This is a genomic window from Thermus sediminis (assembly GCF_003426945.1).
Classification (GTDB): domain Bacteria; phylum Deinococcota; class Deinococci; order Deinococcales; family Thermaceae; genus Thermus; species Thermus sediminis.
In genome coordinates, this window is sequence record NZ_QURO01000004.1 from 1,367,781 (window position 1) to 1,473,968 (window position 106,188).

Consider the following 106,188-nt stretch of genomic DNA (forward strand, 5'->3'; position numbering starts at 1 on the left):
TCGGGGTTTTGCCCGATCACCTGGCGGCGGATCTCCAGGAGGGTGCCGATGAAGTCCTCCACCGCCCGCTCGGCGGGCATCTGGCTGTAGCTGAAGCCGATCCGGTCCGAGAGGTCCCGGTGCCGGAAGAAGAGGACCACCCCCTTGCCCTCCTTCTCCACCCGGTAGAGCCGGGTGAGGGTGGCGGGGTTCACGGGGAAGCCGCTTCTGCCCAGGATGGCCTCGTCCGTCACCAGGAAGCCGATGCCCTCCTCGGCGTAGAGCTCGGCGGCCTTCTGGCTCACGGCCCCCTCGGGGGGCCACATGCCTTTGGGGGCCTTGCCGAAGAGCTTTTGGAAGTAGTCCCGCCCCGCCCGCACCTGCCAGGCGGCGTCCTCGGGCCAAGCGATCTCCTCCTTGGGCAGGGCCAGGGCGGGGTTGGACTCGCGGATGGCCTCCTTGTCCAGGAGGATGGGCAGGATGGGGTGGTAGTAGGGGGTGGTGATCAGGTCAATCTGGCCCCGCTCCCAGAGCGCCTTGTGCAGGGGCAGGATGGTGGCCATGAGCTCCAGGTGCTTCCCTAGCACGTAGGCCAGGTCTTCCTGGGTGAACCCCCGGTCCTTGCGGTAGAGGGCCTTTAGGCCTGGGTCCCGCTCAATGTAGTTCACGTTGATCCAGTAGAGGTTCCAGAGCACCCGCAGGTCCTCGAGGTCCTGGTCGCTGAAGGTTTCCCCCCGGGTTTTCTTGGTCTGGAGCTCCTTGTAGCGGGGGCTTTTTTCCACGAAGCGGGGGTTGATGTCAAAGAAGCGCTCCACGATGAAGGTCCGCTCCTCCGGGGAAAGCTCCTTTAGGGGCTTTTCCGAGACCCGCCAGTAGGCGTCCTTGGCCCTCCCTGAGAGGTAGTCCTCTATCTGCTTGAGGAGGGTGGAGGTGTAGTCAAAGGTGACCTTGATTTCCGGATACTCCTTGAGCACTTCCGCCATCCACGGGTAGCTGTTCACCCCGTGCATGCGCACCCAGGGCCCCTCGTACTGCCCGGTGACGGGGTTCTCGTAGGGGGGTTGGTGCTGGTGCCACAGGATGGCCACCTTGAGGGGCTGGGCCAGGGCGAGGCCTAGGGCTATGGCCAGGGTGGGGAGCCATTTATACCACCCCATGCTGGCCCAAGCCAGCATGGGGGCCCCGGAAGAAGGTCCCCGGGAGGTTTTTCTGAGCTGGCAGAGCGAAGAAAACAGTAAGAAAAGGGTATTACCCATCCTCCTACCTCCTTTTGGACCTCGTGGAAGAGGTTCCATTCCTTCGCCCATAGCCTACCACAGGCGCGATAATGAGGGGGTCATGGCCTTGCTCTTTACCCCTTTGGATCTCCGCAGCCTCCGCCTCAAAAACCGCCTGGCCATGTCCCCCATGTGCCAGTACTCGGCCACAGGGGAGGGCCAGGTCACGGACTGGCACCTCCTCCATTACCCCACCCGGGCCCTGGGCGGGGTGGGGCTCGTGATCGTGGAGGCCACGGCGGTCCTCCCCGAGGGGCGGATCAGCCCCTTTGACCTGGGCCTCTGGTCCGAGGAGCACCTCCCGGGCCTTTCCGAGCTGGCCCGCCGCATCCGGGAAGCGGGGGCGGTGCCGGGGATCCAGCTCGCCCACGCCGGGCGTAAGGCGGGAACGGCCAGGCCCTGGGAGGGGGGCAAGCCCCTGGGGTGGCGGGTGGTGGGGCCAAGCCCCATCCCCTTCGCCGAGGGCTACCCGGTGCCGGAGGCCCTCACGGAGGAGGGGATGGCCCGGATTCTGGAAGCCTTCGTGGCGGCGGCCAAGCGGGCCCTTAGGGCGGGCTTCCAAGTGGTGGAGCTCCACATGGCCCACGGGTACCTCCTCTCCTCCTTCCTCTCCCCCCTCTCCAACCAACGGGACGACCTCTACGGAGGAAGCCGGGAGAACCGCATGCGCTTCCCCCTCCTGGTGGCGGAGGCGGTGCGGGAGGCGATCCCTGAAGAACTTCCCCTTTGGGTGCGGGTCTCGGCCACGGACTGGGCGGAGGGGGGGTGGGCCCTCGAGGACACCTTGGCCTTCGCCGAGGCCCTGAAGGCCCTGGGGGTGGACCTCCTGGACCTCTCCAGCGGGGGGGTGGTGCCGGGGGTGCGGGTGCCCGTGGCCCCGGGCTTCCAGGTGCCCTTCGCCGACGCCGTGCGGAAGCGGGTGGGCCTGGCCACGGGGGCGGTGGGGCTCCTCACCACCCCGGAGCAGGCGGAAACCATTCTCCAAGCAGGAAGCGCTGACCTCATCCTCCTGGGCCGGGTCCTCCTCCGGGACCCCTACTTCCCCTTGCGGGCGGCCCAGGTCCTGGGGGCGGAGGCCCCTATTCCGCCCCAGTACCTGCGGGGCTTTTGATAGGCTTGGGCCATGAAGGCCATTAGGGTGCACCAGGTGGGCGGGCCGGAGGTCTTAAGGCTGGAGGAGGTCCCCGTCCCCGAGCCGGGCCCCGGGGAGGTCCTGGTCCGGCTCCAGGCTATCGGCGTCAACTACATCGACATCTACAAGCGGAAGGGGCTTTACCCCATGCCCCTCCCCTTCACCCTGGGGGAGGAAGGGGCCGGGGGGTGGAGGCGGTGGGGGAGGGCGTGGCGGGGGTGCGGGCAGGGGACCGGGTGGCCTTCGCCAACGTCCAAGGGTCTTACGCGGAGTACCAGCTGGTGCCCGCGGAGAGGCTGGTCCCCGTCCCCGAAGGGGTGGACCTGAGGCTGGCGGCGGCGGCCCTCCTCCAGGGGATGACCGTCCACTACCTCCTGGAGAGCACCTACCCCGTGCGCCCCGGGGACCAGGTTCTGATCCACGCGGGGGCTGGGGGCGTGGGCCTGCTCTTCATCCAGTGGGCCAAGCGCAAGGGGGCCACGGTCTACGCCACCGCCAGCACCCCTGAGAAGCGGGCCCTATGCCTAGAGGCCGGGGCGGACTACGCCCTTCCCTACGAGGGCTTCGCCCAGGCGGTGAAGGCCCTTTCCGGGGGCGGGGTGGATGCGGTTTTTGATGGGGTGGGGAAGGACACCTTTGAGGGGAGCCTGGACGCCCTCCGTCCCCGGGGTATCCTGGTCCTCTTCGGCCAGGCCTCGGGGCCCGTTCCCCCCCTTGACCCCCAGGTCCTGAACCGCAAGGGAAGCCTCTTCCTCACCCGCCCCACCCTTCACCACTACACGGCAAGCCGCAAGGAACTCCTCTGGCGGGCGGGGGAGGTTTTCCGGGCCCTTAGGGAGGGGTGGCTTAGGGTGCGGATTGGGGCCGAGTTCCCCCTGGAGAGAGCCCAGGAGGCCCACGAGGCCCTAGAGGGGCGGAGGACCGTGGGCAAGGTCCTCCTCATCCCCTAGGAAGCGGGCCCGCCAGGCCCCAAGCCCCTCCTCGGGGAGGCCCGCTCCCCGCACGGTGCAGGCCAGGGCGGCCAAGGCCGTGGCCCCCTTAAGGATTCCTTCCAGGGTTTCCGCTTCCAGGGTGGAAAGGTTCCCCTTGCCGAAGCCCCTTTTCCATAAGAGGGCTAGAAGCCCCGCGGTGAAGGTATCCCCCGCCCCCACGGTGTCCACCACCTTCACTTTCTCCCCCGGGACCCGCACCTCCACCTCCCCCAGGAAGGCCACCGCCCCCTCGGGGCCCAGGGTGAGGACCTTGAGGGCAGGGGGGAGGCGCCGCACCCCCTCCAGGGGGCCTTCGGGAAAGAGGAGGCGGGCGTCCTCCAGGGAGAGCTTGAGGAGGTCTACCCGCTCCAGGTATCCCCCAATCCAGTCCCGTTCCTCTGGCCCCGGGGGGCTTCGCAGGTTGGGGTCGTAGGAGAGGAGGGCCCCTTCCGCCTCCCTGAGGAGGGCCTCTAGCCCTTCCCGGGTGCGGGCCTCGAGGGTGAAGAGGGAGCCGAAGTGGAGGCCCCAAGCCCCCCTCACCCCGCCCGCCTCGGGCCGGTAGGGGGCTTGGAAGGGGCGGTGGAAGCTGTAGTGGGCGTTCCCCTTTTCGTCCAGGCGCACCAGGGCCAGGGGCATGGGGGCGGGGTGGCGGAAGAGCCTGGGCTCTAGGCCCTGCCTCGCCATCTCCCCCTCGCACCAAAGGGAAAGCCAGTCCGTCCCCACCTCGGAGAAGAAGCGCACGGGAAGGCCCAGCCGGGCCAGGGCGCTCGCCGTGTTGAGGACCGAGCCCCCCGGCACCCCTGTGAAGCGCAAGGGGTCTTCCTCCTCCAGCACCAGGTCCACCAGGGTTTCCCCCACCAGGGCCAGCATGATGCCCCACTGTACACTCCGGGGCAGGGGGTGTGGTACAATCCGGCGCAACGCTTAGGGAAAACGTCTTTGCCTCGTGCGACGAAGCCTTTATGGGAGGTGCAGGATGCTTGGAGGATATGCCCACAAGCTTGCCCGTATTGACCTGACCACCGGCCAGGTGGAGTACTTCGCCCCCGATCCCAAGGACCTGGAGATGTACGTGGGGGGACGAGGCCTTGGGGTGAAGTACGTGTACGAGAACGGCCCCCAGGTGGACTCCCTGGGCCCGGAGAACCTCCTTTGCATCATGAACGGCCCCCTTTCCGGCACCCGCGCCAAGATGTCCGGGCGGCTGGCGGTGGTCACCAAGAGCCCCCTCACCGGCACGGTTACCGACAGCCACATGGGGGGCTGGACCGCGGCCAAGCTGAAGTGGGCGGGGTTTGATGGCCTCCTCATCAAGGGGGCCTCGGAGAGGCCTGTCTACCTCCTGGTGGAGGACGGGGAGGTCTCCATAGAGGACGCCTCCGACCTCTGGGGCAAGACCACCCACGAGGTCCACCGCATCCTCCGCGAGCGGCACGGGGAGGAGGCCGACGTCATGGCCATCGGCCCCGCCGGGGAGAACCTGGTGCGCTTCGCCAACTGGATCAACAACGATGAGCGGGCCGCAGGCCGCGGGGGCACGGGGGCGGTGGCGGGGAGCAAAAAGCTGAAGGCCATCGTGGTGGTGGGCAAGCAGGACAAGATGCCCCAGCCCAAGGACCCCGAGCTCTGGCGGGAGGCGGACCGCCTGGCCTCGGCCACCATCAACGACCCCAAGAACGTGACCGCTCCCAAGAAGGGCGGGCTTTCCCTCTACGGCACCAACGTCCTCATGAACATCACCAACGTCATGGGGGCCCTGCCCACCTACAACGCCCAGCACACCTGCATTGAAGGGGCGGAGAAGATCTCCGGGGAGTACATCCGCGAGCACCGCCTCATCCAGGACAACACCTGCCACGCCTGCCCCGTGGCCTGCAAGAAGATGGTGGAGGTCCACGTGGACGGCAAGACCATCCGCTTTGAGTCCTACGAGTACGAGTCCGCCTGGGCCTTGGGGGCCCACGCGGGCCACACGGACACGGACTGGACCGGCTACGCCATCTACCTCTGCAACGCCTACGGGATGGACACCATTGAGGCGGGCAACGCCATCGCCGTCCTCATGGAGGCCACGGAGAAGGGGTACTACCATGGGGAGGACGGGATCCGCTTTGGGGACAAGGAGGGGGAGGCGAGGGTCCTCGAGGCCATCGCCCACCGCCGGGGCGTGGGGGACATGCTGGCCGAAGGTCCCGCCCGCTTCGCCAAGGCCATCGGCCACCCGGAGATCGCCCTAGAGGTCAAGGGCCAGTCCATCCCCGCCTACGACCCCCGGGGCCTCAAGGGCATGGGCATCGCCTACGCCACCTCCAACCGCGGGGCCTGCCACCTAAGGGCCTATACCCCTGCCTCGGAGATCCTGGGGGTGCCCTACAAGACCGACCCCCTGGCCTGGCAGGGCAAGGGGAAGCTCACCAAGCTCTTCCAGGACCTCTCCGCCTTCACCGATTCCCTGGACCTCTGCAAGTTCAGCCAGTTCGCCGAGGGGCCGGAGGAGTACGCCAAGCAGCTTTCCGCCTACTGGGGCCGGCCCGTGACCCCCGAGGAGATCCTTAAGATCGGGGAGCGCATCTACAACCTGGAGCGCCACTACAACAACCTGGCGGGCTGGGCCGAGGGCTCGGACTACCTGCCCGAGCGCTTCCTCCAGGAACCCTCGGACTGCGCCGGCTCTAAGGGGCAGCTCACGGAGCTGGACCTCATGCTGGAGGAGTGCTACCGCGAAAGGGGCTGGGAGCGGGGCGTGGTGCCCCCGGCCAAGCTCCTTGAGCTTGGCATCCTCTCCCAGGCGGCGGACTAAGCACCCCACCGCGGCGAAAGCCGCGGTGGGGACCCCGAAAGGGCCTCGCCAAAGCCCCTACCCGGATACCCGTCCATGCCCAAGGTGAACCTCTACGCCACCTTCCGCGACCTGGCGGGCACCTCCCAGGCTTGGGTGGAGGGCTGCACGGTAGGGGAGGCCCTGAAGAACCTCGTGGCCCGCTACCCCCCTTTGGGGCCGGAGCTCTTTGAAGGGGGGGAGCTCTTGGAGCGGGTCTCGGTCTTCCTCGAGGGCCGGGACGTGCGCTACCTGATGGGCCTGGCCACCCCCTTGGGAGAGGAGGCCACCTTGGACCTCTTTCCCCCGGTGGCGGGGGGTGGACGGTTCGGCCAGGTTTTTGGGGCCCTTCCCCCTTGGCTCCTGGAGGAGTACCTGCGTTCCTGGGGCGGGGAGAGGGAGGCCGAGGGGGTCTTTCGCCTCCCTGGGGCCCGGGTGCGGTTTTGTGAGGCACCCCCCTTGGAGGCGGGCGGCCTCGCCACCTGCCAGCTCCGGGTGGAAGTGGAGGGGGAGGCGGCCAAGGCTTGGTTCCGGCGGATCGCCCTCGCCGCTAGCCGGGGAGGAGGTTAGCCTTAAGGGCATGGAGGCCCTGGAGACCTTCCTGGCCCTTTTCCGGGAGGGGCGGTACTTCGAGGCCCACGAGGCGCTGGAAGAGGCCTGGCAAAGGGCTCGAGGGGAGGAGCGGCGCTTCCTCCAGGGCCTCATCCTCCTAGCGGCGGCCCTCCACCAGGAGGCGGAGGGCAGGAACGGCCTGCGCAACCTGAGGAAGGCTGAGGCCAGGCTCCAGGGCCTCTTTTCCCCCTACCTGGGCCTGGACTGGCGGCCCCTATTGGAGGAGGCCCGGCGTAGACTTGGGGCGTGAAGGCAGAGGTTTTGGTCTACCGCGGGCCGTGGGTGGAGAACCGGCACCGGGTTTCCCTGGCGGTCTACGGCGAGGAGGGGCTTGTGGCCTGTGCGGGGAACCCCGCCATGGTGAGCTACCTGCGCTCCTCGGCCAAGCCCTTCCAGGCCCTGGCCCTTTTCCTCACCGGGGCCGTGGAGCGGTTTGCCTTGGGCGAGGAGGAGATCGCCCTGGCCACCGCCAGCCACGACGGCACGCCCCGCCACGTGGGGGTGGCCGCCCGCTTCCTAGGGAAGCTGGGCCTGGGCCCTGAGCGCCTGGTCTGCGGGGTCCATCCCCCCTTTTCCAAGGAGGCCCGGGAGGCCCTGCAAAGGGCGGGGGAGAGGCCCACCCCCCTCCACCACAACTGCTCGGGCAAGCACGCGGGGATGCTGGCGGCCGCCCTGGCCCTGGGGGCCTCCCCGGAAGGGTACGAACGCCCCGAGCACCCGGTCCAGGAGCTGAACCGGAAGGCCCTCCAGGACCTTTCTGGGGCCGAACCCCTGCAGGCCACGGATGGGTGCGGCGTCCCTACCTTCGCCCTGCCCCTTGCCCGGGCGGCCCGGGCCTTCTACCTGCTGGCCCGGCCGGACCAAGCCCCAAAGCCCTATGAGGAGCCCCTCCGCCGGGTGGGGGAGGCCATGCGCCGCCACCCCCATCTGGTGGCGGGGCCAGGGAGCATAGACACCCTCCTCATGGAACGCCTTCCCCTCCTGGCCAAGCGGGGGGCCGAGGGCTACCATGGCTTGGCCCTTCTGGATAGCCCTAGGGGGCCCTTGGGCGTGGCCCTCAAGGTGGAGGACGGCTCCACCCAGGCCCGGGAGGTGGCGGTGGTGGCCCTCCTTAGGGCCTTGGGCCTCGAGCCCGGCCCCACCCCCTGGGACCGGCCCGAGGTGCAGAACCACCGGGGCCTGGCCGTGGGGCACCTCGAGGCCCGGCTAGCGCTTTCCTGGATCTGAGGCCCGCCCCTTCACTGATCCCCTCAGCGCCTTCTGCGGCCTTCTGATCCAACTGAACTGGGGACGGGGTGGCCCGGGGAGGACGTCCGTCCGGACAGCGGGAGATCTTAGGGGCTAGCGCAGTCGTTGACAGGCGAGGGGGTCAGGGGTATAATCCCCTTTGGAAAAGCTTCCATAGGAGGACGACATGAAGCGCAGAGAGTTTCTCAAAGGGGTAGGTGTCGGGCTCGCGGCTAGCCTTGTCCTGGGACCCTTGGTGGTTCGGGCGCAGGCGGGTCCCATCATCCGAGTGGCGGGGGACTCCACCGCTGTGGGCGAGGGCGGTCGCTGGATGAAGGAGATGGCAGAGGCCTGGGGTAGGAGGACGGGAACCCGGGTGGAGTACATCGACTCCCCTGCCGACACCAACGACCGCCTGGCCCTCTACCAGCAGTACTGGGCCGCCAGAAGCCCGGACGTGGACGTCTACATGATTGACGTCATATGGCCGGGCATTGTCCTCCCCCACGCCGTCGATTTGCGGCAATATTTCACGGAGGCGGAGCTCAGGGAGTTCTTCCCCCGCATTGTGCAGAACAACACCATCCAGGGCCGGCTCACCTCCATCCCCTTCTTCACCGACGCTGGCATCCTTTACTACCGGAAGGACCTTCTGGAGAAGTACGGGTATAGGAACCCTCCGCGCACCTGGGCCGAGTTGGAGCAGATGGCCCAAAGGGTTGTTGAGGGAGAGCGGAGGGCGGGAAACCGGAACTTCTGGGGTTTCGTCTTCCAGGGCAAGGCCTACGAGGGGCTCACCTGCAACGCCCTGGAGTGGGTCTACTCCCATGGGGGTGGGCGCTTCGTGGAGTCCAACGGCACCATCAGCGTCAACAACGGCAACGCGGCCTTGGCCCTCAACCGGGCCCGGGGCTGGGTGGGGAACATCGCCCCTCAAGGGGTCGCCAGCTACGCAGAGGAAGAGGCCAGAAACGTCTGGCAGCAAGGCAACGCCCTCTTCATGCGCAACTGGCCCTATGCCTACGCCCTGGGCCAAACCGAGGGGAGCCCCATCCAAGGCAGGTTCGGGGTCACGGTCCTGCCCAGGGTATCCGCCGACGCTCCCAACGCCGCTACCCTAGGGGGCTGGCAGCTGATGGTCTCCGCCTACAGCCGCTACCCCAGGGAGGCCGCCGACCTGGTCAGGTACCTGGCCTCCTACGAGGTGCAGAAGGACAACGCCGTGCGCCTCTCCCGCCTGCCCACGCGGCCTGCCCTCTACACCGACCGGGATGTCCTGGCCAGGAATCCCTGGTTTAGGGACCTCCTCCCCGTCTTCCAGAACGCCGTTTCCCGTCCCTCCGATGTGGCTGGGGCCAACTACAACCGGGTCTCCGAGGCCATATGGACCGAGGTCCACAGCGTCCTCACCGGGCGGAAGAGGGGAGAGGCTGCGGTGAGGGACCTCGAGGCCCGCCTGAGGCGGATTCTCCGCTAAGGGCCCCCTGGCCCCGGGGGGCCCCGGCCCCCCGGGTATCCTTAGAACACCATGCTCACCCGAAGACAAGCTCGCCTCGCCTGGCTCCTCGTCCTTCCCACCTTGCTGGTGGTGCTCCTGGTGGCCGGCTACCCCCTGGCCCAGGTCTTCTACTGGTCCCTTTTTAGGGCTGACATTGCCTTCGTGGAGCCCCCGGAGTTCGTGGGCCTGGAGCACTACCTCTACCTCCTCCAGGACCCCGATTTCCGCCAAGCCCTTTGGAACACGTTGCGGTTCACCGTGATCTCCGTGACGTTGGAGACCCTCTTGGGGTTGGCCATCGCTCTCATCATCCACTCAAACTTCAAGGGCCGGGGTCTGGTGCGGACCGCCATTCTCATTCCCTGGGCCATCCCCACGGTGGTTTCCGCCAGGATGTGGGAGTGGATGCTCCACGATATCTACGGCATCATCAACATCCTTGGGGTCAGGCTGGGCCTCCTTTCCGAGAAGGTGGCTTTCTTGGCTCGTCCAGAGCTCCTCTTCGCCTCCATCGTCGCCGTAGATGTGTGGAAGACCACACCCTTTATGGCCCTTATCCTCCTAGCCGGTCTGCAACTCATCCCTGAGGAGCTCTACGAGGCAGCCAGCATTGACGGCGCCACGAAGTGGCAGCAGTTTTGGACCATCACCCTTCCCCTCCTGACCCCCGCGCTGGTGGTGGCCCTTATCTTCCGCACCCTGGACGCCCTCAGGGTTTTTGATGTGATCTTCGTCCTGAGTGGGTTGAACCCCGCAACCCGCTCCTTGGCCATCTACAACCGCCAGACCCTCATTGACTTCCAGGACCTGGGTTACGGTTCGGCCATCAGCGTGGCCATCCTGGTCCTCATCTTCCTCTTCGTCGTCTTCTACATGCGCACCTTGGGTAAGGAGGCCTTGAGATGAAACTCCTTTTGCGCGTTCTCAACCGGGCCCTCTTCTATGTCTTGGTGGCCTTTGTGGTAGTCTACAGCGTCTTTCCCTTCTACTGGGCGGTCGTTTCCAGCTTTAAGCCCTCGGGGGAGCTTTTCTCAACGGACCCCAGCTTTTTGCCCGTGCCCTTCACCCTGGAGCACTATCAGAACGTCTTCCTGCAAGCCAACTTTGGCCGCAATCTTCTCAATTCCCTCATCGTGGCTGGGGGAGCCACCCTCCTTTCCCTGACCCTGGGGGTGATCGCCGCCTACGCCCTGGGCCGCCTACCCTTTCCCCCCAAAAACGCCGTGCTCTACATCGTTCTGGCCATGACCATGTTCCCGCAGATCGCCGTCTTGGGGGGGCTTTTTATGCTCCTCCGCCAGATGGGCCTCTTCAACACCCACCTGGGCCTTATCCTCTCCTACCTCCTTTTCACCCTCCCCTTCACCATCTGGGTCCTGGTGGGCTACTTCCGCGGACTTCCCCGGGAGCTGGAGGAGGCCGCCTACGTGGACGGGGCTACCCCGTTGCAGACCCTGGTGAAGGTGATGCTCCCGCTCGCGGGGCCAGGGTTGGTGACCACGGGACTCTTGGCCTTCATCGCCGCCTGGAACGAATACCTCTTCGCCCTCACCTTCACCGTAGGGGACGCGGTGCGCACGGTCCCCCCGGCCATCGCCAGCTTCGGCGGGGCCAGCCCCTTCGAGATCCCTTGGGGCTCCATCATGGCCGCCAGCGTCGTGGTCACCGTGCCCCTGGTGATCCTGGTCCTCGTTTTCCAGCAGCGCATCGTGGCCGGCCTCACCGCCGGGGCGGTGAAGGGTTAGGCCAGAAGGCGCGCCACCAGGCCTAAGGCGGCCTCCAGCACCGCCTGCAGGTGCTCCTCCCCCTTGAAGCTTTCCGCATAGACCTTGGCCACGTCCTCGGTGCCGCTGGGCCGGATGGCGAACCAGGCGTTCTGGGTGACCACCTTTAAGCCCCCTAGGGGCTCCCCGTTCCCCGGGGCCCGGGTCAGAACCTGGAGGATGGGCTCCCCCGCCACCTCCCTTCCCACCTCTTCCGGGGAGAGGCGGGCGAGGCGGGCCTTGGCCTCCGGGGGTACGGGCAGGTCCTTGCGGGCGTAGTGGGGGCGGCCCAGGTGCTCCACGAGGGCCTCGTAGAGCTCGTCCGGGGCCTGGCCCCGCTTGGCCATGATCTCCGCCGCCAGAAGCCCAAGGAGGATCCCGTCCTTGTCCGTGGAAAAGGGTCGGCCGTCCCGGCGGAGGAAGCTGGCCCCGGCGCTCTCCTCCCCGCCAAACCCCAGCCAGCCCTGGAGCAGGCCCTCCACGAAGTACTTGAAGCCCACCGGGGTCTCGTAGACCTCCCGGCCCAAGGCCCCCGCCACCCGGTCCAGGAGGGCGCTGGTCACGGCGGTCTTCCCCGCCTTGGCCCCCGGCCAGGCCCGGGTGGTGAAGAGATGGTGGAGGGCGGCGGCCAGGTAGTGGTTGGGGTTCATCAAGCCCCGCCCGGTGACGATGCCGTGGCGGTCGGCGTCGGGGTCGTTGCCGATGGCCAGGTCGTAGCGGTCCTTGAGGGCAAGGAGGCCCGCCATGGCGTAGGGGCTGGAGCAGTCCATGCGGATCTTGCCGTCGTGGTCAGGGGGCATGAAGCGGAAGGTGGGGTCTATCTGGCGGTTTACCACCTCGAGGTGGAGGCCGTACCTTTCCGCCAGGCGCTCCCAGACCCCTAGGCTTGCCCCGCCCAAGGGGTCCACCCCCAGGCGCAGGCCCGCGGCCCGGATGGCCTCGAGGTCCACCGCCTCCCCCACCTTTTCCGCGTAGAGCCCGGCGAAGTCAAAGGGCTTGGCCCGGGAAAGGGCCTCCTTCAGGGGAAGCCTTTTCACCCCCTTCAGGTTCTCCCGCAGGAGGGCGTTGGCCCGCTCCTCTATGGCCCTGGTGATGCGGGTGTCCGCGGGGCCTCCCGTGGGGGGGTTGTACTTGAGCCCCCCGTCCTCGGGAGGGTTGTGGCTGGGGGTGAGGAGAACCCCGTCCGCCTTGGCCGGGCTCGCGGCGTTGTGCTCCAGGATGGCCAGGGAGACCAGGGGGGTGGGGGTGTACCCCTCCTCTATCCGCACCTCAATCCCGTTGGCGGCGAAGACGGATAGGGCCGTGGCCCAGGCGGGCTCGGAGAGGGCGTGGGTGTCCTTGGCCAGGAAGAGGGGGCCCGAGGCCCCAAAGCTTTCCCTGAGGTCGGCGATGGCCTGGGCGATGGCCAGGACGTGGGCCTCGGTGAAGGTCGCCTTGAGGCTCGTCCCCCGGTGGCCGCTCGTGCCGAAGGCCACGCGCTCCAGGGGGCTTTCCGGGTCGGGCGTAGCCTCGTAGTAAAGGGCAAGGAGCCGGGTCAAGGCCGAAGCTTCCATGGGTCCATTCTAGTCCAGGTCAGGGGTTTTCTTCTGGGCTCTCCTCCTCGCCTTCCTTCGTTTCTGGAGCGAGGTCCGCCAGCACCTGGGTCAAGAGTTTCTCCACCTCGGTCTGCTGGCGCAAGCTCTGGATGAGGCTCTGGGCCTTCTCCTGGCGCTTGCGGTTCCTTACCCCCTCCAGGGCCTCCTCCTTCACCTCCTCGTAGGGCTTAAGCGCCTCGGGCCGCCGGTCCCGGACGAGGACCACGAAGAAGGTGCCATCCTCCAGCTTCAGCACCTCGCTGACCTCGCCCAGGGCTCCCCGGGCGAAGACATCCGCTGTTCGGAAAACCAGCCGGTCCAAGACGCCAGGCAACTGGTTGGGAAGCACGGTGCCGTACTCGGTCACCGTCCCCTCCTGGGCTCTGGCCAGGGCCTGGAGGTCGGTGGCCCTCAAAGCTGCCTCCCGGAAAGCCCTGGCCCGGGTCTCCTCCCTGAAGGCCACCCCCACGACCTCGGCCCTCGCGGGAACGGTGAAGAGGGCAGGGTTCTCCGCGTAAAACCTTCGGGCCTCGGCCTCCGTGGCCGCCACCTCCCGGGTCCTGTAGAGGAGGTAGGCCTGGGCGATCTCCTCCTTGGAGCCGATAAAGGGCCCGCCGCTCTCCTTGGCCGCCTTCACCAAGACCTCCCGGTCGACCAAGGCCTCCAGGGTTTGGGGCAGGAAGAACTGCACTACCAGCTCCCCCAGGCCCTGCTGGATGAGGACCGCCGTCTGGGGGTTGGAAAAGGCGGGCTGGAGAACCTGGGAGAGGAGGATCTCCGCCCCGTTGACCCTGGCCACCACGGGGTTTTGGTAGGCGACGCCTTCGGCAAAGCGCACCTGGGCCCTCTGCCTAAGGTTCGCCAGATAGGCCTCGAGGGCCCCATCCCCCTTGGCCTCCTGGGCGTCCCTCTCCACCTGGTCCCTCACCTCCTCAAAGCTGGGGACCCTGGGGGGCAGGTACTCCTCCACCTTCACCAGGTAGTACCGCCCGCCAGCCTCTATGGGCCCCACCAGCCCAGGTCCCCTCAGGGCAAAGACCCTCTCGGCCACCTTTTCGGGAAAGACCACCCTGCTCACTGGCCTCGGGTCGCTTTCCCCAGGGGCGGCCCCCAGGGCTCCACCCTGCTCCGCCCCCACCCTGGAGCGTTCCCGGGCCAAGGCGGCGAAGTCTTCCCCAGCCTTGGCCTTGGCCATAAGCTCCTCCGCCAGCCTCTCGTCGTCCACCACGATCTGGCGGGCCAGGACCCGGGGCTCGGTTCTGTAGTCCTCCTGGTGCACCTCAAAGTAGAAGCGCACCTCTTCCGGGGAAGGCTTGGCAGCGGAGCGGATCTGCTCCAGGCGCCGCTGGATCTGCAGTTGGGTTCTGATCTCAGCCCGGAGCTGGGCGTCGGTGTAGCCTATCTGGTTCAGGAACCCCTCGTAGGCCCTTTTTTCCCTAAGGCCAAACTGCTCCCGGATGCGGTCCACTTCCCTGCGCACCTCCGCGCTGCCCACGCGGATGCGGGCCGCGTCCTGCTTCAGGGCCTCGGTGAGGATTACCTGTTCCAGGAAGTGGGTGTCCACCAGGGTCTTGAGCAGGCCCTGGGGGTTGGCGGCGTAGAGGGGGTCGTTCCCCTGGAGCCTGAGGAGGTCCAGCTCGTGGACGGGCTTTCCGTTTACCCAAAGCACCGGCCTGCCCCTGGCCTCCCCTCCGGCTTGGGGGGTGAAGAGGAGAACGGCCCCCACCACGAAGACCAAGGCCAAAAAGCCGAAAAGGAAGGTTAGTACCCGCTTGTTGATGCCAAACACTTGACCGCCTCCTCCTCCACGTGCTATAGTACACCCGCTTGAGTGCGCCCGTAGCTCAGCTGGACAGAGCGTCGGCCTCCGGAGCCGAAGGTCAGAGGTTCGAGTCCTCTCGGGCGCGCCATGCCCTTTTTGCCCCCCGGAAGGCCCCTAGCACATAGGGGATTCTAACACCCCTTCCTGAGAAATGGGTTTAGCATGGGGAGGTGCTGCCCCTTCTCCTGGCCTGGCTTCACGCCGTCAATGACCTCTTCTCCAACTTCCTCACCCCCCTTCTCCCCAAGCTCATGGCCCACTTCGGTGTGGGCCTGGGCACGGCCGGGCTCCTGGTCTCGGTCTACTCCCTGACGGGAAGCCTCCTGCAACCCTTAGCGGGCCTCATCGCCGACCGTATGGACCGGAGGCTTCTGGCGGCCCTGGGACCCCTCCTCGTGGCCCTGGGCATGGGGTCCTTGGGCCTCTGGCCCCGCTTTGAGCTTCTCCTTTTGGTCCTGGGCCTCGCGGGGCTGGGTTCGGCCCTCTTCCACGCTTCGGGGGCCAGCCTGGTGGGGGAGTTTGCCCCTAGGCAAAGGAGGGGCTTCTGGCTCTCCTTCTTCGGTTCCGCGGGCTACCTAGGCCTTTCCCTGGGCCCCATTGTGGCCCTCTTCACGGTGGGGGCCTGGGGGCTCAGCGGGCTTTTGTGGCTCACCCCTCTGGCTCTCCTCCCCGCGCTTTTTCTCCTGCGCCTGCCCCCTGTGAGGCGGCAGGGAAAGCCCGCGGGCCTGGGCGATTTCCTCAGGGTCTTCCGGGGCGATGTGGCTCGGCTTTGGGGCATGGCCACCCTCCGGAGCCTGGTCTTCATGAGCTTCGCCACCACCTTGCCCTACTGGTACGCCCAGAGGGGCATCCCCGACGTCTATACCGCCCTCTCCCTTTCCATCTACAGCTTCTCCGCCACCCTGGGGGCCTTCCTGGGGGGCACCCTTTCGGACCACCTGGGCCGCAAGACCGTTCTGGTGGGCACCCTAACCTTTGGCCTTCCCCTTTACTTGGGCCTTCTCCTCTTCCCTCCCGAGAACCCTTTCTACCTGGCCCTCTTGGCCGTCACCGGCGCCCTGATGAACGCAGGCATACCGGTGGCGGTGGCCTTGGCCCAGGAGCTGGAGCCCCACCAGACCGCCACGGTCTCGGGCCTCCTCATGGGCTTTACCTGGGGGTTTGCCGGGCTCTTTTACGCCCCCGTTGGCCACTTGATAGAGATCTATGGGGTTATCCCCGTTCTCCTGGCCTTGGGCAGCCTGATCCTTCCCGCCTGGCTCCTCGCCCGCTCGGTACGGGAACCCCGTAAGATGGGGGCATGAGGATTCTACTGGCTACGGATGGCTCGCCCCAGGCTCGCGGGGCGGAGGTGCTGGCGGAATGGCTTTGCTACAAGCTCTCCGCCAAGCTCCTCGCCCTTTTCGTGCGGGATGTGCGTTTGGTGCGCTTTCCCGAGGTTTTGGACTTCGGGGCCCTGACCATTCCCGTATCCGTTCGCCGGGAGGAGGTGGAGAGGGCTCTCACCCTTAAGGGGGAGGCCATTCTGGAGCAAATCCGCAAGAATGGGGAAGGAGCGGGCCTCGAGGTGGAAACCCTTTTGGAGACTGGTCTTCCCCACGAGGCCATCCTACGCCACGCCCGCATGGCGGATCTGGTGATCCTAGGGAGGAGCGGGGAGGCCCATGGGGGCAACTTCGCCGGCCTCGGGAGCACCGTGGACCGGATCCTCCGCGCCTCCCCTACCCCCGTGGTGGTGGCCCCCGTGGACTACGTGGAGGTAGCGGGGGCCCTTTTGGGGTACAACGCCTCGGAAAGCGCGGTGCGGGCCATGCACACCCTAACCCTCCTGGCCAAGCCCTTAGGCCTTAGGGTGCGGGTGGTGAGCGTGCACGAGGACCCCGTGCGGGCGGGGGCCTGGGCCCTGGAGGCGGAGGCCTACCTCAAGGACCAGGGTATCGCCGCGGAGGGCCTGGCCTTCGCCGGGGATCCGGCGGAGCACCTCCTGGCCCTGCAGGGTCCTTCCGATCTCCTGGCCCTGGGGGCCCCGGTGCGGCGGCTGGTGCTGGGGAGCACGGCGGAGCACGTGGTGCGCCACGCCTTGGGTCCGGTGCTCACCGCCCGATAAGCAAAGCCCGTTTTGGCATAATGACCCCTTAGAGGAAAGGGGGTCTTATGACGGTCCAGCAGGTCCTGTTGCGCAAGGGGAGCGCGGTCTGCACCATCCCGCCCCAGGCCACGATCTTGGAAGCCCTAAAGAGGCTGGCCCAGAAGGACATCGGGGCCCTCTTGGTCATGGAGGGAGGGAAGCTTCTGGGCATCTTCTCCGAAGCGGGACTACGCCCGCAAGCTGGTCCTCCTGGGCCGTTTTTCCAAGGATACCCGGGTGGAGGAGGTCATGACCCGGGAGGTGATCACGGTACGCCCGGAAACCGACCTGGCCGACGCCATGCGCCTCATGACCCAGCACCGGGTGCGCCACCTCCCCGTGGTGGAGGAAGGCAAGGTGGTGGGGGTGATCTCCATTGGGGATGCGGTCAAGGCCATCATCACCCAGCAGGAGATGCTCATAGAGGAACTTTCCCGTTACGTGTCCGAAAACCGCTAAGTGTCCGCGAAGAGCCCTTCCCCTGGCGGCTGAGGAGGGAGGCGCCCCCGGCCCATCGCGGAGAGGGAGGGGGCCAGGCTGGTGCGGGGGGTTTTCTGAGGGGGAGGTTCTGGTGAGGCCATGGGACGGCCACCCCCTTGACACTTTTTTTGGGGTTTGGTAGACTCCTCTTTGCGCTGCCCAACGGGCGGCGGGGGATCTTGAAAGCCGGGGTGGATGGATGGAAGCCACGGGCCACGCGCCGCGTGGTCCATGAAGGGTCAAGATGCTAAGGGCCCACGGTGGATGCCTTGGCACCCGAGCCGAGGAAGGACGTGGCTACCTGCGATAAGCCAGGGGGAGCCGGTAGCGGGCCTTGATCCCTGGATGTCCGAATGGGGGAACCCGGCCCGTGGGAACACGGGCCACCGCCTTTGTGCGGGGGGAACCTGGGGAACTGAAACATCTCAGTACCCAGAGGAGAGGAAAGCGAAAGCGACTCCCTGAGTAGCGGCGAGCGAAAGGGGAAGAGCCTAAACCGCTCGGCTGGTCCGGGCGGGGTCGTGGGGCCCTCGGATGCCGAATCCCTAGCCTAGCCGAAGCCTCCTGGGAAGGGGCGCCAAAGAGGGTGAAAGCCCCGTAGGCGAAAGGTGGGGGGATAGGTGAGGGTACCCGAGTACCCTGTGGTTCGTGGAGCCATGGGGGAATCTGGGCGGACCACCGCCTAAGGCTAAGTACTCCGGGTGACCGATAGCGCACCAGTACCGTGAGGGAAAGGTGAAAAGAACCCCGGGAGGGGAGTGAAATAGAGCCTGAAACCGTGGGCTTACAAGCAGTCGCGGCCCCTTTGGGGGTTGCGGCGTGCCTATTGAAGCATGAGCCGGCGACTCACGGTCGTGGGCGAGCCTAAGCCGTGGAGGCGGAGGCGTAGGGAAACCGAGTCCGAAGAGGGCGCAGGCGGGCCGCGTGCGGCCCGCGCAGTCCGCGGCCGTGGACCCGAAACCGGGTGAGCTAGCCCTGGCCAGGGTGAAGCTGGGGTGAAACCCAGTGGAGGCCCGGACCGGTGGGGGATGCAAACCCCTCGGATGAGCTGGGGTTAGGAGTGAAAAGCTAACCGAACCCGGAGATAGCTGGTTCTCCCCGAAATGACTTTAGGGTCAGCCTCAGGTGCTGACTGGGGCCTGTAGAGCACTGATAGGGCTAGGGGGCCCACCAGCCTACCAAACCCTGTCAAACTGCGAAGGGTCCCAGGGGGAGCCTGGGAGTGAGGGCGCGGGCGATAACGTCCGCGTCCGAGCGCGGGAACAACCGAGACCGCCAGCTAAGGTCCCGGAGTCTGGGCTAAGTGGGAAAGGATGTGGCGCTGCGAGGACAGCCAGGAGGTTGGCTTAGAAGCAGCCATCCTTTAAAGAGTGCGTAATAGCTCACTGGTCGAGTGGCGCTGCGCCGAAAATGATCGGGGCTCAAGCCCAGCGCCGAAGCTGCGGGCCTAGGGCCTAGGCCCTAGGCGGTAGGGGAGCGTTCCCGATGCCGACGAAGGTCGTCCGTGAGGGCGGCTGGAGGCAAGGGAAGCGCGAATGCCGGCATGAGTAACGATAAAGGGGGTGGGAATCCCCCTCGCCGAAAGCCCAAGGGTTCCTACGCCATGGTCGTCAGCGTAGGGTTAGGCGGGGCCTAAGGTGAGGCCGAGAGGCGTAGCCGATGGACAGCCGGTTAATATTCCGGCCCTTCCCGCGGGTGCGATGGGGGGACGCTCTAGGCTAGGGGGACCGGAGCCATGGACGAGCCCGGCCAGAAGCGCAGGGTGGGGGGTAGGCAAATCCGCCCCCCGGGGGCTCTGCGTGGTGGGGAAGCCCGTGAGGGTGACAACCCTCCGAAGCCAGGGAGCCGAGAAAAGCCTCTAAGCACAACCCGCGGGAACCCGTACCGCAAACCGACACAGGTGGGCGGGTGCGAGAGCACCAAGGCGCGCGGGAGAACCCTCGCCAAGGAACTCTGCAAGTTAGCCCCGTAACTTCGGGAGAAGGGGTGCTCCTGGTGGCGCCCTCGGGCGCCGCTTGGGAGCCGCAGTGAACAGGCTCTGGCGACTGTTTACCAAAAACACAGCTCTCTGCGAACCCGTAAGGGGAGGTATAGGGAGCGACGCTTGCCCGGTGCCGGAAGGTCAAGGGGAGGGGTGCAAGCCCCGAGCCGAAGCCCCGGTGAACGGCGGCCGTAACTATAACGGTCCTAAGGTAGCGAAATTCCTTGTCGGGTAAGTTCCGACCTGCACGAAAAGCGTAACGACCGGAGCGCTGTCTCGGCGAGGGACCCGGTGAAATTGAACTGGCCGTGAAGATGCGGCCTACCCGTGGCAGGACGAAAAGACCCCGTGGAGCTTTACTGCAGCCTGGTGTTGGCTCTTGGTCGCGCCTGCGTAGGATAGGTGGGAGCCTGGGAAGCCGCCCTTTCGGGGGCGGTGGAGGCGCCGGTGAAATACCACCCTGGTGCGGCTGGGGGCCTAACCCAAGGGATTGGGGACAGCGCTTGGCGGGCAGTTTGACTGGGGCGGTCGCCTCCTAAAGGGTAACGGAGGCGCCCAAAGGTCCCCTCAGGCGGGACGGAAATCCGCTGGAGAGCGCAAGGGTAGAAGGGGGCCTGACTGTGAGGCCTGCAAGCCGAGCAGGGGCGAAAGCCGGGCCTAGTGAACCGGTGGTCCCGTGTGGAAGGGCCATCGATCAACGGATAAAAGTTACCCCGGGGATAACAGGCTGATCTCCCCCGAGCGTCCACAGCGGCGGGGAGGTTTGGCACCTCGATGTCGGCTCGTCGCATCCTGGGGCTGAAGAAGGTCCCAAGGGTTGGGCTGTTCGCCCATTAAAGCGGCACGCGAGCTGGGTTCAGAACGTCGTGAGACAGTTCGGTCTCTATCCGCCACGGGCGCAGGAGGCTTGAGGGGGGCTCTTCCTAGTACGAGAGGACCGGAAGGGACGCACCTCTGGTTTCCCAGCTGTCCCTCCAGGGGCATAGGCTGGGTAGCCATGTGCGGGAGGGATAACCGCTGAAAGCATCTAAGCGGGAAACCCGCCCCAAGATGAGGCCTCCCACGGCGTCAAGCCGGTAAGGACCCGGGAAGACGACCCGGTGGATGGGCCGGGGGTGTAAGCGCCGCGAGGCGTTGAGCTGACCGGTCCCAATCGTCCGAGGTCTTGACCCTTTGCCCTGATGGGCCACCCCGGCCGGGATCCCCCGCCCCTCAAGGGGGCGTGGGGAGTTTGAAAGGCAAAACAGGAGAATCCCCCGTGCCCATGGCGGCGTGGAACCACCCGTTCCCATTCCGAACACGGAAGTGAAACGCGCCAGCGCCGATGGTACTTGGACCGCAGGGTCCTGGGAGAGTAGGTCGGTGCGGGGGGTTTTGCCTTTGCGGGAGTAGCTCAGTTGGCAGAGCACGACCTTGCCAAGGTCGGGGTCGCGGGTTCAAATCCCGTCTCCCGCTCCACAAACACCCCCCAGGAAGGCCTGGGGGGTGTTTTTTACTGGAGGCTCTCGTCGGAGAGCCAGTCGCTCCAGGTTTCCAGGTGGCCGGCGTCAGAGACGCACAGGACCTCCAGGCTCGGGAAGAGGATGCGGGTGATGGAGGTGTTGGGGATGTGAAAGCGCCGCCAAGCCTCCCCTTCCAAGTCCAGGGCCAGCTTGAGGGCAGCGCGGATAACGCCCCCATGGGTGACCAGGAGGTGGCGGCCTGGGGGAAGGCCTTCCAGGAAATCCTTTAGCCGCTTGGCCAAGTCGGCCATGCTCTCCCCTCCGGGCCGGGAGGTGTTCCAGGGATCCCTTAAGGCCCTTTGCACGAACTCGGGGTAGCGGGCCTCCGCCTCCTCGCGGCTGAGGCCCGCTAGGGCTCCCACGTCAATCTCCCGGAGCAGGGGGGAGGTGTTTAGGGTAAGCCCTAGGACCGCCGCTAGGGGTTCGGCGGTTTCCCGGGCTCGGCGGAGGTCGGAGGCGTGGAGGCCGTCAAAGGCCTGCCGGCTTTTGGCCAGGCGTTGGGCCAGGCGGAAGGCCTGGCCGATGCCCACCGGGGAGAGGGGCACGTCCAGGTGGCCTTGGAAGCGCCTTTTGGCGTTCCACTCCGTTTCCCCGTGGCGGATGAGCCAGACTTCCTTCATAGGAGACGGACGCCCGATCCCGACACCACCCGGCCCACCAGGAAACCCTCCACCAGGGCCTGGGCCCGCTTGGCCTCCGCTTCCGGCAGGACCAGGATGAGGCCCAGCCCCATGTTGAAGACCTGGAACATCTCCTCCTCAGGGATCTCCCCGAGGCGCTGGAGGTAGGGGAAGATGGGGGGCACGGGCCAGGTGCCCCTACGGATCTCCGCCCCCAGGCCCTGGGGGAGGGCCCGGGGCAGGTTTTCGTAAACCCCGCCCCCGGTGATGTGGGCTATGGCGTGGGTCTCCACCCCGGCCTCCTTGAGGCGGAGGAACTCCTCCAGGTAGGCCCGGTGGGGGCGGAGAAGGGCCTCCTTGAGGCTTTCTCCAAGCTCTGGGACAGAGGTGAAGAGGTCCTTCCCCGCCACCACCTTGCGGATCAGGGAGTAGCCGTTGGTGTGGGGGCCGGAGGAGGGGAGGGCCAGGAGAACATCCCCTTCCCGCGCCCGTTCTGGGCCTAGGATCTCCTCCCGCTCCACCACCCCCACCAGGGTGCCCGCCAGGTCCCAGGTCCCTTCCCGGTAGACCCCGGGCATCTCCGCCGTCTCCCCGCCGAGGAGGGGGATGCCCAGGGCCTTGCAGGCCTCGGCCAGGGAGGTGAGGAGGGCGGTGAGGATGCCCTCATCTAAGCGCCCCGCTGCCAGGTAGTCCAGGAAGAAGAGGGGCCTCGCCCCCTGGCAGAGGAGATCGTTCACCGAGTGGTTCACCAGGTCAAAGCCGAGACCGGAGACATCGCCGGCCTCGAGGGCCAAGAGGGTCTTGGTGCCCACCCCGTCGGTGGTGGCCACCAGGACCGGGTGGCGCATCCCCTTGAGGGCCATGGCGTCAAAAAGGCCTCCGAAGGCCCCCAGGCCCCTCAGGACCTCTTTGGTGTAGGTGGCCTCCACCAGGGCCTTGGCCCGCCCCAGGGCCTCGGCCTTTTGGGTGATGTGGACCCCGGCCTCCTCGTAGCGCATCGCCCCTATCCTACCCCAAGGGCCTCCTCCAGGAGGCGGCGCACCAGGTCAGGCCGGGCCTGCCCCTTCGTGCGGCGCATCACCTGGCCCACGAGGGCGTCCAGGGCCTTGGCCTTCCCCTTTCGCACGCTTTCCGCCGCCTCGGGCATGCTGGCGACGACCTCGGCCACGATGCCCCTCAGGGCCCCCTCGTCCGCCACCACCCCTAGGCCCCGCTCCCGCACCAAGGCCTCGGGGTCCGCCCCTTCCAGGAGCTCGGGGAGAAGCCCCTTGGCCACCCGGCTCGTGATCTCCCCCCGCTCAAAGAGGGCCACCAGGCGGGCCAGGGCCAGGGGGGTAAGGCGGGTGGCCTCTAAGGCGAGCCCCCGATCGTTTAAAAGCCCCGCCACGTCCGCCAGGAGCCAGTTGGCCAGGGCCTGGGGGGAGGCGAGGCCAAACTCCAGGGCCCCATCTAGGAAGCGGGCTAGGGAGGGGGTGTAGGCCAGGACCTCGGCGTCCTTGGCCTTGATGCCCAGGGCCTGGTAGCGCTTTTCCTTCTCCCAGGGGAGTTCCGGGAGGCCTTGCCGCACCTCCTCCAGCCAGGCCTGGGGGATGGGCACCGGGGGGAGGTCGGGCTCGGGGAAGTAGCGGTAGTCCGCCTCCTCCTCCTTGGTGCGCATGGGGTAGGTCTTGCCGCTCCCCTCCTCAAAGCCCAGGGTGGCCTGCTTGACCCTCTCCCCCCGCCTTAGGATCTCCGTCTGGCGGCGGATCTCGTACTCCAGGGCCCTTTGGACGCTCTTGAAGGAGTTGAGGTTCTTGATCTCCACCTTGGTGCCCAAAGGCTCCCCCACGCGGCGCACGGAGACGTTGACGTCGGCCCGCATCTTGCCCTCCTCGGGGCTGGCCTCGGAGATGCCCAGGGTCTGGGCCAGGGCCTGGATCCTCTGGAGGAAAAGCCGGGCCTCCTCCGGGGTCTTGAGGTCGGGCTCGGTGACGAGCTCTATGAGGGGGCTCCCCGCCCGGTTCAGGTCCAGGAGGGTGCGGCCTTCCAGGTGGAGGCTTTTCCCGGCGTCCTCCTCCAGGTGGAGGCGCTTGATGCGCACCGCCCGCTCCCCCAAAGGTAGGCTCCCTCCCTGGCCCAAGGGGAGGTCGTACTGGCTGATCTGGTAGTTCTTGGGCAGGTCGGGGTAGAAGTAGTTTTTGCGGTGGAAGACGAGCCTTTCCGGGATCCGGCTCCCTAGGGCCAGGGCCAGCCTGAAGCCGTAGGCCACCGCCTGTCGGTTGGCCACGGGCAAGGCGCCCGGGAGGCCCAGGCAGACGGGGCAGGTGTGGGCGTTGGGAGGGGCGCCGAAGGGGTCCGCCGGGCAGCCGCAGAAGGCCTTGGTCCGGGCCTTCAGGTGCAGGTGGACCTCGAGGCCGATGACCGCCTCAAACATGGGAAGAGTCTACCTGCCGGCGGGCTTCTCCTGCACCCCAGCCAGGCGCATGAACTCCTTGGGGTCCACCGCCCGGGCGAGGCCCAGCTCGTAGGTGATGAGCTTGCGCCTGTAGAGGTCCGCCAAACAGGCGTCCATGGTGACCATGCCGTACTGCCCCCCTGTCTGGATCACGCTCCTAAGCTGGTGGCTCTTCCCCTCCCGGATTAGGGCCCGCACTGCGGGGGTGGCGATCATGAGCTCGTAGGCCAGGACCCGCCCCCCGCCATAGGCCTTGGGCAGCAGTTGCTGGGTCAAGACGGCCACCAGATTGTTGGAAAGCTGCACCCGCACCTGCCCCTGTTGGTTCTCGGGGAAGACGTCGATGATGCGGTCAACCGTCTCGGGAGCGGAGTTGGTGTGCAAGGTGCCCATGACCAGGTGGCCGGTTTCCGCGGCGGTGATGGCGGCGGCGATGGTCTCGTAATCCCGCATCTCCCCCACCAGGATCACGTCGGGCGCCTGGCGCAGGACGCTACGGAGGGCCTTGTGGAAGCCGTGGGTGTCGGCGCCGATCTCCCGCTGGTTGACCATGGCCTTCTTGTGCTTGTGGAAAAACTCAATGGGGTCCTCAATGGTCACGATGTGCACGGGCCTGCGCTCGTTGATGTAGTCGATCATGGAGGCTAAGGTGGTGCTCTTCCCGCTGCCCGTGGGCCCCGTGACCAGGACCAGACCCCTTGGGGCCATGGCGATCTCGGCGATGTTCCTGGGCAGGCCCAGCTCCTCAAAGCCCTTGATGACCGCAGGCACCACCCTTAGGACCCCGCCCACGCTTCCCCGTTGCAGGAAGACATTCACCCGGTAGCGCCCTTTCCCCGGGAGGCTGAAGGAGAAGTCCAGCTCCTTTTCCTCCTCAAAGACCCGCTGCTGCTTCTCGTCCATGAGGGCGTACATAAGGCGGCGGGTGTCCTGGGGGGAGAGGGGCTCGTACTCCGTGGGGTGGAACTCCCCGTCGATCTTCAGCATGGGGGGGAGGCCTACGGTGATGGCCAGGTCGCTGGCTCCCCGCTCCACGGCCAGGCTCAACAGGTCCACGATGTCCGGCGTCTTGGGCATTGCCCTCAACCCCCTTCTATTCAATGGTACGGGCCAGGACCTCCTCGAGGGTGGTGATCCCCAGCAGGGCCTTGTGGATTCCGTCTTCCCTCAGGGTCCTCATGCCCTTCTTGCGGGCCAGCTCCTTGATCTCCGTGGCCGACTTCCCCGCCACGATGGCGTGGCGGATCTCCTCATCCACCACCAGAAGCTCGTGGATGGCGTAACGCCCCTTGTACCCGGTGCCGCCGCACCGCTCGCACCCCATGCCTTTGTAGAGCTTGGCCCTTTGGATCTCCCCTTCGCCCAGGCCGAGCCGCCGCAGGACCTCGGGGTCCGGCTTGGTCTCCACCCTGCAGTGCTCGCAGATCCTCCGCACCAGCCTCTGGGAGAGAACCCCAATGAGGGCGGCGGAGATGTTGAAGAGCTCCACCCCCATCTCGTCCAAGCGGGTGATGGCCTGGGCGGCGTCGTTGGTGTGTAGGGTGGCGATGACCAAATGGCCGGTGAGGGCGGCCTCGGTGGCGATCTTGGCGGTCTCGGAGTCCCGGATTTCCCCCACCATGATGATGTCTGGGTCCTGCCTCAGGAAGGCCCGGAGGGCCCGGGCGAAGGTGAGGCCCGCCTGGGGGTTCACCTGGGTCTGGTTGATGCCGGGGATCTCGTACTCCACCGGGTCCTCAATGGTCTGGGTGTTCTTGTCGGGGGTGGCGATGCGCTTGAGGATGGAGAAGGTGGTGAAGCTCTTCCCCGACCCCGTGGGCCCGGTGATGAGGAAGATGCCGTAGGGCTTGGAGATCACCTCCTGGAAGCGCTCGAAGACCCCGGGGGCGAAGCCTAGGCCCTCGATCTCCGGGATGTCCGCGGCCTTCTTGAGGAGGCGCATCACCGCCTTCTCCCCGTAGACCGTGGGCAGGGTGGAGAGGCGGAGGTCCAGGTCGATGCTCCCCTCCCGGTAGCGCACCCGGCCGTCCTGGGGCAGGCGCTTCTCGGCGATGTTGAGCCCGCCCATGATCTTGATGACGCTGATCACCGGGGCCAGGGCTCCCTTGGGCAGGGTGGTGTACTGGCGCAAGGCGCCGTCAATCCGGATGCGCACCAGGACGTCGCTTTGCCGGGGCTCCACGTGGATGTCCGAGGCGTCCTGCAGGTAGGCCTCGCGGATCACCTGCTTCACGAACTTCTGGGCGGCGCTCTCGTCCAGCTCCCCGGTGACCGCCTCCTCTTCCTGCTGGTAGCCCTTGGAGAGCTCCTTGGCCAGCTCCCCCAGCTCCTCCTTGCCGTAGAAGCGCTCGATGAGCCTGACGATGGCCGCCTCGGTGGCCACCGCCGGGGAGACCTCGTAGGCAAGCCCCTTGCGCTTCAGGGCTAGGCGCACGTCGTCCAGGGCCAGGATGTTCCGGGGGTCCTTCATGAGGAGGACCAGGGTCCTCCCCTCCAGGCGGTGGGGGAAGATCCCGTAGCGCCGGCAGAGGTCCTCGGGGAGGAGGAGGGCAGCCCCAGGGTCTGGGGGGTTCTCCTCGGGGTTGAGGTAGGGGTAGCCCAGCTGGGCGGCCACCGCCTGGGCCAGGGCCTCGGGCCTGAGCTTGCCCGACTGGACCAGGGTGTCCTCGAGGCGCCCCCCGCCCTGCCTCTGCTTCCTCAGGGCCTCCTCCACGTCCTCGGGCCGGGCCAGGCCCAGCTCCACCAGGATCTCCCCCAAGGGCTTGGCCTTGGGGAGGCGCTTTTGTACCTCCAGAGCCTCCCTGAGGCCTTCCCGGGAGAGGCGGCCCTCCTGAACCAGGACCTCCCCCAGGCGGCCCCTCTCCGGATAGGCGCGTTGGAAGAGGGCCTCCCAGGCCTTGGGAAGCGTGAGGTAGAAGCGGGCGGGGCGGCCTAAGAGCTCCTCCACCGCCTCCTTGTGCCGGGGATCGGCCAGGACCACCTCCACCTTGCCCTCCCGGAGGGCTATGGGCACGGCGCTGTACCTCATGGCGTCGGAGCGGAGGAGGAGGGGGGTGGCCGCAGGCTCGGGATTGAGGCTTTCCGTGGAGGGGAGGAACTCCAAGTCCTTCTGCTCCGCCAGCGTCCGGTAGAGATCCTCCTCTGAAAGCCCCCTTTGTACCAGGATCCGGCCCAGGAGGTCCCCGGTGCGCTCCTGCTCCACCAGGGCCTCCTCCAGGGTGGCCCGATCTATCAAGCCCTTCCTCACCAGGAACTCCCCCAGTTTCAGCTCCTCCTGGGTGGGGCCTGCGGGGGGCGGGGGAAGGGGGAGCCCCAGCTCGGGGTAGTTCTGGGCCAAGGCGTAGAGGAGGTCGCTCTTGGTGGCCTGGTAGGGCTCCACCACCAGGCCGGTGAGGTCCTCCGCCTCCTCCAGGCCCAGGGTATCCAGGGGGTTCACGAAGGCCATCCGCACCACGCCTGCTTCCTCGTCCAGGGCGAAGGGGATGGCCTGGAGCTCCTTGGCCCGTTCCGCAGGGAGGAGAGCCTTGACCTTGGGGGGGATCTGCATGGTGTGCAGCTCCACCAAGGGGATGCCGAAGTGGTCCTCGATGGCCTGAGCGATGCGCCTTTCCGAGAGGAGGCCCATGTCCACCAGGACCTCCGCCAAAGACCCCCCCACTTCCCGGTGCCTTTCTAAGGCCATCTGGAGCTCCTCGTCCGTAAGGAGCCCCGCATCCAAGAGGATGGCCCCAAGCCGCTTGTCGCCAATGGTGAGCACGCTCATGCCGAACCCCCTCGGGGTTGCCTAAACGGAGCTTCCAACATCCGTATGAAACGCGTGTAAAAGAACTCCTGTTCCCTCAGGGGGGGCACCAGGACCGTGTAGGCCCCCACCAGGTTGCCCCCCAAGACGTCGGTGAAGACCTGGTCCCCCACCACGGCCACCGCCTCCGGCGGCAGGCCTAGGGCCTTTATGGCCCGCCGAAACCCGAGCCAGGGCTTGAGGGCCGGGGCGTGCCCGGGAAGCCCAAGCCTCCTTTGCAGGCGGGCAAAGCGCTCGGGAAGGGCGTTGGAGAGCAGGTAGATGGGCACCGCCTTCTTCAGGGCCTCCAGCCAGGCCTCGTGCTCGGGGGAAAGATCCTCCTCCCCGTAAGGGAGAAGGGTGTTGTCCAGGTCCAGGATCACCCCCCTAAGCCCCCGGGCCTCGAGCCACCTGGGGGTGAGGTGGAGGAGGGAGGGGAGGACCGCTCGGGGGAAAAGCATGACCCCATTGTGCCATCAAAGGGATTAACGAAGCCTTAACGGGAGCATCACCAGGCCCCACATCCTTCCAGTCTGGCCCCGGTCCCGGCGATGGGAGAAGAGGCGGGGGTCGCAATGGGTGCAAAGCCCCACCCGGTAGATCCGCTCCCCCTTAAGCCCCGCCCTTTCCGCCTGCAGGAGAAGGGCCTTTTCCAGGTCCAGAAGGTACTTCCCCGGGGCCTTGGGGTCGGGGGTGAAGGTGGGGAGGCCCGCCTCGAGGAACCTTTCCACCACCTCCTCCCCCACCTGGTAGCACCCGCCCCCGATGCCGGGACCTAGGGCCAGGTGGACATCCCTAGGGTCCAGGCCCAGGGCCGCCACCCTCTCCAGGGCCTTGGGGAGGATCCCCCCTACCACCCCCCGCCAGCCTGCGTGCAGGGCCCCCACCAGGCCTTCCGGGTGGTAGAGGAGGAGGGGGTAGCAGTCCGCTATCCCCACCCTTAGGAGGAGGCCCGGGGTGCGGGTGAGGAGACCATCCCCTTCAAAGGTCCCTGGGCCTTCCACCAGATGGACCTCGGTGCCGTGCACCTGCCTAAGCCCCGCCGCCGGGGGGTGGCCGAAGGCGGCGAGGACCCGGCGCTGGTTCTCCGCCACCCTTTCCGGATCGTCCCCGGTGGCGGCGGAGAGGTTGAGGCTTTGGTAGGGCCCCTGGGAGACCCCGCCCTCGCGGGTGGTGAAGCCGTGGGGCACGGGCAGGGGGGTGGTGAGAAGGGGGACCATGGGGGCATTCTGCCACAGGCTTTGTGCCTTTTACCCCTGAGCTTGATGGGCTCAGGTGTAGATTGGGCCTATGAAGACGGATCGGAACCAGCTCCGCTTCAACCAGGCCCTTCTGGTCCTCCTCCTGCCCCTAGCTGCCCTTTGGGACTGGCCCTGGCTCGTCTTTCTCCTCTTCCTCCTCATGGCTAGCCAGCACACCCCTTGGGACCTGATGGTGGCCTTGAGGCGGCTTCTTCGGGTGCCTCCCGAGGTGGTGGAGGAGGACCCCGGGCCCCACCGCTTCGCCCGCTTCCTGGGGGCGGTGTTTTTGGGCTTGGCCTCGGCCTTGCTCCTCTTGGGCCTTAAAGGGGTGGGCTACGCCCTAGCCCTCCTGGTGGCCCTCCTGGCCTTGATCAACCTGGCCTTCGGCTTCTGCCTGGGGTGCTTCCTCTACCTGCACCTCCGCTACGCCCGGGCCTTCTTCACCGGGAAATAGCCTCCAGGAGGCGCACCATCTCGATGGCGGTGAAGACCGCTTCCGCTCCCTTGTTTCCCGCCTTGCCCCCAGCCCTTTCCTGGGCCTCCTCGGGGGTGTTGGTGGTGAGGACCCCGAAGACGATGGGCTTATCGGTCTGGAGCATGACCTGCATGAGGCCGCCTGCGGCCTGGGCGGCCACGTACTCAAAGTGGGGGGTCTCCCCCCGGACTATAGCCCCCAGGGCCACCACCGCGTCCACATCCGGGCGCTGGGCCAGGCGCTTGGCGATGAGGGGGAGCTCAAAGGAGCCGGGGACCCAGGCCACCAGGATCTCCTTGGGATCCCCCCCTAAGCGGGCGTAGGCCTCGAGGGCCCCTTCCAAGAGGAGCTTGGTCACCCGCTCGTTGAAGCGGCCCACGGCGATGGCCAACCGCACCCCTTGGGCGGTGAGGATGGGGGAGAGGGTCTTGCCTTGCATGGGAACACTATACCGGTCCTTACAAGCGCTCCTGTCCTTGCCTGGCCCCCGGGCGATGCCCCTGTGACCCTAGGGGGCCTTTGGCGGCAAGGGCCCTGGATCCCGGGGCGGCCAGGGCCGTCGGCTATACTCCTGGGGTGGAGCGCTACCTCCTCGTGGCCTTGGGCGGGGCCTTGGGCTCCCTCCTCCGCTACGCCCTAGGGGCCTGGGTCCAGGGGCTTTTGGGTCCCGGTTTTCCCTGGAGCACCTTCTTCGTCAACGCCCTGGGGAGCTTCCTCATCGGGGTGCTGGTGCGCCTTTCCTTGGAGGGAGTCCTTTCCGGGGAGGCCCGCCTCTTCTTGGCCATGGGGGTCCTGGGGGGGTTCACCACCTTCTCCACCTTTAGCTACGAGACCCTGATCCTTTTGCAGGACGGAGAGTTCCTGAAGGCCTTTGCCTACGCATTCGGCAGCCTCGTTCTCGGCCTCCTCCTGGCCTATCTCGGTTATCGCCTCGGGGGTATGCTCTGGCCATGAAGCTGGAAGGGGAGGCTAGGCTTTTGCGCATCTTTATCGGGGAATCCGACCGCTATGGGGGGCGGCCCCTCTACGAGGCCATCGTCCTCGAGGCCAAGCGGCGGGGGCTTTCCGGGGCCACGGTCTTCAAGGGGTTCATGGGCTTTGGGGCCCACTCCCGCATCCACACCGCCAAGCTCCTCCAGCTCTCCGAGGACCTGCCCGTGATGGTGGAGATCGTGGACAGCGAGGAGAAGATCCGGGGCTTCCTCCCGGTCCTGGACGGGATGGTGCGGGAGGGGCTGGTCACCTTGGAGAAGGTGGAGGTGATCCGCTACCGAAGCCGGTGACCTAAGCCCCTTTTCTACGGCGGGAGCGGCCCTAACCTGGAGGTATGGACCGCCTGCCCCCCGGCCAGATCCTCACCCAGCGCTTTCCCATCCTCACCTACGGGGAGGAGCCTGAGGTTCCCAAAGAAAGCTGGCGCTTCACCCTCTTGGGTCTGGTGGAGGAGCCCCTGGTCCTCACCTATGAGGACCTCCTGGCCATGCCCCAGGTGGAGCTCACCCGGGACTTCCACTGCGTGACCCGCTGGAGCCGCCTGGACGTGGCCTGGAAGGGGGTGAGGGTGCGGGACCTGCTGGAAAGGGCTAGGCCCAAGGGGGAGGCGGTGGCCGCCTTGGTCCACTGCTATGGCGGCTACACCACCAACCTCCTCCTGGAAGACCTCCTCCATGAGGATGTCCTCCTGGCCCACACCCTCTTCGGAAAGCCCCTGCCCCGGGAGCGGGGCGGCCCCGTGCGCCTCCTCGTTCCCCACCTCTACGCCTGGAAGAGCGCCAAGTGGGTGAAGGGCATTGAGCTTTTGGACCATCTGGAACTGGGCTTTTGGGAGCGGCTAGGCTACCACTGGCGGGGGGACCCCTGGCGGGAGGAGCGCTTCCAGGAGGGCCCCATCCCCGCCGCCAGCCTGCGCTTTAGGAGCCGCAAGGAGGGGGTATGAACCCTTTGGAACGGGCCCGCCTCGAGGTGGATGAGGCCCTAAAGGCCTACGAGGCGTGTGTGGAGCGAGAAGAGGCCGAGTACGGCCCCGAGTACGAGCGCGTCACCTTCATGGAGTACGAGGCCCCGGCCCCCGGCCCCTGCGCCGAGGCCTTCCCGCGCCTCCTGAGGGCGGTGCGGGGCTAAGGACCCCACCGCGGCGAAAGCCGCGGTGGGGACCCCAAAAGGGCCTCCCCAGGGCCCCAACCAGGCCTCCATGCTGCGAAGCCAAAGAGCAGGCGCCTAGAGGAAGGTGGGGGCCAAAGCCAAAGGGACGCCCTGGACCTCAAGGGGCATAGGGCTAGGGTCTACGAGGCTCTGGACAAGGGGTAGGCCACGGCCCGCCCCTCCTGGAAGTAGTGGGCCTCTTGGAAGCCCAGGGAAAGGAGGAGGGGGGCAGTTTCTGCGAAGGCGAAGCCCACCTCCTCCGGCCGGTGGGCGTCCGAGCCCAGGACCAGGCCGATCCCGAGCTCCCGGGCTCGCCGGAGGAGGAGGGGGGCGGGGTAGACCTCCCCAATGGGCTTTCTGAGGCCGGCGGTGTTCACGTCCAGGAAGAGCCCTTCCTCCGCGATGGCCCCTAGGGCGGGTTCGGCTAGCTCCAGGAGGACCTCTTCCGGCAGGCGGTCCCCGAACTTTTTGGGCAGGTCCAGGTGGGCGATGGCGTGGAAGAGGCCAGTTCTTGCAGCCCGCTCCACCTCCTGGAAGTAGGCCCGGTAGACCCCCACGAGGTCCCGCCGGGCGTACTCCCCCCGGTGGTCCGGGTGGTCCAAGGGCCAGGCGCCCAGGTAGTGGACGCTCCCCAGGACGTAGTCAAAGGGGTAGCTCCGCACCACCTGGGCCACGAAGGCCTCGGTGCCGGGGTGGTAGTCGGCCTCGAGGCCGATGCCCACGTAGAGGTCCGGGTTCCGCTCCCGCACCCTTTCCAGGGCCAGGAGGTAGAAGGGGAGCTCGGAGAGGCTCATCCGGTTCCCCGGGTCGTACCAGGGGGGCATGGGGCTGTGGTCGGTGAAGACCAGGCCCCTTAGGCCCATCTTCCGTGCCCGGAAGAGGTACTCCTCGGGGCTCCCCTCAGCGTGGCCGCAGAGGGGGGTGTGCACGTGGCTATCCACCATGGGGGGATTCTATCCGCACCACCCGGCCCCGCCAGGCGTAGACCACCACCTCCTGCCCCAAGGCGCGGGAGAGGTCCAGGGAGAGGAAGGGGTCCTCGGTGGCCCCTCCCGCCTCCTGCACCAGGACCGGGGTAAAGGGGGGGATGAGGTGGGGGTAGCGCCGGAGGATGGCCTCCACCCGGAACCTCTCCCAGTAAAGCCGCTTGAGGGCGAGGAGGGCTTCCTTGGGGCCCAAGGCCCCCTCCCAGCCCCCCTCCCCTGCGTAGCGAAGGAGGAAGGGCCCCCTCCCCTCGAGGGCCTTCAGGAAGGCCTCGGCCCGCTCGGGGAGAAGGTAGCTCTCCCTAACCGCCCGTACCGCTTCCTCCGCCGCCAGGAGGAGCCTCTCCTCATCTATGCGTACCCCGAAGACGCCCCGAAAGAGCCCCTCTAGGCGTTCCTTTAGGTTGTTCAGCCGGAAGAACTCCTCCTCCAGGGTTACCACCCAGGTGGGGACGAGGGGGAAGCCCAGGGCCTGGATCCGTTTGAGGAGGGCCACCTCCCCGTCCCCAGGGGCCTGCTCCAAGGGGGATGTCCAAGGCTCCGCCACCTCAGGTGAACCGCACCCCTTCCGCCCGGGTCACCTGGCCCTGGTAGAGGAAGGTGACCTGGCGCAAGGTAGCCTGGAGGTCAAAGGGGGTGAGGGCGCTCACCCCGTCCTCGGGCAGGACTACCCCGTACCAGCGCAAGGCGGCCGAGCCGGCGGTGTGGAGGACGCAGATGTTGGCCACGGTGCCCACCACCACCACCCGCCTCACCCCAAAGAGGTGCAGGTAGTGGTCCAGGGGGGTGCCGTAGAAGGTGTCGTAGCGCACCTTCTGGATGACGAGCTCCTCGGGCCTAGGCCTAAGCTCCTCCAGGATCTCCGCCCCCCAGGTGCCCGCCACGGCGTGCCGGGGCCAGATCTGGAACTCCGGGTCATCCTCCCGGTGCCAGTCCTGGGTGAAGACCACCCGCACCCCCGCCTGGCGGGCCCTTTCCAGAAGGCCTTTGATGGCGGGGACGGTCTTGGGGGCCTCGGGCACGAAGAGGGCCCCTTCGGGGTGGGCGAAGTCGTTCTGCATGTCCACCACGATCAGGGCGGTCTCCTTGGCGGGAAGCTCCAGGGCTTCCACCTTGGGGATCTCGGGAACCTCTACCATAGCCTTATTATGGTTCATCCTTGACCTCGGGAGCCTGGCGGGCTACACTTTGGCGCATGAAAATACGGGACCTCCTCCGGGAGAAAGGCCCCCACTTCTCCTTTGAGTTCTTCCCCCCGAAGACGGAGGAAGGGGAGGAGGCCCTCTTCCGCACTATGGCCGAGCTTAAGGCCTTCCGCCCCGCCTTCGTTTCCATCACCTACGGGGCCATGGGGAGCACCCGGGAAAGGAGCGTGGCCTGGGCGGCCCGCATAGGGGAGCTTAGCCTCACCCCTCTGGCCCACCTCACCGTGGCTGGGCAGAGCCGAGAGGAGGTGGCCTCGGTCCTGGAGCGCCTCTTGGGGGTGGGGGTGGAGAACATCCTGGCCCTGAGGGGGGATCCGCCAAAGGGGGAGAGGGTCTTCCACCCCCATCCTGAGGGCTTCCGCTACGCCCTGGAGCTTGTGGCCTTCATCCGGGAGCGCTACGGGGAAAGCCTCTCCGTGGGGGGGGCCGCCTACCCCGAGGGGCACCCGGAAAGCGTGAGCCTCGAGGCCGACCTCCGCCACTTCCAGGCCAAGGTGGAGGCGGGGCTGGACTTCGCCATCACCCAGCTCTTCTTCAACAACGCCCACTACTTCGGCTTTCTGGAGCGGGCCCGGCGGGTGGGCGTGGGGATCCCCATCCTCCCTGGGATCATGCCCATCACCAACTACCAGCAGCTCCGCCGCTTCACCGAGGTCTGCGGGGCCAGCATCCCGGGGCCCCTCCTCTCCCAGCTGGAGCGCTACCAGGATGACCCCAGGGCTGTCCTGGAGATCGGGGTGGAGCACGCTACCCGCCAGGTGGCCGAACTCCTGGAGGCAGGGGTGGAGGGGGTCCACTTCTACACCCTCAACAAGAGCCCCGCCACCCGGATGGTCCTGGAAAGGCTAGGCTTTAGGCCGGAGCCTCTTCTCCCCGTGTTCCCAGGCTCAACCCTTGCCCCCTAAGGGCCGGTGGGTTTCCCGAGGCTAAGGGCCTCCCCTCCCCCTGTGGGCCAGGACCACACCGTGGCTGTCCCTCCAACCGGGGGTGGTTCTGGGCCTACCCCTTTCCCCGAAAGACGCCGCAGCCCTAAAGTGCCCGCCGCCTCTCCGCTTAGAGGGGTTGGCGGCTTACCGTCGTCTCCCAAGCCATGCCAAAAGGTACGATGCGCATGCCCTTATCTTGACACTTGCCCCCTCTTGTGTTAGCCTAATCCCTCGGACAGGGTTCCATCCCCGGTCCTGCCACCCTAGCTCAACCGGCAGAGCACCCGACTTGTAATCGGGGGGTTGGGGGTTCAACTCCCCTGGGTGGCTCCAAAGGGTGCGGGGGCAGGTGCCCGAGCGGCCAAAGGGGACGGTCTGTAAAACCGTTGGCGCATGCCTACGCTGGTTCGAATCCAGCCCTGCCCACCACCGCGCGGGAGTAGCTCAGTTGGTAGAGCATCGGCTTCCCAAGCCGAGGGTCGCGGGTTCGAGTCCCGTCTCCCGCTCCACGAGCTCGCGTAGCTCAGCAGGTAGAGCACACCCTTGGTAAGGGTGAGGTCGCCGGTTCGAGCCCGGCCGCGAGCTCCATCTTTTTGACTGCCCTGGGTGGGAAAGGCCCAGGGCGGCCTTTGCGTGCAAGGAGGAACCATGGCCAAGGGCGAGTTTATTCGGACGAAGCCTCACGTGAACGTGGGGACGATTGGGCACGTGGACCACGGGAAGACGACGTTGACGGCGGCCTTGACGTTTGTGGCCGCGGCGGAGAACCCGAATGTGGAGGTGAGGGACTACGGGGACATTGACAAGGCGCCGGAGGAGCGGGCGCGGGGGATTACGATCAACACGGCGCATGTGGAGTACGAGACGGCGAAGCGGCACTATTCCCACGTGGACTGCCCTGGGCACGCGGACTACATCAAGAACATGATCACGGGGGCGGCCCAGATGGACGGGGCGATTTTGGTGGTGTCGGCGGCGGATGGGCCGATGCCGCAGACGCGGGAGCACATTCTTTTGGCGCGGCAGGTGGGGGTGCCGTACATTGTGGTGTTCATGAACAAGGTGGACATGGTGGACGACCCGGAGCTTTTGGACCTGGTGGAGATGGAGGTGCGGGACCTCCTGAACCAGTACGAGTTTCCTGGGGACGAGGTGCCGGTGATTCGCGGGAGTGCCCTTTTGGCGCTTGAGGAGATGCACCGGAACCCGAAGACGCGGCGTGGGGAGAACGAGTGGGTGGACCGGATTTGGGAGTTGTTGGATGCGGTGGACGAGTACATTCCCACGCCGGTGCGGGATGTGGACAAGCCCTTTTTGATGCCGGTGGAGGATGTGTTTACGATCACGGGTCGTGGGACGGTGGCCACGGGCCGGATTGAGCGGGGGAAGGTGAAGGTTGGGGACGAGGTGGAGATTGTGGGGTTGGCTTCGGAGACGCGGCGGACGGTGGTGACGGGTGTGGAGATGCACCGGAAGACGTTGCAGGAGGGTTTAGCTGGGGACAATGTGGGGGTTCTCCTGCGCGGGGTAGGTCGGGAGGAGGTGGAGCGGGGGCAGGTGTTGGCGAAGCCTGGGAGCATTACGCCGCACACGAGGTTTGAGGCTTCGGTGTACGTGTTGCGGAAGGAGGAGGGGGGCCGGCACACGGGGTTTTTCACGGGGTACCGGCCGCAGTTTTACTTTCGGACGACGGATGTGACGGGGGTGGTGGAGCTGCCCCAGGGGGTGGAGATGGTGATGCCTGGGGACAATGTGACGTTCAGGGTGGAGTTGATCAAGCCGGTGGCGTTGGAGGAGGGGTTGCGGTTTGCCATCCGGGAGGGTGGGCGGACCGTGGGGGCCGGTGTGGTCACCAAGATCCTGGAGTGAGGGGGGCATGGCCAGCGAGGTCCGCATCAAGATCCTCTTGGAGTGTACGGAGTGCAAGCGCCGCAACTACGCCACCGAGAAGAACAAGCGCAACACCACCTCCAAGCTGGAACTCAGGAAGTACTGCCCCTGGTGCGATAGGCACACGGCGCACCGGGAAGTGAAGGTCTGATGTTCGCCCGGATCGTCCGCTACTTCCAGGAGGCCCGGGCCGAGCTCGCTCGGGTCACCTGGCCCACGCGGGAGCAGGTTATTGAGGGGACCCGGGCCATTCTGATCTTCACCCTGGTGGCCATGGTCATCCTGGGGTTTTACGACCTGGTCTTCCGCTTCCTGGTAGGGCTCTTGCGATGAGCATCGAATGGTACGCGGTCCACACCTACGTGGGGCAGGAGGAGAAGGCCAAGGCCAACCTGGAGAAGCGGGTGAAGGCCTTCGGCATGGGGGATAAGATCTACCAGGTCCTCATCCCTACGGAAGAGGTGGTGGAGGTGCGCGAGGGGGGGAAGAAGGAGATCCTCAAGCGCAAGCTCTTTCCCGGGTACCTCTTCGTCCAGATGGACCTGGGGGATGAGGAGGAGCCCAATGAGGCCTGGGAGGTGGTCCGGGGTACCCCCGGCATCACCGGCTTTGTGGGGGCGGGCCACCGGCCGGTGCCCCTTTCCCCGGACGAGGTGCGGCACATCCTCCAGGTTTCCGGCCTCCTGGGCAAGAAGGAGGCCCCCAAGGCCCAGGTGGCCTTCCGGGAGGGAGACCAGGTGAGGGTCGTCTCCGGCCCCTTCGCCGATTTCACCGGCACCGTGACCGAGATTAACCCCGAGAAGGGCAAGGTCAAGGTCATGGTCGCCATCTTCGGGCGGGAGACCCCTGTGGAGCTGGACTTTTCCCAGGTGGTTAGGGCCTAAGGGCGCTTGCACCCCCAACTTGGGGGGAGCCTAGGAGGGAAAAATGAAGAAAGTCGTTGCCGTAGTCAAGCTACAGCTTCCCGCGGGCAAGGCCACGCCCGCGCCCCCGGTGGGGCCCGCCTTGGGCCAGCACGGGGCCAACATCATGGAGTTCGTCAAGGCCTTCAACGCCGCCACGGCGGGCATGGGGGACGCCATCGTCCCCGTGGAGATCACGGTTTACGCCGACCGCTCCTTCACCTTCGTCACCAAGACCCCGCCCGCCAGCTACCTCATCCGCAAGGCCGCGGGGCTGGAGAAGGGGGCCCACAAGGCCGGCCGGGAGAAGGCGGGGCGGATCACCTGGGAGCAGGTGTTGGAGATCGCCAAGCAGAAGCTGCCCGACATGAATACCACCGAACTCGAGGCCGCCGCCCGGATGATCGCAGGTTCGGCCCGCTCCATGGGGGTGGAGGTGGTGGGGATGCCGGAGGTGAGGGATGCCTAAGCACGGCAAGCGCTACCGGGCCCTCCTGGAGAAGGTGGACCCCAACAGGGTCTACCCTATAGACGAGGCTGCGGCCCTCGTGAAGGAGCTCGCCACCGCCAAGTTTGACGAGACGGTGGAGGTCCACGCCAAGCTGGGCATTGACCCCCGCAAGTCCGACCAGAACGTCCGGGGCACCGTCTCCCTCCCCCACGGCCTGGGCAAGCAGGTGCGGGTCCTGGCCATCGCCAAGGGGGAGAAGATCAAGGAGGCGGAGGAGGCCGGGGCCGACTACGCGGGGGGCGAGGAGGTCATCCAGAAGATCCTGGACGGCTGGATGGACTTTGATGCCGTGGTGGCCACCCCCGACGTGATGGGGGCCGTGGGTTCCAAGCTGGGCCGCATCCTGGGCCCCCGGGGCCTCCTTCCCAACCCCAAGGCGGGGACCGTGGGCTTCAACATCGGGGAGATCATCAAGGAGATCAAGGCGGGGCGGATCGAGTTCCGCAACGACAAGACCGGGGCCATCCACGCCCCCGTGGGCAAGGCGAGCTTCCCCCCTGAGAAGCTCGCTGACAACATCCGGGCCTTTATCCGGGCCCTCGAGGCCAGCAAGCCGGAGGCGGCCAAGGGCACCTTCCTGCGCTCCGTCTACGTGACCAGCACCATGGGGCCCAGCATCCGCATCAACCCCCAGTCCTGAGACGAGGGGGTTTTGGGCCCGGCGTCTTCTTGACTCCGGGCCTTTTCCTTCGTACACTCCTCTATGGCACCCCGGGCGCATGGCGCCCAGGCCCAAGACAGCGGGGGGCTTAGGCCTTAAACATCCCGCCGAGGCGCTTGAGGGGGAGCGTTTCGCAAAGATCCCAAGGAAATCGGTCGGGGTTCCCCTGCCCCAAAAGGGAGGAAGGCGTGCCAAGCAAGCGCAACATCGCCCTTCTCGCCGCCCTCAAGGAGAACCTTGAGCGGGCCCATGGCTCCTTCTTCCTGGTGAACTACCAGGGGCTATCCGCCAAGGAGACCCACGCCCTGCGCCAGGCCCTGAAGGAGAAGGGGGCCAGGCTCTTCGTGGCCAAGAACACCCTGATCCGCATCGCCCTGAAGGAGCTGGGCCTGCCGGAGCTGGACGGCCTTTCCGGGCCTAGCGCTGTGGTCTTCTACGGCGACCCGGTGGCCGCGGCCAAGGCCCTCCAGGAGTTCTCCAGGAAGAACCCCAAGGGCATTCCCCAGGTCAAGGGTGGGCTTTTGCAGGGCCAGCCCCTCTCGGCCAAGGACCTCTTGGCCCTGGCGGAGCTCCCCACCATGGACGAGCTCCGGGCGGAGCTCGTGGGCGTGCTCCAGGCCCCCATGGCCGAGCTTGTGGGCGTTTTGGGGGGCTTGGGCCGCGAGCTGGTAGGGATCCTCGAGGCGTACGCGGAGAAGAAGGCGGCTTAGGAGGTAGGAGATGGCTTTGGACATCGAGCGCATCAAGGAAGAGCTTTCCCAGGCGACGGTCTTGGAACTCAAGCAGCTCATCGACGTCCTCAAGGAGGCTTGGGGCGTGACCGCCGCGGCTCCTGTGGCCGTGGCCGCTGCTCCCGCCCAGGCCCAGGCGGCGGCCCCCGTGGAGGAGAAGACCGAGTTTGACGTGGTCCTCAAGGAGGCCGGGGCCAAGAAGCTGGAGGTCATCAAGGAGCTTCGGGCCATCACCGGGCTCGGCCTCAAGGAGGCCAAGGACCTGGCGGAGAAGGGCGGCCCCATCAAGGAGGGCATCCCCAAGGCCGAGGCCGAGGAGATCAAGAAGAAGCTGGAGGCCGTGGGCGCGGTGGTGGAGCTGAAGTAAGGCCGCACCACGGGGTGCCCCCCGGGGCCTGGGCCCCGGGGTTTTCTTATAGTGGGGGCATGGAGCTTCCCCGCGTGGTGGTGGGGCTTTCCGGGGCCAGCGGCATGCCCTACGCCCTGGACCTCTTGGAGGCCCTTTCGGGCCTGGCCGAGGTGCACCTGGTCCTCTCCCAAGGGGCCAAGCGGGTCCTCTTTGAGGAGATGGGCTTAAGCCCCAAGGACCTTTATCCCCTAGCGGCGAGGGTCTACAAGGACGGCGACCTGGGGGCCCCCATCGCCTCCGGCTCCTTCCCCACCCGGGGGATGGTGGTGGTCCCCTGCTCCGCCACCACCCTGGCCAAGGTGGCCCACGGCCTGGCGGACACCCTCCTCACCCGGGCCGCCTACGTGCACCTGAAGGAGAGGCGGCCCCTCATCCTGGTGCCCCGGGAGACCCCCTTGCCCCTCTCCACCCTAAGGGCCATGGTCCAGGCGGCGGAGGCGGGGGCCCTGGTCCTTCCCGCAAGCCCCGGGTTTTACCACCGGCCCAAGGCGATCGCCGACCTCTTGGGCTTCATCACCCAGCGCATCCTGGACCACCTGGGCCTTCCCGCCCACCGGGCCCCGAGGTGGGGCGAACCGGAGTAGCATGACGCTTTTTCGCCGCCTTGCGGTGATACCATGGGGCCGATGACGCTCACCCAAGAGCAGAAGCTGGTCCTGGACACGGTGCGCCAGGTGGCCAAGGAGATCCTCCACCCCCTGGCCCCGGAGTACGACCGCACGGGCCAGTACCCCTGGCCCCAGCTCAGGGCCCTAGGGGAGCTGGGCTTCTTGGGCATGACCACGCCCGAGAGCTGGGGGGGCGCCGGGCTGGACTCCGTGACCTGGGTGTTGGCCCTGGAGGAGATCGCCGCCCATGACCCCAGCGTGGCCGTGATCCTCTCCGTTACCTCGGGCCTTCCCCAGTACATGCTCCTCCGCTTTGGCACCGAGGAGCAAAAAAGGCGCTACCTGGTGCCCCTGGCCCGGGGGGAGTGGATCGGGGCCTTCTGCCTCACGGAGCCCCATGCGGGCTCCGATGCCAAAAGCCTCCGCACCGAGGCCAGGCGGGTGCCCGGGGGGTTCGTCCTGAGCGGGGTGAAGAGCTGGATCACCTCCGCCGGGCAGGCCCACCTCTACGTGGTCCTGGCCCGCACCGAGAAGGGCATCAGCGCCTTCTTGGTGGAGAGGGGCACCCCGGGGCTCTCCTTTGGCCGGCCGGAGGAGAAGATGGGCCTGCACGCCGCCCACACCGCCGAGGTGCGCCTGGAGGAGGTCTTCGTCCCCGAGGCGAACCTCCTGGGGGAGGAGGGGCGGGGGCTGGCCTACGCCCTGGCGGGCCTGGACTCAGGGCGCCTCGGCGTGGCCGCCCAGGCGGTGGGCATCGCCCGGGGGGCTTACGAGATCGCCAAGGCCTACGCCGACCAACGGGAGCAGTTCGGCAAGAAGCTTAGGGAGCACCAGGCCATCGCCTTCAAGATCGCCGACATGCACGTGAAGATAGAGGCGGCCCGGGCCCTCACCCTGAAGGCGGCGGAGAAGAAGGACCGGGGGGAGCGGTTCACCCTCGAGGCCAGCGCCGCCAAGCTCTTCGCCAGCCAGGTGGCCGTGGAGGTCACCCGGGAGGCGGTCCAGGTCCTGGGGGGGTACGGCTACCACCGGGACTACCGGGTGGAGCGCTACTACCGGGACGCCAAGGTGGTGGAGATCTACGAGGGGACCTCGGAGATCCAGCGCCTCATCATCGCCCGGGAGCTCTACCGCTAGCCCCTTCCCTTTCCCCCACCCGGGGATTAGGGTGGAAAGGGTATGCTCCGCCGCCTCCTTGGCCTCTCCCGCCCCCTCTACTGGCTTTACGAAAGGCGCCTTTTGAAGGAGGTGAAGAGGGGCCCCATGCCCCGGCACCTGGGCCTTATCCTGGACGGAAACCGCCGCTTTGCCCGGGCCTTGGGCCTTCCCCCCGCCAAGGGCCACGAGTTTGGGGTGCACAAGGCCTACGAGGTCTTGGAGTGGTGCCTGGAGCTGGGCATCAGGACAGTCACCGTTTGGGTCTTCTCCACGGAGAACTTCCGACGCTCTCCCGAGGAGGTGGAGGCCCTCATGGGCCTCTTCGTGCGGGAGGCGGAGAGGATGGCGGAGGACCACCGCATCCTGGAGCACCAGGTCCAGGTGCGCTTCATCGGCAGGCGGGAGGGGTTTTCCGAGAAGGTGCTTTGGGCCATGGAGCGCCTCGAGGCCAAGACCCGGCACCACCAGGGCATGGTCCTCAACATCGCCATGGGCTACGGGGGGCGGGAGGAGATCGTGGATGCGGTGAAGCGGCTCCTTCTGGAGGCGGAGGAAAGGGGCCTCTCCCCCAAGGAGGTGGCCCAGGCCCTCACCGGAGAGGAGATCGGCAGGAGGCTCTACACCGCAGGCCTGCCGGACCCCGACTTCATCATCCGCACCTCGGGGGAGATCAGGCTTTCTGGCTTCCTCCTCTGGCAGTCCGCCTACTCCGAGTTCTACTTCGCCGATGTCCTCTGGCCCGAGTTCCGCAAGATAGACTTCCTCCGCGCCCTGAGGAGCTACCAGGCCCGGGAGAGGCGGTTTGGGCGTTGACAAAAGGGGGGCTTTCGTATATCCTTACCCCCAGAATGCTGGCCCGCGAGAAAAAACTCGGCCGCCGGGGGTTAGGGTAGCCCTCTAAGGGCTCCTCATCCCCCGGCCCGAGTGCGGGCCGGTTTTCTTTTGGGGAGGGGCGCATGCGGGAGTGGAAGATCATAGACTCCACCTTGAGGGAGGGCGAGCAGTTTGAAAGGGCCAACTTCTCCATCCAGGACAAGATAGAGATCGCCAAGGCCCTGGACGAGTTCGGGATCGAGTACATTGAGGTCACCACCCCCATGGCCTCCCCCCAGTCCCGCAAGGATGCGGAGGTCTTGGCCTCCTTAGGCCTCAAGGCCAAGGTGGTGACCCACATCCAGACCCGTCTGGACGCGGCCCGGGTGGCGGTGGAGACGGGGGTCCAGGGGATTGACCTCCTCTTCGGCACCAGCAGGTACCTGCGGGCGGCCCACGGGCGGGACATCCCCCGGATCATTGAGGAGGCCCGGGAGGTGATCGGCTACATCCGGGAGAAGGCCCCCCACGTGGAGGTGCGCTTCTCCGCCGAGGACACCTTCCGCTCCGATGAGGGAGACCTCCTCGCCGTCTACCGGGCCATCGCCCCTTACGTGGACCGGGTGGGCCTGGCGGACACCGTGGGCATCGCCACCCCCCGGCAGGTCTACACCCTGGTGCGGGAGGTGCGGCGGGTGGTGGGGCCAGGGGTGGACATAGAGTTCCACGGCCACAACGACACCGGGTGCGCCATCGCCAACGCCTTTGAGGCCATTGAGGCTGGGGCCACCCACGTGGACACCACGATCCTGGGGATCGGGGAGCGGAACGGCATCACTCCCCTAGGGGGCTTCCTGGCCCGGATGTACACCCTCCAGCCCGAGTACGTCCGCAGGAAGTACAGGCTGGAGATGCTCCCCGAGCTGGACCGGATGGTTGCCAGGATGGTGGGGGTGGAGATCCCCTTCAACAACTACATCACCGGGGAGACGGCCTTCAGCCACAAGGCGGGGATGCACCTCAAGGCCATCTACCTGAACCCCGAGTCCTACGAGCCCTACCCCCCTGAGGTCTTCGGGGTCCGGCGGAAGCTCATCATCGCCTCCAGGCTCACGGGCCGCCACGCCATCAAGGCCAGGGCCCAGGAGCTCGGCCTCCACTACGGGGAGGAGGAGCTCCACCGGGTCACCCAGCACATCAAGGCCCTGGCGGACCAGGGGCAGCTCACCCTCGAGGAGCTGGACCGCATCCTGAGGGAGTGGATCATGGCATGAGGCTAGAGCTTGCGGAACTCTTCCTCGGTGAGGCCTGCATCGCGGAGGATCCGTTTGAAGGTGCCCTTGGGAAGCTCTCCGCTGTGGAAGGGCACCACCACGATGCGGCCGTCCGGGTGCGCGTAAAGCCTATGCCCACCCTTGGCCATGCGTTCCACGAACCCGAGGCGGCGGAGCTTTCGGGCCACCTCCTCCGGCCTAGGCGGCATCCACGCTCACCTCTGCTGTTTTCACGTCCTGGGGAAGCGGTTTTCCTTCGGCCTTCAGGAAGGCTAGAACCAGTTCCAGGGCCTCTTTGGCCCGGGCTAGGGCCTCCTCAGGGCTTTGGCCGAAGGAGTGGGCTTGCGGCACCGCGGGGAACTCGGCGACCCAAACCCCTGGAGTTTCCGGGTCCGGGTAGATGAGGACCGTGTACTTGGGCATACCCTCAGTATAGGAGGCGCACATGGGACAGACCTTAGCGGAAAAGATCCTCTCCCACAAGGCGGGAAGGCGGGTGGAGGCAGGGGAGCTTGTGGTGGTGGAGGTGGACCAGGTGATGGTGGTGGACTCCATCGCCGGGAGCTTCTTCAAGCGCCTGGAGTACCTGGGGGCCACCCCCCGCTACCCGGAAAGGATCTCCATCGTCATTGACCACGTGGCCCCCGCGGCCAACCTCGAGGTGGCCAAGGCCCAGAAGGAGATAAGGGAGTGGGGGCACAAGCACGGCATCCGGGTCTTTGATGTGGGAAGGGGGGTGTGCCACCAGGTCCTCGTGGAGGAGGGCCTGGCGAGGCCGGGCTGGGTGGTGGTGGGCTCGGACAGCCACTCCACCACCTACGGGGCGGTGGCGGCCTTCGGCACGGGGATGGGGGCCACGGACATCGCCCTGGCCGCCGCCTCGGGCCGCACCTGGCTGAGGGTGCCCGAGAGCGTTAAGGTGGTCTTCCGGGGGAGGCTGCCTAAGGGGGTCACGGCCAAGGACGCCGCCTTGGAGATGGTCCGCCTTCTCACGGCGGAGGGGGCCACCTACATGGCGGTGGAGATCCACCTCCTGGACGGGGCGGAAGCCCTTACGCGGGGCGAGCGCATGACCCTCGCCAACCTCACCGTGGAGGCGGGGGCCAAGGCGGGGCTCGTGGTGCCTAGCGGGGAGATCCTGGAGATGTACCAGGTCCCCGAGTGGCTCTACCCCGACCCCGATGCCCGCTACCAGGAGGTGGTGGAGATAGACCTCTCTTCCCTCACCCCCAGGGTCTCCGTGCCCTTTTTCGTGGACAACGTCCACGAGGTGGCCCAGGTCAAGGGGAAGCGGGTGGACCAGGTCTTCATCGGCACCTGCACCAACGGGCGCATTGAGGACATGAGGGCGGCGGCGGAGGTGCTTAGGGGGAGGAGGGTGGCCCCCTGGGTGCGGCTTTTGGTGGTCCCCGCAAGCTCCCAGGTCCTGGAGGAGGCCGCCAGGGACGGCACCCTCCTCACCCTCCTCGAGGCCGGGGCCACCCTCGGCACCCCGGGGTGTGGCCCCTGCATGGGGCGGCACATGGGGGTCCTGGCCCCGGGGGAGGTGTGCGTCTCCACCTCCAACCGCAACTTCCGCGGGCGCATGGGGGCCCCGGACGCGGAGATCTACCTGGCAAGCCCCAGGGTGGCCGCGGCCAGCGCCGTGGCCGGGTACCTCACCACGCCGGAGGAGCTGGAGGAAGCCCATGCCTAGGGTCTTCAAGTTCGGCGATCAGGTCAACACCGACGACATCCTCCCCGGCAAGTACGCCCCCTTCATGGTGGGGGAGGACCGGTTCCACCTCTACGCCTTCGCCCACCTGCGGCCTGGGTTCGCCCAGGAGGTGCGGCCCGGGGACCTCCTGGTCTTCGGGCGAAACGCCGGGCTTGGCTCTAGCCGGGAGTACGCCCCCGAGGCCCTGAAGCGGCTTGGTATCCGGGCCATCATCGCCAAGAGCTACGCCCGCATCTTCTTCCGCAACCTGGTAAACCTGGGCATCGTTCCTTTTGAGTCAGAGGAGGTGGTAGATGCGCTAGAGGATGGGGATGAGGTGGAGCTGGACCTAGAGGGGGGGGTTCTGGTCAAGGGGGAAAGGGCCTTCCGGCTCAGGCCCCCGCCCCCCTTTCTCCTGGAGGCCCTGAAGGAGGGCTCCCTTCTGGACTACTACAAGAAGCACGGGCGCTTCCCAGGGGAGTAGACTCTAGGCATGGAGGACCTGGAGATCACCTGTCCGGTGTGCGGCGAGGCCAGCGTGGTGCCGGCCGAGGATCTGGAGACCCTCGAGGCGGGGGACGCCTTGGAGTGCGAGGCCTGCGGGGCCTTCCTGGAGGTGGTCTCCGTGGATCCTCTGGAGCTAGCGGTGGCGGAGGGTGGCCTGGAGGGCTTCTTTGTGGACTGCCCCCGATGCGGCTACACCCTGGAGGTTTCCGAGGAGGAGGCGGGGGAGGAGGTGGAGTGCCCCGAGTGCGGCTTTCGCTTCCTGCCCGACTGGAGCGAAGTAGAGGAGGAGGACGAGGAATGGTAGCCACTTGCCCGGAGTGCGGTGCGGAGCTTGGGTTGGAAAACCCGGAGCTAGGCGAGCTTTTGGTCTGCGAGGAGTGCGGGGCGGAGCTGGAGGTGGTCTCCCTGGACCCCCTGCGCCTGGAGCCCGCCCCCGAGGAGGCCGAGGACTGGGGGGAGTAGGCCTGCCCTCCCATGGAGCCCGGGCCGGGCGTGTTCCGGCCCTACCCCTAGACCGCCATGTTGGCCATCCTTTACGACCGCATCCGCCCCGACGAAAAGATGCTCTTTGAACGGGCCGAGGCCCTGGGCATCCCCCTTAGGAAGGTCTACGCCCCAGGGCTGCCCATGGTCTTAGGGGAGAGGCCCGAGGACCTTGACGGGGTGACTGTGGCCCTGGAGCGGTGCGTGAGCCAAAGCCGCGGCCTGGCCGTGGCCCGCTACCTCACCGCCTTGGGCATCCCCGTGGTGAACCGGCCCGAGGTCATGGAGACCTGCGGGGACAAATGGGCCACCAGTGTAGCCCTGGAACGGGCGGGCCTGCCCCAGCCCAAGACGGCCCTCCTCACCGAGGCCGAGGAGGCCCTGAAGCTCATGGAGGCCTGGGGCTACCCCGTGGTCCTGAAGCCGGTGATCGGGAGCTGGGGGCGCCTCCTCGCCAAGATCACCGACCGGGAGGCGGCGGAGGCCATCCTGGAGCACAAGGAGGTCCTGGGGGGGTTCCAGCACCAGCTCCTTTACGTCCAGGAGTACGTGCGGAAGCCTGGCCGGGACATCCGGGTCTTCGTGGTGGGGGATAGGGCCATCGCCGCCATCTACCGGAGGAGCCAGCACTGGATCACCAACACCGCCCGGGGCGGGCAGGCGGAAAACTGCCCCCTCACCCCCGAGATCGCCGAGCTCTCGGTGCGGGCCGCAGAGGCGGTGGGGGGTGGGGTGGTGGCCATAGACCTCTTTGAGTCGGAAAGGGGCCTCCTGGTGAACGAGGTGAACCACACCATGGAGTTCAAGAACTCCGTGCACACCACGGGGGTGGACATCCCGGGAGAAATTCTGAAGTACGCGTGGAGTTTGGCCTCATGACCTTGCGGGAAGCGGTGGAGCGGTTGGTGGCGGCCTTGGCGCCCGAGGAGGTCTGGCTCTTCGGCTCTTGGGCCCGGGGGGAGGCCGGGCCGGACTCGGACGTGGACCTCCTGGTGGTGGTGCCCTACGAAGGGGATCCCAAGGAGCTTACCCTCCGGGGGTACAGGGTCCTGAGGGGGCGGGGCTTTCCCCTAGACCTCTTGGTCTACCCCCGTGCCCTCGTGGAGCAGAGGCTCGAGGAGGGGAGCCTTCTTCTTCGGGAGATTTTCCGGGAAGGGCGGTGCCTCTATGCGCGGGGAAGCGGAAAGGTGGCTTAGTCGGGCCCTCGAGGACCTGGACGCGGCCTTCTCCCTGGAAGCCTCCCGCCACCCCGATGTCCTGGCCTTTCTGGCGCAACAGGCGGTGGAAAAGGCGCTGAAGGCCGTCTGGGTAGAGCTTGGCCTCCTTCCGCCCCGCACCCACGACCTGGCCTACCTTTGGGAAGAGGTGGAGGATAGGGTGAAGGCATCTTTGAACCCCGACCATCTGGACTTTCTGACCCGCTTTGGCGTCCAGGCCCGCTACCCTGACCTGGAAGTTCGGCCGGAAGAGGCCCAGGAAGCCCTTTCCCTGGCCCAAGCCCTGGTGGAGGAGCTTAGGGGGTGGCTCCATGACCGGTAAGAAAACCCTCTCCATCGTGGGGGCCTCGGGGTACGCCGGGGGGGAGTTTTTGCGTCTGGCCCTTGCCCACCCCCACCTGGAGGTGAAGCAGGTGACCTCGAGGCGCTTCGCCGGGGAGCCCGTCCCCTTCGCCCACCCCAACCTCCGAGGACGCACGAACCTCAAGTTCATCCCGCCCGAGGGGCTGGAGCCCGCGGACATCCTGGTCCTGGCCCTGCCCCATGGGGTCTTGGCCCGGGAGTTTGACCGCTACGCCTCCCTCGCTCCCATCCTGGTGGACCTCTCCGCGGACTTCCGCCTCAAGGACCCCGGGCTTTACCGCAAGTACTATGGCGAGCACCCCAGGCCGGAGCTTCTGGGCCGCTTCGCCTACGCCGTGCCCGAGCTCTACCGGGAGAGGCTGAGGACGGCGGACTGGATGGCGGGGGCGGGGTGCAACGCCACGGCCATCCTCCTGGGGCTTTACCCCCTCCTCAAGGGGGGTGTGCTAAAGCCCTCCCCCATCTTCGTCACCCTCCTCATCTCCACCTCGGCGGCGGGGGCGGAGCCGAGCCCGGCTAGCCACCACCCCGAGCGGGCGGGGTCTATCCGGGTCTACAAGCCCACGGGCCACCGCCACACCGCGGAGGTGGTGGAGAACCTCCCCGGCAGGCCCGAGGTCCACCTCACCGCCATCGCCACCGACCGGGTGCGGGGCATCCTCATGACCGCCCAGACCTTCCTCCAGGACGGCTGGAGCGAAAGGGACGTGTGGCAGGCCTACCGGGAGGCCTATGGCTCTGAGCCCTTCGTCCGCCTGGTCAAGCAGAAGAAGGGGGTCCACCGCTACCCCGACCCCCGGTTCGTCCAGGGCACCAACTACGCCGACATCGGCTTTGAGCTGGAGGAGGACACGGGGAGGCTGGTGGTCATGACCGCCATAGACAACCTGGTGAAGGGCACCGCGGGCCACGCCCTCCAGGCCCTGAACATCCGCCTGGGCCTTCCCGAGACCCTGGGCCTGGACTTCCCCGGCCTGCACCCCTAGCATATACGTGTGCGCCGGGCCGCTCTTTACCCCCCGAAGGAGGCGAACCCGGGGCTCACCCGTGGCCCGGAAGAAGGGGCGCCCCAAGGCCGAGCTGGTGCGGGAGGCCCTCAGGAAGAGGCCCAGGGCCAGGTTCCCGCCTGGGTGGGCCTCGGGGCTAAGTACCCCACCGCGGCGAAAGCCGCGGTGGGGGCCCCCCAAAAGCCTTCCCCAAGCCCCGGCTCGGGCCCCCCATGTTGCGAACCAAAGTGCGGGCACTTAGCCAGGATCCCAGCTATATAGACTGGGACGAGGAGGCTCTGGCGGAGCTTCTGGCCCGGGAGGGGGCTTGAGCCTGCTTCTGGACACCAGCGGGGTCCTGGTCCTTCTGGACCGGGCCCACCCCCTTCACGAGGCGGCCAAGGGCGCCTTGGAGGGGCGGCTTTTGGTTCCCGGCACCATCCTGCCCGAGGTGGACCATCTGGCCCGGCATCGGCTGGGGGAAAAGGTGGTCAGGGGCTTTCTGGAGGGCCTGGCCCAGGGGGAAGGCCTGTACCTTCCCTTTCTAGCGGAGGACCTCCCCCGGGCCCTCGAGGTCATGGACGCCTGCCCGGGGGTGGGCTTTGGGGAGGCCAGCATCGTGGCCCTGGCGGAGAAGCACAGGATAGGGAAGGTTCTAACCCCGAACGGGAGGGACTTCAGCCGTTTTAGGCCCAGGGGACTGGGCTACTTGGAGTTGTTGCCATGATTGTGGTCAAGGTAGGTGGCGCGGAGGGCATCAACTACGAGGCCGTGGCCAGGGACGCGGCCTCCTTGTGGAAGGAGGGGGAAAGGCTCCTTCTGGTGCACGGGGGGAGCGCGGAGACCAACCGGGTGGCCGAGGCCCTGGGCCACCCCCCCCGGTTCCTCACCCACCCCGGGGGCCAGGTGAGCCGCCTCACGGACCGCAGGACCCTGGAGATCTTCACCATGGTCTACGCCGGCCTGGTGAACAAGCGCCTGGTGGAGCTTCTCCAGAAGGAAGGGGTAAACGCCCTGGGGCTTTCCGGCCTAGACGGAAGGCTCCTCCTGGGCCGCCGCAAGGCCGCGGTGAAGTACGTGGAGGAGGGCAAGGTCAAGATCCACCGCGGGGACTACACGGGCACCGTGGAGGAGGTGAACCGGGCCCTTTTGGACCTCCTCCTGGCCCATGGCTACCTCCCCGTCCTCACCCCCCCCGCCTTAAGCTACGAGGGGGAGGCCATCAACACCGATGGGGACCAGGTGGCGGCCCTCCTCGCCACGGTCTACGGGGCGGAGGCCCTGGTCTACCTCTCCAACGTCCCCGGCCTCCTCGCCCGCTACCCCGACGAGGCCTCCTTGGTGCGGGAGATCCCCGTGGAAAGGGTGGAGGACCCCGAGTACCTGGCCCTGGCCCAGGGGCGGATGAAGCGGAAGGTCATGGGGGCGGTGGAGGCGGTGAGGGGCGGGGTGAAGCGGGTGGTCTTCGCCGATGGGCGGGTGGGGGGTCCCATCAGGCGGGCCCTTGCCGGGGAGGGCACCGTGGTACGCTAGGTCCATGGTGCGATTCGCCCTGGTCCTCCACGCCCACCTGCCCTACGTGCGGGCCCACGGCCTGTGGCCCTTTGGAGAGGAGACCCTCTACGAGGCCATGGCCGAGACCTACCTACCCCTCCTCAGGTCCCTGGAGCGGCTCTGGCAGGAGGGGGTGGAGTCCCGGTTCACCCTGGGCATCACCCCCATTCTGGCGGAGCAGCTGAGCGATCCTAGGGTAAAGGCGGGCTTCCAGGCCTACGCCAAGGACCGCCTTGAGCGGGCCCAGAGCGACTACCTGCGCTACGGGGGCACCGAGCTGGAGGGGAGCGCCCGCCACCAGGTGGCCTTTTGGGAACTCACTCTGGACCACTTCCACCAACTGGGTGGGGACACCCTCCAGGCCTTCCGCAGGGCCCAGGACCGTGGGCAGTTGGAGCTCATCGCCTCCAACGCTACCCACGGCTACTCCCCCCTCCTGGGCTACGATGAGGCCCTTTGGGCCCAGGTGAAGACCGGAGTGGCCACCTACCGCCGCCACTTCGCCAAGGACCCCACGGGCTTTTGGCTTCCCGAGATGGCCTACCGGCCCAAGGGATACTGGAAGCCCCCGGTGGCAGGCCCCCCGGAGGGGCTTAGGGCGGGGGTGGACGAGCTCCTCATGCGGGCAGGGGTCCGCTACACCTTCCTGGACGCCCACCTGGTCCAGGGGAGCAGGGCCCTTACCCCCTATGGGGAAGCCTCCTTGGAAGGGGTGGAGAGCGGCGAGGCCACCTACTACGTCCACGAGCTGGAGTCGGGCCTCAGGGTCCTCCCCCGCAACCAGGAGACCACCCTCCAGGTGTGGAGCGCGGACCACGGCTACCCTGGGGAGGGGCTTTACCGGGAGTTCCACCGCAAGGACCCCCTTTCTGGGTTGCACCACTGGCGGGTCACCCACCGCCAGGCGGACCTTTCCGCCAAGGCCCCCTACGACCCCGAGGCGGCCTTCGCCAAGACCAAGGAGCACGCCGCCCACTTCGTGGGGCTCTTGGCCCGCTTGGCGGGGGAGCATCCCGATGGGGTCATCCTCTCCCCCTACGATGCCGAGCTCTTCGGCCACTGGTGGTACGAGGGGGTGGCCTGGTTGGAGGAGGTCCTGCGCCTCCTCGCCCGCACCCCGGGGGTGCGGGCGGTGACCGCCAAGGAGGCGGTCCAGGGGAAGGCGGTGCGGGCTAGCCTACCTGAGGGTTCCTGGGGCCGAGGCGGGGACCACCGGGTCTGGCTCAACGAGAAGACCCTGGACTACTGGCAGAAGGTCTACCAGGCGGAGGGCGCCATGCGGGAGGAGGTACGGCGGGGCAACCTCTCCCGCCGCCTCCTGCGCCAGGCCATGCGGGAGCTCCTCCTCCTCGAGGCCTCGGACTGGCCCTTCCTCATAGACACCGGCCAGGCGGAAGCGTACGCCCGGGAGCGGTATGAGGAGCACGCCGGGGCCTTCTTCCGCCTCCTCAAGGGGGTCTCCGAGGAGGAGCTCAGGGCTTTAGAGGAGCGGGACAACCCCTTCCCCGAGGCCGATCCCCGGCTCTACCTGGAAGTGCCCTAGCCCCCTTTCCCCCAAGCCCAAGGGGGTAGGATGGGTAAGGTGGTGTGGCACGCCCTCTTGCAGTTTCGGCCGGAAAAGTCCCGGCCCAGGGAAAGCCTCCGCCGCCTTCGGGCCCACCTCGAGGCCCTCCGCCCCTACGCCCCCGAGGTGGTGGTCCTCCCCGAGGCCGCCCTCACAGGCTACTTCCTCCAAGGGGGGGTTAGGGAGCTGGCCCTGACCCAGCACGAGCTTTTGGAACTCCTCTCCGGTCTTTACCGGGAGCTGGCCTGGGAGGGGCCCTTGGACCTGGTGGTGGGCTTTTACGAGCGGGACGGAGGAGCCTACTACAACAGCGCCGCTTACCTGGAGCTTCCCCACCGCATCGTCCACGTGCACCGGAAGGTCTTCCTCCCCACCTACGGCGTCTTTGACGAGGAGCGCTACCTGGCCCGGGGGAGCCGCATAGAGGCCTTCGGGACCCGCTTCGGCCGGGTGGCCATCCTCATCTGCGAGGACTTCTGGCACTCCCTCGCCGCGGCCATCGCCGCCCTGGACGGGGCGGAGGTGATCTACGTGCCCGCGGCGAGCCCGGCCCGGGGTTTCCAGGGCGACCGCCCGGAGAACGTGGAGCGCTGGCGCACCCTGGCCCGGGCGGTGGCGGCGGAGCACGGGCTTTTCGTGGTCCTGGCCAGCCTGGTGGGCTTTGAGGGGGGGAAGGGGATGAGCGGGGGGAGCCTGGTGGCGGGCCCCGAGGGCCGGATCCTGGCCGAGGCCCCCCTCTTTGAGGAGGCGGCCCTCCTCTTCAGGCTGGACCGGGAGCGCATCCCCCCGGTGCGCTACGATAGCCCCCTGCTTTCCGACCTCGAGGCCACCCTTCCCCTCCTCCTCCCCGACCTGGAGCGGGTGGCGCGTAAGGGGGTGAAGGAGGCGCGATGAGGCTCATAGAAGTCCAAAGCCTTCCGGAGAGCCTGGAACTCCGCTGGCCCCTGGTGGCGGACTTCCTCGCCCGCTTCATCCGGGAGGAGCTCTCCTGGCGGGGGTACGAGAAGGCCCTTGTGGCCGTTTCCGGCGGGGTGGACTCCGCCACCACCCTGGCCCTGGCGGTGCGGGCCCTGGGGCGGGAGAGGGTCCACGCCCTCTTCCTGCCCCACCGGGACTCCAGCCCCCTCTCCCGAACCCACGCCTACCTGGTGGCCGAAACCTTCGGGGTGGGCCTCGAGGAGGTGGACATCACCCCCATGGTGGAGGCCTACGCCGCCCTCACCCCCGACCTCACCCCCCACCGCAAGGGGAACGTCATGGCCCGGGTGCGGATGATGGTCCTCTTTGACAAGTCCCAGGCCTACGGGGCCCTCCCCTTGGGGACGGGCAACAAGACCGAGAGGCTCTTCGGCTACTTCACCTGGCACGGGGACGACACCCCCCCGGTGAACCCCTTGGGGGACCTCTACAAGACCCAGGTCTGGGCCCTGGCCCGTTTCCTGGGGGTGCCCGAGGCGGTGGCGGCGAAGCCCCCCACGGCGGACCTCATCCCCGGCCAGACGGACGAGGCCGATCTCGGGGTGGCCTACCTGAGGGCGGACGTCATCCTGGAGCACTACCTCAAGGGGTATTCCGATGCCTACCTGCTGGGCCTGGGCTTCACCGAGGGGGAGATCCGAAGGGTCAAGGAGGGGGTGAACCGGACCCACTGGAAGCGGGCCCTGCCCACGGTGGCCCTCCTCTCCTCCACGGCCATCGGGGAGTTCTACCTGAGGCCCGTGGACTATAGGGGGTAGAGGCCGTGGCCCGCAGGTCTGGGCGATCCCCTGGGCCCCTTCGCCCGAGGCTCGGCTGGGCGGTCTGGCTCCTTCTGGGACTGGGGCTCCTCGCCTTCCTTGCGGCGCGCCTTCTACCCCTGGGGTTGGGCCCAACGGCCTTGCCCCTGGCGGCCTCTCTCCGTTTCTAGGGAGGAGGATGGGGTGAAGGGTCCAGAACTCAAGGGCTTCTTGGCCCGGGCCCGCACCATAGCCGTCCTTGGGGCCCACAAGGACCCAGGCCGCGCGGCCCACTACGTGCCCCGCTACCTCTGGGAGAGGGGCTACCGCATCCTGCCCGTGAACCCCCGCTTCGCCGGGGAGGAGCTTTTCGGGGAGAGGGTGGTGGCGGGCCTCCTGGAGCTTGGGGAGCCCGTGGATATCCTGGACGTCTTCCGCTCGCCTTCGGCCCTCATGGGCCACCTCGAGGAGGTCCTCACCCTAAGGCCCCGCCTGGTCTGGCTCCAGTCGGGGATCCGCCACCCGGGGTTTGAGGAACGGCTTCGGGAGGCGGGCATCCCCGTGGTAGCGGACCGCTGCCTCATGGTGGAGCACAGGAGGCTCTTCGGGGTTTAGCCGTGGAGCCCTGGCAGGAGTCCCTCCTCCGCTGGTACCGGGAAGACCACAGGCCCCTTCCCTGGCGGGGGGAGGAGGACCCCTACCGGGTCCTGGTGGCCGAGGTCCTCCTGCAGCAGACCCGGGTCCAGCAGGCCATCCCCTACTACCGGCGCTTCCTCGAGCGCTTCCCCACGCTAAAGGCCCTGCGGGGGGCCTCCCTGGAGGAGGTGCTAAGGGTCTGGCAGGGGGCAGGCTACTACCGGAGGGCGCTCCACCTCCACCGCCTGGCCCAGGAGGTGGAGGCCCTGCCCCAAAGCTTCGCTGAGCTCCTCAGGCTTCCCGGCCTTGGCCCCTACACCGCGGCCGCGGTGGCCTCCATGGCCTTTGGCGAGCGGGTGGCGGCAGTGGACGGGAACGTGCGCCGGGTCCTCTCCCGCCTCTTCGCCCTGGAAAACCCCCCTCCCAAGGCCCTCCGGGAGCTGGCCCAGGGCCTTCTGCCCCAAGGGGTCCACCCCGGGGAGTGGAACCAGGCCCTCATGGAGCTGGGGGCCACGGTCTGCCTGCCCAAAGGGCCCCTCTGCGGGACCTGCCCCGTGGCGTTGGCCTGCAAGGGGAAGGGGGCCCCGGGGCGCTACCCCCTTCCCAGGAGGCGGAAGGCCAAGGAGGAGCGCCTTTGCGCCCTGGTCCTCTTGGGGCGGAAGGGGGTTTATCTGGAGCGCCTAAAGGGGCGCTTCCAAGGCCTCTATGGCGTTCCCCTCTTCCCCGTGGAGGAGCTTCCGGAAAGGGCAAAGGCCTTCGGCGTGGCCCCCCGCTTCCTAGGGGAGGTGCGCCATGCCCTCACCCATAGGAGGCTCCTGGTGGAGGTCCACGGCGCCCCCTGGGACGGGGAAGGGGAGGACCCCGAGGCCAGGCCCCTACCCAAGCTCGTGGAGAAGGTGCTCCGCCAGGCGGAGGCCCTCTTGGCTCATGAGGGCGTAGTCCCCTTCCCGCACGCAAAGCCCCACGGCGTAAAGCCCCGCTAGCCTCCTCAGGCGGAAGGTGGCCTCCTCCCACTCCTCGGGGTGGAAGGCGTGGTAGTGCACCCGGTACCCCGGGGTGGTGGGGGTTTCCGGTACCACCCCCTCCCGCTTTTGGAAGCGGAAGCCCAGGGCCAGAAGGTCCTCAAAGAGCTCGGGGTAGCTGGCCTCGGAAAGCCGCCCCGCCTCCTCCTCCACCTCCCCGATTTTGAGCCTGGCCCCAAGGAAGCTTCCCACGGCCAGGACCACCCTTTCCGCCCGCACCGGGGGGCCCTCCCAGGTCCTCACCCCCACCGCCCGGTCCCCCTCTAGGAGGAGCCCCGCGGCCGTGGCCTGGAAGAGGTGGAGGTTCCCTTCCCCTTCCAAGAGGTATTTGGCCCGGGCGTGGAAGGCCCAGACCCTTGGGTCCTCGGGGCCATAGGCCCTTTCCAGGAGGCTTCCTGGAGGGAAGGGGGGCCTTGGAAGGAGGAAGGGCATCATCACCGAGTCCAGGCTCTGGGTGAGGAGGCCCACCCGCACTCCTTCAGAAGCCAGGCGGTAGGCGGCCTCGCTGCCCGCAAAGCCCGCCCCCACCACCAGGACCTGGTACCCGTCCATAAGGAAAAAGCCCCCTTACGGGGCCACGTGGCGGGCCGTGAAGGACTCGAACCTCCAACCCCCGGTTTTGGAGACCGGTGCTCTGCCAGTTGAGCTAACGGCCCCCGCCTCCGAGGATTCTAGCACACCCGGGCCCTTCGGCCAAGGGGGCCCTCAGGGGGTATAAAATGCCCCCATGCGGCTAGCCTGGGCTATGGTTTCTCTCCTAGCTTGGGCCCTGGCCCAGCCCACCCACACCGTGGCCCCCGGGGACACCCTTTTTTCCATCGCCCGCCGCTATGGGACCACGGTGGAGGAGCTCATGCGCCTGAACGGCCTGGAGAGCTTCCTCATCCAGGTGGGCCAGGTGCTGAGGCTCCCCTCGGGGGATCGGGTCCACCGGGTGGCCCCGGGGGACACCCTTTTTTCCATCGCCCGCCGCTATGGGACCACGGTGGAGGAGCTCATGCGCCTGAACGGCCTCACCTCCCCGGATCTCAAGGCGGGGCAGGCCTTGAGGCTTCCCCAGGAGGAGGCCTCGAGGGAAGCCCCCTCCCCAGGGCCCCAGGCCCAGCCTGCGGAAGGGGACCTTGACCCGGAAAGCCCCCTCCTGAGGGCCGTCCTCCGCTACCTCGGGGTGCCCTACAAGTATGGGGCCAACTCCCCCCTTTCCCTGGACTGCTCCGCCTTCGTGGCCCAGGTCTACGCCGAGCTGGGCGTGGCCCTGCCCCGCACCACCCGGGAGCAGTACCAGGCCCTGCCGGTGGCGGAGGCCTTGCGCCCCGGGGACCTGGTCTTCTTCAGCTTCGGGGGGCGGGAGGTGGACCACGTGGGCCTCTACCTGGGCCGGGGGGTCTTCGCCCACGCCAGTAGCTACGGGAGCCGGGTGGTCATAGAGAGCCTCGAGGCCCCCTTCTACCGGAGGACCTACCGGGGGGCAAGGCGGCCCGTCCAGGAGGCCAAGGGACCCTAGGGCCAGCCCGGGACCTCCCCCCGGGCCTTCCGCAGGGCCTCTAAGAGGGCCTCCCCCGGCCTCCCCTCTCCCCGGAAGGCCTCGGCCTCCCGCTCCAGCCAGGCTTCCCCGGGGCGGAAGAGGACCCCCCGGGCCTCGGCCAAGGCGGCCTCCAGGAGGCCCCCCAGGGAGTAGAAGGGGCTTCCCGGGGGCAGGTCGGGGTCAAAGCCCTGACGGGCCAGGGCCCGGCCGTAGGGGGCCTCCCGCGCCTCCATGGTGCCGCCCTGGGCGAAGTAGCGCCTCAAGACCCTTCCCCAGTCCCCCGAGCGGCTGTAGGGGGCCATGGCCCGGTAGGCGGCCTCGAGGTCCTCCTCCCCGTAGGAGCGGTAGGCGTCCTCGTGCACCACCAGGTGCCGGGGAAGCCTGGGCCTTGGCGGGCCCTCCTCGTCCGGAACCCCCAGGGTGAGGCCCACCACGGGGAAGACCCCAGGGGGCAGGCGGAGGAGGTCTAGGAGCGCCTCGGGCTCGTTCAGCACCCCCCCGATGAAGCATATGCCGTAGCCCATGGCCTCGGCGGTGAGGGCCAGGTAGGCTGCCGCCAGCCCTGCGTCCAGGACGGCGAAGTGGAGGGCGGCCTTGGGCCAGGAGGCCATCCTCTCCCTCCGGTGGGCGAGGAGCCTCTCCAGGCGGTGGACATCGGCTAGGAAGAGGAAGAACTCCGCCGCCTGCCGCACGTGCTCCTGGTCCCCGGAAAGCCGGGCTATGGCCTCCCGCAGGTCCCGGTCCTTGACCCTGAGGGCGCTGTAGAGCTGGGCGCTGGCGTCCGTGGGGGCCCGCTGGAGGGCGAGGAGGAGGCGGTCCAGGTCCTCCTCGGGGATGGGGATGGGTTTGTAGCGGCGCACGCTCCGCCTTTGCGAAAGGATCTGAAGGAGGTCCATCCCCCAAAGGATACCCCTCCGGGTCAGGGCCGTTGTGGATCCTTCCCCCAAAAGGACCGCGCCCTCGCGGCCGGCCTCCCCCGATCCTTCTACCCCCGGGAGTGGAGGCCCTGGAGGCCGCGCCCTTAGGGGGAGGAGCCGGTACAAGAGCGGAGCCTGCTCGGGTGGTCCATGCCCCGGAAGGCAGGGGAGACCGCGAGGAGGTCCCAGCCGCCTTCCTCCGGGGCCTCGTCCCTTGCCCGGGATCCGAGGGGGGAAGGGGAAGCCCCTGGGGGAGGTCCCTCAACTGCTGGCTTGGGGGGCAGCCGGGGGTGGGAGCCTGGCCCCTTCCTAATGTCCTCGGGGGCCTGGAGGCGTTCGGCCAGGGAAAGGAGGTCGCGGGAGGGGGGAAAGGCCTGGTGGGAAAGGGCCGCCGCTCGAGCACACCCTCCACCCCCGCAGGCGGCCCCTAGAGGCCCAGGAGGCCCAGGTAAGCCCCCCAGAGGGCCTCCCCAAAGAAGAGGGCCACCACCCCGCCCAGGGCCAGGTAGGGGCCGAAGGGGAGGCGCCTTTGGCGGAGGAGGAGGCCCAGGAAGGCCCCGGCGAAGACGGCGAGGAGGAGGGCCAGGAAGGCGTAGGGGCCGAGCCAGGCCCCAAGGGCCCCCAGGAGCTTCACGTCCCCGTAGCCCATGGCCACGGGCTCCTCTTCCCCTTCGGGTGGGGCGGGCTTGAAGGCCCAGTAGAGCCCCCCGGCGAGGGCGAGCCCTCCCGCGGCCAGGAGGCTTCCCTTCAGGGCCTCCAGGAGGTCCAGGCCCAGGTAGGGGGTGAGGAGGAGGACGGCGGGAAGGAGGGGCAGGGTGAGCCGGTCGGGCAGGACCACGGGCCTTCCCGTCCGGGCGGAGAGGCCCCAGGCGAGGAAGGCCAGGGCCATCCCCACCCCTGGGCCTAGGAGGGCCCCCAGGAGGGCCGCCATGTGCACCTGGTGGGGGCCCACGGGGAGGAGGGCCTTGCCCTCCCGGAAACGCCTCAGGAAAAGCCCCCCATACCCCGCCACCAGGCCCAGGGCCCCCGCCGCCATCAGGGCCCCATCCAGGCTCTCGCCGAAGGGGAGGGGGAAGGTGAGGAGGGAGGAGGCGAGGAGGCCCAGGAAGAGGAGGCCGTAGGTAAGGGCATCGGGGAGCTCGTAGGTGTCCAGGTCAATGAAGGAGAGGGCCACCAGGAAGGCGAGGAAGGTGAAGACCAAGAAGGCCTCCAGAGAGGGGGGGTAGAAGAGGGCGGTGAGGCCGAAGAGGAGGCCGGTGAGCCCCTCCACCAGGGGGTAGCGGGGGCTGATGGCCCCCCTGCAGTAGCGGCACCGCCCCCCTAGGGCCAGGTAGGAGAGGAGGGGGACCAGGTCCTGGGGGCCCAAAGGGTGGCCGCAGGCCGGGCAACGGGAGCGCGGGTAGGCCAGGGACTCCCCCCTGGGCAGGCGGTGGACCACCACGTTGAGGAAGGAACCCACCACCAGGCCCAGGACCAGCGCGAAAAGGGGCCACATGGGGGCATTGTACCGGGGCTTTCACCGGGTTTTATCGGAGGAGGAATTATGATGCCTCTATGACGCCGGAAGCCGCCTACCAGAGCCTGCTGGACTTCCAGAGGGAGACCGCCTACCTGGCCTCCTTGGGGGCCCTGGCCGCTTGGGACCAGCGCACCATGATCCCCAAAAAGGGGCACGGGCACCGGGCGAGGCAGATGGCCGCCCTTGCCCGCCTCCTCCACGAGCGGACCACCGACCCCAGGATCGGGGAGTGGCTTTCCAAGGTGGAGGGGTCTTCCCTGGTCCAAGACCCCCTAAGCGACGCCGCGGTGAACGTGAGGGCCTGGCGCTTGGCCTACGAGAGGGCCCGGGCCATCCCCGAGAGGCTTGCCGTGGAGCTGGCCCAGGCGAGAAGCGAGGGGGAGACCGCCTGGGAGGCCCTCCGCCCCCAGGACGACTGGCAGGGCTTCCTGCCCTACCTGAGGCGCCTCTTTGCCCTGGTGAGGGAGGAGGCGGAGATCCTCATGGCCGTGGGCCCAGACCCCTTGGACCCTCCCTACGGGGAACTTTACGACGCCCTTCTGGACGGGTACGAGCCTGGGGCCAGGGCGAGGGACCTCCTGCCCCTTTTCGGGGAGCTCCGGGGGGGGCTTGGGGAGCTTCTGGACCGCGTCCTGGGAAGCGGGCGGAGGCCCGATACCGCCCTCCTCCGCCGTCCCTACCCCAAGGAGGCGCAAAGGGCCTTCGCCCTAGAGCTCCTTCAGGCCTGCGGGTACGACCTCGAGGCGGGCCGCTTGGATCCCACCGCCCACCCCTTTGAGATCGCCATCGGCCCCGGGGACGTGCGCATCACCACCCGCTACTACGAGGACTTCTTCAACGCCGGCATCTTCGGCACCCTCCACGAGATGGGCCACGCCCTCTACGAGCAGGGCCTGCCCCAGGAGCACTGGGGCACCCCCCGGGGGGAGGCCGCCTCCCTGGGGGTCCACGAGTCGCAAAGCCGCACCTGGGAGAACCTGGTGGGCCGCTCCTTGGGCTTCTGGGAGCGCTTCTTCCCCCGGGCCCAGGAGGTCTTCCCGAGCCTCGCCGACGTGGCCCTGGAGGACTTCCACTTCGCCGTAAACGCCGTGGAGCCCTCCCTCATCCGGGTGGAGGCGGACGAGGTCACCTACAACCTCCACATCCTGGTGCGCCTGGAGCTGGAGCTGGCCCTCTTCCGTGGGGAGCTTCCCCTGGAGGACCTCCCCGAGGCCTGGCGGGAGCGGTACCGGGCCTACCTGGGGGTGGCCCCCGGGGACTTCAGGGACGGGGTCATGCAGGACGTCCACTGGTCCTCGGGGATGTTCGGCTACTTCCCCACCTACACCCTGGGCAACCTCTACGCCGCCCAGTTCCTCCAGGGGGCGGAGAGGGAGCTTGGGCCCCTAGAGCCCATGTTCGCCCGGGGGAAGTTCGCCCCCTTCCTGGAGTGGACCCGGAAGAACATCCACGCCGAGGGGGGCCGCCTCCGCCCCCGGGCCCTGGTGGAGCGAGTCACGGGGGAGCCTCCTTCCGCCCAGCCCTTCCTCCGGTACCTGGAGGCCAAGTACCGGTCCCTTTACGGCTTCTAAGTGACCGGACGCCAACTTCGCAACGCGTGGGACCAACCTCGGCGCGCGGGCCCGCTTTCCGGGGCCCCCACCAGGGCGAAAGCCACGGTGGGGCACTTAGCCCCGCCTGGGCCAGGCAGGGAGAAGGGCCAGGAGGAGGAGGGCGCTGGCCGCAAGGAGGGCCCCCTCCCCTCGGCCCAAACCCTCTGCGAAGAGGCCAGCCACCGCGGGCCCTAGGGCCTGCCCTAGGGCGAAGGCCGCGGTGGAAAGCCCCATGGCCCGGGGCCAGGCGGAAGGGGGAAGGGTGCTGCGGAAGGCCTGGGTGATGGCGGTGATCACCCCCAGGAAGGAGAGGCCGAAGAGGAGGGCGCTTAAGGGCAGGAGATGGAGGGCTAGGGGGGAAGGCTTCCCAGGAAGAGCACCAGGAGGACGTGGAAAAGCCCCCGCCTTCCCCCCACCCGCTCCACCCAGGGGCCCCAGAGGGGCCCGGTGAGGAGGGCCCCAACCCCCAGAAGGGCGAAGAGCAGGGTCCAGTTCTCCACCGCAGTGGTGATGAAGGTCATATACCCGATGTACCCCGCCCCGTAGAGGCCGTAGGCCAGGAGGAGGGGAAGGATGGGCTTTAGGCTCCCTTCCCCCCGGGCGGGGGGCGGGGGTTCTTTTAGCTCGCGCCAGGCCAGAAGCGGCGGTAGGCCTAAAAGGAGGGCCCCTAGGCCCAACCTTCCCCAGGCCTCCCCGGGGCTTTCCGCCCCCCAAAGGAGCCAGGGCGCCAGGAGGAGGCCCAGCCCCACCCCCCCGTAGTAGACCCCCAGGGCCTGGCCCGAGCGGCCCTGGGCCATGAGGAGAGCAGCCCCGCCCACGAAGACCAAGGCCCCCAGAGCTCCCTGGAGAAGGCGGAGGAAGAAGGCGGGAGCGTAGCCCCAAAGCCCGGTGAGCCCGAGGACCGGCCCCTGGAGCAGGAGGGAGAGGAAGAAGCCGCGGCGGTAGCCCACCCGTCCCAAGAGGGGATGGCTGAGGAGGGCCCCTAGGAGGTAGCCCAGGGTGTTGGCGCTTCCCAAAAGCCCCGCCTCCGCATAGGAGAGGCCCCAGGCCGCCTGCATGAGGGGCAGGACCAGGGCGTAGGCGAAGCGCCCTAGGCCCAGGGCCGCCGCAGGACCCAAGGTCAGGAGGGCACCCCTAGTGGCCATGGAGAAGCCCAAGCCGCCGGGCCCTCTTCACCGCCAGGCGGAAGAGGAAAAGCCCCAGGAGGAAGTAGGCCAGGCTGTTGAGGAGGGCGAGGAGGAGGCCCAAGGGCTCCAAGGGGGTTCCCGCCGCCAGCATCCCCCGGGCCAGCGAGGCCCCCGGGGCCAGGGGGAGGAGGAGGAAGGGACCCTCGCCCGGGGCCTGGAGGAGGAAGAGGAGGAGGAACTGGGAGAGCCCCAGGAGCTGGCCTACCCGCTTGTAGAGGAGGGCCAGGGAGGCCATGGCGAAGCCCAGGCCGTAGGCCCCCAGGAGGACCACCAGGAAGGGGAGGACCACGGCGGGGGTGAAGGCTAGCTGGGCCCCGGTGAGGGCCATCAGGGCGAGGGCCACCAGGAAGACCAGAAGCCCCTGGCTCAAAAGCCCCGCCAGGTTCCGCACTAGGAAGAGGGGGATGGGGCCGTAGGGGGTGAGGAAGACCTGCTCCAGGGTGCCCGTCTGCGCCTCCTCCATGAGGCCGAAGGAGAGGCCATTGTAGGCTGAGAGGGTGAAGGTCCAGAGGAGGTAGCCCACGAGGACGGCCTCGAGCCTCCCCCCGAACTCCGCCCCAGGCCCCGCCAGGAAGCGGGCCCCCAGGAAGAGGAGGTAGAAGAGGAGGCTCAGGGTGACCACGGCCCCCAGGAGCTCCAGGGGGTAGCGGCGGAGGAAGAGGAGGCTTCGCCAGAGCTCGGCCAGGAAGAGGTCAAGCATGGCCCACCACCTTCAGGAACACCTCCAAGAGGTCCGCCTCCGCCCTGGCCACCCGCTTGAGGGGAAGGGGCCTCAGGGCCTCTAGGACCCGCCACAGGGCCTCCCCGTCCCCCCGGAAGAGGAAGGGGCCTTCCCCCTCCACCCCCAGGGCCCGGAGGCGGCGGAGGACCTCGAGGGGCAGGGGGGCCTCCAGCTCCAGCACGTAGTGCTCCCCGGCGAAGCGGGCCAGGAGGGCCTCCTTCTCCCCCTCCAAGACGATCTCCCCCCGGTGGATGATGGCCACCCGGTGGGCCAGGGCCTGGGCCACGGAGAGCTGGTGGGTGGTGAGGAGGATGGCCTTGCCCCTTTGGGCCAGCTCCCGCACCTTGGCCTCCACGAGGAGGGCGGTCTCCACGTCCAGGCCTAGGGTGGGCTCGTCCAGGAGGAGGACCTCGGGGTCGTGGACCAGGGCCTGGAGGAGGGCCAGCTTCTGCTGCATCCCCCGGGAGAGGTGGCGCACCTCTACCCCTGCCTTTTCCCAAAGGCCGTACTCCTCCAGAAGCGCCTGGGCCCGCCGCTGGGCCGCTCCCAGGGAGAGGCCCCGGGCCACGCCGAAGTAGACCAGGTTCTCTAGGGGGGTGAGGCGCCAGTAGACGTTGCGGTTCCCCTCCAGCACCGCCCCCAGGTGGCGGAGGGCCCAGGGATTTTGGAAAGGGTCTTGGCCTAGAAGGCGGACCTCCCCCCCATCGGGGAAGAGGAGGCTTGCGAGCATCTTCACCGTGGTGGTCTTGCCCGCCCCGTTCTTGCCCAGGAAGGCCAGGACCTCCCCCGGGGCCAGGGCCAGGCCCACCCCCTTCACCGCCTCCAGGGCCCCGAAGCGCTTCCAGAGGCCCCGGGCCTCGAGGAGAGGTTCCATAGGGTTACTCTAACTCTTTCGGAGTCCACCGCGCCCCGTCCCGCTTTTGGTATTTCTCCATGGCCTTGAGGAAGGCCTCCTCCAGGTCAATCCCCTCCCGGTTGGCCAGGGAGAGGAGGACGAAGAGGAGGTCGGCGAGCTCCAGGGCCAGGTCCCCCTCCTCCTCCCCGGGCTTGGGGGTCTTCCCGTGGCGGTGGGCCAGGACCCGGGCCACCTCCCCGAGCTCCTCGGCCAGGCGGGCCAGCATGAGGAGAGGGGGGAAGTACCCCTCCTCAAACCGCCCGATCCAGGCGTCCACCATGGCCTGGGCCTCCTTGAAGGTGAGCACGGCTAGACCCCCCTCACGAAGGCGGCGAGGAGGCGCACCGCCCGCTCCACGTCGGTGAAGTCCACCATCTCCACCGGGGAGTGCATGTAGCGAAGGGGGATGGAGACGATTCCCGTGGGGATGCCCTCCCGCACCTTGGCCACCTCGTCGGCGTCCGTGCCCGACCACCGCCCGTGGGCGTGGAGGACGTAGGGGATGCCCTCTCGTTCCGCCGCCGCCCTCAGCCCCTTCAGGACCTCCTGGTCCACGAAGGGGCCCACGTCCAGCACCACGCCCTTACCCAGCTCCGCCTCCCCCACCAGGGCCTTGTCCATGCCGGGGGTGGCGCTGTCGTGGTGGACGTCCACCACCAGGGCCAAATCCGGGGCTTCCCGGAAGGCGGCGGTCCTGGCCCCGTAGGCCCCGATCTCCTCCTGCACCGTGCCCACGGCCACCACCTCCCCCGGGGCCAGGCCCACGAGGAGGCGGAGGGCCTCGAGGACCACGAAGGCCCCCAGGCGGTTGTCCAGGGCCTTGGAGACCAGGCGCCTTCCCAGAAGCCACTCCGGGGCCTGGTCCAGGACCCCCACCGCCCCCACCTCCAGGTGCGCTAGGGCCTCCTCCCGGCTCTCCGCCCCGATGTCGGCGAAGAGCTCCGGGATCTCCACGGCCTTCCTCCTCTCCTCCTCCTTCAGCACGTGGATGGCCTTCCGCCCCACCACCCCGAGGACCGGCCCCTTCTTGCCCAAAAAGCGCAGGCGCTGCCCCACCAGGACCTGGGGGTCCCAGCCCCCAAGGGGCCTTAGGCGCAGGAAGCCCTTCTCCTCCACGTGGCTCACGATGACCCCGATCTCGTCCAGGTGGCCCAGGAGGAGGACCTTGGGCCTTTTGCCGGGGTTGAGGCGGGCGTAGGCGTTCCCGTGCCGGTCGCGCTCCGCCTGGGCGAAGGTCCTGGCCCTCTCCAGGAAGACCTCGGCCGCCTCCTCCTCAAAGCCGGAAGGCCCGGTGGCTAGAAGGAGTCTTTCCAGAAAAGCCAGATCTGGCGCGTAGTCCATGCCCCAAGCTTACAATGGCCCCGTGAAGCGCCTGGCCCTCATCGCCCACGACGCCAAGAAGGAGGAGATGGTGGCCTTCTGCCTGAGGCATAAGGGGCTCCTCGCCCGGTTTTCCCTCGTGGCCACGGGGACCACCGGGGCCCGCATTGAGGAGGCCACGGGGCTTCCCGTGGAACGGGTCCTCTCCGGGCCCCTGGGCGGGGACCAGCAGATCGGGGCCCGGGTGGCCGAGGGTCGGGTCCTGGCGGTGATCTTCCTCCAGGACCCCATGACGCCCAAGCCCCACGAGCCCGACATCCAGGCCCTCATGCGGGTCTGCAACGTGCATGGGGTGCCCCTCGCCACCAACCTGGCGGCGGCGGAGGCCCTGGTCCCTTGGCTCAGGGACCAGGCCGCCACCTAGGCGCTCACAGGCTCTTGTAGTAGGCCAGCGCCCCGGCCGGGTGGGCTTCTTTGCAACCAAGTTCACCTAGGTTCAAAATGCTGTGCAAGCTGAAGGTAATCCTACCTCTAGAAAGCATCTCGCCCTGAGCTACCGGCTGGAGAGCTGCTTCCCTCAAAAGGTGTACACCCGGGCAAACACGAAGCGTGGTCTGCTTATGATATCCCTTGGCTCCCAAGGATAAGGCTCCGGCTCCGAGTAGGGTAGTGTCGCTTATTTTGTGGGTTAAGCATGGAGGGCTGAATGAACCAAGAGGGGTTCAAGAGGTTGACCAAGGAGGAGGTCAGCCGGCGCATCCGGGAAGGGGTCAAGGCCATCATCGAGCAGGTGTTGGAAGAAGAGATGACCGAGCGCCTGGCTGCGGGTCACCGTGAGCGCACCCCGAGCCGCCGCGGGGAGCGGAACGGCCACTACACCCGGGACCTCATCACGCCGGCGGGCAAGATCGCGCAGCTCCGGGTACCCCGGGACCGGGAGGGGACTTTCCTGACCGAGGTGTTGGAGCGCTACAAGCGGATGACCGGGGAGGTGGAAGAGGCCGTCCTGGAGATGGACCTGCAAGGGGTCTCCACCCGCAAGGTGGCGGCCATCACCGAAGGTCTGTCCCGAGTGCGGATTGGTAAGGACGCGGTCTCCAGGGTAGCCCAGCGCCTGGAGGAGGCGCCCTCTGCCTGGCGGGGCCGGCCCTTGGGGCTGGCTTACCCCTACCTCTACCTGGACGCGGCCTACTTCAAGGCGAACCGGGGCGGGCGGGTGGTGGACCTGGCCCTGCTGGTGGCGGTGGGGGTGAACGAGAAAGGCTACCGAGGTCACGGGCGCAGCCCGTACCTTTTGCTGCTGGCGGTGGAACCGGCGGGCGGGGAGCGGAAGGAGGCCTGGAGGAACCTCCGGAAGGGTCTGGTGGAGCGGGGGCTTCGTGGGGTGAGGCTGGTCATTTCCGACGACCCCCCTTCCATCCGCCAGGCGGCGAGGGCCGAGCTTCCTGGGGCCAGCTGGCAGCGGTGCGGAGCTCCAGGAGGTGTTTGTGGCGCGGCGGCGGGGCACGGCGGAATCTCTGGCCCGAGAGTTTGTTGAACGCTACCGGGACCGGTACAGGCGAGGGGTGGAGGTGTTTGCCCAGGGTTTGGGGGAAGCTCTGATCCACCTGGACTTTCCCAGCGGCCACCAGAAGCACATCAAGGGCACGAATGCGCTGGAGCGGCTTTTCCGGGAGGTGAAGCGGCGGACCAGGGTGGTTGGGGTTTTCCCCAGCGAGGGGAGCCTAGGGAATCTGGCCACGGTGGTGATGCTGAGAGCCACGGAGGACTGGGCGCTCAGGCGTTACCTGGACATGGCCCCGCTTTGGGCCGCGGAAGAGAAACCCACAAAAACCGCTACTTGACTGTCACTACCGCTAACGGAATCGTTGGGGACCGGGAAAATGGTGCCGTCGCTCAAGCGGTAGAGATTGCCTCCCACCGGTTGCGCAACCTCGATTAAGCCCTTGAGATGTACTCGATTGACGTAAATCTTTCCGTTCGCGATGTAGATAACCGATTCCCAGTCTTCTGGCTTGAGCAAACGCATATGTCTAGCGATCACGGCTCGCTCTTCACCCTGGATCTCAGGGTCGATATGGGCCTGAATCTGTGCATCGAGGGGGTCTACTTGTTGGGTGCATGCTGTTAGCACCGTAATAGAGGCTAGTGCTGCAATCAGCTTCGTCCTCATTGGTTCCTACTTCCTGTCCCAATTCTATCACCCGCGCCCGCCCTAGGGGAGAAGGCAAGGTGTGGACTTTGCTCGATGGCCCTCAGCCGCTTATCCTCATTATCCTCTTCGCTGCTTGGCTTAATGTACCGCAGGTTTCCGATAGCAAAAGTCTATCACGAGTGTGCTTGGGAGATCCGGAGTGGAGCGACTTGTTGGATTAAGCCCTCACCCCAGGCTCCGCCGGTAGCTCAGCGCCTCGGCCACGTGGGCCTCCTCCACCCGCTCGGCGCCCGCCAGGTCGGCCACGGTGCGGGCCACCCGGAGAAGGCGGTCGTAGGAACGGGCGGAGAGGAGGAGCTTCTTGGCGGCCGCCTGGAGGAGGGCCTCGGCCCCGGGGGTGAGGCGGAGGTGCTCGCGCAGGGCCCTGCCGGAAAGCTCCCCGTTGGGGCGGCCCTGGCGCCTCAGCATCCTCTCCCTGGCCCTCAGGACCCTTTCCCGCACCGCCTCCGTCCCCTCCCCCTCGGGGGCCCGGGCGAGCTCCAGGGGGGTGAGGCGGGGGACCTCCACCACCAGGTCGAAGCGGTCCAGGAGGGGCCCGGAGATCTTGCCCACATAGCGCTTCTGGATGCTTGGGGTGCAGGTGCAGGCCCTCTCCGGGTCCCCGTAAAAGCCGCAGGGGCAGGGGTTCATGGCCGCCACCAGGAGGAAGCGGGCGGGGAAGGTGAGGCTGGCCCGGGCCCGGGCGATGGTGACCACCCCGTCCTCCAGGGGCTGGCGCAGGGCCTCGAGGGCCTCCCGGGAGAACTCGGGAAACTCGTCCAGGAAGAGGACCCCCCGGTGGGCCAGGGAGACCTCCCCCGGCTTGGGGATGGCCCCGCCCCCGATGAGCCCGGCGTAGCTCACCGTGTGGTGGGGGGCGCGGAAGGGCGGGGTCCTGAGGAGGCCAAGGACGGCCTGCCCCGCGGCGGAGTGGATCCGGGTCACCTCCAAAGCCGCCTCCTGGGAAAGGGGGGGCATGAGGAAGGGAAGCCGCCTCGCCAGCATGGTCTTCCCCGAGCCGGGGCTTCCCACCATGAGGAGGTGGTGGTGGCCGCTGGCGGCGATCTCTAAGGCCCTCTTGGCCTTGGCCTGCCCCTTCACGTCCCTTAGGTCCAGGACCTCGGGGGCCTCGAGGGGGTCATGGGGCCTCGCCTCCTCCAGGGCCTCCTCGCCCCGCAAAAAGGCCACCACCTCCCCCAGGCTCCCCGCCCCAAAGACCCGCACCCCCTCCACCAGGGCCGCCTCCTGGGCGCTTTCTTGGGGAAGGACCAGGGTTTTGCCCTCGGCCAGGGCCCCCAGGGCCAGGTTCACCGCCCCCGGCACGGGCCTCAGGCTCCCGTCCAGGCCCAGCTCCCCCGCCACGGCCAAAGGGGAAAGGGCCTCGAGGGGCACCACCCCCTGGGCGGCGAGGAGGCCCAGGGCGATGGGCAGGTCAAACTGGCTCCCCTCCTTCTTGAGCTCCGCCGGGGCCAGGTTCACCACCACCCGGGCCTGGGGATAGGGGAGGCCCGCGTTCTTCAGGGCGGCCCGCACCCTCTCCCGGCTCTCCTCCACCGCCTTGTCGGGCAGGCCCACCAGAGCGTAGGAGGGAAGTCCGGGACTAACATCCACCTCCACGGTGACGGGAATGGCGTCCAGGCCGAAAAGGGCGTAGCTCCGCACCTGGGCCAGCATGGAGGGAGTTTATCACTTGTGTAAAAGGGGCAGGTAGAGGACAAGGGCCAGGAGGAGGAGGCCCAAAAGCCCCAAGAAGGCCACAGGGTAACCGAAGGCCGCCACCACCACCCCCACCCCCCACTGGAGGAGGAAGGTGCCCCCGATGCCGAAGAGGTTCACCAGGGTGGTCCCCCGGCCCACCAGGTGGCCCGCCACCAGCTCCCGGGCCTGGGTGAGGGTGAGGATGTTGAAGGCCCCGAAGAAGCCCAGGATCAGGTAGGCGGGGGCCAGGACCTTGAGGAGGAGGAGGAGGAGGCCTAGGGCGAAGAGGAGGCTTGAGGCAAGGAGCACCCTGGCCGTGCCCAGGCGGTCCGCCAGGTAGCCGGAGACCAGGAAGCCAAGGACGGCCGTCCCCGAATAGAAGAAGAGGAGGTTCCCTACCTCCAGGGTCCCCAGGCCCAGGTCGTAGGCGTAGGCCCCGGCCCAGAGGGTCTGCAGGGAGAGGAAGCCCCCGGCGAAGGCCAAGGCCAGGAAGGCCACCCTGAGGAGCCTTCCGTTCCTGACCACCTCCCCCAGGCCCCCGCTCCCACCGCCCTTGGGCCAGACCACCCCGGGCGGGGCGTTTTTCACGCCCAGGAAGATCAAAAAGGCCACCAGGACCACCACCAGGCTCCCCCCCAGGAAGACCCCCCGCCAGCCCACCATCTCCTTCAGGACGGCCAGGGGCGTGGCCGCCATCAGCCCCCCCGTGGCCCCCAGGCCCACGAGCAGGGTGGAAACCGTGGCGTACCCCTTGGGGAACCAGAGGCTAAAGGCCTTCAGGGAGCCCATGAGGGCCGCGGCCATCCCCACCCCGATCAGGGCCCGCCCCAGGGCCAGGGTGGCGAAGCCCTGGGCCAGGCCGAAGACCAGGCTCCCCAGGGCGGCCACCGCAAGGAGGGCGGGGGTGACGATCTGGGGGCCGAAGCGGTCCAGGAGGCTCCCCAAGGGGAGCTGCACCGCGGCGAAGGCCAGGTAGAAGAGGCTGGTCATGAGGCCCAGCTCCGCCGGGCCCAGCCTCAGCTCCTGGGAGAGGTCCTGGGAGAGCACCGCGTTGGCCGAACGGTAGAAGTAGGAGAGGAAGTAGCCCAGGGTAAAGAGGAAAAAGACGCGGATGGCCATATCACCTCCGGTTCAGGGCCACGCCCAGGAGAATCATAAGCCCGCCCAAGAGGGCCTCCGGCCGCAGGGGTTCCCCCGCCAGGGGCCAGGCGAAGAGGGCCCCGCTTAAGGGCTCCAGCATGGCCACCAGGGTGGCGGTGCGGGCGGGGAGGGTGCGCACCCCCAGGAGGAAGAGGCCAAAGGGCACCACCGTGCCTAAGGTGACCAGGTAGAAGACGGCCCCCCAGTGGCCCGGGGTGAGGGCCAGCGCCCGGTCCAGGTTGGCCAGGAAGAAGGGAAGGGCGAGGAGGCTTCCCACCCCCGTGGCCACCCCCAGGGCCACCAGGGGCGGGGTCTTGAGCCCGTGGGAAAAGGCAGCGTAAAGGGCGAAAGAGGTTGCGGAGAACAGGCCGAAGGCCACCCCCAAGGGGCTTCCCGAGAGGCCCTCCCGGCCCACCACCAGGACGTAGGCCCCGAGAAGGGCCAGGGCTACGCCCCATAGCGCCCTCTCGGGGAGCCTCTCCCCCTTTAGGAGGGCGTAGAGGGTAAGGAGGGCGGGGGCCAGGTACTGGAGGAAGAGGCCCGTGGCCACCGTGGTGGCGTGGATGGCCAGGTAGTAGAAGGCCTGGGCCCCGGAGAGGGCCAGGCCCACCTGGAGGAGGCGGGGCCTCTCCTTGGGTGCTGGCGGGCGGCGGAGGAGCAAGGGCAGGAGGAGGAGGAAGCTCAAGAGGAAGCGCAAGGGGATGAGGACCTCCGGAGGGATCTCCCGCATGAACCGGCCCGCTAGGGCGCCTCCCAAGCCCCAGAGGAGGGCGGCCAGGGCCACGGGGATCACCGCCGCCCTCCCAGGACCGCCAGCCCCACCCCCAGGAGGAGGACCAGGGCCCCGAGGAGAACTTGGAGGCCGGGAAGCTCCCCGAAGAGGAGGAAGGCCAAGAGGCCCGCCCCCACCGGCTCAAAGAGGATGGCCAAGGTCACCAGGACCGGGGAGACGTGGCGCGTGGCCCAGTTGAAGCTGGTGTGGCCCACGAGTTGGGGCAGGAGGGCCATGAGGAGGATGTAGAGGTAGACCACCGGGGGATGCCCCCCGTACGCCCCGCCAAAGAGGTAGGGCAGGGGTAGGAGGGTCAGGAAGGCGGCGGTGTAGGCCACCCGCACGTATTCCAGAAGGGAAAGTCCCCGCCTTTGCGCCTCCCGCCCCAGGAGGAAGTAAAAGGAGGTGGCCAAGGCCCCCAGGACGGCCAGGAGGTTCCCCAAAGGGGGGTTCTCCGCCCCCCCGTGGGCGTCCCCGAGGCCGATGAGGAGTCCCCCGAGGAGGGCCACCCCCACCCCGAGGAGGGTGAGGCCGGTGGGCTTGTCCCCGAAGAGGAGCCAGCCGAAGAGGGTGACCCAGACCGGGTTGGTGGTGACCAAGGCGGTGCTGGCGGCCACGGAGGTATAGGAGAGAGAGGTAATCCAAAAGGCGAAGTGGAGGGCCAGGGCTACACCCGCCGCCACCGCCCAGGGAAGCCCAGCCCTTCCCCCTAGGGGCCTCCTCCACCCGGGTAGGAGGAGGAGGGCGGCAAAGCCCATCCGCCCCGCGCTCATCACCAGGCTAAAGGCGAGGCCCTTTTCCCCGGAGGCGGCCAGGGCCAGTCGCACCAGGATGCTCCCAAAGCTAATGGCCAGGATGCCCAGGAGGAGGACCCCGGCGATCGTTAGCCCTGAGGGCCGCATAGGGGCATTCTTCCATAGAGGGTCGGTTACGACCAGGCAGCCAGCCCCTTGGGGAGGGACGGAGGCCCATAGCCTCGCTGGTATACTGGCCCGGTAAGGAGGTCTCTATGGTGACCATCTCGGTTCCTAAGGAGAGGGCCCCAGGGGAAAAGAGGGTGGCCCTGGTGCCCGAGGTGGTGGCCCGCCTGGTTAGGGGAGGGGCCAAGGTACGGGTGGAGCGGGGCGCGGGGGAGGGGGCCTACTACCCCGACTCCCTCTACCGGGAGGCCGGGGCGGAGGTGGTGGAGCGAGGAGACCTCCTAAAGGGGGCGGATCTCCTCTTCGCCGTGGGGCCCCTTGGAGAGGACCTGATCCAGGGCCTAAAGCCCGGATGCCTGGTGGTGGGCTTCGTCCAGGCCCACAAGAACCCCGATCTGATCAAGGCCCTCTCCACTAAAAGGGCCACGATTCTCGCCATGGAGCTCATCCCCCGCATCACCCGGGCCCAGAGCATGGACGCCCTTTCCAGCCAGGCCACGGTGGCGGGATACCTGGCGGCCATCCACGCTGCAAGGCTTTCTCCCCGCTTTTTCCCTATGCTCACCACCGCCGCGGGCACCATCCGCCCCGCCAAGGTGATGGTCATGGGGGTGGGGGTGGCGGGGCTCATGGCCATCGCTACCGCCAAGCGCCTGGGGGCCCAGGTCTTCGCTTACGACGTCCGCAAGGCGGCCTTGGAGCAGGCCCTCTCCCTGGGGGCCAGGCCCGTGGAGCTCCCCATCAGCGCCGAAGGGGAAGGGGGGTACGCCCGCGAACTCACCGAGGAGGAGAAGCGCATCCAGCACGAGGCCCTTCGCGAGCAGGTGGCGGGGATGGATGTCCTCATCACCACCGCCCAGGTGCCCGGCCGCCGCGCCCCCATCCTCCTCACCGAGGACATGGTGGAGCGCCTCAAGCCCGGCACCGTGGTGGTGGACCTGGCGGCGGAGAGCGGGGGAAACTGCGTTCTCACCAGGCCGGGGGAGGTGGTGGAGGTGAAGGGGGTGCGCATCTATGGCCCCCTGAACCTGCCTAGCGAGCTTGCCGTACACGCCTCGGAGATGTACGCCAAGAACCTCTTGAGCCTCTCCAGCCTCCTTATAGAAGGGGGTGAGTTCGCCCCCAAATGGGAGGATGAGATCGTCCAGGGAGCCCTTCTCATGAAGGAAGGCGAGATCCTGCATGGGCCTACCAGGGCCCTCGTGGGAGGTGTGTGATGGAGTTTGGCTTTTGGCCTGCCCTTTACATCTTCGTCCTCACGGCCTTTCTGGGCTACGAGCTCATCACCCGGGTGCCGGTGATCCTGCACACCCCCCTGATGTCCGGCTCCAACTTCATCCACGGGGTGGTGGTGGTGGGGGCCATGGTGGTCCTGGGCCAAGCGGAGACGGGTTTGGAGAAGTTCATCGGCTTCCTAGGGGTCATCCTGGGGGCGGCCAACGCCGCTGGAGGGTATGCGGTGACGGTGCGCATGCTGGAGATGTTCGAGCGGAAACCGGGCAAGGGGGGTGGTCCCTGATGGACCTCATCCAGGCGGCCTACGTCGCCGTGGCCATCCTCTTCATCGTGGGCCTTAAGCGCATGGCCCACCCCACCACCGCCAAGAGCGGCATCGTTTGGGCGGGCTTGGGCATGGCCCTGGCGGTGCTGGCCACCTTCTTCTGGCCGGGGATGGAGAACTTCGCCCTCATCCTCCTGGCCCTCCTGGTGGGGTCGGTGGTGGCCTGGTGGGCAGCGGTGAAGGTGGCCATGACGGACATGCCCCAGATGGTGGCCATCTACAACGGCATGGGCGGGGGTGCTGCGGCCACCATCGCTGCGGTGGAGCTTTTGAAGGGGGCCTTTGCCGGCAACCCGGGCCTCATGACCCTGGCCATCCTGGGAGGGCTCATCGGCAGCGTGGCCTTCACCGGGAGCCTCGTCGCCTTTGCCAAGCTCCAGGGCCTCCTGCGGGCTCGGCCCATCCTCTTCCCAGGGCAGAGGGTGCTGAACGCCTTGGCCCTCCTCCTGGCCCTGGTCCTGGGCTTTTCCCTGCTCCTCAACGACGCCCCCTTGAGCATCGCCCTTTTCTTCCTCCTGGCCCTCCTCTTTGGTGTCCTCATGACCCTACCCATCGGCGGCGGAGACATGCCGGTGGCCATTTCCTTCTACAACGCCTTCACCGGCGTGGCCGTGGGTTTTGAGGGCTTTGCCATAGGGAACGCCGCCCTCATGGTGGCGGGCACCCTGGTGGGGGCTGCGGGTACCCTCCTCACCGTGCTCATGGCCCGGGCGATGAACCGCTCCGTGTGGAGCGTGCTGGTGGGCGGCTTCGGGGTGGAGCAGGAGGGGGGCGAGGTCAAGGGGAGCCTCAAGCCCATTGAGGTGGAGGACGCTGCGGTCATGCTGGCCTATGCGGGCAAGGTGGCCTTCGTGCCCGGGTACGGCATGGCCCTCTCCCAGGCCCAGCACAAGGTGAAGGAGATTGCCGACCTCCTCGAGGCCCGGGGGGTGGACGTGAAGTTCGCCATCCACCCGGTGGCGGGGCGGATGCCGGGGCACATGAACGTCCTCCTGGCCGAGGCCGGGGTGGACTACGACAAGCTTAAGGACCTGGAGGAGATCAACCCCGAGTTCCCCACCGCGGACGTGGCCGTGGTCATCGGGGCCAACGACGTGGTCAACCCTACCGCCCGCCGCCCCGGGAGCCCCCTTTACGGCATGCCCATCCTGGATGTGGACAAGGCCAAGAACGTCATCGTGATCAAGCGGGGCCAGGGCAAGGGCTTTGCCGGGGTGGAGAACGAGCTCTTCTACGCGGAGAATACCCGGATGCTCTACGGGGACGCCCAGAAGGTGCTTGCCGAGCTCACGCAAGCTCTGAAGAAGCTCTAAGTCTGGGAACCCCTTTCCCTCGAGGGGCCCCCTTCGCGCTACGCTGCACCCATTCCCACCAGGCCCGGTGCGTGTTGCGGGGTCTAGGCTGCGCATGTTAAACTGGGCCGCGTTGCGCCTTGGCGCAGCGCTTACCCCGGGTTTGGGCATAGGTCTTGCCTCCAGATAGGGGCCCTCGCTCAGTAGGGCGAAGGGCGCTTGGGGTGAGAGGGGGTGTAGGGCGGGTGCTGGCGATCCTCTTGATTGCGTTCCTGGTGGCGGGGCTCGCTCCCCTGCTCCATGCCCCCTTGGGCAGGCGCACGGGCTGGGTCCTGGCCCTGCTGCCCCTGGGCATCTTCGCCTACTTCCTGACCTTTGTCCCCAGGGTGAGCCAAGGGGAGGCGGTGGTCCATCTCACCCCATGGATCAGTAGCCTCCAGATCAACTTGAGCTTTTACCTTGATGGGCTAAGCCTGCTCTTTGCCCTGCTGATCAGCGGCATCGGGGCCCTGGTCCTGGTCTACGGTGGCGGCTACCTCGAGGGGGACCGGTACCTGGGCCGCTTCTACCTGTACATCCTCCTCTTCATGGCCTCCATGCTGGGGTTGGTGCTGGCCAGCAACCTGATCACCCTCTTCGTCTTCTGGGAGCTGACCAGCCTGACCTCCTACCTCCTCATCGGCTACAAGCACCAAAGCGAAAAGGCCCGCAAGGCGGCCTTGCAGGCCCTTCTGGTCACCGGGATCGGGGGGTTGGCCCTCTTGGCCGGGCTGATCCTCTTGGGGTTCATGGCCGGTACCTTTGAGCTCCACGAGCTCCTGGCCGCCCCAACCCCCCTGCAGGAGCACCCGGCCTACCTGGGCGCCTTGGTCCTGATCCTGGTGGGGGCCTTCACCAAGTCGGCCCAGTTCCCCTTCCACTTCTGGCTTCCCGGCGCCATGGCGGCGCCCACCCCGGTCTCCGCCTACCTTCACTCGGCCACCATGGTCAAGGCCGGGGTCTACCTGCTGGCCCGCCTGGCCCCGGCCATGGGGGGGACCGAGGTCTGGCTCTACGCCGTGGCGGGCTTCGGCCTGGTCACGGCCTTTGTGGGCTCCTACCTGGCCCTCTGTTACACGGACCTCAAGCTCATGCTGGCCTACACCACGGTGGCTGCCCTGGGCACCCTGACCTTCCTCATCGGCCTCGGGACCCCAGAGGCCGCCAAGGCCATGGCGGTTTTCCTCCTGGCCCACGCCCTCTACAAGGCCGCCCTCTTCATGGGGGCCGGGTCGGTGGAGCACGGGAGCGGCTCGAGGGACGTTTCCCAGCTGGCCGGGCTGGGGCCCCTCATGCCCCTCTCCTTCGCCGCGGCCCTCTTGGCGGCCGCCTCCATGGCCGGGCTACCTCCTCTTTTGGGCTTCATCGGCAAGGAAGTTGTCTACGAGTCCGTCCTTCACCAAGCCCCCTCCCTCCTCCTGGTGGCCCTGGTGGTGGCCAAGGTGGCGGTGGTGGCCGTGGCCCTGCTGGTGGGGCTTAAGCCCTTTGTGGGCTCCCTGCGGGCGCCGCTGGGCCAGAAGGTCCACGAGGTCTCCGCGAGCATGTGGCTTCCACCTCTCCTGCTCGCCCTCCTGGGTCTGGGCTTTGGCCTCTTCCCTAAGCCGGTGGAGCCCCTGCTGGTGCCCGCGGCTGGGGCGGTTTTGGGCGAGGCCGTGGCCTTCTACCTGGCCCTCTGGCATGGCCTCAACCTCGTTTTGCTCTTGAGCCTCCTCACCCTCTTGGCGGGGGTGCTCCTCTACTGGCTCTGGGAGCGGCTCGGCCCGGCCCTGAGGGTTTACGAGAGGCTTTTCGCCCGCCTTCCGGAGCGGGGCTATGAGCTTTCCCTCGAGGCCATGAGCGCCCTCGCAGCCTTCCAGACCCGGGCGCTGCAGAGCGGGCGCATGCCCCGTTACCTCCTGCTCATCCTCTCCTTCACCCTCCTCCTCGTGGGGTCCACCCTCTTCTTGAGGGAGGGGCTCGTGGGCAGGCTGGACCTGGCCGGCTTTAGCGTTTTTGAATGGGCCCTGGCCCTCCTCGTGCTGGTCGGCTCCCTGGTGGTGGCGACCACGGGCTCGCGCCTCATGGCGGTGGCGGCCTTGGGCGTGGTCGGCTACGCCGTGGCCCTGATCTTTCTGGTGTACGGGGCCATTGACGTGGCCATCACCCAGATCGCCGTGGAAACCCTGACGGTGATCCTCCTGGTGCTGGTGCTGCGTGCCCTGCCCAAGGGGGGCCTGGACGTCAACCCTCGGGGAAGGTGGCGGGATGCGGCTTTGGCGGTGGCCTTCGGCGCTCTGATGACCGCCTTGGTCCTGGGGGTCACCAGCCTGCCCTTCGACACCCGCCTAAGCGAGTGGTTTGCCGAGGCCAGCTACCCCTTGGCCCGGGGGCGGAACATCGTCAACGTGATCCTGGTGGACTTCCGGGCCCTGGACACCCTAGGGGAGATCCTGGTCTTGGTCACGGCGGCCGTGGGCGTGTACGGCCTCCTCAGGCTGCGCGCCCGCCGCAAGGAGAGGGGGGGTCGGGTGTGAACTCCCTGATCCTGCGCACCGCCAGCTTGTTCCTGGTGCCCCTGATGTTCCTCTTTTCCCTCTTCCTTCTCTTCCGGGGGCACAACGAGCCCGGGGGTGGTTTCGTGGGCGGCCTGGTAGCGGTGGGCAGCTTTGTCCTCTACGCCATGGCCTACGGCCTTGCTGAGGCCCGGCGTGCCCTCCGGGTATCCCCGGTGACCCTGGTCGCCTGGGGCATCTTCTTGGCCTTTGTCAGCGGCCTGCTGGCGGCCCTCTACGGCACCCCCTACCTGACGGGTTACTGGCTGGAGTACCCCCTTCCGGGTGGGCTCAAGCTCAAGGTGGGCACGCCCACCCTCTTTGACATAGGCGTCTTTCTGGTGGTCGTGGGGAGCATCCTCACCATGATCTTCGCCCTGGAGGAGGAGTAGATGGAGAGCTTGCTGGCCCTTACCATTGGCGCCCTTGCGGCCAGCGGCGTCTACCTCATGCTGCGGCGCAACCTCCTGCGCTTCATCCTGGGCCTGGCCCTGCTGACCAACGCCGTCAACCTGGTCATCCTGGCCGGGGGGCGGGTCACCCGCGGCCACCCCCCTCTTATCCCCGCGGGGGAGGCCGGCCTGGCCCCCCCGTTCGCCAATCCTCTCCCCCAGGCCCTGATCTTGACGGCCATCGTCATCGGTTTCGGCCTGCTCTCCTATGCCTTGGTCCTCCTCTACCGCGCCCACGAGGAGCTCAGGACCCTGGACGCGGAGGCCATGCGGGCGGCTGAACCCGAGGAAGGGGACCCGGAGGTGGAGCCTTGAGCTGGCTGATCCTCGCCCCCATCCTGGTCCCCGCCGGGACGGCCTTCGTCTCCCTCCTCCTGTGGCGCCACCTCTTCTGGCAGAAGGCCTTGGCGGTGTTGGGCGCCGGGGGTACCCTGGCCGCTTCCTTGTGGCTGGTGGGAGCGGTGCACGCCCAAGGGGTGATGGCCACCCAGCTGGGCAACTGGCCCGCCCCCTTCGGCATCTCCTTTGTGGCCGACCACCTGAGCGCGGTGATGACCGCCCTGGCTGCGCTCATGGGTTTCGCGGCGGCGGTCTACGCCCTCGGCGACGTGGACGAAGCCCGCTTTCGCCACGCCTTCTTTCCCCTCTTCCACATCCTCCTCATGGGGGTCAACGGCGCCTTTCTGACGGGGGACCTCTTCAACCTCTACGTCTGGTTTGAGGTCCTGTTGATCGCCTCCTTTGCCCTGATGGCCCTGGGAGGGGGCAGGATCCAGATGGACGGAGCGGTGAAGTACGCCTTCATCAACCTTTTCTCCTCCCTGCTCCTGCTATCCGCCATCGGCCTCACCTACGGCATGACCGGGACGCTCAACATGGCCGAGCTGGCCCTGCTCCTGCCTGAGACGGGAGCGGCGGGCCTGGTCACCACGGTGGCCATGCTCTTCCTGGTGGCCTTCGGCATCAAGGCGGCCATCTTCCCCCTCTTCTTCTGGCTTCCCGCCTCCTACCACGTGCCGCCGGTGACCGTCTCCGCCTACTTCGCCGGAATGCTGACCAAGGTGGGGGTGTACGCCCTCATCCGGGCCTTCACCCTCCTCTTCGCCCAGGACACCAGCTACACCCACACCCTCCTCCTTTGGCTCTCAGGGGTCACCATGTTGTCGGGGGTCTTGGGGGCAGCGGCCCAGTTTGAGTTCCGGCGCATCCTAGCCTTCCACAGCGTCTCCCAGGTAGGCTATATGGTGATGGGGCTTGCCCTCATGAGCCCGCTGGCCCTGGCCGGGTCCCTGGTCTTCATGGTGCACCACAGCCTCGTGAAGGCCAACCTCTTCCTCGTCAGCGGGGTGGCCAAACGGCTGGCGGGCTCCTTTCAGCTGAGGAAGCTGGGGGGGCTTTACCAAAGTGCCCCGGCCCTCAGCGCCATATTCGTGCTGGCGGCCTTTTCCCTGGCGGGCTTTCCCCCTTTGACCGGTTTTTGGGCCAAGTTCCTCCTGGTCCGCGCCGGGCTTGAGCTCGAGGCCTACGCCATCGTGGCCGCAGCCCTCCTGACCGGCCTGCTGACCCTTTACTCCATGGTCAAGATCTGGGCCGAGGCCTTCTGGAAGCCCCTGCCCGAGGGCAGCGCTCCCGAGCCCGAACGGGTGGGGGCCTTGGCGGCTTTTTACCTGCCCATGCTCCTCCTGGCAGGGGCTACCCTGCTCTTGGGCCTCTTCTTTACCCCCCTTCTCGCCTTGGCCGAAGGGGCTGCCCGGGAGTTGCTGGACCCCGCCCACTACATCCGGGCCGTGCTGGGAGAGGGGGCGCGCTTGGGGGAGGGGCCATGAGCGTGTTTTTCCTCCTCAACCTGCTCCTGGCCTTGATCTGGGCGGCGATAAGCGGTTCGGTCAGCGCCACAAACCTGTCCATCGGGTTTCTGGTGGGCTACGTCCTCATATGGTTAGCTGACCCCCTTCTGGGCTCAGGGCGGTACGCCAGACAGGTTTTCGTGGTGCTGGGCTTCCTGGCTTTCTTCGTCAAAGAGCTGGTCCTCTCCAGCCTCCGCGTGGCCCGGGACGTGCTTTCCCTGGACTACGAGAGGAGGGTCAGCCCGGGGATCGTCGCCATTCCCTTGGACCTCAAGAGCAACCTGGCCATCACCCTGTTGGCCAACACCATCTCCCTCACCCCGGGGACGCTGTCCTTAGACGTTTCCGAAGAAGATCGGGTGCTCTACATCCACTCCATGTACGTGTCCTCCCCGGAGGCGGTGCGGGAAGAGATCAAGGGTGAGCTGGAGCGGAGGGTGCGGGAGGTGGTGGGCGGATGATCCTCTCTCCCCTTGCCCTGGCCCTTTGGCTGACCTTCGCCGTCCTCTCCCTTTCCCTGCTCCTTTCGTTGGTGCGGGCCATCCGGGGACCCACGCTGCCGGACCGGGTGGTGGCCCTGGACCTGATCATGGCCGTGGCCGTGGCCTTCGCTGCCGCCTACGCCGTCTTTGCCGAGGACGCCCGCTTCCTGGACTTCGCCATCGCCCTGGCCCTCATCGCCTTCCTGAGCACCCTGGCCTTCGCCCGCTACCTGGAATGGAGGGGTGAGGATGCTTGAGCTTCTCGTTGCCCTCCTCCTCCTAGCTGGGGCCTTCTTCGTCCTGGTGGCGGCGCTGGGCGTCCTGCGCTTTCCTGACCTCCTCATGCGCATGCACGCCTCCACCAAGGCCGGTACCCTTGGGGTGGGGCTCATCGTGTTGGCGGCGGTGGCGCATTTCGGGGAGCTGGGGATCACCGCCAAGGGGTTGGTGGGGGTTTTCTTCATCCTGCTCACCGCTCCGGTGGGGGCCCACGTGATCGCCCGCGCCGCCTACCTCGTCGGCGTGCGCCTTTGGGAGAAGACCGTGGTCAACGAGCGGGATGGGGGCCAGGGAGAGGAGGCCCCCCGCCTGGCCCGCGGCAAGGGGCCGGGGTCCACGGAGGAGAAGAAATAGCCCCCCCCGTGGGCTAGGGCCTAGTCCTTGACGCCTTCCCCTCGCCCTTGGTATAGTGCGCCTTGCGGCCGGTCCGCGGTAGCTCAGCTGGTAGAGCGGCCGGCTGTTAACCGGTTGGTCGCAGGTTCGAATCCTGCCCGCGGAGCCAGAGGGGGGCCTTGGGGCCCCCTGGGTCTTTTATTTGGGAGGGGAAAGGGGTATAATCCTCCCTTGTGCGGCCTGCCGGGCCGGGAAGGGAGGTGGAGATGCGCAGGTACGAGGTCAACGTCATCCTGAGCCCCAACCTGGACCAATCCCAGCTCGCCCTGGAGAAGGAGATCATCGGCAGGGCCCTCGAGGCCCACGGGGCCAGGGTGGAGAGGGTGGAGGAGGGGATGCGCCGCCTGGCCTACCCCATCGCCAAGGACCCCCAGGGCTACTTCCTCTTCTACCAGGTGGAGATGCCCGAAGACCGGGCGAACGCCCTGGCCCGGGAGCTCCGCCTCCGCGACCACGTGCGCCGGGTGCTGGTGGTCAAAAGGGAGGAGCCCCTTTTGGCTAAGGCGTAAACTACCCCCATGGCAAGAGGCCTGAACCGAGTCTTCCTCATCGGCACCCTGACCGCCCGTCCCGACATGAGGTACACCCCGGGGGGGCTCGCTGTCTTGGACCTGAGCCTGGCGGGCCAGGACGCCCTCACGGACGAGTCTGGTCAGGAGAGGGAGATCCCCTGGTACCACCGGGTGCGCCTCCTCGGCCGCCAGGCGGAGATGTGGGGGGATCTCCTGGAGAAGGGCCAGCCCCTCTTCGTGGAGGGCCGCTTGGAGTACCGCCAGTGGGAAAGGGATGGGGAGCGGCGGAGCGAGGTCCAGGTCCGGGCGGACTTCATTGACCTCCTCGAGGCCCGGGGCCGGGAGACCCAGGAGGACGCCCGGGGCCAGCCCAGGCTCCGCCGGGCCCTCAACCAGGTGATCCTCATGGGCAACCTCACCCGGGACCCCGACCTCCGCTACACCCCCCAGGGGACGGCGGTGGTGCGCTTGGGCCTGGCGGTGAACGAGCGCCGCCGGGGCCAGAACGAGGAGGAGAGGACCCACTTCGTGGAGGTTCAGGCCTGGCGCGAGCTGGCCGAGTGGGCTTCGGAGCTCACCAAGGGCGATGGGCTTCTGGTTATCGGCCGTTTGGTCAACGACTCCTGGACGAGCTCCAGCGGAGAGCGGCGCTTCCAGACCCGCGTGGAGGCCCAGAGGCTGGAGCGTCCCACCCGTGGGCCTGCCCAAGCCGGCGGAAGCAGGCCCCCTAAGGTCCAGACGGGTGGGGTAGACATCGACGAAGGGCTAGAAGACTTCCCGCCGGAGGAGGATTTGCCGTTTTGAGCACGAAAAACGCCAAACCCAAGAAGGAGGCGCAAAAGCGCCCCTCCAGGAAGGCCAAGGTCAAGGCCACCCTGGGGGAGTTTGACCTGAAGGACTACCGGAACGCCGAGGTGCTGAGGCGGTTCCTGTCGGAGACGGGGAAGATCCTTCCCCGCCGCCGCACAGGGCTTTCCGCTAAGGAGCAGCGGATCCTGGCCAAGTCCATCAAGCGGGCCAGGATCCTGGGGCTTCTCCCCTTCACGGAGAAGCTGGTGCGGAAATAGGGGGTCTTAGGGTGAAGGTCATCCTGTTGGAACCCCTGGAGAACCTGGGCGACGTGGGCCAGGTGGTGGACGTGAGGCCGGGCTACGCCAGGAACTACCTCCTGCCCCGGGGCCTGGCGGTTTTGGCCACGGAGGGCAACCTCAAGGCCCTCGAGGCCAGGATCCGCGCCCAGGCCAAGCGCCTGGCGGAGAGGAAGGCGGAGGCCGAGCGGCTCAAGGAGATCCTGGAAAACCTCACCCTCACCATCCCGGTGCGGGCGGGGGAGAACAAGATCTACGGCTCCGTCACCGCCAAGGACATCGCCGAGGCCCTCTCCCGCCAGCACGGCATCGCCATTGACCCCAAGCGCCTCGGCCTGGAGAGGCCCATCAAAGAGCTCGGGGAGTACGTCCTCACCTACAAGCCCCACCCCGAGGTGCCCATTAGCCTCAAGGTGAGCGTGGTGGCCCAGTAAGGCCTTCTGGCAGGCCGCCAGAGGCGGGGGCGACCCCGCCCTTTCCCATTACCGCACCCAGAGGGGCTGCGGGCCCGGCCCCTCCAGGTCCGCCAGGGCCAGGCCGGGTTCCAGCTCAGCCGGGGAGGGGATAGGAACGGCGGCCACACCTCCTGGCCCCCAAGCCCGGGGCCTTGACCGCGCCCGCCCCGGGACGGACGCCCCCATAGTGGAGCTTCGTCCCTTCGGGGTCCAGGTGGTCCCCGTAGAGCCACTACCCCCATCTGTGAGCGTCCCTTGGGGAAGGCCAGGGGCTACCTGAGGCCCCCTCCCCCGGGGACCAGGGGGTCTGCGCCCCCGCCCCGAGGCCCGCTACCTGGTATCCCCCCCGCGCCCCTCTGGTTTGTGGCCCCCGCCTTGGAGGCCAGAGGGCCATGGCGTATGCTTAGGGGCGTGGAGTTCCTGGTGGAGGACCTGGCCCTCATCCCTTACGGGGAGGCCTGGGCGTACCAGAAGGAGGTCCATCGGCAGGTGGTGGAGGGGAAGCGTCCCCCCACCCTCCTCCTCCTGGAGCACCCCCGGGTCATCACCCTGGGGCGCAAGGCCACAGGGGAAAACCTCCTCTTCCCAGAAAGCTGGTACCGGGAGCAGGGCTTTGCGCTCTACTGGGTGGAGCGGGGCGGGGACGTCACCTACCACGGGCCCGGGCAACTGGTGGGCTACCCCATCTTCCCCGTGGGCCGGGAGGTGCGCCGCTTCCTCAGGCAGATCGAGGAGGCCATCGTGCGGGTGGCGGCGGCCTACGGGATAGCGGCCTACCCCACCCCAGGGTATGCGGGGGTCTGGGTGGGGGAGGAGAAGCTCTGCGCCATCGGCGTGGCGGTGAAGGAGGGGGTGAGCTTCCACGGGTTCGCCCTCAACGTGAACACCGACCTCAACGACTTCACCGTCATCGTCCCCTGCGGCCTCAGGGGCAAGGGGGTCACCTCCTTGGAGAAGCTTCTTTTGAGAAAGGTGCCCATGGAGGAGGCCAAGGGGCAGGTGGTGGCGGCCTTCGCCCAGGTCTTCGGCCTGGAGCCCCGCCTTGGGAGGAGGGATGCGGCCCAAGTTTGAGACCCTGGAACTCCTGAGCCCCACGGGGGAGGTCATCCCCCTCAAGGTGGTGAAGCGCGGCCTGGCCCAGGCCCGGCCCGAGCCCGTGGACCGCCAGAAGCCCCCCTGGCTCAAGGCCACCCTGCCCACGGGGCCCCGGTACCAGGCCCTGAAGGCCATGGTGCAGGAGCTCAGGCTCCACACCGTCTGCCAGGAGGCCCTCTGCCCCAACATCGGCGAGTGCTGGAGCCACGGCACCCTCACGGTGATGCTCCTGGGGGAGGTCTGCACCCGGGCTTGCAAGTTCTGCGCCGTGGCCACGGGGAACCCTAGGGGGTGGGTGGACCCGCAAGAACCCGTCAGGGTGGCCGAGGCCATCGCCCGCATGGGGGTGAGCTACGTGGTCTTAACCAGCGTGGACCGGGATGACCTTCCGGATGGCGGGGCAGCCCACTTCGCCGCCACCATCAGGGCCATCAAGGAGAGGGCCCCCGGGGTCTTGGTGGAGGCCCTCACCCCCGATTTCCAGGGGGACCTGAAGGCGGTGGAAAAGGTCCTGGAGGCGGGCCCCGAGGTGTACGCCCAGAACCTAGAGACCGTGCGCCGCCTCACCCCTAGGGTGCGGGACCCCCGGGCGGGCTACGAGCAGACCCTGAGGGTCCTGGCCCACGCCAAGCGGGCAAGGCCCCACGTCCTCACCAAGAGCAGCCTCATGCTGGGCCTGGGGGAGGAGGAGGGGGAGATCCTGGAGGCCATGCGGGACCTCCGGGCCGCCGGGGTGGATATCCTCACCCTGGGCCAGTACCTCCGCCCCACCCCCGCCCACCTGCCCGTGGTGCGCTACGTGCCCCCAGAGGACTTCCAGAGGTACGCCGCCTGGGGGTACGAGCTGGGCTTCAAGGAGGTCTTCGCCGGTCCCCTGGTGCGGAGCTCCTACCGGGCGGACCGGGTCTTCCTGGAGGCCAGGGGAGGATGAGGCTTTTCTTCCTGGACTTCCTGGCCCTCCTCCTCTTCGCCCTGGTGGGCCTCCTCTCCCACGGGCGGGCGGTGGACCTCTCGGGCCTCGCCCGGAACCTCCTCCCCGTCCTCCTCGTCTGGCTCCTCCTAAGCCCCTTCCTCGGCACCTACCGCAGGCCCACCTGGGGGAACCTCCTCCTCACCTGGCTCCTCGCCCTCCCCGCCGGGCTTTGGCTCCGGGAGATGGTCCTCGGCGGGACCTTTGGCCCCCCCTTCTTCATCTTCCTCGGGGTGGCCATGGGCTTCAGCCTCCTTTTCCTCCTCCTCCTCCGGGGCCTGGCCAAGGCGTCTAGGGTGTGGTAAAAAGCCCCTATGGACAAGGTGGCCTTTCTCGGCCTCGGGGCCATGGGCTACCCCATGGCGGCCCACCTGGCCCGGCGCTTCCCTACCCTGGTCTGGAACCGGACCTTCCAAAAGGCCCTAAGGCACCAGGAGGCCTTCGGCTCCAAGGCCGTCCCCCTGGAAGGGGTGGCCGAGGCCGGGGTCCTCTTTACCTGCCTCCCCACCACCCGGGAGGTGGCCCAGGTGGCGGAGAGGCTTCTTCCCCACCTCCGGCCCGGGACCCACTGGGTGGACGCCACGAGCGGCGACCCCGAGGAAAGCCGGAGGCTGGCGGCGCGCCTCCTGGAGAGGGGGGTGGTCTACCTGGACGCCCCCGTCTCCGGGGGCACGGCGGGGGCGGAAGCGGGTACCCTCACCGTGATGCTGGGGGGGCAGGAGGAGGCGGTGGAGCGGGTGAGGCCCTACCTGGCCTACGCGGGGAAGGTGGTCCACGTGGGGCCCGTGGGGGCGGGGCACGCGGTCAAGGCCATCAACAACGCCCTCCTGGCGGTGAGCCTCTGGGCGGCGGGGGAGGGCCTTCTCGCCCTGGTGGCCCAGGGGGTTTCCGCGGAAAAGGCCCTGGAGGCCATCAACGCCTGCTCGGGCCGCTCCAACGCCACGGAGAACCTGATCCCCGGGAGGGTCCTCACCCGGGCCTTCCCCAAGACCTTCGCCCTGGGCCTCCTGGTCAAGGACCTGGGGATCGCCATGGGGGTCCTGGACGGGCAGAAGGCCCCAAGCCCCCTCCTCCGCCTCACCCGGGAGGTCTACGAGATGGCGGGGAGGGAACTGGGCCCCGAGGCCGACCACGTGGAGGCCCTGAGGCTTTTGGAGCGCTGGGCGGGGCGGGAGATCCGCTAGCCCCCGGCGTTCACCCCCGGTTCAGGCCCCGTTCAGGCCCCCTGGGGTACCCTGGGGGCGAAAAGGGGGTGAAAGCTTTGGAAAAAGGGAGGGTTTTCCCCGGTTCAGAAGGCAGTCAAGGCGGCTTTTGGGCGGCTTCCTCTACAGGACTTTACCCACATCCTGCCTGCGTGGTAGATTTCGGAGCCGAAGTTGAGCCATGAAGGCGCTCAAGGTTGCAGAGAGCAGGCTCCACGAGTTCACGGCCCGGCTCGCCGACCTTTTCCCCCGATAAGCGGCTCTTCAGGCGTTTGGAGGAGATGAGCCGAGGCATCTTGGCTGCGGGCTCCGCCCGGGTAAGCGAGATGGTGGCTACCCTGCCCTCCCACCTCCAGCGCCCCTTCCACCAGGCCGAAGCCCTCTACCGCTTCCTGGCCAACCCCCGGGTGGGGGCCGAGGCCCTCCTGGAGAGGGTGTGCCGGGAGAGCGCCCTGGCCCTGGAGGGGGAGGAGGTTTTGGTCTTCCTGGACCTGAGCCCGGTGCGCAAGCCCCACGCCCGGGCCCTGGAGGGGATAGCCCGGGTGGGGAGGAAGCGGGAGACCGGGTATGAGCTCCTGACCGCGCTGGGGATGGATGTCCAGGGGCGGCTGGTGGGGTACGCCCACCTGGTGGCCTACGGGGAGCGGGGGTTTGCCAGCCTGCCCCGGGAGGTGGAGCGGGCCATTGCGGGGGCGCGGGGGGTTCTTGGGGGGAGGGGCGGCGGCTGGTGTACGTGGCGGACCGGGGTTTTGACGACCGGAAGGTGTTTGGGCAGGTGCTGGGGTGTGGAGCTTGGGCTGGGATGGAGGGAGGTGGAGGGGCGGAGGCTTCATCTGGTGGTGAGCTGGATACCGGCTTTGGGGAGGCGGGGGGAGTGGTGGCTTTTGACCAGCTTGGAGGTGAGGGGGGAGAGGGAGGCGCTGCGGGTGGTGGAGATGTACCGGAGGCGGTGGGGGGTGGAGGAGTTTTTCCGCCTTCTGAGGGCGGGGTTGGGGCTTGAGAGCTTTCAGGTGCGGGGGCTTAGCCGGATTCGCAAGGTGGTGGCTGTTTTGCTGGGGCTGGCGGTGTTTCTTTGGGAGGTGCGGCGGTCTGGGGGTGTCTTGGAGGGCCTCCTTTTGCGGCTTGGGGGAAAGCTGGGGATAGCCAGTGAGCGGGATGGTCCCTACCTGCTCTTGCGGGGCTTGGTCCGCCTGCTCAACTACGAGGTCACCAAGGAGGCCTTGGAAGAGGAGGAGGGAAGTTTTGGGTAAAGTTCTGCATCATCGAGCAGGTGTTGGAAGAAGAGATGACCGAGCGCCTGGCTGCGGGTCACCGTGAGCGCACCCCGAGCCGCCGCGGGGAGCGGAACGGCCACTACACCCGGGACCTCATCACGCCGGCGGGCAAGATCGCGCAGCTCCGGGTACCCCGGGACCGGGAGGGGACTTTCCTGACCGAGGTGTTGGAGCGCTACAAGCGGATGACCGGGGAGGTGGAAGAGGCCGTCCTGGAGATGGACCTGCAAGGGGTCTCCACCCGCAAGGTGGCGGCCATCACCGAAGGTCTGTCCCGAGTGCGGATTGGTAAGGACGCGGTCTCCAGGGTAGCCCAGCGCCTGGAGGAGGCGCCCTCTGCCTGGCGGGGCCGGCCCTTGGGGCTGGCTTACCCCTACCTCTGCCTGGACGCGGCCTACTTCAAGGCGAACCGGGGCGGGCGGGTGGTGGACCTGGCCCTGCTGGTGGCGGTGGGGGTGAACGAGAAAGGCTACCGAGGTCACGGGCGCAGCCCGTACCTTTTGCTGCTGGCGGTGGAACCGGCGGGCGGGGAGCGGAAGGAGGCCTGGAGGAACCTCCGGAAGGGTCTGGTGGAGCGGGGGCTTCGTGGGGTGAGGCTGGTCATTTCCGACGACCCCCCTTCCATCCGCCAGGCGGCGAGGGCCGAGCTTCCTGGGGCCAGCTGGCAGCGGTGCGGAGCTCCAGGAGGTGTTTGTGGCGCGGCGGCGGGGCACGGCGGAATCTCTGGCCCGAGAGTTTGTTGAACGCTACCGGGACCGGTACAGGCGAGGGGTGGAGGTGTTTGCCCAGGGTTTGGGGGAAGCTCTGATCCACCTGGACTTTCCCAGCGGCCACCAGAAGCACATCAAGGGCACGAATGCGCTGGAGCGGCTTTTCCGGGAGGTGAAGCGGCGGACCAGGGTGGTTGGGGTTTTCCCCAGCGAGGGGAGCCTAGGGAATCTGGCCACGGTGGTGATGCTGAGAGCCACGGAGGACTGGGCGCTCAGGCGTTACCTGGACATGGCCCCGCTTTGGGCCGCGGAAGAGAAACCCACAAAAATCGCTACTTGACTACGTACGCCCTTTGGGCGTGACTTGCACTATAGACGATGCCCTTGAGGCGATGGGCCACAAGGATGACCCCCAAGCCAAAACCCCCGCATCCGCCATCCTCACCCTAGCCGTCCTCGCCGCCATGTAACTCGGCGGCAAGCACCACCAGGCCCTGGCCAAAGACCTGAACCTCTTCACCCCCATCCCCTCTCCAAGCCGCTTCAACCTCAGGCTCCACGCCCTCTACCCTCTCCTCCTGCCTCTCCTCCACCTCCTGGCCCAGGCCTATGCCTTGGACACCTTCCCCCTCCCCGCCTGCGAGAACCTCCGCACCCCCCGCTCCCGGCTTTTCCCCAACAGGACCTACCGGGGTTTCGTCCCCGGCAGGCGGGTCTACTTCCACGGCCTAAAGCGCCACCTCCTGGTGGACGATGGGAAATACATCTTTGGGGCCCCTACCCCAAATGAACCGCCACGAGGTGAACCTGACCCCGGGAAGTTTCCACGACTTGGTCCCCCTACTCCTGCTTCCCCTGGACCTTCCCGAGGGAGCGGAGCTCTACCTAGACCGGGGGTACGAGGGCCATCTGTACGAGGACCTGCTTCGGGAAGCAGAGGGGATTGTTCCCATGGTCGTTCGCAGGGGGAACCGTCGGCGGTATGGGCCTTGGATGCGGTACCTGGCCATTGTGGGGCGGAGGGGGGTGGAGACGGTGGGGGGTATGCTTCACGCGATGTTTCCCCGGCGCATCCATGCCGTGACCCAAGGGGACTTCGTCATCAAGGTCCTCACCTTCGTCCTGGCCCATAACCTCAGCCTCATGGCCCAGAAATGCGTGGGTAGCAACTTGGGTTAAGCTACTTGAGGGGGATCAACTTCTGTTGGAGCCTTCCCTGGACCTCCAGACCCACAAGGAGACCCGTTTCTGGGCCATGGTGGGCTGCCTGGCCGCCTAGGGCTGGACCGCCCCAAAGACCGCCCGGCACCTCCATAAGGACTGATTTTTGCTCTCATTCTCGGGAATAGTATTAACCTGGAGGCCCGGCCTAGATCCCCGGCTGGCGCAGCGGATCGTGGATGGGGCTTACAGCCGTTTGCCCAAGGTGGGCGTCTTTTGGGAGGGGGAGGTAACCGCGCTCTCCCTGGAGCGGGGTTCTCCTGAGGCCTGCCTACCTCCCAAGGGAAGCCGACCCCGGAAGGTACGGGTGGGGGGGCAGGGGGAGGTGGTCTCCATTCTGGCGGAGTGTGCCCGGAATGAGTTCAAGGTTATCTCCGGCGAAGAGGCCTTGTCCATGCCCAAGAGGTTCCTTCCCGATGGGCACCTGCGGGTCTATCTGGAGGTGGTGGGCCTTCCCACCCTCGAGGCCCGCGAGGCGTACACCTTGGGGGCCAAGGTAAGGGAGGGCTACCGGAGGGCCTACCGGGTTACGTACCTGGACGATTGGCGGCAGGGGGAAAAGGGGTGGGAAGGCACACTGGTCTTCTACCTGGACCTCAGCGACCTGGGAGTGGATCCCCAGGGTTCCCTCTCCTTGGTCTTCTTGACGGAAAGCCCCCAGGACTGCCTCTACCGCTTAACGGTAGACCTGGGGGCCTTTGAGTAGGGGGTTTAGCGGTTGAGCACGTGGATGGCCTTCTTGTGGAAGGCCTCCGCCGCCTCCATGAGGCTTTCCGAGAGGGTGGGGTGGGCGTGGACGGTGAGGGCCAGGTCCGTGGCCGTGGCCCCCATCTCCAGGGCCAGGGCGGCCTCGGCGATGAGCTCCCCCGCCTGGGCCCCCACGATGAAGACCCCGAGGAGGAGGTCCGTCTCCTCGTCCCCCACCACCTTGACGAGGCCCTCCGGGGCCCCTAGGGTGAGGGCCCGGCCGCTGGCGGCAAGGGGGAAGCGGCCCACCCGGACCCGGTACCCCGCCCGCCTCGCCTCCTCCTCGGTGAGGCCCACTCCGGCCCACTCGGGGGAGGTGTAGACCACGTTGGGGACCTGGTAGTCAAAGGCGCTGTCCTTCCCAGCAGCGTTCTCCGCGGCCACGAGGCCCTCCCTCATGGCCTTGTGGGCTAGGAGGGGCGGCCTTGCGGCGTCCCCCACGGCGTAGACGCCCTTGTGCGTGGTCTCCATGCGGGCGTCCACCCGCACGAAGCCCCTTGCGTCCAGGGCGATCCCCGCCTCCTCCAGGCCCAGGCCCCCGGTGCGGGGCCTCCGGCCCACGGCCACCAGGACCTTGTCCACCACCACCTTCTCCTCCTTGCCCCCCTCCGCGGGGGCGAGGAGGACGTGGAGGCCGTCTTTCTTCTTCTCATAGCCCAGGGCCTGGGTGCCCGTCAGGACCCGGATCCCCTCCTTCTCCAGGGCCCGGCGGAGGAGGCCTGCGGTCTCCCGGTCCCCCTGGGGGAGGACCTCGGGCATGTACTCGATGAGGGTCACCTCCGCCCCCAGGCGGCGGTAGATCTGGCTGAACTCTAGCCCCACCGCCCCGCCCCCGATCACCAGGAGGCGCCTGGGGAGGCCCTCCTCCACCCATAGGGCCCGGGTGGAGTCCCAGACGTCCTCCCCGAAAGGGAAGCCCTTCAGGGGCATGGGCTCGCTCCCCGTGGCCAGGATGAGGCTTCGGGCCCGGTAGCGGCTCCCCCCTACCTCCACCTCCTTGGGGCCCACCAGGCGGGCGAAGCCCTGGACCAGGTCCACCCGGTTCCCCTTGAGGAGGCCCTGCACGCCCCCGGTGAGCTTCTTCACCACGCCGTCCCGCCAGGCGGCGAGCCTCTGGTGGTCCAAGGCGGCCTCCACCTTCAGGCCGAAGGCCTCGGCCACCTTCAGATGGTGAAGGGTTTCCGCGGCGTGGAGGAGGGCCTTGGTGGGGATGCACCCCACGTTGAGGCAGACCCCCCCCACCTTCTCCCCCTCCACCGCCAGGACCCTTAGGCCCAGCTGGGCCCCCCGGATGGCGGCGTGGTACCCCCCGGGCCCAGTGCCGATGACGATCAGGTCGTAGGCGCGGTCGCTTTCCGTCATAGCGTTCTCCATCCTCTCACATCTCCAGCATCAGGGTTTCCGGTTTTTCCAGGAGCCTTATGACCTCCCGGGTGAACAGGGCGGCCTCGGCCCCGTCAATGAGGCGGTGGTCAAAGGAGAGGGAGAGGAAGGTGATGTCCCGGGCCTGGATGGAGCCATCGGGCATCACCCAGGGGCGCTTTCTTATGGAGTGCACCCCCAGGATGGCCGCCTCGGGGACGTTGATGATGGGGAAGCTCAAGGTGGCCCCGATGGAGCCGATGTTGGTGAGGGTGAAGGTGGAGCCCGAGACCTCCTCTGGGGAGAGGCGCCCCTCCCGGGCCTTTTGGGAAAGCTCGGCGATCTCCCGGGCAAGTTCCAGAAGGCTCTTGCGGTCGGCGTCCCGGACCACGGGGACGAGGAGCCCCCTTTCGGTGGCCACGGCGATGCCGATATGGTAGTAGCGCTTGTAGACGATCTCTCCCCGTTCCTCGTCCAGGCTAGCGTTCAGCATGGGGTACTTCTTCAGGGCCCGCACCGCGGCCTTGACGATGAAGGGCAAGTAGGTGAGCCTGATCCCTTGGGCCTCGGCCTCCCCCTTTAGCCTCTCCCGCAGGGCCACCAGTTCCGTTAGGTCCGCCTCGTCCACGTTGAGGGTGCGCACGGTGTAGAGGTGGCTCTGCCAGAGGCCCTGGGCGATGGTGCGGCGGATGCCCCTTAAGGGAGTGCGCTCCTCCAGGTGCTCGTACCCCTTGGGGGGGGTGTACCTGGGGGGGGCGGAAAGCCCACCGGGGCGGGGGGTTCCTGGGGGGCGGGGAGGCCGGCGCCGGCGTGGGGGAAGGCGGGGCCTTCAGCTTTTGGGCGTAGGCCCGCACGTCCTCCACCCGTACCCGGCCCATGGGCCCCGAGCCCGGGACCGCCTCAATGGGGATGCCCAGCTCCCGGGCGAGCTTCCTGGCGGCGGGAACGGCTAGGACCCTTTCCGCCTTGGACCCTTCCTTGGGCTTCTCCTCGGCCAGGAAGGGGTTTCTCACCGCCACCTGCGTGGGGTCGGGCCGGAAGAGGGAGAGGTCCTCCTTCTCCTTCTCGGGCAGGCCGGGCTCCACGATGGAGCGCTCCTCCACCGCCTGGACCGGGGGGGGCTCCTTCACCCTCTCCACCGCCTCCCCGGGCTCGGCGAGGAGGGCGATGGGGGCGTGGACCTTCACCACCTCCCCCTCCTTGGCGAGCTTCTTCAGGAGCACCCCCTCGTAGGGCGAGGGGAGCTCCACGGTGACCTTGTCGGTCATCACCTCCACGAAGGGCTGGTCCTTCTTGAGGTGGTCCCCTTCCTCCACCAGCCACTTGAGGATCTCGCCCTCCACCACGCTTTCCGCCAGTTCCGGCATGAGGATTTCCTTGGGCATACTCCTCCTCTACAGTTCCAAAAGGCGTTCAAGGGCTTTGCGGCCCATGCCGCGGGCCTCCGTCACCGCCCTCGGGATTCCGGCCAAGGTACCTACCTTCAGCGGCCGGTGTAGGGGTATGGCGCGTTCACCCTTTGGACCTTTCCAGACCATGCGCGCGTGACTTCCCGTTTGCCGCTCTACCTGGTAGCCCAGGCAGGCCAGTTTTTGGACGGGCTCCTTCCCGGTGAGGTCGCGGGGAAGCTTCACGGGACCAGGACCTCCTCGCGGACGAAGCGCAGGCGGATGACAGGGGGGCTTCTTCGCCGAGGTGGTACCGCACCGCGTCCCGCACCATCTCCCTGAGTTCCTCCCAGGTTTCTCCCTCCGTGAAGATGGCTTCTCCCAAGGCCCGGGCCACGAACCTCCCCTCTTCTGCCTCTTCCACCAAGAAGATGACTTCCCTCGGCATATCAGTAGTCTAGCGCCCGCTTGACGGCGTTGAGGATCCGGGTGACCGTGGGCATGTAGAGCTTGTCCTGGGCGTAGGGGTAGGGGGTGTCAAACCCCGTGACCCGGATGGGCGGGGCCAGGAGCATGTCCAGGATCTCCTCGGCGAGGGTGGCCGCCACCTCGCTCATGAAGCCTGCGTGCCTGGGGGCGTCGGCGATGAGGACCGCCCGCCCGGTCTTGGCCACGGAGTTCATCACCGCCTCGTGGTCCCAGGGCATGAGGCTACGGAGGTCCAGGACCTCGGCGGAGATCCCGGCCCTCGCCAGCTCCTCCGCCGCCTGCAAGACCTCGGGCATCACCGCCCCGTAGGCGATGAGGCTTAGGTCCTTTCCCTCCCGCCTCAGGGCGGCCTTGCCGATGGGGAGGGTATAGTCCTCCTCGGGCACCTCCTCCTTCACCGAGCGGTAGAGGCGCTTGGGCTCCAGGAAGACCACGGGGTCCTCGTCGTGGATGGCGGCCTTGAGGAGGCCCTTGGCGTCGTAGGGGGTGGAGACGGCCACCACCTTGAGCCCGGCGGTGTGGACGAAGTGGGCCTCAGGGCTTTGGGAGTGGTGGTGCCCCCCCCTCACCCCGCCCCCGGAGGGCATCCGCACCACCAAAGGGCCGGTGAACTGCCCCCCGGAGCGGTAGCGGAGCTTGGCCACCTGGCTTACGAGCTGGTCAAAGCCGGGGAAGATGTAGTCGGCGAACTGGATCTCGGCCACGGGCCTCAGGCCGTGGACCGCCATGCCCAAGGCGGCCCCCACGATGGCCGCCTCGGACAGGGGGGTGTCCAGGACCCGGTCGGGGCCGTACTTCTGCAGAAGCCCCTCGGTCACCAGGAAGACCCCGCCCCTCCTCCCCACGTCCTGCCCCAAGACCACCACCCTGGGGTCTTTGGCCATCTCCTCGTCCAGGGCCCGGTTCAGGGCCTGCACCATGGTCATGAGGCCCATGACCACCCCCCTAGAGCTCCTCCTTTAGGAGGGCCTCCTGCCTCTGGAGGTGCCAGGGCTTCTCGGCGAGGACGTCGTCCAACATCCACTCTGGGGGAATGGGCCCGGCCTCCTCGGCCTCCTTTAGGCCCTGCTCCAGCTCAGAGCGGATCTCCTCCTTGAGGTCCTCTTCCCACTCGGCGTTCCAGAGGCCTTGGGCCTCGAGGAAGCCCCGGAAGCGGGGGATGGGGTCCCGCTTCTTCCAGGCCTCCACCTCCTCCTTGGGGCGATAGCGGCTGTCGTCGTCGGCGGAGGAGTGGGGGCCGTAGCGGTAGACCCTTAGTTCCACCAGGCTTGGCCCCTCCCCCAGCCGGGCCCGCTCTATGGCCCCCTTGACCACGTAGTAGCTGGCCAGGACGTCCATCCCGTCCACCAGGTAGCCGGGGATGCCGAAGGCGTGGGCCTTGTCGGCGATGGTGGGGCTGTGGGTCTGGCGGCTGTAGTCTACGCTGATGGCGTAGAGGTTGTTCTCGCAGATGAAGACCGCGGGGGCCCCCTGCACCGCGGCGAAGTTGATGCCCGCGTACCAGTCCCCTTCGCTGGTGGCCCCCTCCCCGAAGGTGCAGACCGCCACCTGGCCGGTGCGGAGGAGCTTCATGCTGATGGCGGCCCCGGCGGCGGGGGGCACGTGGGAGGCGATGGGGGAGGCCACGGTGAAGAGGTTGAGGGCCCTTGAACCCGGGTGCTCGGGCATCTGCCGCCCCTTGTTGGGGTCGGCCCGGGTGGCCAGCATCTGGCCGAAGAGCTCCCTCAAGGGGAGGCCTAGGGCCAGGGCCAGGCCGTGGTCCCGGTAGTAGGGGAAGAGCCAGTCAAACCCCCGCCTCAGGGCGTGGGCGATGGCCACCTGGGCGGCCTCGTGCCCGGCGGCGGGGGCGATGAAGCTGGTCTTGCCCGTGCGGATGAGGATGGTGTAGCGCTCGTCCAGCATCCGGGCGGCCAGCATGTCCCGGTAGAGCCTTTTTAGGCTGTCCTCGTCCAGGTCCAGGGGGAAGTCCCCCAGCCACTCCCCCTTCTCCCCCATGAGCCTTATGGGCTCTTGGGTGAAGGGCTGGAACCGGTAGGTGTCCTTGACCATAAGCCCTCCTTGGGGCGCTTTTGGCGCCGAAGCCCCGCCCTGGGTAAGGGCCTGGGGCTTTTGGGGGTGGGGTAGGTCCCACTTTCCCTTCGCCCCGAGTATAACCTGTAGGGGTGCGCCTGCGGGTGGTGGCGGTGGGCAGGCCCAGGCTCCCCTACGCCCGGCTGGGGGTGGAGCTCTATGGGGAGCGCATCCGCCGCTACGCCCCCATGGAGCTCCTCTACGTGCGGGAGGCGGGGGAGCTCCTTCCCAAGGCGGAGGGGCACCGGCGGATCGTTCTGGACGAGCGGGGGAGGCTTTTCACCACGGAGGGGCTTTACCGCTTCCTCCTGGGTTTTGAGGGGGAGCGGGTGGCCTTCCTGGTGGGGGGGGCGGAGGGGCATCCTGAGGCGGTGCGGAAGGGGGCGGACCTCCTCCTTGCCCTCTCCCCCCTCACCCTGCAACACGAGCTGGCCCTCCTGGTCCTCCTGGAGCAGCTCTACCGCGTACTCACCTTAAGGGCGGGGCACCCTTACCACAGGCCATGACCTATTCCGAGTTCGCAAAGCTGGTGGCGCGGCTTTGGGAGGAGATCCCCGAGGCCTTCAAAAGGGGCCTCCAGGGGGTGCACGTCTTCCCCGAGGCCAGGCCGGAGCCGGGGCTTCCCGGGGTGTGGCGGCTTGGGGAGTACCTGGACCCAGGGCCCCCCACGGCCTTCGGCGGGTTTGAGGGGCTAGGGCGGCACATCGCCCTCTACTACGGCTCCTTCCTCGAGGTGGCGGGAGAGGGGTTTGACTGGGAGGGGGAGGTGTGGGAGACCCTCCTCCACGAGCTAAGGCACCACCTGGAGTCCCTGGCGGGCCGGGACGACCTGGTGCGGGAGGACCTCAGGCGCCTGGCCGAGTTGCGCCGGGGCGGTTCCCCTCCGGCAGGGGAGGGGTAGTCCCGGCTAGGGGGCGGCGGTCCTTAAAGCCCCCAGAGAGGGGGTGGTAGTGGGCCACCTCGGGTTCCCCCTCCCGCCAACAGAGGAAGACCACCTCCCCCCCGATCCGGGCGGGGAAGTCCACGAGGCCCCGGTCCAGGTCCTTGAGGAAGACCCCTAGGGAGGCCAGGTAGCGGGCGTCGGCCTCGAGGGTGCCGAGGAGAAAGCGGATCTCCTCCTCCAGGGCCCGCCGCTCCAACCCGCGGGCCTGGGGGAGCCGGGCCTGGGCCTCTAGAAGTTCCCCCCTGGCCTGGCGCATCTCCCCCAGGACCCGCCCGAGCTCGGGCAGGAGGGCATCGGCCTCCTCCTTGGTGAAGATGCGGGCGAACATGCCCCTATGTTAACAAAAAGGGTGAGGGAAATCTAAGCGCAGATTACTCAAGGAGGGGCAGGGGCGCCACCTCCCCCGCCCCCACCCGTACCCCGCCCACGAGGAGGCTCCCGTCGGGGAGGACCTCCTCCGCCAACCCCTCCACCGCTCCCTTGGGGGTTTCCACCCGCACCCTGCGGCCCAGGGTGCAGGAGGCCTGGCGGTAGCGGGCAAGAAGGGTCTTTGGGTCCTCCAGGAGGGGGAGGAGGGCCTCGAGGCGCCCTAGGAAGCCCAGGAGGACCTCCTTCCTAGAGTAGGGGCCAAACTCCTGGAGATGGGCCCCCCCCTCCGGGGCCCAGGCCACGTTGACCCCCACCCCCAGGAGGGCGTAGGCCAACTCCTCCCCTTCCGCCTTGGCCTCCAGGAGGATGCCCGCCAGCTTCCTCCCGTCCGGGGCCAGGAGGTCGTTGGGCCACTTGAGCCCCCCCAGCCCCACGGCCTCCCACAGGGCCAGGCCGGCGAGGAGGGGGAGGAGGCCCGAGGAGGGGAGGGGCAGGGCGGGCCTCAGGAGGAGGGAGAAGGTGAGGCTATCCCCAAGGCGGCTTTCCCAGACCCTCCCCCGGCGGCCCCGCCCCTTCTCCTGGACCTCGGCCAGGACCAAGGCCCCCTCGGGGGCCCCTGCCTCGGCCCAGGCCCTTAGGACGTCCTGGGTGCTCCCCACCCGGCCCAGGTAGCGGTAGGGGCTTCCGAGCCGCCCCTGGGGGCGGAAGAGGTGGGGCAGGGGGGTGCCCGGGCGGACGCGGTAGCCCCGGCGGCCCACCTCCACGGGAAAGCCCAGGGCCAAAAGCCTCCTCGCCTCCTTGGAGACCGCGGCCCGGCTCACCCCAAGCCGCCGCGCCAAGGCCTCCCCGCTCTGGTAGGTCTCGTCCAGAAGGTCCAGGAGGCGCATGCCCCTAGGCCAGCTCCACTTGGGAGAGGTCCCCCAGGACCAGGCGGTGGGCCCGGGGGAGGCCGTTGCGGCTTCTCACCTTGACCCCCACCCCCAGGATGCTCTCCTGGAGGCGCAGGGCCACGTGTTCCAGGGCGGCTTGGTCCTCGAGGATGGAGTACTCCACCTCCGAGCCCACCACCCGTGCCCCCGGGCCCAGGGAGGTGAAGGGGCCCACGTAGGCCCCCTCCACCTCCGCCCCCTCCCCGATGAAGGCGGGGCCGATGACCGTGCTCCCTGCCACCCTGGCCCCCTTCTCCACCACCACCCGGCCCGTGAGGGTGCTCTCCACCACCTCCCCTTCCACCCTGGGGGAAAGCTCCTCCAGGAGGAGGCGGTTGGCGTCCAGGAGGTCCTCGGGGCGGCCCGTATCCTTCCACCAGCCTTGGACCTCCACCCCCACCACCTTTTTGCCCCGGTCGAGGAGGCCTTGGATGGCGTCGGTGATCTCGTACTCCCCCCGGGCGGAGGGCTTGAGGTCCCCCAGGGCCTCCCACACCTCCTCCGAGAAGACGTACACCCCCGCCACCGCCAGGTCCGAAGGGGGCTCCTTGGGCTTCTCCAAGAGCCGCACGATGCGGTCCCCCTCCAGGACGGCCACCCCGAACTGCCGGGGGTCCGCCACCCGGACCAGGGCGATGACGGCGCTCACCCCCTCCTGGAAAGCCTCCAGGTATGGCCGGATGCCCTTTTGGAAGAGGTTGTCCCCCAGGTAGAGGACAAAGGGGCTACCCCCTAGGAAGTCCCGGGCCACGGCCACGGCGTGGGCCAGGCCCTGGGGTTCCTCCTGGAGGACGTAGCCCACGGGGTAACCCTCCAGGGCCAGGCGCAGGTCCCCTTCGGTCTCGGGGGAGACCACCACCCCGATCTCCTCCACCCCCGCCTCCAGGAGGTTCTCCACCGCATAGTGGATGATCGGCCGGCCCGCCACCCGGATCACGGGCTTGGGCCTTGTGTGGGTGAGGGGGCGGAGCCTCGTTCCCCGCCCCGCCGCCAGGATGAGGCCCTTCATGCCCCGGAGTATACCCCGTACAATGGAAGGGGAGATGCCCGGCGCCCCCACCCGGGTGGCCTACGCCTATGACCGCCTCCGGGCCTACCCGCCGGAGGTGGCGGGCCGGATCGCCACCGCCATGGGCCACGCCGTGGCGGGCAGGGGCGAGGAGCCCGTCCTTCTGGAGCTGGGGGTGGGCACGGGGCGGATCGCCCTTCCCCTCATCGCCCGGGGGTACCGGTACATCGCCCTGGACCTGGACCCCGCCATGCTGGAGGTCTTCCAAAGGAAGGCGGCAGGGGTGATGCGCAAGGTGCGCTTCCTTCTGGCGGATGCCCGGGAGATCCCCCTTCCCGAGGCGAGCGTGCACGCGGTCATCGCCGTCCACCTCTGGCACCTCCTCCCCGACTGGCAAAGGGCCCTGGCCGAGGCCTTAAGGGTCCTGAAGCCGGGAGGGGTCCTCCTGGAGGGCTGGGACCAGTTGGCCTCTGGGCCTGAGTGCCGCCTCCAGGAGCGGTGGCGGGAGCTTCTGGCCGAGGAGGGGGTCTTGGTGGAGCGGGGGCTCCACAGGAGGCGCCTCTCCGAGGTGGGGGAGGCCCTTAGGCGGCTTGGCCTGAGGCCCAGGACCCGGGAGGTGGTGGCCTGGCGGGAGGAGCGCACCCCGAGGGAGGCCCTCGAGGCCCTCTCCGAGCGGCTTTACTCCTTCACCAAGGGGGTCCCCGAAGAGGCCCACAGGCGGGCCATGGGGCGGCTTGGGGCCTGGGCGGAAAGGGAGTTCGGCGACCTGGACCGTCCCTTCCCCGTGGAGAAGCGCTTCTTCCTGCGGTCCACCCGGCTTTCCTGATAGGCTCTTCCCATGAAGAGGATCCTGGTGCGCACCCCTAAGGAGGGGCTGGTGGACATCACGGGGGCGGTGGAGGGGGCCCTCGAGGGGCACACGGGCCTCGTCTACCTCTTCGTCCCCCACACCACCTGCGGCCTCGCCGTGCAGGAAGGGGCCGACCCCGACGTGGCCCACGACCTCCTCCAACGCCTCTCCGAGCTAGCCCCCCGCCTCCACCCCAAGGACCGCCACAGGGAGGGGAATAGCCACGCCCACCTGAAAAGCCTCCTCACCGGGGTCCACCTCCTCCTCCCCGCGGAGGGGGGAAGGCTCAGGCTGGGCCGCTGGCAGCAGGTCTTCTTGGCGGAGTACGACGGGCCCAGGGAGCGGGAGGTCTGGATAAGGCCCCTTTAGGTAGAGGGTCTTCTAGGGTCCCCATCCCGGCTTGGGCCGGGATGGGGTCTAGACCCAGCGCACCTCCTGGACGCTCCTCACGCCCATGAGGGCCTGGGCCAGGGCCTCCCGCTCCCCGTCCCCCACGCTGAGGCGGAGGCGGATCCGGGCCATGGGCCCCAGGATCCGGGTCTCCGAGCCCAGGGCGCTTTTGCCCGCCTCCGCCACCACCTGCATCACGTCCCGGAGAAGGCCGGTGCGGTCCTGGGCCAGGACCTCGAGGGTGGCCACCTTGCCCCCTACGCCTTCCCAGTAGGCCCCGATGACCCGGCCCGCCTCGGGGCCCCCGAGGAGGCGGCGCAGGTTGGGGCAGTCCGCCCGGTGGACCGTGACCCCCCGGCCCCGGGTGACGAAGCCCAGGATGCCATCCCCTTTGGAGGGCTCGCAGCAGGAGGCCAGGCGGATGGGGGCCTGGAGGTTCCCCTCCAGGCGGATGCCCCACTCGTTCCTGGGGGGCTCCTTGGGCCTTTCGGGCTTGAGGAGGGCCTTGGGGTAGAGCTTTTCCGCCACCTGCCTGGGGGTGAGTCGGTTTAGGGCCAAGGCCAGGTAGAGCTCCTCGGGGGAGGGGGTGAGGCCGAGCCTCTTGGCCGCCTCCTCCAGCCCGCTGTCCGTGGGCTTGGGCAGGCCCTTGCGCTTCAGGTAGCGCTCAAGGAGGTTTTGCCCTCTTTCCAGGGTTTCCTGGCGCTCCTGGGTGCGGAAGTACTGGCGGATCTTGCTCCTGGCCGTGCGGGTCTTGGCGTACTCCAGCCAGCCCTTGGAGGGGTGGGCGTTCTTGGCGGTGAGGATCTCCACCATCTCCCCGTTCTGGAGCTCGTAGGAGAGGGGGACGATCCTCCCATTGACCTTGGCCCCCACCATGTGGTGCCCCACCTCGGTGTGGATGTGGTAGGCGAAGTCCACGGGGGTGGCCCCCTTGGGCAGGTTGATGATCCGCCCCTTGGGGGTGAAGACGAAGACCCTCCCCCCCAGGAGGTCCCGGGTGATGGCCTCCACGAACTCCCGGGAGCTGCTGAACTCTTGCTGCCACTCCTGGATGTTCTTCAGCCAGGCGACCCGCCTCCTCACCTCCTCGGGATCGGTGAGGCCCTCCTTGTAGAGCCAGTGGGCGGCGATGCCGTACTCGGCCACGCGGTGCATCTCCCGGGTGCGGATCTGCACCTCCAGGGGAATGCCCTCCAGGGCGATGACCGTGGTGTGGAGGGACTGGTAGCCGTTGGGCTTGGGCACAGCGATGTAGTCCTTGACCCTTCCCGGGATGGGCTGCCATAGGGCGTGGACCAGGCCCAGGACGTGGTAGCAGACCTGCTTCTCCCTGAGGCCCCTGGCCTCCTCCGTGGGGCTCGGCTTGGGGTCCAGGATGACCCGCACCGCCAGGAGGTCGTAGATCTGCTCCAGGGCCTTCCCCTCCCTTTCCATCTTCTTCCAGATGGAGTAGAGGTGCTTGGGCCGCCCCGTGACCTCGTAACCCCGGAGCTGGCCCTGGAGGAGCTCGTCCCCCCTTAGGGCTTCCTCCAGGATCTCCATGGCCCGCTTCACCAGCCGCTCCCGGGCCTCCTGGGTTTCCCGGAGGCGGGCGGAGAGGGCCTGGTAGGCCTCGGGGTGGAGGTAGCGGAAGGCGAGGTCCTCCAGCTCCCACTTGATCTGCCCGATCCCCAGGCGGTGGGCCAGGGGGGCGTAGATCTCCAGGGTCTCTTGGGCGGTGCGCCTCTGCTTCTCGGGGGGCATGTGCGCCAGGGTGCGGAGGTTGTGCAGGCGATCCGCCAGCTTGACGATGATGATGCGCACATCCTCCGCCATGGCGATGAACATCTGGCGGAGGTCCTCGGCCCTTTGCTCCTCCCCCTCGAGGTTGGCTAGCTTGTAGAGCTTGCTGACCTTGGTCTCCCCCTCCACGATGCGGCGCACCGCAGGGCCGAAGCGCCTCTCCAGCTCCTCCCCCGCCACCCCGCAGTCCTCCATGGTGTCGTGGAGAAGGCCCGCGGCCACGGTGTCCGCGTCCATGCCCAAGGAGGCCAGGATCTCCGCCACGGCCACGGGATGGGTGATGTAGGCCTCCCCGCTTCGCCTAAACTGTCCCCGGTGGGCCTCCTCGGCAAAGAGGTAGGCCCCATGGACCTTCTCCCGGTCTTCCGGGGAGAGGTAGTCCAGGGCTCTTTCCAGATTTTCCCAAAGAGTCTCGCGGACGACCACTAGCCCCAGTGTAGCACCCTAACGGAGGGCCAGGAGGAAGGTGGGGAGGGTGTCTCTTTCCATGAGGGCCACCAGGGTCCGGCCCGAGAAGGGGGCCAGCACCAGGGCCTTCCTTCCCAGCAGAAGGGCGGCGGGTCCCTTTTCCCCCAGGAGGGCCTCCAGGGTGGCCAGGGCGCGCTTGAGCTCCAAAAGGGCCTCCCTGGGCAGGGGGGGGTTCTCCTCCAGGAAGCCCAGGGCCTCCACCCCAGGAAGCCGCAGGCGCTCCAGGTCGGGGGAAGGCTTCCCCTCCTCAAAAACCCCCAGGAGGGCCTCGAGGTCCGCCCCCCGGATCTCCTGTAGGAGGGCCTTGGCGGCCTCGGCCTCCCTCTCCAGCTCCCCGAGGAGCTTCTCGGCCTGGGCCAGGGTCTTCTCCGTCCCCAAAAGCCCCTGGGGCCCCAGGCGGGGGAGCCTCTCCTGGGCCCTTTTCAGGACCCCCAGGAGGGGCTTCAGGCGGCGGTGGGTTTCGCTTTGGAACCGGCTCAGGCGGCCGTAGGCCTGGAAGAAGGCCACGAGGCGGGTGAGGACCTCCTCCCGCTTGGCCTCTAGACGCTGCTTCAGGGCCTGCAGCGCCCGGGCGATGGGGATGGGGTCCGGAAGGGGCTTGGCCTTCTCCTCCTCTATGGCCCGCAAGACCCCCTCGCCCCCGAAGCCCCGGAAGCGCTCCGCCAGGCTCTGGAGCCGGGAAAGCTCCTCCAGGGCCTCCTTCTGGGCCTGGGCCTTGGCCTCGGCCACCTCCCGGCGCAGGCGGGTGAGGTCGGGAAGCCGCCCCTCTTCCAAGGCCTCCTCCGCCTCCCTCACCTCCGCCTCGAGGCCCAAGGCCATAAGGCCCAGGGCCGAGGCCTCGGACTTGAGGGCCTCCAGCTCCCTTTCCGCTTCCAGAAGCTTGGCCTTTAGGGCCTCCTTTTCCCCTTGGGCCTGAAGGAGGGCGGCGTAGCGGGCCTGGACCCTGGGGAGCCCCTGGGGGAGGTCCCCTGGGGCCAGGGCCTGGAGCTCCTCCAGGAGGGGGCGGAAGGCCTCCCCCCTTTGGGCCAGCTCCCGGGCCAGGGCTTCTTTTTCCTCCAGAAGCCGCTTCTCCTCTCCCTTTTTCCTCCTGGCCTCCTCCTCCAGGCGGGCGAGCTCCACCTCCAAGGGCTTCAGGTCGGGGAGGCCCCCCTCCTCCAGGGTCTCCTCGGCCAGGCGCAGGGCGCCCTCCAAGGAGGCCTTGGCCTCCTCGGGCAGGGGGAGGGTCCTCAGGGCCTCTCCTAGCTGGATGAGGCGGGCCCGCCTTTCCGCCCGCAGGTTCTTCTCCGCCTCCTTCAGGGCGGCCTCCAGGAGGGAAAGCTTCTCCCCGGCGGGCTTCCCCGCCCCCAGGAGGGCCTGGACCTCGGCGAGGAGGGGGCTCACCGCAGGCCCCTCCAGGAGGGGGGCATAGCGGGCCAGGAGCTCCTCCAGCCTGCGCCTCTCCTCCTCCGCCTCCAGGGCCTCTAGGCGCCTCGCCGCCTCCTCGGGGAGGGCCTCGAGGTCGATGACGAGCTCCCCTTCCAGATCCTCCGCCTCCTCCACGGTGAGGAAGACGTCCGTGGCCTTATTGGGGGGCTCCTCTTGGGTCTCAAAGGCGATCTCCGGCAGGGTGGGGGAGCGGGCCACGCTGGACTCCAGGAGCTTTCGCAGCTCCAGGGCCAGGCCCCGGGCCCGCTCCACCTCGGCCTGGGCCAGGACCCCCTCCTCCTGGGCCCTTTGGACGGTGGCCAGGAGGCTTTCCAGGCGGCGCACCTTGGCCCCCCCCAGGTGGCGCACCCTCTCCAGGCTCTCCTCCAGGTAGGCCAGGTCCTGGGCCTGGCGCAGGAGGGCTTCCTCCAGCCTCTCCTCCAGGGCCTCCAGCAGGGCCTCCGCCTCCCGCTTCAGCCCAGGCTCGTACGCCCGGCGGAGGCGGTTCACCAGGGCGCGGAGGCGGGCTACCTCGGGCCAGTCCAGGTAGAGGCCGAAGCGCTTCAGGCCTGCCTCCAAGGCCTCCAGGTTCGGGGGTTCCGAAAGCCTCCTGAGGGCCTCCTCCACCACCCGCCGGGCCTTTTCGGGGGAAAGCCTCCCCTGGAGTTCGCGGAAGGCGAGGCCCTTCAGGAGGGCCTCCCCGTCCTTGGGGGAGAGTTCCTGGGGGCGCTTTCCCAGGCGCTTTAGGCCCTCTTCCAGGACCGCCTCCGCCCTGGCCCCCAGGTGGGGGCGGAGGGTTTCCAGGATCACCCCGTAGACCTCCGGCATCCCCTCTAGCCTACCCCTTTTCCAGCCTCAGGGCCTCGCCGAAGTAGAGCTTCTGGTGCGGGTAGGGGATCTCGATCCCCTCCCGGTCCAGGCGGTTTTTGATGCGCCTGCGGAACTCCCGGGCCACGGCCCACTGCTCCGCGGGCTTGGTGTTGAAGAGGACCCGGATCACCACCCCGGAGTCCGCCAGGTGCTGCACCCCCAAGACCTCCGGGGAGGCGTTGAAGCGGGCCTGCCACTCGGGGTCCTCGTGGAAGCGGGCCGCCTCGTCGCGGAAGACCTCCAGCACCCGGTCCAGGTCCTCCTTGTAGGCCACGCTCACGTCCACCACCGCCCGGCTCCACTCCTGGGTGAGGACGGTCACCTGGCGCACCTCGGAGTTGGGGAGGAAGTGGACCCGGCCCTCGAGGTCCCGGAGCACGGTGATCCTCAGGTTGAACCGTTCCACCACCCCCCCCACGCTCCCGATCTGCACGATGTCCCCCACGCCGTACTGGTCCTCCAGGAGGATGAAGAAGCCGTGGATGAAGTCCCGGATGAGGTTCTGCGCGGCGAAGCTGATCGCCAGCCCCACCACCCCCGCCCCCGCCAGGAGGGCGGTGACGTTGAGGCCCAGGTTGGAGAGGAGGAAGAGCCCCCCCACGATCAGGACCGCCACCCGGAGCACCGACTCGGAGACCGCCCTCAGGGTGCGCCCGCGCACCGCCTCCCGGGTGCGCTCCCCCTCGGGGGGCCTGGGGAGGCCCTGGAGGAGGAGGGGGGCCAGGCGGTAGCCCAAAAAGGTGAGGGCCAAGACGGCCAGGGCGGAAAGCCCCTGCCCTCCCAGCCACCGGATGAGCCCCTCCCCCCAGGAGCGCCAGGGCTCGTAGGGGAGGCCCAGGGCCTGGACCAGGTAGCTGAAGTAGAGGAGGGCCACCACCCCCCACCAGAGAAGGCCCAGGAGCTGGAAGAGACGGCCATCCCCCTCCGCGGGGGTGAGGCGGCCCAGGGCGTTCAGGGCCCGGGCCCCGTAGCGGCCCAGGAGCCAGGCCACCAGGAGGGCCAGGGCCAGTTCAGGCCAGGGTGCCATGGGGCCAATATACATAAGCCCCGGGGCCGTATAGTGGGGGACATGGAAGGCCGCGTGCCCGAACCCACCCACACCCTCGAGGGCTGGCACATCCTCCACGACTTCCGCCTCCTGGACTTCCCCCGCTGGCGGAAGGCCCCGCCTTTGGAGCGGCAGGCCGCCTGGGAAGAGCTTTTGGACCTCCTCGCCGCCTGGCGGCGGGTGGAGGAGGCGGGGCGGGGGTCTTTTGGGGTCTACCAGGTGGTCACCCACAAGGCGGACCTCCTCTTCCTAAACCTGAGGGAAGGGTTGGACGAGCTCTTGGAAGTGGAGGCCGCCCTCAACAGGAGCCTCCTCGCCGAGTACCTCCTCCCCGCCTACGGCTTCTACTCCGTGGTGGAGCTGGGAAGCCAGGAAAGGCCCTTGGACCCCGAGGCCCCCTACGTGAAGCCCCGCCTCACCCCCAAGGTGCCCAAGGGGGGCTACGTCTGCTTCTACCCCATGAACAAGAGGCGGGAAGGGGGGGACAACTGGTACCTGCTCCCCGCCAAGGAGCGGGCCCACCTCATGCGGGCCCACGGGGAGACGGGGAGGAAGTACCAGGGCAGGGTCCTCCAGGTCATCAGCGGGGCCCAGGGCCTGGACGACTGGGAGTGGGGGGTGGACCTCTTCAGCGAGGACCCCGTCCAGTTCAAGAAGATCGTCTACGAGATGCGCTTTGACGAGGTCTCCGCCCGCTACGGGGAGTTTGGCCCCTTCTACGTGGGCAGATACCTGGACGAGGAGGCCCTGGCCAGGCTTTTGAGCGTAGGATAGGGGTATGGAGCGCTACTGGGCCCTGGGGCTTTTCCGGCTTCTCCCCGAGTTCCGCCGCCTGGAGGCCGAGGGGCAGGAGCACCTCAAGGAGGAGTTCGCCCTCCTCCTCCACCGCTTCCGCGAGCGGGGGGAGTTCCTCAGGGCCTATAGCCTAGTAGGCTTTTCGGCCGAGGCCGACCTCCTCCTCTTCCAGGGGGCGGAGGACCCCAGGGCCTTCCAGGT

115 protein-coding genes, 8 tRNA genes, 2 rRNA genes and 5 pseudogenes (2 of these 130 running past the window's edge) are annotated in these 106,188 nt (G+C 68.0%); 88 read left to right on the plus strand and 42 right to left on the minus strand.

The window, feature by feature from the left end; translation table 11 throughout:
• Nucleotides 1–1,136, minus strand: the 5' end (the start) of a protein-coding gene (locus ATI37_RS07915; protein ID WP_117238563.1) for a glucodextranase DOMON-like domain-containing protein. It extends 1,798 nt beyond the left edge of the window; only the first 1,136 of its 2,934 coding nucleotides appear in the window; the start codon lies at nucleotides 1,134–1,136; the stop codon falls past the left edge of the window.
• 181 nt (nucleotides 1,137–1,317) lie between these two features.
• Between ATI37_RS07915 and ATI37_RS07920 the strand changes: the two genes are divergently transcribed.
• Together ATI37_RS07920 and ATI37_RS07925 are read left to right on the plus strand one after the other, a co-directional pair.
• A complete protein-coding gene (locus ATI37_RS07920) occupies nucleotides 1,318–2,367 on the plus strand; it encodes an NADH:flavin oxidoreductase/NADH oxidase (RefSeq protein ID WP_117237882.1) in 1,050 nt (349 codons plus the stop codon).
• Between the two features lie 12 nt (nucleotides 2,368–2,379).
• Nucleotides 2,380–3,338: pseudogene (locus ATI37_RS07925) on the plus strand (quinone oxidoreductase family protein).
• Here ATI37_RS07925 and ATI37_RS07930 read toward each other — a convergent pair.
• Nucleotides 3,294–4,229, minus strand: a complete 936-nt coding sequence (locus ATI37_RS07930) for a carbohydrate kinase family protein (RefSeq protein ID WP_117237883.1) — start codon at nucleotides 4,227–4,229, stop codon at nucleotides 3,294–3,296. The pseudogene ATI37_RS07925 and the gene ATI37_RS07930 overlap by 45 nt on opposite strands.
• A gap of 106 nt (nucleotides 4,230–4,335) precedes the next feature.
• On the opposite strand from ATI37_RS07930, the gene ATI37_RS07935 reads away from it, so the two are divergent.
• The 7 genes from ATI37_RS07935 to ATI37_RS07965 all read left to right on the plus strand — a co-directional run bounded on the left by ATI37_RS07935 (nucleotide 4,336) and on the right by ATI37_RS07965 (nucleotide 11,259).
• A complete protein-coding gene (locus ATI37_RS07935) occupies nucleotides 4,336–6,159 on the plus strand; it encodes an aldehyde ferredoxin oxidoreductase family protein (protein WP_117237884.1) in 1,824 nt (607 codons plus the stop codon).
• 75 nt (nucleotides 6,160–6,234) lie between these two features.
• Nucleotides 6,235–6,747 carry a ubiquitin-like small modifier protein 1 gene (locus ATI37_RS07940; protein WP_117237885.1) on the plus strand — a complete coding sequence of 171 codons (513 nt, stop codon included), beginning with the start codon at nucleotides 6,235–6,237 and terminating at the stop codon, nucleotides 6,745–6,747.
• 10 nt (nucleotides 6,748–6,757) lie between these two features.
• Entirely contained in the window at nucleotides 6,758–7,039 is a 282-nt protein-coding gene (locus ATI37_RS07945; RefSeq protein ID WP_117237886.1) for a DUF309 domain-containing protein, read from the plus strand.
• On the plus strand, nucleotides 7,036–8,016 hold the full coding sequence (locus tag ATI37_RS07950) for an asparaginase (RefSeq protein WP_117237887.1): 981 nt from the start codon (nucleotides 7,036–7,038) through the stop codon (nucleotides 8,014–8,016). The genes ATI37_RS07945 and ATI37_RS07950 overlap by 4 nt, the downstream gene beginning before the upstream one ends.
• 187 nt (nucleotides 8,017–8,203) lie before the next feature.
• Nucleotides 8,204–9,493, plus strand: coding sequence for an ABC transporter substrate-binding protein (locus ATI37_RS07955; protein ID WP_117237888.1), 1,290 nt, complete (start codon nucleotides 8,204–8,206; stop codon nucleotides 9,491–9,493).
• Between the two features lie 51 nt (nucleotides 9,494–9,544).
• Nucleotides 9,545–10,420: a carbohydrate ABC transporter permease gene (locus ATI37_RS07960; protein WP_117237889.1), complete on the plus strand. Its 876-nt coding sequence runs from the start codon at nucleotides 9,545–9,547 to the stop codon at nucleotides 10,418–10,420.
• Nucleotides 10,417–11,259: a carbohydrate ABC transporter permease gene (locus ATI37_RS07965; protein ID WP_117237890.1), complete on the plus strand. Its 843-nt coding sequence runs from the start codon at nucleotides 10,417–10,419 to the stop codon at nucleotides 11,257–11,259. The genes ATI37_RS07960 and ATI37_RS07965 overlap by 4 nt, the downstream gene beginning before the upstream one ends.
• Here the strand turns inward: ATI37_RS07965 and ATI37_RS07970 are convergent.
• On the minus strand, nucleotides 11,256–12,830 hold the full coding sequence (locus ATI37_RS07970) for a phosphoglucomutase (protein ID WP_117237891.1): 1,575 nt from the start codon (nucleotides 12,828–12,830) through the stop codon (nucleotides 11,256–11,258). The genes ATI37_RS07965 and ATI37_RS07970 overlap by 4 nt on opposite strands.
• A 19-nt stretch (nucleotides 12,831–12,849) precedes the next feature.
• A complete protein-coding gene (locus tag ATI37_RS07975) occupies nucleotides 12,850–14,640 on the minus strand; it encodes a peptidyl-prolyl cis-trans isomerase (protein WP_117237892.1) in 1,791 nt (596 codons plus the stop codon).
• A gap of 44 nt (nucleotides 14,641–14,684) precedes the next feature.
• Between ATI37_RS07975 and ATI37_RS07980 the strand changes: the two genes are divergently transcribed.
• The 7 genes and pseudogenes from ATI37_RS07980 (at nucleotide 14,685) to ATI37_RS08010 (ending at nucleotide 20,720) form a co-directional block, all read left to right on the plus strand.
• Nucleotides 14,685–14,761, plus strand: a tRNA-Arg gene (locus tag ATI37_RS07980).
• 82 nt (nucleotides 14,762–14,843) lie between these two features.
• Nucleotides 14,844–15,977: an MFS transporter gene (locus ATI37_RS07985; RefSeq protein WP_117237893.1), complete on the plus strand. Its 1,134-nt coding sequence runs from the start codon at nucleotides 14,844–14,846 to the stop codon at nucleotides 15,975–15,977.
• Nucleotides 15,974–16,780: a universal stress protein gene (locus ATI37_RS07990; RefSeq protein ID WP_117237894.1), complete on the plus strand. Its 807-nt coding sequence runs from the start codon at nucleotides 15,974–15,976 to the stop codon at nucleotides 16,778–16,780. The genes ATI37_RS07985 and ATI37_RS07990 overlap by 4 nt, the downstream gene beginning before the upstream one ends.
• Nucleotides 16,781–16,827: 47 nt before the next feature.
• Nucleotides 16,828–17,260, plus strand: a pseudogene (locus ATI37_RS07995) (CBS domain-containing protein).
• Between the two features lie 258 nt (nucleotides 17,261–17,518).
• A 23S ribosomal RNA gene (locus tag ATI37_RS08000) occupies nucleotides 17,519–20,435 on the plus strand.
• 81 nt (nucleotides 20,436–20,516) lie between these two features.
• Nucleotides 20,517–20,633: ribosomal RNA gene (gene rrf / locus ATI37_RS08005) — 5S ribosomal RNA — on the plus strand.
• An 11-nt stretch (nucleotides 20,634–20,644) separates the two neighbouring features.
• Nucleotides 20,645–20,720, plus strand: a tRNA-Gly gene (locus ATI37_RS08010).
• A 34-nt stretch (nucleotides 20,721–20,754) separates the two neighbouring features.
• On the opposite strand, the gene ATI37_RS08015 is transcribed toward ATI37_RS08010, so the two are convergent.
• The 7 genes from ATI37_RS08015 to pgeF are packed head-to-tail and all read right to left on the minus strand — an operon-like array spanning nucleotide 20,755 to nucleotide 28,819.
• Nucleotides 20,755–21,384 (minus strand): histidine phosphatase family protein, encoded by a 630-nt coding sequence (locus tag ATI37_RS08015; RefSeq protein WP_117237895.1) that lies wholly within the window; start codon nucleotides 21,382–21,384, stop codon nucleotides 20,755–20,757.
• Nucleotides 21,381–22,382, minus strand: coding sequence for a phosphoribosylformylglycinamidine cyclo-ligase (gene purM / locus ATI37_RS08020; RefSeq protein WP_117237896.1), 1,002 nt, complete (start codon nucleotides 22,380–22,382; stop codon nucleotides 21,381–21,383). Before purM ends, ATI37_RS08015 begins: the two co-directional genes overlap by 4 nt.
• Before the next feature lie 5 nt (nucleotides 22,383–22,387).
• Nucleotides 22,388–23,797: an Asp-tRNA(Asn)/Glu-tRNA(Gln) amidotransferase subunit GatB gene (gene gatB / locus ATI37_RS08025; RefSeq protein WP_117237897.1), complete on the minus strand. Its 1,410-nt coding sequence runs from the start codon at nucleotides 23,795–23,797 to the stop codon at nucleotides 22,388–22,390.
• 9 nt (nucleotides 23,798–23,806) lie between these two features.
• Nucleotides 23,807–24,895, minus strand: a complete 1,089-nt coding sequence (locus ATI37_RS08030; RefSeq protein ID WP_117237898.1) for a type IV pilus twitching motility protein PilT — start codon at nucleotides 24,893–24,895, stop codon at nucleotides 23,807–23,809.
• 16 nt (nucleotides 24,896–24,911) lie between these two features.
• Entirely contained in the window at nucleotides 24,912–27,581 is a 2,670-nt protein-coding gene (gene pilB / locus ATI37_RS08035; RefSeq protein ID WP_117237899.1) for a type IV pilus assembly ATPase PilB, read from the minus strand.
• Complete coding sequence (locus ATI37_RS08040) at nucleotides 27,578–28,060, minus strand: YqeG family HAD IIIA-type phosphatase (protein WP_117237900.1); 483 nt, start codon at nucleotides 28,058–28,060, stop codon at nucleotides 27,578–27,580. Before ATI37_RS08040 ends, pilB begins: the two co-directional genes overlap by 4 nt.
• A 24-nt stretch (nucleotides 28,061–28,084) precedes the next feature.
• Nucleotides 28,085–28,819, minus strand: a complete 735-nt coding sequence (gene pgeF / locus ATI37_RS08045; RefSeq protein ID WP_117237901.1) for a peptidoglycan editing factor PgeF — start codon at nucleotides 28,817–28,819, stop codon at nucleotides 28,085–28,087.
• A 70-nt stretch (nucleotides 28,820–28,889) separates the two neighbouring features.
• Between pgeF and ATI37_RS08050 the strand changes: the two genes are divergently transcribed.
• Nucleotides 28,890–29,294 carry a DUF4395 family protein gene (locus ATI37_RS08050; RefSeq protein WP_117237902.1) on the plus strand — a complete coding sequence of 135 codons (405 nt, stop codon included), beginning with the start codon at nucleotides 28,890–28,892 and terminating at the stop codon, nucleotides 29,292–29,294.
• On the opposite strand, the gene ribH is transcribed toward ATI37_RS08050, so the two are convergent.
• Nucleotides 29,281–29,754 (minus strand): 6,7-dimethyl-8-ribityllumazine synthase, encoded by a 474-nt coding sequence (ribH, locus tag ATI37_RS08055; protein ID WP_117237903.1) that lies wholly within the window; start codon nucleotides 29,752–29,754, stop codon nucleotides 29,281–29,283. The genes ATI37_RS08050 and ribH overlap by 14 nt on opposite strands.
• A gap of 137 nt (nucleotides 29,755–29,891) precedes the next feature.
• Here ribH and crcB point away from each other — a divergent pair, with 137 nt between their 5' ends.
• Genes crcB through ATI37_RS08075 form a run of 4 tightly spaced genes read left to right on the plus strand, consistent with a single transcriptional unit; the run spans nucleotide 29,892 to nucleotide 31,436 of the window.
• Nucleotides 29,892–30,269, plus strand: coding sequence for a fluoride efflux transporter CrcB (gene crcB / locus ATI37_RS08060; protein WP_117238564.1), 378 nt, complete (start codon nucleotides 29,892–29,894; stop codon nucleotides 30,267–30,269).
• Nucleotides 30,266–30,598 carry a DUF190 domain-containing protein gene (locus ATI37_RS08065; protein ID WP_117237904.1) on the plus strand — a complete coding sequence of 111 codons (333 nt, stop codon included), beginning with the start codon at nucleotides 30,266–30,268 and terminating at the stop codon, nucleotides 30,596–30,598. The genes crcB and ATI37_RS08065 overlap by 4 nt, the downstream gene beginning before the upstream one ends.
• A 44-nt stretch (nucleotides 30,599–30,642) precedes the next feature.
• Nucleotides 30,643–31,251, plus strand: coding sequence for a sulfite oxidase-like oxidoreductase (locus tag ATI37_RS08070; RefSeq protein ID WP_117237905.1), 609 nt, complete (start codon nucleotides 30,643–30,645; stop codon nucleotides 31,249–31,251).
• Nucleotides 31,248–31,436 carry a hypothetical protein gene (locus ATI37_RS08075; protein WP_408646658.1) on the plus strand — a complete coding sequence of 63 codons (189 nt, stop codon included), beginning with the start codon at nucleotides 31,248–31,250 and terminating at the stop codon, nucleotides 31,434–31,436. Before ATI37_RS08070 ends, ATI37_RS08075 begins: the two co-directional genes overlap by 4 nt.
• Nucleotides 31,437–31,597: 161 nt before the next feature.
• On the opposite strand, the gene ATI37_RS08080 is transcribed toward ATI37_RS08075, so the two are convergent.
• The 3 genes from ATI37_RS08080 to ATI37_RS08090 are packed head-to-tail and all read right to left on the minus strand — an operon-like array spanning nucleotide 31,598 to nucleotide 33,579.
• The gene (locus tag ATI37_RS08080) at nucleotides 31,598–32,401 is read right to left on the minus strand and encodes a histidinol-phosphatase HisJ family protein (RefSeq protein WP_117237906.1); all 804 of its coding nucleotides are present in this window, start codon (nucleotides 32,399–32,401) and stop codon (nucleotides 31,598–31,600) included.
• A complete protein-coding gene (locus ATI37_RS08085) occupies nucleotides 32,391–32,987 on the minus strand; it encodes a hypothetical protein (protein WP_117237907.1) in 597 nt (198 codons plus the stop codon). The genes ATI37_RS08080 and ATI37_RS08085 overlap by 11 nt, the downstream gene beginning before the upstream one ends.
• Nucleotide 32,988: 1 nt before the next feature.
• Nucleotides 32,989–33,579, minus strand: a complete 591-nt coding sequence (locus ATI37_RS08090) for a nicotinamidase (protein WP_117237908.1) — start codon at nucleotides 33,577–33,579, stop codon at nucleotides 32,989–32,991.
• Nucleotides 33,580–33,635: 56 nt separating this feature from the next.
• Here ATI37_RS08090 and metF point away from each other — a divergent pair, with 56 nt between their 5' ends.
• The 17 genes from metF (at nucleotide 33,636) to lysS (ending at nucleotide 43,528) form a co-directional block, all read left to right on the plus strand.
• Nucleotides 33,636–34,550 (plus strand): methylenetetrahydrofolate reductase [NAD(P)H], encoded by a 915-nt coding sequence (metF, locus tag ATI37_RS08095; RefSeq protein ID WP_117237909.1) that lies wholly within the window; start codon nucleotides 33,636–33,638, stop codon nucleotides 34,548–34,550.
• Between the two features lie 278 nt (nucleotides 34,551–34,828).
• A tRNA-Thr gene (locus ATI37_RS08100) sits at nucleotides 34,829–34,904 on the plus strand.
• Nucleotides 34,905–34,914: 10 nt separating this feature from the next.
• Nucleotides 34,915–35,000 (plus strand) — tRNA-Tyr (locus tag ATI37_RS08105).
• A gap of 4 nt (nucleotides 35,001–35,004) precedes the next feature.
• Nucleotides 35,005–35,080: transfer RNA gene (locus tag ATI37_RS08110), tRNA-Gly, on the plus strand.
• Between the two features lie 3 nt (nucleotides 35,081–35,083).
• Nucleotides 35,084–35,159, plus strand: a tRNA-Thr gene (locus ATI37_RS08115).
• A 60-nt stretch (nucleotides 35,160–35,219) separates the two neighbouring features.
• Nucleotides 35,220–36,440 carry an elongation factor Tu gene (tuf, locus tag ATI37_RS08120; RefSeq protein WP_117237545.1) on the plus strand — a complete coding sequence of 407 codons (1,221 nt, stop codon included), beginning with the start codon at nucleotides 35,220–35,222 and terminating at the stop codon, nucleotides 36,438–36,440.
• 7 nt (nucleotides 36,441–36,447) lie between these two features.
• Nucleotides 36,448–36,612: a 50S ribosomal protein L33 gene (rpmG, locus tag ATI37_RS08125; RefSeq protein ID WP_117237910.1), complete on the plus strand. Its 165-nt coding sequence runs from the start codon at nucleotides 36,448–36,450 to the stop codon at nucleotides 36,610–36,612.
• Complete coding sequence (gene secE, locus ATI37_RS08130; protein WP_117237911.1) at nucleotides 36,612–36,794, plus strand: preprotein translocase subunit SecE; 183 nt, start codon at nucleotides 36,612–36,614, stop codon at nucleotides 36,792–36,794. The genes rpmG and secE overlap by 1 nt, the downstream gene beginning before the upstream one ends.
• Entirely contained in the window at nucleotides 36,791–37,345 is a 555-nt protein-coding gene (gene nusG, locus ATI37_RS08135; protein ID WP_117237912.1) for a transcription termination/antitermination protein NusG, read from the plus strand. Before secE ends, nusG begins: the two co-directional genes overlap by 4 nt.
• Before the next feature lie 43 nt (nucleotides 37,346–37,388).
• Entirely contained in the window at nucleotides 37,389–37,832 is a 444-nt protein-coding gene (gene rplK / locus ATI37_RS08140) for a 50S ribosomal protein L11 (RefSeq protein WP_117237913.1), read from the plus strand.
• A complete protein-coding gene (gene rplA / locus ATI37_RS08145; protein ID WP_117237914.1) occupies nucleotides 37,825–38,514 on the plus strand; it encodes a 50S ribosomal protein L1 in 690 nt (229 codons plus the stop codon). Before rplK ends, rplA begins: the two co-directional genes overlap by 8 nt.
• A 209-nt stretch (nucleotides 38,515–38,723) precedes the next feature.
• Complete coding sequence (gene rplJ / locus ATI37_RS08150; RefSeq protein WP_117237915.1) at nucleotides 38,724–39,245, plus strand: 50S ribosomal protein L10; 522 nt, start codon at nucleotides 38,724–38,726, stop codon at nucleotides 39,243–39,245.
• A gap of 10 nt (nucleotides 39,246–39,255) precedes the next feature.
• Complete coding sequence (gene rplL, locus ATI37_RS08155) at nucleotides 39,256–39,633, plus strand: 50S ribosomal protein L7/L12 (RefSeq protein ID WP_117237916.1); 378 nt, start codon at nucleotides 39,256–39,258, stop codon at nucleotides 39,631–39,633.
• Nucleotides 39,634–39,692: 59 nt separating this feature from the next.
• The gene (locus ATI37_RS08160) at nucleotides 39,693–40,259 is read left to right on the plus strand and encodes a UbiX family flavin prenyltransferase (protein ID WP_117237917.1); all 567 of its coding nucleotides are present in this window, start codon (nucleotides 39,693–39,695) and stop codon (nucleotides 40,257–40,259) included.
• A 42-nt stretch (nucleotides 40,260–40,301) separates the two neighbouring features.
• The gene (locus ATI37_RS08165) at nucleotides 40,302–41,420 is read left to right on the plus strand and encodes an acyl-CoA dehydrogenase family protein (RefSeq protein WP_117237918.1); all 1,119 of its coding nucleotides are present in this window, start codon (nucleotides 40,302–40,304) and stop codon (nucleotides 41,418–41,420) included.
• Nucleotides 41,421–41,462: 42 nt separating this feature from the next.
• Nucleotides 41,463–42,254: an isoprenyl transferase gene (locus ATI37_RS08170; RefSeq protein ID WP_117237919.1), complete on the plus strand. Its 792-nt coding sequence runs from the start codon at nucleotides 41,463–41,465 to the stop codon at nucleotides 42,252–42,254.
• Nucleotides 42,255–42,397: 143 nt separating this feature from the next.
• Nucleotides 42,398–43,528, plus strand: coding sequence for a homocitrate synthase (lysS, locus tag ATI37_RS08175; RefSeq protein ID WP_117237920.1), 1,131 nt, complete (start codon nucleotides 42,398–42,400; stop codon nucleotides 43,526–43,528).
• Between the two features lie 2 nt (nucleotides 43,529–43,530).
• Here the strand turns inward: lysS and ATI37_RS08180 are convergent, their stop codons facing one another.
• Both ATI37_RS08180 and ATI37_RS08185 read right to left on the minus strand, forming a co-directional pair.
• On the minus strand, nucleotides 43,531–43,737 hold the full coding sequence (locus ATI37_RS08180) for a type II toxin-antitoxin system HicA family toxin (RefSeq protein ID WP_117237921.1): 207 nt from the start codon (nucleotides 43,735–43,737) through the stop codon (nucleotides 43,531–43,533).
• Nucleotides 43,727–43,951: a type II toxin-antitoxin system HicB family antitoxin gene (locus ATI37_RS08185; RefSeq protein WP_117237922.1), complete on the minus strand. Its 225-nt coding sequence runs from the start codon at nucleotides 43,949–43,951 to the stop codon at nucleotides 43,727–43,729. Before ATI37_RS08185 ends, ATI37_RS08180 begins: the two co-directional genes overlap by 11 nt.
• 22 nt (nucleotides 43,952–43,973) lie before the next feature.
• Between ATI37_RS08185 and ATI37_RS08190 the strand changes: the two genes are divergently transcribed.
• The 15 genes from ATI37_RS08190 to mutY all read left to right on the plus strand — a co-directional run bounded on the left by ATI37_RS08190 (nucleotide 43,974) and on the right by mutY (nucleotide 55,232).
• Entirely contained in the window at nucleotides 43,974–45,224 is a 1,251-nt protein-coding gene (locus tag ATI37_RS08190; protein ID WP_117237923.1) for a 3-isopropylmalate dehydratase large subunit, read from the plus strand.
• Nucleotides 45,217–45,708, plus strand: coding sequence for a LeuD/DmdB family oxidoreductase small subunit (locus ATI37_RS08195; protein WP_117237924.1), 492 nt, complete (start codon nucleotides 45,217–45,219; stop codon nucleotides 45,706–45,708). The genes ATI37_RS08190 and ATI37_RS08195 overlap by 8 nt, the downstream gene beginning before the upstream one ends.
• Nucleotides 45,709–45,717: 9 nt before the next feature.
• A complete protein-coding gene (locus ATI37_RS08200) occupies nucleotides 45,718–46,035 on the plus strand; it encodes a paraquat-inducible protein A (protein ID WP_117237925.1) in 318 nt (105 codons plus the stop codon).
• A complete protein-coding gene (lysW, locus tag ATI37_RS08205) occupies nucleotides 46,029–46,193 on the plus strand; it encodes a lysine biosynthesis protein LysW (RefSeq protein WP_117237926.1) in 165 nt (54 codons plus the stop codon). Before ATI37_RS08200 ends, lysW begins: the two co-directional genes overlap by 7 nt.
• A gap of 57 nt (nucleotides 46,194–46,250) precedes the next feature.
• Nucleotides 46,251–47,093, plus strand: coding sequence for a lysine biosynthesis protein LysX (gene lysX, locus ATI37_RS08210; RefSeq protein ID WP_117237927.1), 843 nt, complete (start codon nucleotides 46,251–46,253; stop codon nucleotides 47,091–47,093).
• The gene (locus tag ATI37_RS08215; RefSeq protein WP_198665531.1) at nucleotides 47,075–47,410 is read left to right on the plus strand and encodes a nucleotidyltransferase domain-containing protein; all 336 of its coding nucleotides are present in this window, start codon (nucleotides 47,075–47,077) and stop codon (nucleotides 47,408–47,410) included. Before lysX ends, ATI37_RS08215 begins: the two co-directional genes overlap by 19 nt.
• The gene (locus ATI37_RS08220) at nucleotides 47,382–47,753 is read left to right on the plus strand and encodes a HEPN domain-containing protein (RefSeq protein WP_117237928.1); all 372 of its coding nucleotides are present in this window, start codon (nucleotides 47,382–47,384) and stop codon (nucleotides 47,751–47,753) included. Before ATI37_RS08215 ends, ATI37_RS08220 begins: the two co-directional genes overlap by 29 nt.
• Nucleotides 47,743–48,780 carry an N-acetyl-gamma-glutamyl-phosphate reductase gene (argC, locus tag ATI37_RS08225; protein ID WP_117237929.1) on the plus strand — a complete coding sequence of 346 codons (1,038 nt, stop codon included), beginning with the start codon at nucleotides 47,743–47,745 and terminating at the stop codon, nucleotides 48,778–48,780. The genes ATI37_RS08220 and argC overlap by 11 nt, the downstream gene beginning before the upstream one ends.
• Before the next feature lie 328 nt (nucleotides 48,781–49,108).
• On the plus strand, nucleotides 49,109–49,507 hold the full coding sequence (locus tag ATI37_RS08230) for a type II toxin-antitoxin system VapC family toxin (RefSeq protein ID WP_157969086.1): 399 nt from the start codon (nucleotides 49,109–49,111) through the stop codon (nucleotides 49,505–49,507).
• Nucleotides 49,504–50,313, plus strand: a complete 810-nt coding sequence (locus ATI37_RS08235; protein ID WP_117237931.1) for a [LysW]-aminoadipate kinase — start codon at nucleotides 49,504–49,506, stop codon at nucleotides 50,311–50,313. The genes ATI37_RS08230 and ATI37_RS08235 overlap by 4 nt, the downstream gene beginning before the upstream one ends.
• Before the next feature lie 4 nt (nucleotides 50,314–50,317).
• Nucleotides 50,318–51,877 carry a 1,4-alpha-glucan branching protein gene (locus tag ATI37_RS08240; protein ID WP_117237932.1) on the plus strand — a complete coding sequence of 520 codons (1,560 nt, stop codon included), beginning with the start codon at nucleotides 50,318–50,320 and terminating at the stop codon, nucleotides 51,875–51,877.
• A 30-nt stretch (nucleotides 51,878–51,907) separates the two neighbouring features.
• Complete coding sequence (locus ATI37_RS08245; RefSeq protein WP_117237933.1) at nucleotides 51,908–52,792, plus strand: nitrilase-related carbon-nitrogen hydrolase; 885 nt, start codon at nucleotides 51,908–51,910, stop codon at nucleotides 52,790–52,792.
• On the plus strand, nucleotides 52,789–53,634 hold the full coding sequence (locus ATI37_RS08250; RefSeq protein ID WP_117237934.1) for an NAD+ synthase: 846 nt from the start codon (nucleotides 52,789–52,791) through the stop codon (nucleotides 53,632–53,634). Before ATI37_RS08245 ends, ATI37_RS08250 begins: the two co-directional genes overlap by 4 nt.
• Before the next feature lie 183 nt (nucleotides 53,635–53,817).
• Complete coding sequence (locus tag ATI37_RS08255; protein ID WP_117237935.1) at nucleotides 53,818–54,228, plus strand: CoA-binding protein; 411 nt, start codon at nucleotides 53,818–53,820, stop codon at nucleotides 54,226–54,228.
• Nucleotides 54,229–54,230: 2 nt separating this feature from the next.
• Nucleotides 54,231–55,232, plus strand: coding sequence for an A/G-specific adenine glycosylase MutY (mutY, locus tag ATI37_RS08260; RefSeq protein ID WP_117237936.1), 1,002 nt, complete (start codon nucleotides 54,231–54,233; stop codon nucleotides 55,230–55,232).
• Here the strand turns inward: mutY and ATI37_RS08265 are convergent.
• Nucleotides 55,125–55,823 (minus strand): FAD-dependent oxidoreductase, encoded by a 699-nt coding sequence (locus ATI37_RS08265; protein ID WP_117237937.1) that lies wholly within the window; start codon nucleotides 55,821–55,823, stop codon nucleotides 55,125–55,127. The two genes, mutY and ATI37_RS08265, sit on opposite strands and share 108 nt — an antisense overlap.
• Nucleotides 55,824–55,851: 28 nt before the next feature.
• Nucleotides 55,852–55,927, minus strand: a tRNA-Trp gene (locus ATI37_RS08270).
• Nucleotides 55,928–55,998: 71 nt separating this feature from the next.
• On the opposite strand from ATI37_RS08270, the gene ATI37_RS08275 reads away from it, so the two are divergent.
• Nucleotides 55,999–56,775 (plus strand): C40 family peptidase, encoded by a 777-nt coding sequence (locus tag ATI37_RS08275; protein WP_117237938.1) that lies wholly within the window; start codon nucleotides 55,999–56,001, stop codon nucleotides 56,773–56,775.
• Here the strand turns inward: ATI37_RS08275 and ATI37_RS08280 are convergent.
• Both ATI37_RS08280 and ATI37_RS08290 read right to left on the minus strand, forming a co-directional pair.
• Nucleotides 56,772–57,692, minus strand: a complete 921-nt coding sequence (locus ATI37_RS08280; RefSeq protein WP_117238566.1) for a nitroreductase family protein — start codon at nucleotides 57,690–57,692, stop codon at nucleotides 56,772–56,774. The genes ATI37_RS08275 and ATI37_RS08280 overlap by 4 nt on opposite strands.
• Before the next feature lie 448 nt (nucleotides 57,693–58,140).
• A complete protein-coding gene (locus ATI37_RS08290) occupies nucleotides 58,141–59,208 on the minus strand; it encodes a prepilin peptidase (RefSeq protein WP_117237940.1) in 1,068 nt (355 codons plus the stop codon).
• A gap of 59 nt (nucleotides 59,209–59,267) precedes the next feature.
• Here ATI37_RS08290 and ATI37_RS08295 point away from each other — a divergent pair, with 59 nt between their 5' ends.
• On the plus strand, nucleotides 59,268–60,803 hold the full coding sequence (locus ATI37_RS08295; RefSeq protein WP_117237941.1) for a carboxypeptidase M32: 1,536 nt from the start codon (nucleotides 59,268–59,270) through the stop codon (nucleotides 60,801–60,803).
• A 96-nt stretch (nucleotides 60,804–60,899) separates the two neighbouring features.
• Here the strand turns inward: ATI37_RS08295 and ATI37_RS08300 are convergent.
• The 5 genes and pseudogenes from ATI37_RS08300 to ATI37_RS08320 form a co-directional block, all read right to left on the minus strand.
• Nucleotides 60,900–61,969 (minus strand): annotated as a pseudogene (locus ATI37_RS08300) (YbfB/YjiJ family MFS transporter).
• The gene (locus ATI37_RS08305; RefSeq protein ID WP_117237942.1) at nucleotides 61,959–62,711 is read right to left on the minus strand and encodes an ABC transporter permease; all 753 of its coding nucleotides are present in this window, start codon (nucleotides 62,709–62,711) and stop codon (nucleotides 61,959–61,961) included. The pseudogene ATI37_RS08300 and the gene ATI37_RS08305 overlap by 11 nt, the downstream one beginning before the upstream one ends.
• Complete coding sequence (locus ATI37_RS08310) at nucleotides 62,704–63,606, minus strand: ABC transporter ATP-binding protein (protein WP_117237943.1); 903 nt, start codon at nucleotides 63,604–63,606, stop codon at nucleotides 62,704–62,706. The genes ATI37_RS08305 and ATI37_RS08310 overlap by 8 nt, the downstream gene beginning before the upstream one ends.
• Before the next feature lie 4 nt (nucleotides 63,607–63,610).
• Nucleotides 63,611–63,907, minus strand: a complete 297-nt coding sequence (locus ATI37_RS08315; protein WP_117238567.1) for a nucleotide pyrophosphohydrolase — start codon at nucleotides 63,905–63,907, stop codon at nucleotides 63,611–63,613.
• A 29-nt stretch (nucleotides 63,908–63,936) separates the two neighbouring features.
• Nucleotides 63,937–64,968: a M42 family metallopeptidase gene (locus ATI37_RS08320; protein ID WP_117237944.1), complete on the minus strand. Its 1,032-nt coding sequence runs from the start codon at nucleotides 64,966–64,968 to the stop codon at nucleotides 63,937–63,939.
• 22 nt (nucleotides 64,969–64,990) lie between these two features.
• Here ATI37_RS08320 and ATI37_RS08325 point away from each other — a divergent pair, with 22 nt between their 5' ends.
• The 3 genes from ATI37_RS08325 (at nucleotide 64,991) to ATI37_RS12485 (ending at nucleotide 66,791) form a co-directional block, all read left to right on the plus strand.
• Nucleotides 64,991–65,371 carry a methylglyoxal synthase gene (locus tag ATI37_RS08325; RefSeq protein WP_117238568.1) on the plus strand — a complete coding sequence of 127 codons (381 nt, stop codon included), beginning with the start codon at nucleotides 64,991–64,993 and terminating at the stop codon, nucleotides 65,369–65,371.
• Between the two features lie 282 nt (nucleotides 65,372–65,653).
• Nucleotides 65,654–66,484 carry an IS256 family transposase gene (locus ATI37_RS08330; RefSeq protein WP_117237945.1) on the plus strand — a complete coding sequence of 277 codons (831 nt, stop codon included), beginning with the start codon at nucleotides 65,654–65,656 and terminating at the stop codon, nucleotides 66,482–66,484.
• Nucleotides 66,435–66,791 (plus strand): transposase, encoded by a 357-nt coding sequence (locus ATI37_RS12485; protein WP_157969087.1) that lies wholly within the window; start codon nucleotides 66,435–66,437, stop codon nucleotides 66,789–66,791. The genes ATI37_RS08330 and ATI37_RS12485 overlap by 50 nt, the downstream gene beginning before the upstream one ends.
• A gap of 536 nt (nucleotides 66,792–67,327) precedes the next feature.
• Here the strand turns inward: ATI37_RS12485 and ATI37_RS08345 are convergent.
• The 4 genes from ATI37_RS08345 to ATI37_RS08360 are packed head-to-tail and all read right to left on the minus strand — an operon-like array spanning nucleotide 67,328 to nucleotide 71,653.
• Nucleotides 67,328–68,815, minus strand: coding sequence for a YifB family Mg chelatase-like AAA ATPase (locus ATI37_RS08345; RefSeq protein WP_117237948.1), 1,488 nt, complete (start codon nucleotides 68,813–68,815; stop codon nucleotides 67,328–67,330).
• A 12-nt stretch (nucleotides 68,816–68,827) separates the two neighbouring features.
• Nucleotides 68,828–69,958, minus strand: a complete 1,131-nt coding sequence (locus tag ATI37_RS08350; RefSeq protein ID WP_117237949.1) for an MFS transporter — start codon at nucleotides 69,956–69,958, stop codon at nucleotides 68,828–68,830.
• 1 nt (nucleotide 69,959) lies between these two features.
• Nucleotides 69,960–70,772 carry an EamA family transporter gene (locus ATI37_RS08355; RefSeq protein ID WP_117237950.1) on the minus strand — a complete coding sequence of 271 codons (813 nt, stop codon included), beginning with the start codon at nucleotides 70,770–70,772 and terminating at the stop codon, nucleotides 69,960–69,962.
• Nucleotides 70,769–71,653, minus strand: coding sequence for a DMT family transporter (locus ATI37_RS08360; protein ID WP_117237951.1), 885 nt, complete (start codon nucleotides 71,651–71,653; stop codon nucleotides 70,769–70,771). Before ATI37_RS08360 ends, ATI37_RS08355 begins: the two co-directional genes overlap by 4 nt.
• A gap of 107 nt (nucleotides 71,654–71,760) precedes the next feature.
• Between ATI37_RS08360 and ATI37_RS08365 the strand changes: the two genes are divergently transcribed.
• From ATI37_RS08365 to ATI37_RS12135, 24 genes and pseudogenes are all read left to right on the plus strand, one after another.
• Nucleotides 71,761–72,888 (plus strand): NAD(P) transhydrogenase subunit alpha, encoded by a 1,128-nt coding sequence (locus tag ATI37_RS08365; protein WP_117237952.1) that lies wholly within the window; start codon nucleotides 71,761–71,763, stop codon nucleotides 72,886–72,888.
• Nucleotides 72,888–73,190, plus strand: a complete 303-nt coding sequence (locus ATI37_RS08370; protein ID WP_117237953.1) for a proton-translocating transhydrogenase family protein — start codon at nucleotides 72,888–72,890, stop codon at nucleotides 73,188–73,190. Before ATI37_RS08365 ends, ATI37_RS08370 begins: the two co-directional genes overlap by 1 nt.
• The gene (locus ATI37_RS08375; protein ID WP_117237954.1) at nucleotides 73,190–74,545 is read left to right on the plus strand and encodes an NAD(P)(+) transhydrogenase (Re/Si-specific) subunit beta; all 1,356 of its coding nucleotides are present in this window, start codon (nucleotides 73,190–73,192) and stop codon (nucleotides 74,543–74,545) included. Before ATI37_RS08370 ends, ATI37_RS08375 begins: the two co-directional genes overlap by 1 nt.
• 224 nt (nucleotides 74,546–74,769) lie before the next feature.
• The gene (locus ATI37_RS08380) at nucleotides 74,770–77,076 is read left to right on the plus strand and encodes a putative monovalent cation/H+ antiporter subunit A (protein WP_117237955.1); all 2,307 of its coding nucleotides are present in this window, start codon (nucleotides 74,770–74,772) and stop codon (nucleotides 77,074–77,076) included.
• Nucleotides 77,073–77,486, plus strand: a complete 414-nt coding sequence (locus tag ATI37_RS08385) for a Na+/H+ antiporter subunit B (RefSeq protein ID WP_117237956.1) — start codon at nucleotides 77,073–77,075, stop codon at nucleotides 77,484–77,486. The genes ATI37_RS08380 and ATI37_RS08385 overlap by 4 nt, the downstream gene beginning before the upstream one ends.
• Nucleotides 77,487–77,861 (plus strand): Na+/H+ antiporter subunit C, encoded by a 375-nt coding sequence (locus ATI37_RS08390; protein ID WP_117237957.1) that lies wholly within the window; start codon nucleotides 77,487–77,489, stop codon nucleotides 77,859–77,861.
• Nucleotides 77,858–79,372: a proton-conducting transporter transmembrane domain-containing protein gene (locus tag ATI37_RS08395; RefSeq protein WP_117237958.1), complete on the plus strand. Its 1,515-nt coding sequence runs from the start codon at nucleotides 77,858–77,860 to the stop codon at nucleotides 79,370–79,372. The genes ATI37_RS08390 and ATI37_RS08395 overlap by 4 nt, the downstream gene beginning before the upstream one ends.
• Nucleotides 79,369–79,854: a Na+/H+ antiporter subunit E gene (locus ATI37_RS08400; protein WP_117237959.1), complete on the plus strand. Its 486-nt coding sequence runs from the start codon at nucleotides 79,369–79,371 to the stop codon at nucleotides 79,852–79,854. The genes ATI37_RS08395 and ATI37_RS08400 overlap by 4 nt, the downstream gene beginning before the upstream one ends.
• A complete protein-coding gene (locus ATI37_RS08405; RefSeq protein WP_117237960.1) occupies nucleotides 79,851–80,132 on the plus strand; it encodes a monovalent cation/H+ antiporter complex subunit F in 282 nt (93 codons plus the stop codon). The genes ATI37_RS08400 and ATI37_RS08405 overlap by 4 nt, the downstream gene beginning before the upstream one ends.
• On the plus strand, nucleotides 80,125–80,508 hold the full coding sequence (mnhG, locus tag ATI37_RS08410; RefSeq protein ID WP_117237961.1) for a monovalent cation/H(+) antiporter subunit G: 384 nt from the start codon (nucleotides 80,125–80,127) through the stop codon (nucleotides 80,506–80,508). Before ATI37_RS08405 ends, mnhG begins: the two co-directional genes overlap by 8 nt.
• Before the next feature lie 72 nt (nucleotides 80,509–80,580).
• Nucleotides 80,581–80,656, plus strand: a tRNA-Asn gene (locus tag ATI37_RS08415).
• 97 nt (nucleotides 80,657–80,753) lie between these two features.
• Nucleotides 80,754–81,056: a 30S ribosomal protein S6 gene (gene rpsF / locus ATI37_RS08420; protein ID WP_117238569.1), complete on the plus strand. Its 303-nt coding sequence runs from the start codon at nucleotides 80,754–80,756 to the stop codon at nucleotides 81,054–81,056.
• 9 nt (nucleotides 81,057–81,065) lie between these two features.
• Nucleotides 81,066–81,863 (plus strand): single-stranded DNA-binding protein, encoded by a 798-nt coding sequence (locus ATI37_RS08425; RefSeq protein WP_117237962.1) that lies wholly within the window; start codon nucleotides 81,066–81,068, stop codon nucleotides 81,861–81,863.
• Nucleotides 81,860–82,126 carry a 30S ribosomal protein S18 gene (rpsR, locus tag ATI37_RS08430; RefSeq protein ID WP_117237963.1) on the plus strand — a complete coding sequence of 89 codons (267 nt, stop codon included), beginning with the start codon at nucleotides 81,860–81,862 and terminating at the stop codon, nucleotides 82,124–82,126. Before ATI37_RS08425 ends, rpsR begins: the two co-directional genes overlap by 4 nt.
• Nucleotides 82,127–82,137: 11 nt before the next feature.
• Nucleotides 82,138–82,581, plus strand: coding sequence for a 50S ribosomal protein L9 (rplI, locus tag ATI37_RS08435; RefSeq protein ID WP_117237964.1), 444 nt, complete (start codon nucleotides 82,138–82,140; stop codon nucleotides 82,579–82,581).
• A gap of 432 nt (nucleotides 82,582–83,013) precedes the next feature.
• On the plus strand, nucleotides 83,014–83,673 hold the full coding sequence (gene lipB / locus ATI37_RS08440) for a lipoyl(octanoyl) transferase LipB (protein WP_117238570.1): 660 nt from the start codon (nucleotides 83,014–83,016) through the stop codon (nucleotides 83,671–83,673).
• Nucleotides 83,657–84,628 (plus strand): lipoyl synthase, encoded by a 972-nt coding sequence (gene lipA, locus ATI37_RS08445; protein WP_117237965.1) that lies wholly within the window; start codon nucleotides 83,657–83,659, stop codon nucleotides 84,626–84,628. Before lipB ends, lipA begins: the two co-directional genes overlap by 17 nt.
• Entirely contained in the window at nucleotides 84,625–84,972 is a 348-nt protein-coding gene (locus ATI37_RS08450; RefSeq protein WP_117237966.1) for a DUF3054 family protein, read from the plus strand. Before lipA ends, ATI37_RS08450 begins: the two co-directional genes overlap by 4 nt.
• A 9-nt stretch (nucleotides 84,973–84,981) precedes the next feature.
• Complete coding sequence (locus ATI37_RS08455; protein WP_117237967.1) at nucleotides 84,982–85,851, plus strand: NAD(P)-dependent oxidoreductase; 870 nt, start codon at nucleotides 84,982–84,984, stop codon at nucleotides 85,849–85,851.
• A 299-nt stretch (nucleotides 85,852–86,150) separates the two neighbouring features.
• Nucleotides 86,151–87,119, plus strand: a complete 969-nt coding sequence (locus ATI37_RS08460; RefSeq protein WP_232822476.1) for a transposase — start codon at nucleotides 86,151–86,153, stop codon at nucleotides 87,117–87,119.
• 11 nt (nucleotides 87,120–87,130) lie between these two features.
• Nucleotides 87,131–87,886 (plus strand): IS256 family transposase, encoded by a 756-nt coding sequence (locus tag ATI37_RS08465; RefSeq protein ID WP_408646680.1) that lies wholly within the window; start codon nucleotides 87,131–87,133, stop codon nucleotides 87,884–87,886.
• The gene (locus ATI37_RS12490) at nucleotides 87,837–88,193 is read left to right on the plus strand and encodes a transposase (RefSeq protein WP_157969073.1); all 357 of its coding nucleotides are present in this window, start codon (nucleotides 87,837–87,839) and stop codon (nucleotides 88,191–88,193) included. The genes ATI37_RS08465 and ATI37_RS12490 overlap by 50 nt, the downstream gene beginning before the upstream one ends.
• A 52-nt stretch (nucleotides 88,194–88,245) precedes the next feature.
• Nucleotides 88,246–89,032: pseudogene (locus ATI37_RS12685) on the plus strand (IS982 family transposase).
• A gap of 436 nt (nucleotides 89,033–89,468) precedes the next feature.
• Nucleotides 89,469–89,780 (plus strand): hypothetical protein, encoded by a 312-nt coding sequence (locus ATI37_RS12135; RefSeq protein ID WP_232822478.1) that lies wholly within the window; start codon nucleotides 89,469–89,471, stop codon nucleotides 89,778–89,780.
• A gap of 5 nt (nucleotides 89,781–89,785) precedes the next feature.
• On the opposite strand, the gene lpdA is transcribed toward ATI37_RS12135, so the two are convergent.
• The 6 genes and pseudogenes from lpdA to ATI37_RS08510 form a co-directional block, all read right to left on the minus strand.
• Entirely contained in the window at nucleotides 89,786–91,195 is a 1,410-nt protein-coding gene (lpdA, locus tag ATI37_RS08485) for a dihydrolipoyl dehydrogenase (RefSeq protein ID WP_232822479.1), read from the minus strand.
• A gap of 4 nt (nucleotides 91,196–91,199) precedes the next feature.
• Nucleotides 91,200–91,901 carry a dihydrolipoamide acetyltransferase family protein gene (locus tag ATI37_RS12140; RefSeq protein ID WP_332871165.1) on the minus strand — a complete coding sequence of 234 codons (702 nt, stop codon included), beginning with the start codon at nucleotides 91,899–91,901 and terminating at the stop codon, nucleotides 91,200–91,202.
• A 181-nt stretch (nucleotides 91,902–92,082) separates the two neighbouring features.
• Nucleotides 92,083–92,568, minus strand: a pseudogene (locus tag ATI37_RS12145) (biotin/lipoyl-containing protein); the annotation flags it as partial.
• Between the two features lie 9 nt (nucleotides 92,569–92,577).
• A complete protein-coding gene (locus ATI37_RS08495; RefSeq protein WP_117237971.1) occupies nucleotides 92,578–92,817 on the minus strand; it encodes a type II toxin-antitoxin system HicA family toxin in 240 nt (79 codons plus the stop codon).
• A 203-nt stretch (nucleotides 92,818–93,020) separates the two neighbouring features.
• Entirely contained in the window at nucleotides 93,021–93,995 is a 975-nt protein-coding gene (locus ATI37_RS08505; RefSeq protein WP_117237972.1) for an alpha-ketoacid dehydrogenase subunit beta, read from the minus strand.
• 10 nt (nucleotides 93,996–94,005) lie between these two features.
• Nucleotides 94,006–95,109 carry a thiamine pyrophosphate-dependent dehydrogenase E1 component subunit alpha gene (locus ATI37_RS08510; protein ID WP_117237973.1) on the minus strand — a complete coding sequence of 368 codons (1,104 nt, stop codon included), beginning with the start codon at nucleotides 95,107–95,109 and terminating at the stop codon, nucleotides 94,006–94,008.
• A 113-nt stretch (nucleotides 95,110–95,222) separates the two neighbouring features.
• On the opposite strand from ATI37_RS08510, the gene ATI37_RS08515 reads away from it, so the two are divergent.
• Nucleotides 95,223–95,636 carry a 23S rRNA (pseudouridine(1915)-N(3))-methyltransferase RlmH gene (locus tag ATI37_RS08515; RefSeq protein ID WP_117237974.1) on the plus strand — a complete coding sequence of 138 codons (414 nt, stop codon included), beginning with the start codon at nucleotides 95,223–95,225 and terminating at the stop codon, nucleotides 95,634–95,636.
• The gene (locus tag ATI37_RS08520) at nucleotides 95,633–96,031 is read left to right on the plus strand and encodes a metallopeptidase family protein (protein ID WP_117237975.1); all 399 of its coding nucleotides are present in this window, start codon (nucleotides 95,633–95,635) and stop codon (nucleotides 96,029–96,031) included. Before ATI37_RS08515 ends, ATI37_RS08520 begins: the two co-directional genes overlap by 4 nt.
• On the opposite strand, the gene ATI37_RS08525 is transcribed toward ATI37_RS08520, so the two are convergent.
• The 3 genes from ATI37_RS08525 to ATI37_RS08535 are packed head-to-tail and all read right to left on the minus strand — an operon-like array spanning nucleotide 95,976 to nucleotide 98,380.
• Complete coding sequence (locus ATI37_RS08525) at nucleotides 95,976–96,401, minus strand: DUF2203 domain-containing protein (protein ID WP_117237976.1); 426 nt, start codon at nucleotides 96,399–96,401, stop codon at nucleotides 95,976–95,978. The genes ATI37_RS08520 and ATI37_RS08525 overlap by 56 nt on opposite strands.
• Before the next feature lie 43 nt (nucleotides 96,402–96,444).
• A complete protein-coding gene (locus tag ATI37_RS08530; RefSeq protein WP_117237977.1) occupies nucleotides 96,445–97,329 on the minus strand; it encodes a biotin--[acetyl-CoA-carboxylase] ligase in 885 nt (294 codons plus the stop codon).
• A 4-nt stretch (nucleotides 97,330–97,333) separates the two neighbouring features.
• Nucleotides 97,334–98,380 carry a glucose-1-phosphate thymidylyltransferase gene (locus tag ATI37_RS08535; RefSeq protein ID WP_117237978.1) on the minus strand — a complete coding sequence of 349 codons (1,047 nt, stop codon included), beginning with the start codon at nucleotides 98,378–98,380 and terminating at the stop codon, nucleotides 97,334–97,336.
• A gap of 34 nt (nucleotides 98,381–98,414) precedes the next feature.
• Between ATI37_RS08535 and ATI37_RS08540 the strand changes: the two genes are divergently transcribed.
• Nucleotides 98,415–99,206 carry a class I SAM-dependent methyltransferase gene (locus ATI37_RS08540; protein ID WP_117238571.1) on the plus strand — a complete coding sequence of 264 codons (792 nt, stop codon included), beginning with the start codon at nucleotides 98,415–98,417 and terminating at the stop codon, nucleotides 99,204–99,206.
• Between the two features lie 12 nt (nucleotides 99,207–99,218).
• Nucleotides 99,219–99,599: a secondary thiamine-phosphate synthase enzyme YjbQ gene (locus ATI37_RS08545; protein WP_117237979.1), complete on the plus strand. Its 381-nt coding sequence runs from the start codon at nucleotides 99,219–99,221 to the stop codon at nucleotides 99,597–99,599.
• A gap of 48 nt (nucleotides 99,600–99,647) precedes the next feature.
• On the opposite strand, the gene ATI37_RS08550 is transcribed toward ATI37_RS08545, so the two are convergent.
• The 3 genes from ATI37_RS08550 to ATI37_RS08560 are packed head-to-tail and all read right to left on the minus strand — an operon-like array spanning nucleotide 99,648 to nucleotide 105,171.
• Nucleotides 99,648–101,828, minus strand: coding sequence for a RelA/SpoT family protein (locus ATI37_RS08550; protein ID WP_117237980.1), 2,181 nt, complete (start codon nucleotides 101,826–101,828; stop codon nucleotides 99,648–99,650).
• 18 nt (nucleotides 101,829–101,846) lie between these two features.
• On the minus strand, nucleotides 101,847–104,102 hold the full coding sequence (locus tag ATI37_RS08555; RefSeq protein WP_117237981.1) for a hypothetical protein: 2,256 nt from the start codon (nucleotides 104,100–104,102) through the stop codon (nucleotides 101,847–101,849).
• Nucleotides 104,103–104,112: 10 nt separating this feature from the next.
• On the minus strand, nucleotides 104,113–105,171 hold the full coding sequence (locus tag ATI37_RS08560) for a mechanosensitive ion channel family protein (RefSeq protein ID WP_117238572.1): 1,059 nt from the start codon (nucleotides 105,169–105,171) through the stop codon (nucleotides 104,113–104,115).
• Nucleotides 105,172–105,213: 42 nt separating this feature from the next.
• Here ATI37_RS08560 and hemQ point away from each other — a divergent pair, with 42 nt between their 5' ends.
• Complete coding sequence (gene hemQ, locus ATI37_RS08565) at nucleotides 105,214–105,966, plus strand: hydrogen peroxide-dependent heme synthase (protein WP_117237982.1); 753 nt, start codon at nucleotides 105,214–105,216, stop codon at nucleotides 105,964–105,966.
• Nucleotides 105,967–105,970: 4 nt separating this feature from the next.
• Nucleotides 105,971–106,188, plus strand: the 5' portion of a protein-coding gene (locus ATI37_RS08570) for a hypothetical protein (protein ID WP_117237983.1). The gene runs 277 nt beyond the window's last position; the window shows 218 of its 495 coding nt (coding positions 1–218); its start codon is at nucleotides 105,971–105,973; its stop codon lies beyond the right edge, outside the window.

Bases quoted from the DNA above. Each gene is read 5' to 3' on its own strand.
- ATI37_RS08040 (WP_117237900.1), bottom strand. From the start codon at position 28,060: ATGCTTTTCCCCCGAGCGGTCCTCCCCTCCCTCCTCCACCTCACCCCC.
- ATI37_RS08240 (WP_117237932.1), top strand. From the start codon at position 50,318: ATGGTGCGATTCGCCCTGGTCCTCCACGCCCACCTGCCCTACGTGCGG.
- ATI37_RS08090 (WP_117237908.1), bottom strand. From the start codon at position 33,579: ATGGTAGAGGTTCCCGAGATCCCCAAGGTGGAAGCCCTGGAGCTTCCC.
- purM (WP_117237896.1), bottom strand. From the start codon at position 22,382: ATGCGCTACGAGGAGGCCGGGGTCCACATCACCCAAAAGGCCGAGGCC.
- ATI37_RS08330 (WP_117237945.1), top strand. From the start codon at position 65,654: ATGAACCAAGAGGGGTTCAAGAGGTTGACCAAGGAGGAGGTCAGCCGG.
- rplA (WP_117237914.1), top strand. From the start codon at position 37,825: ATGCCTAAGCACGGCAAGCGCTACCGGGCCCTCCTGGAGAAGGTGGAC.
- ATI37_RS08280 (WP_117238566.1), bottom strand. From the start codon at position 57,692: ATGGACCTCCTTCAGATCCTTTCGCAAAGGCGGAGCGTGCGCCGCTAC.
- ATI37_RS08555 (WP_117237981.1), bottom strand. From the start codon at position 104,102: ATGCCGGAGGTCTACGGGGTGATCCTGGAAACCCTCCGCCCCCACCTG.
- gatB (WP_117237897.1), bottom strand. From the start codon at position 23,797: ATGTTTGAGGCGGTCATCGGCCTCGAGGTCCACCTGCACCTGAAGGCC.
- lpdA (WP_232822479.1), bottom strand. From the start codon at position 91,195: ATGGAGAACGCTATGACGGAAAGCGACCGCGCCTACGACCTGATCGTC.
- rpmG (WP_117237910.1), top strand. From the start codon at position 36,448: ATGGCCAGCGAGGTCCGCATCAAGATCCTCTTGGAGTGTACGGAGTGC.
- lysS (WP_117237920.1), top strand. From the start codon at position 42,398: ATGCGGGAGTGGAAGATCATAGACTCCACCTTGAGGGAGGGCGAGCAG.
- ATI37_RS08535 (WP_117237978.1), bottom strand. From the start codon at position 98,380: ATGAAGGGCCTCATCCTGGCGGCGGGGCGGGGAACGAGGCTCCGCCCC.
- ribH (WP_117237903.1), bottom strand. From the start codon at position 29,754: ATGCAAGGCAAGACCCTCTCCCCCATCCTCACCGCCCAAGGGGTGCGG.
- ATI37_RS08190 (WP_117237923.1), top strand. From the start codon at position 43,974: ATGGGACAGACCTTAGCGGAAAAGATCCTCTCCCACAAGGCGGGAAGG.
- pilB (WP_117237899.1), bottom strand. From the start codon at position 27,581: ATGAGCGTGCTCACCATTGGCGACAAGCGGCTTGGGGCCATCCTCTTG.
- ATI37_RS08520 (WP_117237975.1), top strand. From the start codon at position 95,633: ATGACCTATTCCGAGTTCGCAAAGCTGGTGGCGCGGCTTTGGGAGGAG.
- ATI37_RS07945 (WP_117237886.1), top strand. From the start codon at position 6,758: ATGGAGGCCCTGGAGACCTTCCTGGCCCTTTTCCGGGAGGGGCGGTAC.
- ATI37_RS08530 (WP_117237977.1), bottom strand. From the start codon at position 97,329: ATGCGCCTCCTGGACCTTCTGGACGAGACCTACCAGAGCGGGGAGGCC.
- ATI37_RS08525 (WP_117237976.1), bottom strand. From the start codon at position 96,401: ATGTTCGCCCGCATCTTCACCAAGGAGGAGGCCGATGCCCTCCTGCCC.
- lysW (WP_117237926.1), top strand. From the start codon at position 46,029: ATGGTAGCCACTTGCCCGGAGTGCGGTGCGGAGCTTGGGTTGGAAAAC.
- ATI37_RS08545 (WP_117237979.1), top strand. From the start codon at position 99,219: ATGAAGAGGATCCTGGTGCGCACCCCTAAGGAGGGGCTGGTGGACATC.
- ATI37_RS08390 (WP_117237957.1), top strand. From the start codon at position 77,487: ATGGAGAGCTTGCTGGCCCTTACCATTGGCGCCCTTGCGGCCAGCGGC.
- ATI37_RS08265 (WP_117237937.1), bottom strand. From the start codon at position 55,823: ATGGACGGGTACCAGGTCCTGGTGGTGGGGGCGGGCTTTGCGGGCAGC.
- ATI37_RS08455 (WP_117237967.1), top strand. From the start codon at position 84,982: ATGGACAAGGTGGCCTTTCTCGGCCTCGGGGCCATGGGCTACCCCATG.
- lysX (WP_117237927.1), top strand. From the start codon at position 46,251: ATGTTGGCCATCCTTTACGACCGCATCCGCCCCGACGAAAAGATGCTC.
- hemQ (WP_117237982.1), top strand. From the start codon at position 105,214: ATGGAAGGCCGCGTGCCCGAACCCACCCACACCCTCGAGGGCTGGCAC.
- ATI37_RS08015 (WP_117237895.1), bottom strand. From the start codon at position 21,384: ATGAAGGAAGTCTGGCTCATCCGCCACGGGGAAACGGAGTGGAACGCC.
- ATI37_RS08250 (WP_117237934.1), top strand. From the start codon at position 52,789: ATGAGGCTCATAGAAGTCCAAAGCCTTCCGGAGAGCCTGGAACTCCGC.
- nusG (WP_117237912.1), top strand. From the start codon at position 36,791: ATGAGCATCGAATGGTACGCGGTCCACACCTACGTGGGGCAGGAGGAG.
- ATI37_RS12135 (WP_232822478.1), top strand. From the start codon at position 89,469: ATGCCCAAGAGGTTCCTTCCCGATGGGCACCTGCGGGTCTATCTGGAG.
- pgeF (WP_117237901.1), bottom strand. From the start codon at position 28,819: ATGGTCCCCCTTCTCACCACCCCCCTGCCCGTGCCCCACGGCTTCACC.
- ATI37_RS08370 (WP_117237953.1), top strand. From the start codon at position 72,888: ATGGAGTTTGGCTTTTGGCCTGCCCTTTACATCTTCGTCCTCACGGCC.
- ATI37_RS08195 (WP_117237924.1), top strand. From the start codon at position 45,217: ATGCCTAGGGTCTTCAAGTTCGGCGATCAGGTCAACACCGACGACATC.
- secE (WP_117237911.1), top strand. From the start codon at position 36,612: ATGTTCGCCCGGATCGTCCGCTACTTCCAGGAGGCCCGGGCCGAGCTC.
- ATI37_RS07965 (WP_117237890.1), top strand. From the start codon at position 10,417: ATGAAACTCCTTTTGCGCGTTCTCAACCGGGCCCTCTTCTATGTCTTG.
- ATI37_RS07960 (WP_117237889.1), top strand. From the start codon at position 9,545: ATGCTCACCCGAAGACAAGCTCGCCTCGCCTGGCTCCTCGTCCTTCCC.
- ATI37_RS08080 (WP_117237906.1), bottom strand. From the start codon at position 32,401: ATGGTGGATAGCCACGTGCACACCCCCCTCTGCGGCCACGCTGAGGGG.
- mnhG (WP_117237961.1), top strand. From the start codon at position 80,125: ATGCTTGAGCTTCTCGTTGCCCTCCTCCTCCTAGCTGGGGCCTTCTTC.
- ATI37_RS08425 (WP_117237962.1), top strand. From the start codon at position 81,066: ATGGCAAGAGGCCTGAACCGAGTCTTCCTCATCGGCACCCTGACCGCC.
- tuf (WP_117237545.1), top strand. From the start codon at position 35,220: ATGGCCAAGGGCGAGTTTATTCGGACGAAGCCTCACGTGAACGTGGGG.
- ATI37_RS08165 (WP_117237918.1), top strand. From the start codon at position 40,302: ATGACGCTCACCCAAGAGCAGAAGCTGGTCCTGGACACGGTGCGCCAG.
- ATI37_RS08560 (WP_117238572.1), bottom strand. From the start codon at position 105,171: ATGGCACCCTGGCCTGAACTGGCCCTGGCCCTCCTGGTGGCCTGGCTC.
- ATI37_RS08460 (WP_232822476.1), top strand. From the start codon at position 86,151: ATGAGCCGAGGCATCTTGGCTGCGGGCTCCGCCCGGGTAAGCGAGATG.
- lipA (WP_117237965.1), top strand. From the start codon at position 83,657: ATGCGGCCCAAGTTTGAGACCCTGGAACTCCTGAGCCCCACGGGGGAG.
- ATI37_RS08345 (WP_117237948.1), bottom strand. From the start codon at position 68,815: ATGCTGGCCCAGGTGCGGAGCTACGCCCTTTTCGGCCTGGACGCCATT.
- ATI37_RS07955 (WP_117237888.1), top strand. From the start codon at position 8,204: ATGAAGCGCAGAGAGTTTCTCAAAGGGGTAGGTGTCGGGCTCGCGGCT.
- ATI37_RS08160 (WP_117237917.1), top strand. From the start codon at position 39,693: ATGGAGCTTCCCCGCGTGGTGGTGGGGCTTTCCGGGGCCAGCGGCATG.
- ATI37_RS08180 (WP_117237921.1), bottom strand. From the start codon at position 43,737: ATGCCGCCTAGGCCGGAGGAGGTGGCCCGAAAGCTCCGCCGCCTCGGG.
- ATI37_RS08235 (WP_117237931.1), top strand. From the start codon at position 49,504: ATGATTGTGGTCAAGGTAGGTGGCGCGGAGGGCATCAACTACGAGGCC.
- ATI37_RS08305 (WP_117237942.1), bottom strand. From the start codon at position 62,711: ATGCTTGACCTCTTCCTGGCCGAGCTCTGGCGAAGCCTCCTCTTCCTC.
- ATI37_RS08310 (WP_117237943.1), bottom strand. From the start codon at position 63,606: ATGGAACCTCTCCTCGAGGCCCGGGGCCTCTGGAAGCGCTTCGGGGCC.
- ATI37_RS08450 (WP_117237966.1), top strand. From the start codon at position 84,625: ATGAGGCTTTTCTTCCTGGACTTCCTGGCCCTCCTCCTCTTCGCCCTG.
- ATI37_RS08360 (WP_117237951.1), bottom strand. From the start codon at position 71,653: ATGCGGCCCTCAGGGCTAACGATCGCCGGGGTCCTCCTCCTGGGCATC.
- ATI37_RS08320 (WP_117237944.1), bottom strand. From the start codon at position 64,968: ATGGACTACGCGCCAGATCTGGCTTTTCTGGAAAGACTCCTTCTAGCC.
- metF (WP_117237909.1), top strand. From the start codon at position 33,636: ATGAAAATACGGGACCTCCTCCGGGAGAAAGGCCCCCACTTCTCCTTT.
- ATI37_RS08200 (WP_117237925.1), top strand. From the start codon at position 45,718: ATGGAGGACCTGGAGATCACCTGTCCGGTGTGCGGCGAGGCCAGCGTG.
- ATI37_RS08245 (WP_117237933.1), top strand. From the start codon at position 51,908: ATGGGTAAGGTGGTGTGGCACGCCCTCTTGCAGTTTCGGCCGGAAAAG.
- ATI37_RS08075 (WP_408646658.1), top strand. From the start codon at position 31,248: ATGAACCCTTTGGAACGGGCCCGCCTCGAGGTGGATGAGGCCCTAAAG.
- ATI37_RS08505 (WP_117237972.1), bottom strand. From the start codon at position 93,995: ATGGGCCTCATGACCATGGTGCAGGCCCTGAACCGGGCCCTGGACGAG.
- ATI37_RS07935 (WP_117237884.1), top strand. From the start codon at position 4,336: ATGCTTGGAGGATATGCCCACAAGCTTGCCCGTATTGACCTGACCACC.
- ATI37_RS08065 (WP_117237904.1), top strand. From the start codon at position 30,266: ATGAAGCTGGAAGGGGAGGCTAGGCTTTTGCGCATCTTTATCGGGGAA.
- ATI37_RS08030 (WP_117237898.1), bottom strand. From the start codon at position 24,895: ATGCCCAAGACGCCGGACATCGTGGACCTGTTGAGCCTGGCCGTGGAG.
- ATI37_RS08185 (WP_117237922.1), bottom strand. From the start codon at position 43,951: ATGCCCAAGTACACGGTCCTCATCTACCCGGACCCGGAAACTCCAGGG.
- ATI37_RS08510 (WP_117237973.1), bottom strand. From the start codon at position 95,109: ATGGTCAAGGACACCTACCGGTTCCAGCCCTTCACCCAAGAGCCCATA.
- ATI37_RS08170 (WP_117237919.1), top strand. From the start codon at position 41,463: ATGCTCCGCCGCCTCCTTGGCCTCTCCCGCCCCCTCTACTGGCTTTAC.
- ATI37_RS08375 (WP_117237954.1), top strand. From the start codon at position 73,190: ATGGACCTCATCCAGGCGGCCTACGTCGCCGTGGCCATCCTCTTCATC.
- ATI37_RS07930 (WP_117237883.1), bottom strand. From the start codon at position 4,229: ATGCTGGCCCTGGTGGGGGAAACCCTGGTGGACCTGGTGCTGGAGGAG.
- ATI37_RS07990 (WP_117237894.1), top strand. From the start codon at position 15,974: ATGAGGATTCTACTGGCTACGGATGGCTCGCCCCAGGCTCGCGGGGCG.
- ATI37_RS08295 (WP_117237941.1), top strand. From the start codon at position 59,268: ATGACGCCGGAAGCCGCCTACCAGAGCCTGCTGGACTTCCAGAGGGAG.
- ATI37_RS08350 (WP_117237949.1), bottom strand. From the start codon at position 69,958: ATGGCCATCCGCGTCTTTTTCCTCTTTACCCTGGGCTACTTCCTCTCC.
- ATI37_RS08275 (WP_117237938.1), top strand. From the start codon at position 55,999: ATGCGGCTAGCCTGGGCTATGGTTTCTCTCCTAGCTTGGGCCCTGGCC.
- argC (WP_117237929.1), top strand. From the start codon at position 47,743: ATGACCGGTAAGAAAACCCTCTCCATCGTGGGGGCCTCGGGGTACGCC.
- ATI37_RS08315 (WP_117238567.1), bottom strand. From the start codon at position 63,907: ATGGTGGACGCCTGGATCGGGCGGTTTGAGGAGGGGTACTTCCCCCCT.
- ATI37_RS07920 (WP_117237882.1), top strand. From the start codon at position 1,318: ATGGCCTTGCTCTTTACCCCTTTGGATCTCCGCAGCCTCCGCCTCAAA.
- ATI37_RS08070 (WP_117237905.1), top strand. From the start codon at position 30,643: ATGGACCGCCTGCCCCCCGGCCAGATCCTCACCCAGCGCTTTCCCATC.
- ATI37_RS08405 (WP_117237960.1), top strand. From the start codon at position 79,851: ATGATCCTCTCTCCCCTTGCCCTGGCCCTTTGGCTGACCTTCGCCGTC.
- ATI37_RS08220 (WP_117237928.1), top strand. From the start codon at position 47,382: ATGCGCGGGGAAGCGGAAAGGTGGCTTAGTCGGGCCCTCGAGGACCTG.
- ATI37_RS07940 (WP_117237885.1), top strand. From the start codon at position 6,235: ATGCCCAAGGTGAACCTCTACGCCACCTTCCGCGACCTGGCGGGCACC.
- ATI37_RS07970 (WP_117237891.1), bottom strand. From the start codon at position 12,830: ATGGAAGCTTCGGCCTTGACCCGGCTCCTTGCCCTTTACTACGAGGCT.
- ATI37_RS08290 (WP_117237940.1), bottom strand. From the start codon at position 59,208: ATGTGGCCCCTTTTCGCGCTGGTCCTGGGCCTGGTGGTGGGTTCCTTC.
- rpsF (WP_117238569.1), top strand. From the start codon at position 80,754: ATGCGCAGGTACGAGGTCAACGTCATCCTGAGCCCCAACCTGGACCAA.
- ATI37_RS08365 (WP_117237952.1), top strand. From the start codon at position 71,761: ATGGTGACCATCTCGGTTCCTAAGGAGAGGGCCCCAGGGGAAAAGAGG.
- rplL (WP_117237916.1), top strand. From the start codon at position 39,256: ATGGCTTTGGACATCGAGCGCATCAAGGAAGAGCTTTCCCAGGCGACG.
- rplK (WP_117237913.1), top strand. From the start codon at position 37,389: ATGAAGAAAGTCGTTGCCGTAGTCAAGCTACAGCTTCCCGCGGGCAAG.
- ATI37_RS08050 (WP_117237902.1), top strand. From the start codon at position 28,890: ATGAAGACGGATCGGAACCAGCTCCGCTTCAACCAGGCCCTTCTGGTC.
- ATI37_RS08540 (WP_117238571.1), top strand. From the start codon at position 98,415: ATGCCCGGCGCCCCCACCCGGGTGGCCTACGCCTATGACCGCCTCCGG.
- ATI37_RS08400 (WP_117237959.1), top strand. From the start codon at position 79,369: ATGAGCGTGTTTTTCCTCCTCAACCTGCTCCTGGCCTTGATCTGGGCG.